Here is a 114,008-nt window from a genome sequence, read left to right as displayed (position 1 = left end):
CTCCATCGAAACCACCGATGAGCAGGGCATGACTGCTTGGGTTAAGCACGACAGCGCGCAAACCCTGCATATCGATTTACTGCAGGGGGAGGGCTAGTCATGGGTGATCAACCAAGTTTGTCGCAGGGCGGTATGAGCTCGGCAGGCAGCACCCATCCGGTTGGGGTGCAGACACCCAAGCTCGCCCCGCAGGATAAAAAGGTGCTCTGCTCAGCCGTCTGCTATTGCAGCAGCACGCCCAATACCAGCGTGGATGGCAAGAGCCTGAAGCAGAACTGCGTGTCGCAGCGTCTCGGTGAACTTAATGAGGTGCTACAGGGGCGTAGTCCCTACCGGCCTGAGGTCAGTTACGACATGACCAAGAACCCACCGCAGCCGACTCTCGATAGCCAGACCGGGACAGGTTCCCATGGCTGGATCCCCGGTTGGATCAGTAAATATTGGGAGCAAGATCCCGAGCATCCACCCTTTAAACCGGGGCGGGGCATGATCCGTCGGCCCGATGTAGTGATTGTCACCGATCCCAATAAGCCGCCGACTCAGGACAATATCAAGCAGGTGGTTGAGATGAAGTTCCCACCAGATCCGCCCAACCAAGATCAAGCTGATGCCTATGCGATAATCGCGGGTGGCAAGAGCAAGATGGTGCAGATGAGTTCAACGGAGTGTGACTGCAGCAAGCAGGAGCAGGACTCTAAAGTTCCAGTGGAGCAATTGGGCTGGGCAGCGGCTATCGCCAGTGCGTTGATGTTCATTATTACTAAGGGGCGCTCCCCGCGTCCTTCAATGCCAGTTCCAGCTTATTAATCGGGAGTACGCTTTATGCCGCAACCATTTGACCTAGCTAAAGAGCTGGCCAACATGCCTGGAGTCCTCGAGATTCCTGGGCATCTGTTGATGAGGGGCGGGCCACAGGACTATGTGGGGGCCGCAGCGTGCATACGAGGCACGCTGTATTTTAAGGGGGCTCACACTGCTTTGGTTCGTGAAACTCTGTGTCAGTGCTTTGATGAGTTCAAGCGACTTGCTGAGCCCAACCTGACTTGGCTTTGGCGTGAAGAGCCGCCTCAAGGTAAGCCGTTGACTGCTTATTCCGAGGTCAAGAGCTTGCGCGAAATGATGGCTGAGATGGATGAAGATGATCACTTAAGTTTTTACTACACAAGCGGTGTTCAGCCCCAAGATGCCAGCTCTTGGTATTTTGAAATCTATGGAAAGCGAGGTTGGGAGGCCAAAATAGGTCGGGACACAAGCGTGTTAGAGTTTTCAGTCCCAATTCTTTACCAAGATGAAAACCCGCTTGAGTTGCTGCGCTTATTTGTGAGCTTTGCGCGGCGGCTAGGTGCAGAGCAGGGGTGTGCTGGTCATGCATTCAACCTATCCCCTACACAGCGCGATGATAACGAGCCCACAGAAGCATTTATGGTTTCTCGAATGCCGGGAGTTGATGCTGGTACCTCAGCGCTTTTGGCAAATACTCCGGACTTTCAATCAGCCAAAATCAAAACCGTCAGTTGGCTGACCATGCTTAATAACGAGCGCCTGCAGTTAGCCGGAGGCCTTGCAGCGTTAAAGGCGCAACTGTCGGCCAGCCATTTCGCTTTTTACGATGTGGGGGATGGGGTGGTGATTCAGGCCGGACCTTATCCACTGGGCGCAGGTGATGCAGAAGATCCCAAGCCGGCTGCTTATGTCCTGATTAACCATGCCCTCAAAAGCATCCGCTACGAAACCGTAGGCTGGATCCACGGCGGCACCCACGATGGCGAGCTGCGCTTGATTGGCTGGGCTGCTGATCAGTGGCTTAAGCGCTTGGATGTGGAGGATGCCGCGCTACCTGCGTGGAAGCAAAAACTGTTGAGCCGTGAGCCGATTTTGGATGCGAGCAACTCCTTGCCCGAGCGTTTATGACGTCTATGATCTGGGCCTGATTTGGGTTCGCTCAGGGAGGGGGCGAGGCTGTTAGGTCTTGGCCTCGAGTCGCCTAATGAGGCCTAAGCTGACTGATCAGTAGGTCAGCGTAGGTGCGCAAAGAGGCGTTTTGCCGGTTAAGCCTACGCCTTAAACACCTGCTCACGGTGGTAGCGCATATAGGTCTGATGTTCCGGCGCCAGATCGACTTGCATGGTCGCGTTGATGCCGAGTTGCTCGGGGTTGCGTAAGTGCGGCGACAGCATAATCAGGCCGTTTTGCTTAAAGCTGATCAGGCCCGAATCGAAGGCTTTGTCCAGATTGGCCAACAGTAATAAACCATTAAATGGATCAAGCCGCTCCTGGTTATTCGCCTTTGACCACGGCTTGATATGGGAGGCCACGAGCAGGGCTGGGTCGCTATAGCCGGTCACCGCGCAACCGCCCCAATGGCTGATCAGATCTTGACGAAACGCACCTTGGCCGAGGCGGGTTTTAATCAGGCTGAGTTGGTCGGTAACCGATGTTTTATGCTCCTGCAAAATCGTCTGCAGGTCTTGTTCGAAGCAGGCTTCGGGCTGCTCGGCCAGGTATGCGGCGAATTGCTTTAGGGCCGCTTCTTACATCCCTTTACCTTTGCTATTGCGCTCAATAAAGATCGGCAGCGCACGGATCTGTGCGGCCAGCTCGGCAAAGGTGGCCGAGTCGCGGTACTCGAACAGTGGGGGTGGCACTCAGTTGATAGTGCTAAGCCCAAGAGTTCAACGGTCCAGTGATTGAGCTGTTGTACTTTTCAATACTGGAGGCTGAGAGTCCCCTTGCGGCCATCCATGTGGCAAATGTCATTTATTGCCTATTTGTCTGATTGTGATCTTTTAGAGCTAAATAATTATCACGGATCAGATACTCAGGCGAGTAGGGTGCAGGCTTAATTCAGGCAGGTAATCTGCCGCCCCTAGACAAGCCGCCGCGCAAATGGCTAAGTCGCACGACGTGTGTCGCGCGCCTTTTGGCGGTTGGCATTTATTGGCGATAGACCGAGGGTTGAGATTGAGCGTGATAGAAGCAAAACCCATTAGGCGTAAGTCGCTGCATAGCGAGACGGTCGATCACCTGCGCGAGTTGATCGTCAGTGGCGTGTTGGCGCCGGGGCAGAAGATTCCGGAGAAGGCGCTGTGTGAGCGTTTTGATATCTCCCGCACGCCGCTGCGCGAAGCTCTCAAGGCGTTGGCCGCGGAGGGCATGATTGAGTTATTGCCGCAGCGTGGTGCGCGGGTGGTGACGATCAGCGATGAGGAGCTGCAGGAGCTGTTTCCGATCATCGCCAGCATCGAGGCGCTGGCTGGTGAGTTGGCTTGCGCCAAGATCAGCGACGCGCAGCTGGCGCAGATCCAGCAGTTGCATGAGGACATGCTGGTGGCGTACCAGGGCAAGCGCAGCCTGGAGTATTCGCGACTGAATCGGGCTATTCATTTTGCGATCTTTGAGGCGGCGGATAACAACTCCCTGCTGACTCTGTACCGCAACTTGGAGCTGCGGATCCGCAACATCCGCCACACCGTGCGCCAAGCGCCAGGCGATTGGAAGGAGGCGGTGAATGATCACGAGAAGATTCTTCAGGCGCTGCTCGAGCGCGACGCGAACAAGCTCGGCAAAATCATGCGCAAGCATGTGATGAACACCGCGCGGACCGTGCGCCACTCGATTGATGAGCTGCAAGAAGACGCTCAAATTGACTGAGTTTTCATTCAAGTCGAATCAAGAACTCCCAAGAAAATAAGCTAATAAACGCGCCAATATCGGGCATTTTCAGAAAATTTAGCGCTAAGTTTGTGCGTAAGAAATGAATTCATTATTTATTATTCTTTTTAGTTGACGCCGAGATTCTGTCCCGCCAGCATGGGTCGGCGATGCTAGTTGTGGCACGTCGGTTCCCACTTCCAAGTGGCCGTATCGCGATAAAAATAAAGGGGCAAACACATGAAGAAGATTTTCGCGACATCGTCGTTGATGCTAATGCTGGCGGCTGCGGGCGTTTCGGCGCAGGAAGGGACACTGGATAAGATCGCCGAACTGGGTGAGATCAGCATCGGTCACCGTGACGGTGCCGTACCGTTCTCCTACTACGATGACCAGCAGCGCCCAGTTGGCTATGCCATGGACCTCTGCGGCAAAGTGGTCGATGCGGTGAAAGCCAAGCTGGGCAAGGCGGATTTGAAAATCAGCCACCTGCCAGTGACCGGCGCCACCCGTATGCCGCTGCTGGCCAACGGCACCATCGACATGGAGTGCGGCACCACAACTAACAATGCTGAGCGGCAGAAGCAGGTGGCGTTTTCCTCCACTTATTTCGTGGCCGGTGTGCGCATCCTGTCCAAAGCCGATGCGCCGATCCAAACCATGGCCGACGCCAAGGGCAAAACCGTGGTGACCTTGGCCGGCACCACCAGCGTTAAGGTGGTCAGCGAGGCCAACGCCGCGCAGTCCTTGGGCCTGAACGTGCTGAACGTGAAGGACTTGGCCGAAGGCATGCTGACCCTGCAAACCGGTCGTGCCGTGGCGCTGATTTTTGACGACGTGTCGATTGCGGGCGCTGCCGCTACTTCGAAGTCCCCGGCTGACTTTGTAATGTCGGCCGAGCCTATGTCGATCGAACCCTACGGCATCATGCTGCGTCGTGACGATGCGGCGTTTAAGCAGCTGGTTGATGAGGTGCTGGCCGGTCTGTATGCCAGCGGGGAAATCAACGCCATCTACGACAAATGGTTCGTGAAGCCGATCCCACCACGGGGCATCAACATGAACCTGCCGATGTCGGCGCAGTTGCAGAAAGTCATCGCCGCGCCGACCGACTCGGCCAATCCTGACACCTACCGCTAAGCATCACCGGGGCTGATCCCGCCAGCCTGGCGCAGCCCCCTTGATCGATGTTTGCGCAACCCGCCAAGGCCGACTTGGCGGGCCGAACATGCCGGGGACGGGACGATGAATTACAACTGGAATTGGTGGATCTTTTTCGAGCCGTCGCTGGATGGCACTCACACGTATTTAATGACCCTGATTTGGGGCGCCGGCTGGACCGTGGCTACGGCCCTCGGCGCCTTTAGCATCGCCCTGATCCTGGGCACGCTGGTCGGTGTGTCACGTACCGCGCCGCTGGCTTGGTTACGCCGCCTGGGCAGCTGCTTCGTCGAGCTGTTCCGGAATATCCCGCTGCTGGTGCAGATGTTCTTGTGGTACTTCGTGCTGCCTGAGGTGCTGCCCACAGAGGTCGGCAACTGGCTCAAACAAATCTCCAACGGCCCCTTTATCACGGCCGTGATCTGCCTGGGCTTCTACCATGCCGCGCGGATGGCCGAAGTGGTGCGGGCGGGGCTGGAAAGTTTGTCCCGTGGCCAGCGCATGGCCGGCCAGGCCTTGGGTCTGACGCAAGTACAGACCTATCGCTATGTGTTGCTGCCGATGGCTTATCGCATCGTGATTCCGGCCATCACCTCGGAGTTTCTCAGCTGCACCAAAAACACGTCGGTGGCGTTGGCGATTGGCTTGATGGAGCTGACGGGGAGTGCGCGTGCCATGCAAGAAAACAGCTTCCAAACCTTCGAAGCGTTTATGGCCGCAACCACCCTGTATCTGTTGCTGAACCTGATCATCATCTTTGCCATGCGCGTCGTAGAGCGTAAGGCGGCGGTGCCAGGCTACGGCCAACGCAAGGAGAGCTGATTATGTTTGGCAGTTTCGACCTGGGAGTTGTGGTCGACTCGCTCCCCTATCTGTTTCTCGATGGCATGCGTTTCACCCTGACGTTGACCTTGCTCGCCACCTTGGGCGGCATCCTGTTCGGGGCTTTGCTGGCGGTGATGCGGTTGTCGCGTTACCGCGCGCTGTCGCTGTTTGCCGGTGGCTACGTCAACCTGCTGCGCTCGTTGCCGTTGGTGTTGGTGATTTTCTGGTTCTACTTCCTGATGCCCTACGTCATGCAGTGGCTTACCGGTGCCTCACGGCCGGTACGGATGGACCCGTTCTGGTCATCCATGATCACCTTCACTTTGTTCGAGGCCTGCTACTTCTGCGAGATCATCCGCGCCGGGATTCAGGGGCTGCCGCAAGGTCAGAGCCAAGCCTCGCTGGCACTGGGTATGACGCGGCGGCAAAGCCTGTTCAACGTGGTCTTGCCGCAAGCACTGCGCAACATGCTGCCGCTGATGCTGACGCAAACCATCGTGCTGTTTCAGGACACCTCACTGGTGTACATCCTGTCGATCACGGACTTCCTCGGCGCCGCAGCGAAAATCGCCCAGCGAGATGGCCGCCTGCTGGAAATGTATGTGTTCGCCGCGCTGGTGTACTTCGTGATTTCTCTGCTTGCTTCTTACGCCGTACGCCGCTTGCAAGCGCGCGTGGCGATTATTCGTTAAGGGTGCTTTAGCGATGATAACGATCAGCGATGTTAGTAAATCCTATGGTGCCTTTCAGGTGCTGACGCACTGCTCCACGACCGTGAGCAAAGGTGAGGTGGTGGTGGTATGCGGGCCGTCCGGTTCGGGCAAGTCCACCTTGATCAAAACCGTCAATGCGCTGGAGCCTATCGACAGCGGCGAGATCAGCGTCGACGGCATCAGCGTCACCAGTAAAGACACGCACTTGCCGTCCCTGCGTTCGCGGGTCGGCATGGTCTTCCAGCACTTCGAGCTGTTTGCGCATTTGTCGATCATCGACAACCTGTGTCTGGCCCAGATCAAAGTGCTCAAGCGTAGCCAGGCGCAGGCCCGTAGCAAGGCTCTGCAGCTGTTGGAACGGGTTGGTCTGAGTGCTCAGGCCGAGAAGTTTCCCGGCCAGCTTTCCGGCGGCCAGCAGCAACGGGTGGCGATTGCCCGGGCCTTGGCGATGGACCCGGTGGTGATGCTGTTTGATGAGCCCACCTCGGCCCTGGACCCGGAAATGGTGAATGAGGTGCTGGATGTGATGGTCGAGCTGGCCCGCGAAGGCATGACCATGATGGTGGTGACCCACGAGATGGGCTTTGCGCGCAAAGTGGCGAATCGGGTGATCTTTATGGATCGAGGCGAGATCGTCGAAGACGCCGATAAACATGAGTTCTTTGCCAGCCCGCGCAGTGAGCGGGCCCAGCAGTTCTTGTCAAAAATCCTCGCCCACTGAGCCTAGAGTTTGTTTATGGAAACCCCCAACGAGTTGCAATTGCTCACCCAGGCGGCTGCCCGTGGCGAGGCCCTGCGCGATGGTCGCGTGATCCTTTACGCTGGCGCCAACCTACCCAGCCCGCAGGCGCAGGCGGCCTATGCGCCTGAGCTTAGTGCTTACCCGGCGATGGGCCCGAGCTTCGCCAAGGAGCAACCCGATACCGATCTGGTGTCAGGTTTGGAAGTGGCGGTGCGTAGGCGTATTTGCCGGCTGTTTAAGGCCGCTTGGGCCGAGCCGCGCCTGCCCAGTTGCACCATCGCCAACCTGGCGGTGTTCCATGCCTTCAGTCGGCCCGGTGATTTGCTTTTGGCGCCGGCAGCGGCCCATGGCGGGCACCTCAGTCAGCGCCGTGGCGGCACCCCTGAATTGGCCGGCTTGCGTGTGGTCGATCTGCCTTATGACAGCCAGGTCTGTCGCTTGGATACGCAGGCGGCGGCGCAGCAGGTGCGTGCGCTGCGGCCTAATTTGATCATGCTCGGGCGCTCGGTGATCATCACCCCGGATGATCTCGAAGCGGTGGTCGAAGCGGCGCAGGAGGTGGGCGCGAAGACCATTTATGACGCCTCCCACGTCAGTGGTTTGATTGCCGGCGGCTGCTTCCCTAATCCGCTGGAAATGGGGGTGGATATCCTCACCAGCTCCACTTACAAAACCCTGCCGGGGCGCCCCCATAGTCTGATCGCCGGGCGTGATCCGGCGGATGGCGAGCGCTTGGCGGGCTTTATCGACCGTGCCCTGTTGGCCAACTACGATGCCGGCAAGCTGCCGGCGTTTCTGGTCACCTTGCAGCAGGCCGAAGCCGATGGCGGCGCCTACGCGCGACGGGTGTGTGCGGCCACCGAGCTGTTCGCCCAGTTGCTGCGCGAGCAGGATGTGGCGGTGATTGCCCCCGAGGCCGGTGGCATTTTCACCCACCAGGTGCTGGTGCCGATGAGCCCGAGTGTGGCACCGGCGCAGGCCATGCATGCGTTGCAGCGCCAGGGCATTTTGCTCGGCACCTGCGCGGACCCGCGCACACCAGGCGGCTATGCCTTGCGCGTGGGCACCCAGTACATCGTCGCGCAAGGGCAAGACAGTGAAGTGGCGGCCATCGCCTGTCGCTTAGCCGGCTCACTACGCCGAGCCCCCGACGGGCGCATGCTGGTCGGTTAAGTCGCTGTCGTAGCCCTGTGGGGCAGGGCCACAGCAGGGCGACGGGGCTTATTTGGTCGCTTTGAGCACGACAAATTTCGGCGTCGCCGCCACTTGCTCCACGCCGCGGAACAGGCGCTTGAGTTTGGCGTGATAGCCCAGGTGGCGGTTGCCGACTATCCACAGTTCGCCGCCGGTCACCAGCGCCGCCCGGGCCTGCTGGAACATGCGCCAGGCGAGGAAGTCGCCGACGGTCTGCTGTTGATGAAACGGCGGGTTGCACAGCACCAAGTCCAGCGAATCCGCGGCTTGCTCGGCCAGACCATCGCCGGCGCGCAGTGTCACCGGTCGCTCACCCAACGCCGCTTGCCAGTTGGCCTGCGCCGACTGCACGGCCATATACGACTCATCGACCAAGCTCAGCTGCGCCTCCGGGCTGTGCAGTGCATAGGCGATGCCCAGCACGCCGTTGCCACAGCCCAAATCGGCTACGCGCAGGGCGTTGAGGTGCTTGGGCAGATGCGGCAGGAAGGCGCGGGTGCCGATGTCCAAGCCCTCACGGCAGAACAGATTGGCGTGGTTGAGCAGCTCAAGCTGGGGTTGCTCAAGGCGATAGCGCGTCGGGTAGGGGGAAGTGGGCGCGGCTTTGCTTTGCGGCGTGGCGCTAAGCAAGCGGGCTTTTTTCACCGCCAATGAGGCTTGTACCGGGCCGATATAGCGCTCCAGCAAATCCCCAGCGGCACGCGGCAGATGTTTGAGCATGGCGCCAGCCAGCACCTGGGCATTCGGCGCGAGCTGGCCGTGCAGGCGGATCAGCTGCTCTTCGAGCAGGGCCAGGGTCTTGGGCACGCGAATCAGCACATAGTCAAAGGGCCCCAATGCCTGTTGGCTGGCCGGCACAAAGCGCACTGCCTCAAGGTTGATGTGATGGCGTTGCAGGTTGATCTGCAACGCCAAATAACCCAGGTGGGAATCGCCGCTGCTGGTCACTTGCGCATGGCCGGCGAGGCTCGCGGCGAGGGCGCCAAAGCTGTCGTTGAGGATCAGCACGCGGCTGTCTGGCTGCAGGCCTTGCTCATGCAGTTGCTTGAGCAGGTATTCGTCGGCGGCATCAAAGGCCTGTAACGGCTCATTGGGCTGATCGGGTTGGCGCAGCAGATCCAGTTGGGCGAAGGGCGTGGTTAGAACAGGCATGCAGGGCTCGAATGCGGCCGTAAGCGGCGGCGATAAATGAAAGTGCGGCGGCTATTGTCGGCTGCTGCGCGGTAAATGTCTTGTCGCAGTGACTGGCCGGCGGCGCTTTAGCCTGGCGCAGCGGCTTAGCCCTAAACTTTAGCGGTGTTTGTGCGCGCGGCTTTGCGCCACACTCAAGCCTATCTAACGGCAGTGAGCGAGGCCCAGCAGAGCATGAGTGACGATAAATACACCGCGCAAACCCTCACCGCTATTCAGGTTTGGTCGACCAGCCTGTTTAGCCTGCGCTGCACCCGCGATGCGGGCTTTCGCTTTCGGGCCGGGCAGTTTGGCCGCTTGGGCGTGACCAAGGCTGATGGTTCGGTGGTCTGGCGTGCGTACTCGATGGCCAGCGCGCCCCATGACGAGCATCTGGAGTTTTTCTCCATCGTCGTGCCCGGCGGTGAATTTACCTCCGAGCTAAGCCGCCTGTCGGTGGGCGACACCTTGCTGATCGAGAAACAAGCGCTGGGCTTTCTCACCCTGGATCGTTTTGTCGATGGCCGTGACCTGTGGTTACTGGCCAGCGGTACTGGCCTGGCGCCGTTCCTGTCGATCCTGCAAGGCCTCGAGGTGTGGCAGCGCTTTAGCCGGGTGATTCTGGTGTACAGCGCCCGCAGCGCTGCCGAGCTGGCTTATCAGGAGCAAATCCACGGGCTTATGCAGCAGGAGCATCTGCTGGAGTATGCCGAGCAGTTTCGCTATGTGCCGGTGGTCACCCGCGAGCAGGTACCGGGTTGCCTGAATGGTCGGATCACCAGTCTGCTGACCAACGGTGAGTTGGAGCGCGCAGCGGCGGCTAAGCTCAGCCCCGAGCACTCGCGGGTGATGATTTGCGGCAACCCGCAGATGATCGACGACACCCGCGCACTGCTTAAGCAGCGTGACCTGCAACTGAGCCTGAGCCGCCGGCCGGGGCAGGTGGCGGTGGAAAATTATTGGTAAATGCCAAACCGCTTGTGAGCGGGAGGTGCGGGCAGTAAGGTTAAATCTGCTAACGAATTGGCTCTTTGCCCGTTGGCGATAGCCCTTTAGGATAGCTGCCCCTTAAGTGTATTTAGGACCCTATGGACACCGATTGTTGTCACCAGCCCCCTGCGTTACCTCGTAACGCCTCTGTTGCCTTCTGCATTCCCGCGCTCCAGCCGCTTAGGCCGAACCTACCTACGGGAGTGGCGCACTAATGGAATGGCTTGCTGATCCCACGGCCTGGTTAGGCCTGTTTACGTTGATCGTCCTAGAGATTGTGCTGGGCATCGACAACCTTGTGTTTATCGCCATCCTCGCTGACAAGTTGCCTCCGGCGCAGCGCGACCGTGCGCGCCTGATTGGCCTGAGCTTGGCGATGATCATGCGCCTGGGCCTGCTGGCGAGCATGGCCTGGTTGGTGACACTGACCGAGCCGTTGGTCGAACTCTTTGGTAAGAGCTTCTCGGGGCGTGACTTGATCATGCTGCTGGGCGGTGTGTTCCTGTTGTTCAAGGCCACCATGGAGCTGCACGAACGCCTCGAAGGGCATGTGCATAAAACCGCGGGCAACCGTGGTTATGCACGCTTCTGGCCAGTGGTGGCGCAGATCATCGTGCTGGATGCGGTGTTCTCCCTCGACGCGGTGATTACTGCGGTGGGCATGGTTGAGCACCTGAGCGTGATGATGGTTGCCGTGGTCTTCTCCATGGGCCTGATGATGCTCGCCAGCAAGCCGTTGACGGCCTTCGTCAACGCCCGGCCGACGGTGATCATGCTGTGCTTGGGCTTCTTGATGATGATCGGCTTTAGCCTCACCGCTGAGGGCTTGGGCTTCCATATCCCGAAAGGATATCTGTACGCGGCGATTGGTTTCTCGATCCTGATCGAGCTGTTCAACCAGACCGCCCGCTCGCGCCGTAAGCGTCAGCTGCAAGGTCAGCTGGGCATGCGTCAGCGCACCGCCCATGCAGTGCTGCGCTTGCTTGGCGGCAAGGTGCAGGAAGATGAAGTGGGCGAGGAAATCGCCGACATGCTTGCCGGTGGCAGCAGCGAAACCGCACTGTTTGACCGCCGCGAGCGGGTGATGATCAGTGGTGTGCTGAGCCTGGCCGAGCAGTCGATCCGCAAGGTCATGACCGACCGCATGGACGTCGACCGGCTTAATCTCGACGATTCGCTGGAGAGCATTCAGCAAACCTTGCTGGAGTCTGCCCACTCGCGCTTGCTGGTATGCCGTGGCGATGACGAGGACGAGCCGCTGGGCTATGTGCACAAGAAGGAGCTGTTCAAGCAGCTGCTCAGTGGCAGCCAGCCGGATATTGAAAGTCTGGTCCGCGCGCCGCTGAACCTGCCGGATAGTGCTTCGGTGTTAAGCGCCTTGGAGCAGATGCGCCAGGCCTCAACCCACGTGGCCTTTGTGGTCAACGAGTTCGGTGGCTTTGAAGGCTTGCTGACCCTCACCGATATTCTTGAGGCGATTGCCGGCGAGCTGCCCGATGCCAGTGAAGTTACCGGGCCGGATATCGAGCAAGTGGCCGAGGGTTATCAGGTCAGCGGGGCGCTGAACCTCGCCGTGGTGCGCGAGCGCTTAGGCTTTAAAGCCCAGGCGACGGACGACTACCAGACCCTGGCGGGCCTGACCATCAGCCTGCTCGACCGCTTGCCGGTCACCGGCGATCAGGTCGAGTACGCCGACTGGCGCCTGACCGTGGTGGAGGTCAAAGAGCGGCGGGTGAGTAAGCTGCTGCTCAGTCCCTTGTCGTTGTAACGCGCACAAAAAAGGCACCTCAGGGTGCCTTTTTTTATGGGGCTAGCTTGGCTGGTGAGCCTCAGCTTTTGCTTTGCTGATTCTTCAGCAAGTCGCGAATTTCACCCAGCAACTCTTGCTCAACGGTCGGCCCGGCTGGCTCTTCAGCCACCACTTCTTCGCGTTTGAGGCGGTTGATCGCTTTCACGCCCATAAAGATGGCGAAGGCGACGATCAGGAAGTCGAGGATGGTCTGGATAAACTTGCCGTAGCTCAACACCACCGCGGGGATGTCCCCTTCAGCGGCTTTGAGGGTGATGGCTAGGTCGGAGAAATCCACCCCGCCAATCAATAGGCCAATGGGGGGCATGATAATGTCGCCAACGAAGGACGAGACGATCTTGCCAAACGCGGCACCAATGATGATGCCGACAGCCATGTCGACGACATTGCCTTTGACCGCAAAGGCTTTAAATTCACTCAATATGCTCATGCTGCTTTCCCTGATGGTTGAGGTGAGTCGCGTGCAGTGTAATGCGCTCAAGCGCCACCATCAAAGCTCGCTGCATCGACTCCGGCACACAGCGGCATAGTCGGCTAGGCTCTACGCAGGCCAAGAGGACTCTGCCATGCCCCTGGAACACCACCCACTGCACCGTGAGTTTCCTGAATACCGCACCGCGCTGCTCAATCTGTTGAGCCATGACGGCCATTTTGCCCGCCTGGCCGCTGAGTATGAGCAGCTGGATAAGCGCATTTTCGAGGCCGAAGACGGGCGCGAAAATCTCGATGACATGCACCTGTTAGGTCTCAAGATGCAGCGGGTGAGCCTCAAGGATGAGCTCGCCGACTTGCTGCGCAAGGCGTCCTAGGGCTTGAGAGCAGGAAGTTTGATCTCAGTCAAAAGGGCAGCGGCTTGGGGGGAATAGTCTGGCCATAACGACTATTTCTGGAGTGCCGCGCATGTACGTTGAACATCACCCGCTGAGCAAAGACTTCCCTGAGCTGCGTGACGAGCTGCGCAATTTACGCGCAAGCGACGCGCACTTCGCGCGTTTGGCTGAGCACTACGAGCACTTGGATAAACGCATCTGCGCGGTTGAGGCGGACCTCGAACTGCTGAGCGATGAGCAGCTCAGCAGCCTCAAGCAAGAGCGCGTAGCCCTCAAGGATGAGTTGCTGCGCATGCTCAAGCGCGCGGCCGGGCAATGCTGCGGCTGCGGTAAGGGCTGTAAAGATAAAGGTGCGGCAGCCTGATTGGGCTGTAAATATATCCAGTTCTTTCGTATGATCCGGGCTCTTGTTTTGCGAGGAGTCCGCCATGGCCAAGGCCAAGCGCATGTATGGTTGTACCGAATGTGGTGCGACCTTTCCCAAATGGGCTGGCCAGTGCGCTGAGTGCGGCACCTGGAACACCCTGGTGGAAACCCTGATCGAAGGCCACAGCGCCGCGCCTAGCGGCCGTGCCGGCTGGGCCGGGGAGCAGGCGCAGCTAAAAACGCTGGCCGAAGTCAGCGTCGAGGAAATGCCGCGTTTCTCCACCGCCAGCGGTGAGTTGGATCGGGTCCTCGGCGGCGGCTTGGTCGACGGCTCGGTGGTGCTGATCGGTGGTGACCCCGGCATCGGCAAGTCGACCATTCTCCTGCAAACCCTGTGCAATATCGCCACGCGTTTTCCGGCCTTGTACGTCACTGGTGAGGAGTCGCAACAGCAGGTGGCCATGCGCGCGCGCCGTCTGGGCTTGCCGGAAGACAAGCTGAAGGTGATGACCGAAACCTGCATCGAAACCATCATTGCCACCGCCCGGGTCGAGAAGCCCAAGGTGATGGTCATCGACTCGATCCAAACCATCTTCACTGAGCAGTTGCAGTCAGCTCCGGGCGGCGTGGCCCAGGTGCGCGAGAGTGCGGCGCTGCTGGTGCGTTTTGCCAAGCAGAGCGGCACAGCGATCTTCCTCGTCGGCCACGTCACCAAAGAGGGCGCTTTGGCCGGGCCGCGGGTGCTGGAGCATATGGTCGACACCGTGCTGTATTTCGAGGGCGAGTCCGATGGCCGTCTGCGCTTGCTGCGGGCGGTGAAGAACCGCTTTGGCGCAGTCAACGAGCTGGGCGTGTTCGGCATGACCGACAAGGGCCTCAAGGAAGTCACCAACCCTTCGGCGATCTTCCTGACCCGCGCTCAGGAAGAAGTGCCCGGCAGTGTGGTCATGGCCACCTGGGAAGGCACCCGGCCGATGCTGGTGGAGGTGCAGGCACTGGTGGACACCAGCCATATGGCCAACCCGCGCCGCGTGACCTTGGGCCTGGATCAAAACCGGCTGGCCATGCTGCTGGCGGTGTTGCACCGCCACGGCGGCATCCCTACCTATGATCAGGACGTGTTTCTCAACGTCGTCGGTGGGGTCAAGGTGCTGGAGACCGCCTCGGACTTGGCCCTGCTCGCTGCGGTGATCTCCAGCCTGCGTAATCGCCCGCTGCCCCACGATGTGCTGGTGTTTGGTGAGGTCGGCCTGAGTGGGGAGATTCGTCCGGTGCCCAGCGGCCAGGAGCGCTTGAAGGAGGCGGCCAAGCACGGTTTTAAGCGCGCCATCGTGCCCAAGGGCAATGCGCCCAAGGATGCCCCGGCGGGCCTGCAAGTGATTGCCGTGACGCGCTTGGAGCAGGCGCTAGATGCGCTGTTTGAATAAGCGCCAATAGCTCGTCTAGGCACTGAGCGCAGCAACAAAAAAGCAGGCCGCAGCCTGCTTTTTTCAGTTTGGCGCGGGGCTATGTAGGGTCGCCGAGGGCGGCCAGTTCGCGCTCCAGCACGCTGTCATCACCGAGGTTCAGCTCGACCAGGCGGCGCAGGTGGCTGATCGAATCCAGATCAATATGGCGGCAGACAAAGCCCAGCAGGTCGCCTTGGGTGCGGGTCAGCACCACTTCCATCTCCACCTTGGTGTCGTCATCCAATTGCACCGTGGCGAAAAAGACTTGGTCCGGATCGCCGTTCCAGGCGCTGGGGCGCTTGACCAATAAGCCTTTGAGGGACACATCATGCAACTCGGCCGGCCATTGGCGCTGGCCTTGACGAATCTCGGTGGGTGCGTCAAAGGCGATGCGATGAAAGCGCCGCCGCTCGTTGTCGGGTGGGCTCATGAAACAAACTCCTGCGGGATTTAAATCACTATAGCCAAAGCTTACCGCGCAGCGGGCAATTGCCGTGGTTACTGGCCTGTGGTTGTGACTTGGCTCTGCTTTTGCTGGGCCTGAGCTGAACTTAGTGCTGGGCGCGCCGGTCGCTGAGAACAGTCCTATCTCCCTAGCTAGACACTTAGCGGTAAACTGCCGGACTTAGTATTTACCTTCTATCTTAGGTAGGGGGGAACACGCTCGGTGGGTAGGGGCGCCTGGTAAATATCCGCCGTTTAGCTAATGGCCGATTAGACTAAGGCGGTTTAGTCTCGCCAATGCTGCGTGTTGGTAACCTCGGTAACCCTGCTATTTGGGGGCCTTACAATAACAATCGCAAATGCCGCACAGCCTTTGGCTGCGGCAGGAGACCTGCAATGAATCGACTGCTTGGCCATCTGGCCTGGTTTGCTGTCGCGGTGCTCGGGGCTTTCGCCCTGGGTACTGTGGCATTAAGCCGAGGCGAAGCCATCAACGCCCTGTGGATAGTGGTAGCGGCCTTGGCCATCTATCTGGTGGCCTATCGTTACTACAGCCTGTTTATCGCCACCAAGGTGATGCAGCTGGACCCCAGCCGCGCCACTCCGGCCCTGCTGAACAACGACGGCCTGGACTTTGTGCCGACCAACAAGCATGTGTTGTTTGGTCACCACTTTGCTGCCATCGCAGGCGCTGGACCGTTGGTCGGCCCGGTATTGGCCGCGCAGATGGGCTATCTGCCTGGCACCCTGTGGCTGATTGCCGGGGTGGTGCTGGCCGGTGCGGTGCAGGACTTCATGGTGCTGTATATCTCGACCCGGCGTAACGCCCGCTCCCTGGGCGATATGGTGCGCGAAGAGATGGGCCGCATTCCTGGCACCATAGCCCTGTTTGGCTGCTTCCTGATCATGATCATCATCCTCGCGGTGCTGTCGCTGATCGTGGTCAAGGCCCTGGCCGAGAGCCCGTGGGGCATGTTCACGGTGATGGCGACCATCCCGATTGCCATGTTTATGGGCCTGTATATGCGCTTTATCCGTCCGGGGCGCATTGGTGAGATTTCCATTATCGGCGTGGCCTTGCTGCTCGGCTCGATCTGGCTCGGTGGCCTGGTTGCGGCTGATCCGGTGTGGGGACCGATGTTCACCTTCAGCGGCGTGCAGATCACCTGGATGCTGGTCGGCTATGGCTTTGTCGCGGCAGTGCTGCCGGTATGGCTGATCCTCGCGCCACGTGACTACCTGTCGACCTTCCTGAAAATCGGCACCATTCTGGCTCTGGCCATCGGCATTCTGATTCTGGCCCCTGAGCTGAAGATGCCGGCCCTGACCCAGTTCACCGACGGCACTGGCCCGGTGTGGAAGGGCGCACTGTTCCCCTTCCTGTTTATCACCATCGCCTGTGGTGCGGTGTCTGGCTTCCACGCGCTGATCAGCTCGGGCACCACGCCTAAGTTGCTGGCCAATGAGTCCCACGCCCGCTATATCGGTTACGGCGGCATGCTGATGGAGTCGATGGTCGCGATCATGGCCATGGTCGCCGCCTCGGTGATTGAGCCAGGCGTGTACTTCGCCATGAACAGCCCGCCCGCGGTAGTGGGCGCGGATGTCGCCAGTGTGGCGGCAGCGGTGAGCAACTGGGGCTTTGTCATCACCCCGGAAGCGCTGGATGCGGTAGCCAAGGACATCGGCGAACACTCGATCCTCAACCGCGCCGGTGGTGCTCCGACCTTGGCCGTGGGGATCGCGCAAATCCTGCACCAAGTGCTGCCGGGTGAGAACACCATGGCCTTCTGGTATCACTTCGCCATTTTGTTTGAGGCGCTGTTTATCCTCACCGCCGTAGACGCCGGCACCCGTGCCGGGCGCTTTATGCTGCAGGACCTGCTGGGCAACTTCGTCCCGGCCATGCGCCGCACTGAGTCGTGGACCGCCAACCTGCTTGGCACCGCCGGCTGCGTGGCGCTGTGGGGTTACCTGCTGTACCAGGGCGTGGTCGATCCGCTCGGCGGCATCAACACCCTGTGGCCGCTGTTCGGTATCTCCAACCAGATGCTGGCCGGTATCGCCTTGATTCTGTGCACCGTGATTCTGATCAAACTCAAACGTCAGCAGTACATCTGGGTCACCTTGCTGCCAGCCATTTGGCTGCTGATCTGCACCACGGTGGCGAGCCTGATCAAGATCTTCGACCCGAACCCGGCGCTGGGTTTCCTCGCCCTGGCGCATAAGTACGAAGCGGCGCAGGACGCCGGGCAGATCCTGGCTCCGGCTAAAGATCTGGGGCAGATGCAGCACGTGATCATGAACGCATACACCAACGCAGGCTTGAGCGTGCTGTTCCTGGTGGTGGTGTTCAGCATCCTGTTCTATGCGCTGAAGATCGGCTACCAAGCCTGGCGTAACCCGCAGCGCAGCGATAAAGAAACGCCGTACCAAGCCATCAGCATTAACTGATGCCGTGCTGGGCCTGTGCGCAGGCCCAGCCTTAAGCCAAGGAGAGTGACGGTGTTTAACGATCTCAGTCGCATGGGTAAGTACTTAGGCCAGGCCGCGCGGATGTTGGTGGGCATGCCGGACTACGACACCTATGTGGCGCATATGCAAAAGGAACATCCGGAGCAGCCAGTGATGAGCTACGAGGCGTTCTTTCGTGAACGTCAGGATGCTCGTTATGGCGGCGGCAAAGGCCGCCCCGTGCGCTGTTGCTAAGGCAGCTTACTCACACGCCACGCTTGTCGTGGCGTGGTTGTTTTAAGGCCCGGGCAAAATTAGTGCAGGCCAAGTTTTAGGGGTAAACCATGCAAGCAGTGATTCCCGTTACCGTGCTCAGCGGCTTTCTTGGCGCCGGTAAAACCACCTTATTGCAGCATATGCTGCAAGCCGAACACGGCCTTAAGTTGGCGGTGATCGAGAACGAGTTCAGCGCCACGCCGATCGACGGCCAGCTCTTGGGCGACAAACCGGTGGAGCTGATGACCCTGGCCAACGGCTGCGTCTGTTGCTCGATTCATGTGGAGCTAGAAAAGGCTCTGTTCGTCCTCTTGGATAAGCTCGACAGCGGTGAGCTGGCCTTCGACCGTTTGGTGATCGAATGCACCGGGCTGGCCGACCCTGCGCCGGTGGCGCAAACCTTCTTTGCCGATGAGGAGCTGGCCCAGCGCTATGTGCTCGACGGCATCATTACCTTGGTTGATGCGGTCAACGCCGAGCGCCATTTGCAGGAGCCTATCGCCCAGGCCCAAGTCGGTTTTGCCGACCGGATTCTGCTGAGCAAAACCGATCTGGCCACGCCTGAACAAGTCGATGCTCTGGCTCAGCGCTTGGCGCGAATTAATCGCCGTGCGCCACAGCGGCTGGTGCGCAATGGGCAGATCGAGCTGGCTGAGTTGCTGGATATCCGCGGCTTTAACTTAAATGCCGAGATGCAGCTGCAACCTGTGCCTGTGGCCAGCAACGGCCTGCGCCTGAGCCCGGCACTGGCGCCTGCCACCGAGCGCATCCGCACCCTGGTGCTGGACAGTCAGCAGCCACTCAACCTCGACCGCCTCAGTGCCTTTATGGAGCAGTTGCTGGCGCAACACAGCCAATCCCTGTTGCGCTACAAGGGCGTGCTGGCGGTTGCAGGCGATGAACGCCGGTTGGTGTTCCAGGGTGTGCTCGGCCTGTATGCCTTTGACTGGGACGCGCCTTGGGGCGCTGACGAACCACGCCAGAGCGTGCTGGTGTTTATCGGCGACCAGTTACCGGAAGACGAGATCCGCGCGGGCTTTGCCCAGTTATCCAGCTAAGGGCTTTAGTTTCAGGCGGCTAGGTTTGCTGCGTGCCAGTCCTGCGCTAGGGGCAGGGCTAGCCTCGAAAAGCCGCGCACGCTGGCGTTTGCGCAGAATAAAAAAACCCGGCCTAAGCCGGGTTTTTTACCTACCAGTGCGGCTTAGTTGCCGTATACCGGGAAGCGTGCGCACAGCGCTTTAACCTGCTCGCGTACACGGCCTTCAACGGCTTCGTCACCGATGTTGGCCAGCACTTCGCAAATCCAGCCCGCCAGTTGACGGCACTCGTCTTCTTTGAAACCGCGAGTGGTCACCGCTGGGGTGCCGATGCGCAGGCCCGAGGTCACGAACGGCGAACGTGGGTCGTTCGGTACGCTGTTTTTGTTGACGGTAATGAAGGCGCGGCCCAGGGCAGCATCCGCATCTTTACCGGTGATGTCTTGCTTGATCAGCGACAGCAGGAACAGGTGGTTCTCAGTACCGCCGGACACCACGTCGTAGCCGTTTTCGATAAACACGCTGGCCATGGTCTGGGCGTTTTTGATGACCTGGGCTTGGTAAGCCTTGAACTCCGGCTGCAGGGCTTCTTTGAAGCACACTGCTTTCGCCGCGATCACGTGCTCCAGCGGGCCACCTTGGCCGCCTGGGAACACTGCGGAGTTGAATTTCTTCTCCAGTGCTTCGTTGGCGCGGGCCAGGATCAGGCCGCCGCGCGGGCCGCGCAGGGTTTTGTGGGTGGTGGTGGTGACCACGTCGGCAAATGGCACTGGGTTCGGGTACAGGCCAGCGGCGACCAGACCGGCGACGTGCGCCATGTCGACGAACAGGTAAGCGCCGACTTTGTCCGCGATGGCGCGGAAGCGTGGGAAGTCGAGGATTTGCGAGTAGGCGCTGAAGCCGGCGATGATCATCTTCGGCTTGTGCTCAACAGCCAGGCGCTCAACTTCGTCGTAGTCGATCAGGCCGTTGTCGTTGATGCCGTACTGCACGGCGTTGTAGATCTTGCCGGAGAAGCTCACGCTGGCGCCGTGGGTCAGGTGACCGCCGTGGGCCAGGCTCATGCCCAGTACGGTGTCGCCGGCTTCCAGCAGGGCCATGTACACGGCGCTGTTGGCTTGGCTGCCGGAGTGCGGCTGGACGTTGGCGTAGTCGGCGCCGAACAGCTGCTTGGCGCGGTCGATAGCCAGTTGCTCAACGATGTCGACGTACTCGCAACCGCCGTAGTAGCGCTTGCCTGGATAGCCTTCGGCGTACTTGTTGGTCAGCACCGAGCCTTGGGCTTCCATCACCGCTGGGCTGGTGTAGTTTTCCGAGGCGATCAGCTCGATGTGATGTTCCTGGCGTTGGGCTTCTTGCTCCATCGCGGCAAACAATTCGGCGTCATAACGGGCAAGAGTTAAATCACGGCTGAACATGGCATTCCCCTGAAAAATCAGCTGGGCAGTAGAAGAAGGGCGCAAATTCTACCTTATCCAGCTGCTTTCGGGCTATGAACCTTGGTCATCTGTTGTCGCAGTCTGGCTCATGTGGTGCCACGCGGTCAGTGCAGCAAGGACAGCGCCGCGCCGCCAAACAGGTTGCTGAACTGCGCGGCAGACATCGGCCGGCCCAGCAGGAAGCCCTGCACTTCGTCGCAGTTATGGCCGCGCAGGAAGTTGAGCTGGGCCAAGGTTTCCACGCCTTCGGCGATCACCGTCAGGTTGAGGCTGTGGGCCATGGCGATAATCGCCCGGGCGATCTGGCCGTCTTGCTCGCCGTGGGGCAGGCCATCGACAAAACTGCGGTCGATCTTGAGCACGTCGAGGGGGAACTGCTTGAGGTAGTTAAGCGACGAATAACCGGTGCCGAAGTCATCAATGGCGATAAATACGCCAAGGTTCTTCAGGGCCTTGAGGGTGTGCATGGCGCTGTCGACGTCTTCCATCAGGATGCTTTCGGTCAGCTCCAGCTCCAGGCTGGCCGGGTTGATTGTGCTTTGCTCCAGGGCGCGGGCGATGCGCTGATCCAAATCGCCGTCAGTGAACTGCCGCGCCGACAGGTTGACCGACAGCTTGGGCACATGCACGCCTTGCGCATGCCAGCTCGCCAGCTGCTGACAGGCCTCGTGCAGCAGCCAGTCGCCGACCTGTACCACCAGGCCCAACTCCTCCAGCACCGGGATAAAGTCGCCCGGCGGCACGGAGCCGCGCAGTGGATGCTGCCAGCGCAGCAGGGCTTCGGCGCCGGTCAGGCGTTTGCCATCGCTGGAGAATTGCGGTTGGTAATGCAGATGAAACTGGCCTTGTTCCAAGGCGTGGCGCAGGTCGCTTTCCAGCTCCAGGCGCTGCAGGGCGCTGGCGTTCATCTCCGCCTGGTAGAACTGGAAGTTGTTTTTGCCGCGCTCTTTGGCGTGGTACATGGCCGTGTCGGCGTTCTTCATGAGCTGGCTGAGTTCTTTGCCATCCTGCGGGCTTAAGGCAATGCCGATACTGGCGGTGACGAAGAACTCACGACCCTCCAAAACAAAGGGCTGAGCAAGGCTGGCGAGGATTTTCTCGCCGACATGGATCGCCCGGTGCACCGCCGCCTCGCGCTGCGGCTGCGCCCGCAGGAGCAGGGTAAATTCGTCGCCGCCCATGCGTGCCACGGTGTCGTTGGTATCGACGCAAGCGCTCAAGCGCTGGGCCACGTCCTTGAGCATATGGTCGCCAGCGGCATGGCCTAAGGAGTCGTTGATCGGCTTAAAACGGTCGAGGTCGAGGAACATCAACACCAGCCACTCGTTATCGCGGCCGCTGTTGATCAAGGCGTTATACAGGCGATCCTGGAACAGGGTGCGGTTGGGCAGTTGGGTCAGGCCGTCGTAATAGGCCAGGCGGTGGATGCGCTGCTCGCTGGCTTTGCGCTCACTGATGTCGCTGAAGAAGCCGACATAGCTGACCAAGTCGCCTTCATCGTCTTTGACTGCGGTGATGCCGACCCAAGCCGGAAAGGTCTCGCCCTCGCGACGTTTGAGCCAGACCTCGCCCTCCCAGCTGCCAATCAGGCTGAGCTGGCGCAGCACGTAACCCAGATGCCCGGCCTGCTGGGTTGCGGCGGTGAGCACGCTGGGCAATTGATCGAGAATTTGCTCGGCGCTGTAGCCGGTGACGCGACTAAAGGCGTTGTTGATCTGCACGATATAGCCGGCCGGGTCGGTGACCAGAATCGCCGCCGTGGAGTGTTCAAATACCGTGGCGGCCATGCGCAGGTCTTTCTCCGCCCGGCGTTGCAGGCTGATATCGCGGGCGATGCCGAGCAGGCCCTCGAAGTGCCCGTTGTCGTCCCACATTGGTACCAGGCGCAGCTCCAGAGGAATCTTGCGTCCGGATTCATGCAGGCAGTCGAACACGAACAGCTGCAGGGGGAAGTCGCTGCGCAGCTCAGCCAGGCGCAGCGGGTCGCCCAGGGCATCGCTGACCCGCTCCAGCAAGGCGTAGAAGCTGCGCACCTGCTGCGGGTTGGTGGCCTGTTCGATCAGGCCGTGATCGAGCACCCACTGCTCGTCGTAGCCCAGTACATCGTTTACCGACGGGCTGACGTAGTTCAGGCGCAGCAGGTTATCGGTGGTGATGATCACGTCGCTGATGCTTTCGGCCAGCAAGCGGTAGCGCTGCTCGCTGTTGCGCAGCGACTCGCTGTGGTTAATCTGCTCGGTGATGTCCTTGGCGACGCCAATCATCCGCGACACCCGTCCTTGCTCGTTACGGGCTAGGGCTTGCTCGCGCACATCAAACCAACGCCAGCCGCCGTCGCGATGGCGCCAGCGCAATTCAAACTGCATCAGCACGCCATCACCGAGGGCTTGCTGGGCATTGCGCGTGCGCTGATACAGCTCGCTGTCGTCCGGGTGCAGCAGGCGCTCCCAGAATTGCTCGCCGAGCTGATGCAGCTCCTCGCGGTTGTAGCCCAGCTGGGTGCCCAGGTGGTTGTTGCTAAACAGCAGACGCTTCTCACAGAGGTCGCGCACATAGATGGTGTCCGGCGCGGCATTAACCACGTCGAGCCAGAAGCGCTCGCGCTCAATCAGCGAGGTTTCAATGCGCTTGCGGTTGGTGATGTCGCTGATGCTGAGGGTTACCGCTTGCAGCTCTTCGCTGTGGCTGGGCAGGCGCAGTAACAGCCACAGGTGGCGCTCCAGGCCCTGCTGGGTGGTGGCGCGCACCTCCATTTCAATCAGACCGCCACGGTTGATCAGGGCATACAGCAGGTGCATGGGGAAGCCTTCGGGCTGCAGCGGGCTCTGGTTGCAGAGCAACTGCCAGACCTGAGCGTTAGTGCTGGCACCAAGCAGTTGCAGGGCCACTTCGTTGCTTTCGGTGAGGCGGATTTTTTTGCACAGGGTCCGATGCCGTTGCTCATCCTCGGCCAGCCACTGCCGCAAGTATTCGCCACTGCTGATTTGCTGCTGTTGCAGGTAGCCGTGCAGTTCGGTCAGGTCGAGCACGCACAGCGCGGTGCCGGTGCCGTCGAAAATATCCTGATAGCGCCGCCGGGTTTCTTGCAGCACCCGCGAGGCTTGCTGCTCTTCGGTGACGTCACGCAGAACCCAGACAAAGCCAGTGCGCTGGTTGTCTTCGCTGAGGTCGCTGCGGCTGATGTCATACAGGCGGTTGCTGCCGTTTTGCAGGATCTCTACGAGGTCCAGGCCTAGATCACTGTGCAGGGCGTTGTCATGCAGCAGCAATGGGTTGAGACGCGGCAGGAGCTTGAGCAGATGCCATTCATGGGCATCCTCATTGTTCAGACCAAACATCGCTTCGGCCTGCGGGTTGAGGTACTGCAACTGACCCTGGCAGTCGGTGACGATGACTCGCTCCTCAATGGCGCCCAACACGCTGCCGGCTTGTTGCAGCGAGCGCCGCGAGGCTCTGTGGAGGTCGCGCAGCTTGCGTTGTTCGCGCAGCAGGCGGTACAGGGCAAACAAGGTCAACAGGGCGCAGGCCATAAACAACAAGAGCTTGCTGGCTTGTTGCGGCAACTGCTGCGAGCGCAGGCGGCCTTCATTGAATTGTGCGCGTAACTGCCAATCACTGTTGGCCAACGGGAGCAGGAGAATACTTTGCGCCATGTCTTCGGCGGTGACGGGCGGTGCTGGGTGGCTATCGAGGGCGTCGTTACGCACGTTGCTGGCTAGAATCAGCTGGCTCGGCAGGTCCTCCAAGAGCCAGCGATACTGCGGGTTTTGTTGCTCGCTCAGCCAGCGATTCAGAGCCCGATTGTTCAGCCGCAGCCCCCAGTAGCCGGTGCCATGGCTGTGCGGCAGCAGCAGGTAAATCAGGCTCTGAGGGTTGCCACTGTAGGCGTAGTAATAGTCGTTGCCATGGCTGCGCAGCACCAGCTTGTGCAGGTAGCTGCGGTCGTCGGCGGAGGCATCGCTGTCGCTTAGGACGCGGCCATTTTGATCGAGCCACACCAGGCTGCTCAGCGTCGGGAAAACCCCTTCAAGGTTGCTCAGTAATTCTTGCAGGCCACTCTGGGTCGACGGCGCCTGGGGGTGGTGATGCAGCAGGGACTGCGCGACATTGGCCTTGAGCTGCATATTCAGGCTCAGGTGATTGGCCAATTCATTGGTGTGGGCCAGGTTGAGCTGGCGCTGGTTATCCAGCAGTTGCTCGGACTCTTGACGCAGTTGCCACAGCAGCAGGGCCAGCATGCCCAGCACCAATACCACCAGCACAATGCGGGCAGGACTGCGCAGGCCCTCCGCCGGCACGGGGGCGCTGGGGCGTGCAATAGAGGGGGGCCTGAAGATGGGCAATGGCCTAAGTCCTGACAGGGCGTTAATAGGCGGGTGCAGTCATGTCAGGGAAGGTGACAAGTGCGGGGCGTAAGCATGCCATAAATTGCAATAAAGTGATGGCTTCTGCGCGCTCCAGGCGCACTGGTGCGTGCTCCGTGGCTATGCCACAGGGCCGGCGTAGCGCGCTGCTAGGTCGGCGCCCGGGGAAAATTAGCGCAGCCGCTCAGATCGCCAGACCCGCTGTGCGCAGCAAGCGGGCCAATGGCCGTGGATCGACCCACTGTTGTACATCAATACCCTGGGGGATGAACTGCCAGCGCAGGAGAAAGGCGCTGAGGTCTTGCAGGGCGCTGATCGATTGTTCGGCCAGATTGGTTTGCAGGCGCAGGTGCGCATCGGCGCCGTAAGCATTGGCGACCCAGTATTCACTGGTGTTGAGTTCGCGGGCGAGAAAGGCGCGGGTTTCCTGCGGGTGAGAACGTGCCCACTGTTCGGCGCGCAGCACGGTTTCGAGGATCAGCACGGTGGCCTCGAAGTGCTCATCGAGCATCTGCGCATCGACCGTCAAGGTGCGCGGCGTGCCGATATTGGCGCGCACCAGCGGATCGGGATGGCTGCCCACGTCGATCAGTACCCGCAGGCCAAACTCGTCGGCCAGTTGCAGGCCGTGGGCGCCTTTGACAAAGATCGCGTCGATATCGCCACGCAGCAGGCCGATCAGCTCGTTATTACGCTGGCGCACGCCGCTGTCGCCCAGGCTGATCTGGGCGCCATAGACGTGACGCACGGGCTCATCGCTGTAAGTGCCGCCGTAGGGGTAGTCGACCAGCTCCAAGTCCTTGACCGCCAACCCTACCAATTGCAGGGCATTTTCCAGGCCACGGATGGCTTGGGCGCGGGCGAAGTCGATCTGCACATTGGCCCATTTGGGCACGCCAAACCGGCTGTTTTTCAGGTCGCTAAGGGTCTTGATCGGGCTGTCGTTGGTGGTCACCAGCAACTGCACTTCATCCGTCCAGGACAGGCCGATAACCCGGGTCTGGCGGCCGCTGGCGTGGGCCCAGATGGCCGGGATATTGCCGCCATGGCGCACCGAGTAGGGCAGGTGGTGATCGAAGTGGGCTTCACGGATTTCCCGTTCCGACGACTCGCGCAGGGCCTGGATGCGCGTGCCGTAGGGGCGAAAGGCCGCAGCCAGGCGGCCGCTTTCAACGGCGATGCCGAGGCCGGTCGGCACGGGGCTGTGGGTGTACCAAAGGGTGTCGAGAGCTGGACGCATGGGGTTGTTCACTTTTGCGGCTGGGACGTTTAGTCGGCACGTTGGCTGGGCAGTTGCTCCCTGAGGCTGGCCAGCGGGCGCGGGTCAATCCAGGCGCGTACGTCGAAGCTGTGCTCGATAAACTGCCAACGCTGCAGGAAGTCGGTGAAGTCTTGCAGGGCGGTGATGGACTGCTCGCTCAGCTCGGTGCGCAGGCGCAGGTGGGCATCACTGCCATAGGCTTGGGTCACCCAGTACTCGCTGCTGTTGGTCTCGCGGGCCAGGTAGCGCACGGTGTCGTCGGGGTGGCTGTGTGCCCACTGCTCAGCGCGCAGCACCGCGTCGAGGATGGCCACGGCGCTGTCGTAGTGTTGCTCGATGAGGTTGAGGTCGACGCTCAGGGTGCGCGGGGTGCCGTTGTTGCTGCGGATCAGCGGTTCGGGATGGGCGCCGGTATCAATCACGCTGTAGAGGCCGAACTGCTGGGCCAGTTGTACGGCATACGCACCCTTGAGAAAGATCGCGTCCACTTCGCCGCGCAGCAAACCCACCAGCTCAGGGTTATAGCCATGGCTGCGGTGGCCGCCAAAACTGTACAGCGCGGTATTGGGCTGGCTGTTGGTCTCGCTAAAGGAGCCCGCCTGCGGGTAGTTGATCAGTTGCACATCGCGCACCTGCAAACCTTCCAGGCTCAGCGCATTTTCCAGGCCACGGATGGCTTGGGCGCGGCTGAAGTCAATCTGCACGTGGGTCCATTGTGGCAGGCCGAAGCGCCGTCCCTTGAGGTCTTTGACGGTGCGGATGCCGCTGTCGCGCGTGGTCAGAATCAGCTGCGCCTCATCGGCCCACGACAGGCCGATCACCCGAGTCTCGCGGCCCTTGGCGCGGGCCCAGATGGCGGGGATGTTGCCGCCGTGGCGCACCGAATTTTGCAGGCTGTGATCAAAGTGCGATTCGCGCACGGCCTGGCTGCTGGAGTCGCGCAGCGATTTGATCTGCGTGCCTTGCGGGTGCAGTGCCTCATCCAGCCAGCCTTTTTGCACGGCGATGCCCAGGCCCGTAGGCACCGGACAGCGGGTATACCAGAGGGTATCGAGGGGTTGACTCATGGCGGTGTCCTTCGCGTGGTGATGCTCTGAAAAGCCAGCTGTGGCCGGGTCGCTCACAGCTGGCGGTGCGTTAAAAGCTAGAGGCAGAAGAGCAAGGGTTGTGCCGAAAACCGCTGGCGCCAGCTATCACGGGCCATGGCTTGGCAGCTGGCTCGGCACTGCTGGCTGAGCAGCAGTGCTCCAGCAGTGCGCTGCTGCATAACCAGCATGTTGCTGTGCGTCTGCCCCTGCCCGGCCCAGCGGCAGCGGGGCGACGGTGCTGGCATAGCTTCTGCACAGGGCCTGAGTCATTTATTCGGCCAGGAGAGCTTTATGTCGACTCAGATCAACCCTCCACTGTTAGCGCAGCTGGAACAGGCTAAACGTGACTTTGCCAAGGCCTTCACTGTGCTCAAGGACAGCGGCACCCTCAGTGCCAGCCAGACCTTGCAGGCCTATATAAGGGTGCCGGCGAGTGAGTGGGTGATTGCCCTGCATGCGCCCAGCCCTTGGGCGCAAGAACCCAGCATCGGGGCGGTGGTGGCCAGCTACAGCGGCGAGGTGGTGCTGGATCAAAGCCAGCCCGGTAGTGCCGTGCTCAGTGGCAGTCAGGCCGGAGGCAACGGCAGGCGCTATGCGGCGATATTCCAGGCGCGCAGCGACATTGATCTGGTCATCCACGTGCACACGCCCAGCTTGGGCGCTTGGGCTGGCGCCCATCGCAGCTTGCCCATTCGCTATGCCGCCTCGCAGCGCCTGACCCTGACCCGTGAGTTGCCGGTGTATATCGACCGTCGCCAGCCTGAGCCGGCTTTTATTCTGCAAAGCCTTACTCGCGATCCGCACCTGCCGGCCATTCTGGAAGCCAACGGCGGCTCGACCTTTTGGGGGCGCGACCTGCTGCAATTGGCCAAGCTGATTTTGCTGATCGAGGAGGGCGCGCACTTCCAGCGTTTGGCCGAAGGCTTGGGCGGCAGTTTGGAGTTTGGCCCCGGGGTATTGGAGCAACAGTGGAAGATGACCGGGCTGTGGGCGCAAGGCCAACAGCTGTTGGCCGCGCAAGAATAGCCAAGGGGTGGCGGGCGATTGCTGCTGGGCCAGCAGTCTGGCAGCAGAGCCTTGCTGCTGCTCCAGCAGAGCACTCAAGCATCGTCCCTAAGCTTTTAAAAAAACCTTTTTAAACAAGGGATTGGCGGGTTGTTTTGGCTCCGGCTGAGCTGGCATGGCGCTTGCGATAGGGCTGCTAATGCCGGACGGTCAGTACAGCTTGGTGGAAGTACCGCGCTTCAAGCGAGCGCGCTGCTGGTCGGGCCCGGTTAAGCCTCTTTTTGTGGAGTACCGAGCCCATGCTTCTCCAGGATTATCCGCGCAGTCATTGGCTCAGGCAGATCGCCTGGGCTTTGTTTAGTGTGCCCTTAGCGGCGCTTGCGCAAACCAGCGACAGTCAAGACGACGCCACCCTGACCACGGTAACGGTCGAGGGCCGGCGTTTGGGTGAGGAGGTGCTGCCGACGCGTCCGGTGTTATCGGTGTATGGCACTGAAGCCAAGGTTCTCGACACGCCTCGTTCGATCTCGACGGTCAGTCGCAAGCAGTTGCAGGACGACCCGATCAAAACCTTCGATGATTTCGTTAAGTATGCGCCGGGGCTAACCCGCAGCACCGGGCAAAATGTGCAGGGCGCGCCGACCATGCGCGCCCAGTCGGCGGAGATTTTCCAGAACGGCCAGCGCATCTATTCACGCCAGACTGACCATCCGCTCAACCTCAATGCCGTTGAGGCCGCCGATATCGTCAGCGGTCCTTCGTCCGTGGTGTTTGGCAGCGGCAACAACACCGGCGGCTACGTTAACTACACCACGAAAAAGCCCTATTTCGATAAGGCCCGCACGCAGATCAGCGCCACGGCGGGCAGCTTGCTGCCGGGTGGTGAGTCCTACACCGACCTCAGTTGGCAGCTCGATCATGGGGGCCCGATCAGCGATGAATTGGCTTATCGCTTCAGCTACCAACAACAGCGTGGCAGTACCTATTACGACAACGTCGATAACAACTACAACGCCTTCTACGGCGCCTTGGCTTGGGAACCGCGGGATAACCTGCACATCGATTGGAACATCGCCTACGACGACTATTACGACTACAACGAAACCAAAGGTTGGAACCGCACCACCCAAGCGCAAATTGACCACTTCGGCAGTTACTACGGCGGCCGCGCCACGCCCTTGATGCTCAGTGCCGGCGCCGGCATCTGGTCGCCGGTGTATCAGTCCGGCGCGCCGGACTCCGCAGTGATCGGCTGGCAGCAGCGCCAGGCCAATGCGCGTAACCAGTACCAAGCCGTGGGGCCGGTCAACAGCACGCCACTGCCTTCGGCCAATCCGGCCACGCCGGGCAGTGTGTTGGGCTGGGTGTATGACCCTACGCTGCCCGGTAATGAGCTGACCAAACTGGATGCCAGCCAAGGCCTGGCCAACCCACGGGACAAGTTCGAGGCCAAGGTCTTCAACACCCAGTTGCAGATCGCGGTGGATATCTCACCGGACCTGACCCTGAGCAACAGCAGCTATTTTCAGCGTTCAACCAATATCAAAGACACTCTGCAATCCTATTGGGTCGATACCAAAGACACCCTGTTTGAGGATCGTTTGGAGCTGCGCTGGCGCACCGGCTTTAAGCTGTTTGGCCTGAGCGTTGAAGACGACAGCAACAGCGGCGTGTCGCTGCGCTATGAAGAAAACCGGGTCAAGGCCAGCCTGTTCAACTTTATGGTTTCGCCCTATGACCTGACCCAACCTGCGGCGACCCAAACACCGGCTCAATTGTATGGCGGCGCCTGGCCGGTGACCGGTGGTGGCGTGCGCTCTTCGCCTTACTTTGGCTACCTGAGCAACCTGCCGATTTATCCGGTGGCCGGCGGCCTGTACAGCTCGCCAGGTGGCGCTAACTATCCGGCGCTGGGCGCGGTGGCGGACAGTCAGTGGATGGCCTACGGCTTATTCACCCAGCACAACTTGAAGTTCAACGAGCAGTGGGGGCTTAACCTGGGTTTTCGCCAGACCTTGGTCGATGCCAAGATCGACAACCCGGTCAATCCGACGCCGCAGGTCGACTACAAAGACAAAGCCAGTTATTGGCTACCGAGCCTGCAAGCTAGCCTGTACTTCAAACCCACCCAGCAGAGCACCCTGTACGCCACCTACGATCGCACGGTGTCGATCAACCAAGGCGGCTTTGGCAACGGCCTGACCTATGCTGCCGGCGAGTTAGGTAATCAGTTCAGCGATAAAAACTTCCAGAGTGTCAGTGAGCTGTTTGAGCTGGGGGCCAAGTTTGAGTTTATCCCTGAGCGGCTCTTCGGCACCGTGAGCCGCTTTGTGCAGTACCGCGATGCACCGCCGAATCGCTTTGGCGAAGTGGCGCAAATGAAGATCGAAGGCACCGAGCTGTCGCTGCGTTATCAGGGCGAGGGTCACCTGAGTGCGGGGGCTAACTACACCTGGTTGAAGCCCTACTACACCAAGATTGTGCCGCGCTCGTTCTCCCCGGCCGGCTGGGTGGCGGATAACCAAACCGTGTTTGGCGACAGCAATGCCCTGAACCAATTGCCCGCCGACCGCTACCGGGTCTCGGGGGTGCCTGAGCACTCGCTTAACGGCTTTGTCGATTACCGCTTTGACTCAGGCTTTGGCGCGCAATTGTCGGCGTGGTGGAGCAGCCATTGGGATGTGCGCATCAATAACAACATCACCGTGCCCAGCGAGCACAACGTCAACCTGGCGCTGTATTACAGCGAGCCGCGTTGGGACGTGCGCCTGCAGCTGCTGAACATCACCAACCAAGAGAACTTCGCTCCGGTGATCGGCGAGGACGCTGAGTTTATCCAACCGCTGGCGCCCTTCACCGCACAAATCCAAACGGCCCTGCGTTTCTAACAGATGCTGTCTCGTGAGGCGTTCTCGTAGGGTGGGTTAGTCGCATCGCGGCGTAACCCACCAGCGCGTTTATTGTCAGGTGGCGCTGTCCCGGATTACGCCACTGCGTGGCTAATCCAGGCTACGGTTCTGATCCAAGCTGCGGTTCTGGGTTTGCTTGGTGGCGGGTGGTGATCTCTTGGTCCCGTAGGGTGGGTTAGCCGCGCAGCGGTCTAACCCACCAGCGCGATTATTGTCCGGTGGCGCTGCCCCGTATTACGCCACTGCGTGGCTAATTCAGGCTACGGCTCTGACCCAGGCTACGGTTCTGAGCTTGCTCGAGGCGGGTGGGGATCTCGTAGTCCCGTAGGGTGGGTTAGCCGCGCAGCGGCGTAACCCACCACCGCGTTTATTGTCAGGTGGCGCTGCCCCGGATTACGCCACTGCGTGGCTAATCCAGGCTACGGTTCTGATCCCAGGCCACTGCTCTAATCCAAGCTACGGGAAGCAGCAGGTCTGGGCGCGGCTTATTGGCGGTCGATGGCTTGCCAGTCGAACAGGCTCAAGATTTCTTCGCGCAGGCTTATCAGCCGTGGGTCTTGGCGTTGCCGGGGGCGCTCAAGGTCGACGTTGATGACCCGCTTGATCCGCCCCGGGTTGGCTTGCAGCACCACAATGCGATCGGCCAGGTACAGCGCTTCATCAATATCGTGGGTCACCATCAACACACTGGGCCGGTCGCGTTGCCAGATGCGCAGCAGCTCTTCCTGCAAGCGGTAGCGGGTCAGTGCGTCGAGGGCGCCGAAGGGCTCATCCAGCAGCAGCAACTTGGGTTCCGCCACCAGCGCCCGGGCAATCGCCGCGCGCTGCGCCATACCGCCGGAAATCTGCGCCGGACGGGCCTTACGAAACTCATATAAGCCCACCAGCTTGAGATAGCTGTCGACGCGCGCCTGTTGCTCTTGGCGACTAAGCCCGCTGTGGTGCAGCGCCAGGGCGATATTCTCGGTCAGGTTGAGCCAGGGAAACAGGCGGTGATCTTGGAAAACAATTCCGCGATCACGCCCGGGGCCGCTGATGCTCTGCCCGTCGAGCGTCAGCGCGCCGCTGTCGGCCTGCTCCAAACCCAGCACCAGGCGTAGCAAGGTCGACTTGCCGCAGCCACTGGCGCCGAGTAAGCAGACGAATTCGCCGGGCGCGGCACTCAGGGAAAAGTCGTCAAGAACCGTCAGCGGATTACCGTCGATGCGAAAGCTTTTGCTGACCTGTTGCAGGTTAAGGTGCGCGGCGCCCATAAGCGTCTCCAGTGATAACAAGGTTTAGGCCTGGCCGAGCCAGATTTGGCAGCGCCGCTCTAGGGCGCGCAGGGCGAGATCGCCGAGCAGCCCGAAGGCGCCGATCAGCACGGTGCCGAGGACAATGGGATACACCTGGCCCAGCTCGCGCTGGCCCCAGATAAACGCACCGAGCCCCAGCGCGGCATTGCCCACTAGGATCTCGGCGCCCACCGTGGCGCCCCAGGCCACGGCTAAGGCAATGCGCAGCCCCGCCAACCAGGCGGGGAGCACGCTGGGCAGCAGCAACACACGCCAGCGCAGCAGCGTCGGCAACTGATAACTGCGCGCCACCTCAATAAGCCGTGGGGCGATGCTGTGCACGGCCTGTTGCGTGCTGACCAGCATGACGAAACTGACCGCTAGGCTGACGAAGGTGATTTTTCCCCCCTCGCCATAGCCGGCCCAAAGGCCCAGCAGGCCGATCCAGCCAAACAATGGGAGCTGGCGCAGGCCATGACACAGCGGCCCGAGCAGATACTCCGCCCAGCGGTAACTACCCAGCAGCACGCCCAGTACGCTGCCGATTAAGCTGCCGATTAATAGCCCCGCAGCCAAACGCTTGAGACTGGCCACGCTGGCCTGCGTCAGCGCGCTGCATAGCTCGCCACACAGGGTGCTGGCAGGCGTCGGCCACAACGCCAGCAGGCTGATGGCCAGCAGCACACTGAGCAAAGCCGCGCTGAGCAGTAACGCGGTACGCCGCCCCGTTCGGGCCAGGGGGAAGGGCTGCACGCGGTTCATCGCGCGTACGCCAGCGTGCGCTGCAACTGCAGCAACACGCGATCACAGGCATAGGCGAGCAGGCCGGTGCACAGCGTGGCGGCCAAGACGGTGTCCATTTGGAAGTACATCCGGCCACTGTTGATCAGAAAACCCAAGCCACTGCTGGCAGCGAATAACTCGCTGAACAACGCGATGATCCACGCGCTGGATAGCCCCAGGCGCAGGCCGGTCAGCAGCTGATCGCGAATTCCTGGCAACAGCACTTTGCGATAGCGTAACCAGGGCGTCAGCGTCAGGCTGGCGGCGGCTTCCAGCAGGGCTGGGGGGAAGTTTTGCAAAGCCTGGCGCACGTTGACGGCCACCGGGAAGAAACAGGCCAAGGCGATTAACACCAGCTTGAACGCTTCATCGATGCCCAGGGCACTGATTAATAACGGCGCCCACGCCACGCTAGGGACTTGGGCCAAAGCGTTAATAAGCAGGCCCAGGGTGCTCTCCAGTCGTCGCCAGCGCGCTAGCAACACGCCGAGTGCGATGCCCAGCGCGCTGCCCAAAGCAAAGCCTGCGGCGACCCGCGCGCAGGTGATTTGCACGGCCTGCCAGAGCTCGCCGCTAGTCAGCATCAGCCACAGGGTTTCGGCCACTTGACGCGGCGGCACCAGCAAAGCGCTGACGCTGTCGTCCTGGCGACTCACGGCATACCACAGCAGCAGACCCAGGCCGGGCAGCAGTAAGCCGGCGCCGCTTCTGCCGGCAGTGGTGCGCCAGGTGCTGGTCATGGCGCCAGGGCCTTACCGTCGGTGTCGTATTCCGGCCAAAAACCTTCCAGGCCCAGCTCCTTGATCGCCGCGTCGACGAATGAGCGATCGACCCAGCTGTCGATTTCCACCGGGCGACGAATCAGGTGATTCTCCAGCATGTAGGCCGCTACTTTGCGGTAGTGCTCCAGCAGGAACGGATCGGGCAGCGGCGAGAAACGGTAGCGTAAGTCACTGCCTTGGTACTCCTGCCACTGCTGCGCCACGCTGTAGCCTTGCGGCACCCAGGTCTGGAACACCTGCTCGGCATTTTTTTCATCGCTGGCCCAGGCGCTCACGCGCACCACGGCTTTTAGGAAGCGCTTCACAGCAGTGGGGTAGCGCTGGGCAAAGTTTTCATCGACCAGAAAATCAGCGGTAAACAGCCAGTCGGCGGGGGCTTCACGGGTCGACCAGATGATCCGTCCAGTACCTGGCTCACCTAATGTGGCGCCATAGACGCCGGGCGCATAGAGCGCGTCGACCTGGCCGCTGGTGAAGGCGCTGCGGGCGTCAGCAAAGCTTAAATTGACGATTTTAAGGTCGGCTTGGGTTAGCCCTTGGCTGCGCAGTAAACGGTCGAAGCCATATTCCCAAGGCTGGCCCTTCATCAACGACACGCGTTTGCCGCGCAGGTCGCTGACCTTCTGGATCGTGGAGTTGGGCGGGACGATCAGGTAGGCGTTGTTGCCGCGAAAACCGCCGCCGATCAAGCGGGTTTTGATCCCCGCCGCGCGGCCAAAGATCGCCGGAAACTCGCCCGCGTAGCCGATATCCACGGCTTTGCTGGCGAGCAATTCATTGCTCGATACGCCGCCGCCCAGGGGATGTATCCACTCGATCTTCACCCCGTCGTTGGCAAACTCATCCTCAACCGCGTGGCGTGCAGCGGTCAGGCCGGAGTTGGCTGCCGATAACTTGGGCGTCAGCACGGAGCCGGCACCGGTGGAGATGCGAATCACCGAAGGCAACTCTTCGCCCACCACTTGAGCGCTATTGAACAGCACCGAGAGCAGCAAGAGGCTGGCTAACAGAGGACTGCTGAAACCATTCATAGCTGCACCTCCTGTTGTGCATTGGCAGGTGTAGCAGCGGCCTCGCTGACCGGCACCAGCGGCGAGCGCTCATGGCGGAAGTGCGGCAGGATGTGCTCGCCCAGACGGTAGGCTTCTTCCAGGTGCGGGTAGCCGGCGAGGAAGAACAGCTCAATCCCCAGCGCGTTGTACTCGCGAATGCGCGCCACCACGTTGGCGTAGCTGCCAACCAAGGCGCACCCCGGCGGTATGCCGATAAAGCCAAAGCCAGCCCAGACATTGGGGTAGACAAAGAATTGCTCATATGACTTGGCGTCGGCCTGGCGGGCAAAGTCTTTTTCGTAACTGAGGTGGCGCGCGGAGACCAGTCCGTTAAAGCGTTTGCTGGCCTCGGCGGCGCCGGCCAGGCCGGCATCAAAAAAGCGCTTGGCCTCGGCATGCGCTTCTTCTTCAGTGGGCCGGCTGATCACGTCAATCGACATGCCAAAACGAATCGTCGAACGACCATAACGCTGGGCTCGCGCCTTTACGTCGGCGATTAACGCGCGGATTTCATCCGGGTGCTCGGCGCGCATCAAGTAATAGTCGGCATGCTTGGCGGCCAACTCGCGAGCGGCCTCCGATGAACCGGCGGTGCAGATCAGTGGCAACTGCGCTTTGCGCTGCTGCGGGCTGAGGCCGCCGCCTTCGGCGCTGTAATACGCGCCTTGGTAATGAAACTGCGGTGAATGCCAGTAGCCTTTGACCACGTCTAAAAACTCGCTGGCGCGCAGGTAGCGATCATCGTGCGCGGTGGTATCGCCAACTTGCCGCTGGATCTGTTCCGAGCCGCCATTGATGATGTTCCACACCAGCCGGTTAGCCGTGGCACGCTGGTAGGTCGAGGCCATTTGCGCGGCGGCAAAGGGGCTGAAGTGGAACGGTTGGAACGCCGTGACAAATTGCAGATTACGGGTCTCGCGGGCCAGCAGCGCGCAGGTCAGCCAGGGCTCCTCGGCGTTAGGCGCGTTGACCATCAGCGCGCCGGCAAATTGGTTGATTTCCGCAGCGCGCGCCACCTGCGCCAGGTAGTCCATATAAGAGAAGCTGTCGCCGCTGCGAAAGTTAGCCAAGGCCCCGGTGCCTTCGGCCTCGTTGTGCCAATCACCGCGATTGCGGCTGTCGCCTCGCGGGTAATAGTTTTCGCCATTGAGTGGCAGGCGGGTGAAAAATTCGATGCTCATTAGCGCTGGCCCTCAGGTCCCTGGGATATCACGACGCATGTCCTGGCTTGCACGCACTGCAAGCGTTGCGCTGGCCTATCGCAGGTTTCGTGCCAGCCGCGCAGAGGCCGTCAGAGCACGGTTTGCGGCTATTTACAGGGGCGCAGTGCTGGCGGATCAGCAGTGCTGTGCGTATGCATTGCTGCTGGAGCAGCAGTGCATGACAAGGAAGGTGGTATTGTTAGGAATGGAATAAACAAATAATAAATAATAATTTATTAATATAAGAGTCCTGCGTGCACACTGCCGCGGTAGTGTTCCACATGGATGTTGTCAGCATGTCCCAGCTCACCCACATACAGCCCAGCGAGCTATCGGCCAAGTCGGCCCGGGCGAGCGTGATGGTGTTTAACGACCCGCGCTCCAAAGACCTGTTGCAGCGTATTGAGCGGCTCGCTCCCAGCGAGGCCAATGTGCTGGTCATTGGGGAAACCGGCACCGGTAAGGAGCTGGTCGCACGGCATATTCACAGCTTAAGCCGGCGCAGTGACGCGCCTTTTGTGGCGGTCAACTGCGGCTCCTTCCCCGAGAGTTTGGTTGAGAGTGAGTTGTTTGGGCACGACAAGGGCGCCTTTACCGGCGCCTCCACCAGTAAAGCTGGCTGGTTTGAGGCGGCCAACGGCGGCACCTTGTTCCTCGATGAAATCGGCGACTTGCCGCTGCCCATGCAGGTCAAAATGCTTCGCGTGTTGCAAGAGCGCGAAGTGGTGCGCTTGGGCTCGCGCACGCCGCTGCCGATCAACGTGCGGGTGGTCGCGGCGACCAACGTCAATCTGGCGGATGCGGTGGTCGCCGGGCATTTTCGTGAGGATCTGTTTTACCGTTTACATGTCGCCAGCATCCGCCTGCCGGGGCTGCGCGAACGGCCGGGGGATATTCTGCCGCTGGCCAATTTTTTTATTCAGCAGCATTGCCAGCGCCTGGGCTACGCGCCCGCGCAGCTCAGTGCGGAGGTTGAGGGGCGGCTGCTCAGCCACCCCTGGCCGGGCAATATCCGCGAGCTGGAAAACGCCATTCACCATGCCCTGCTGGTGTGCCGCAACCAGACCGTGCAGGTGGCTGATTTGCAACTGGTGGAGCTGCGCGCCAGCCATGCGGCGGCCCCGGCTATCCCAGCCGCAGCTGCCGAGGTCAGTCTGGAGGCGGCCTTGTACGCCTTGTATGAGCAAGGCCTGCCGAACCTCTACGAGCATGTCGAGGAGACGCTGTTTCGCACCGCCTATCACTTTTGCCACGGCAACCAATTGCAGACCGGACGGCTGTTGGCCATCAGCCGCAATATCGTGCGCGCGCGGCTGGAGAAAATCGGCGAGCTGGGCAGTACCTGCGACTAACTCCCGCGTAAGGCCTACGCGGGCAAACGACGTAATGACGTGGCAGAACACTTGCGTCTCGAACGCCTGAGCACGCGGCGTAGCCTGCGTTTACGCGACGCTGCGGCACTTAGCTGACACGATCTGCGCCTTGTGCCATAGCCTCTAGGGGCGGCAATGACTAAAATAGCCGCTTAGTGCTAGGGCAATCCCCTCGGTAGTCCCATAAAGCTTGGCCAAGTGTGAGGCCGTGGCAGCGCCCATAGCCCGGTCTAGGGCGCGGTTTAGCCAGGCTTTATTTCTTTTTTCAGGAGTTGCAGACATTGGCTCAATACGTTTACACCATGCATCGGCTCGGCAAAGTCGTGCCGCCGAAGCGGGAAATCCTTAAGAACATCTCCCTGTCGTTCTTCCCTGGCGCGAAGATCGGCGTACTGGGTCTCAACGGCGCGGGTAAATCGACCCTGCTGCGCATCATGGCCGGTGTCGATGCCGAGTTCGATGGTGAAGCGCGGGCCATGCCTGGCATCAATGTTGGCTACCTGCCGCAAGAGCCGCAACTGGACCCCAGCAAAACCGTACGCGAAGTGGTGGAAGAAGCCGTCGGCCAGATCAAAGAGGCGCAAGCCCGTCTGGATCAGGTCTATGCCGCCTACGCCGAGCCGGATGCCGACTTCGACGCGCTGGCCGCTGAACAGGCCAAGCTTGAAGCCATTCTGCAAGCCAGCGATGGTCACAACCTGGAGCGCCAACTGGAAGTCGCTGCCGACGCCCTGCGTCTGCCGCAGTGGGACGCCAAGGTTGAGCACCTGTCCGGTGGTGAGAAGCGCCGTGTGGCCCTGTGCCGCCTGCTGCTGTCGGCCCCTGACATGCTCCTGCTCGACGAACCGACCAACCACCTGGATGCCGACTCGGTGGCCTGGCTGGAGCACTTCCTGCACGACTTTCCGGGCACTGTGGTGGCGATTACCCACGACCGTTACTTCCTGGATAACGTGGCCGGCTGGATTCTCGAACTCGACCGTGGCGCGGGCATCCCTTACGAGGGTAACTACTCCGGCTGGCTGGAGGCGAAATCCGAGCGTTTGGCGCAAGAGTCCAAGCAGCAGTCGGCCCATGAAAAGGCCATGAAAGAAGAGCTGGAGTGGGTGCGCAAAGGCGCCAAGGCGCGTCAGTCCAAGTCCAAAGCCCGTCTGCAACGCTTTGAAGAAATGCAGTCGCAGGAATTCCAAAAGCGCGCCGAGACCAACGAGATCTACATCCCGGCTGGCCCGCGGCTGGGCGACAAGGTCATCGACTTCGTCAACGTCAGCAAAGGTTATGGCGACCGTGTGTTGATCGATAACCTCTCGTTCAGCATCCCCAAAGGCGCCATTGTTGGCGTGATCGGTGGTAACGGCGCCGGTAAGTCGACCCTGTTCCGCATGCTGATGGGCAAAGAGCAGCCGGACTCCGGCAGCATCGAAATCGGCGACACCGTGCAACTGGCTTGCGTGGATCAGAGCCGCGACGATCTGGTCGGCAGCAAAACCGTGTGGGAAGCCGTGTCCGATGGTCTGGACATGATCCGCATCGGTAACTATGAAGTGCCGTCCCGTGGTTACGTGGGCCGTTTTAACTTTAAAGGTGGCGACCAGCAGAAGTTCGTTAAGGACCTCTCCGGTGGTGAGCGTGGCCGCCTGCACCTGGCCCTGACCTTGAAAGAAGGCGCCAACGTGCTGCTGCTCGACGAACCGTCCAACGACCTCGACGTGGAAACCCTGCGTTCCCTCGAAGAAGCGCTGCTGGATTTCCCTGGCGCCGCCATTGTGATCTCTCACGATCGCTGGTTCCTGGACCGTGTAGCCACGCACATCCTGGCCTATGAAGACGACTCGCATATCGAGTTCTTCGAGGGTAACTACACCGAGTACGAAGCCGATCGTAAGAAGCGCCTGGGCGATGCCGCCGCGCAACCGCACCGTGTGCGTTACAAGAAGCTGGCGCAGTAACGGACTGACCCAGTTACCTGCGTGCTACAGCAAAACGGGGCCTTCGGGCCCCGTTTTGTTTTATTGGTTTTAGCGGCTGCGCTTGAGGTCGTCCACCGTGCGGCTCAGTCGCTCAAGCTCGCGTTCGAGCGAATCGATTTGTCGCTCTTGCTGCTGCACCGTGCGCTGTAGCTCTTGTGTGTCCCTGGACTGGCCTTCACCTTGGGTGGGCTGGCGTTGCAGCTTTTCTATTTGCCGCGCTTGCTCCTCCACACTGCGCTGTAACTCTTGGGTTTCTCTGGGCGAGTGTTGATCTTGCTTGGGTTGGCGCTGCAACTGCTCGATGGCCTGCGCTTGGGCGTCGATCTTGCGCTGTTGGTCTTCTAGCTGACGCTTAATGCGCTCTAGGTCTTCGGTGCTGAAGTTCGAGTTGTGGATCAGTTCTTTATTGACGGTGTCCGAGACCAGCAGCTTTCCGGAACTGGTGAAGGTGCCCAATTTCATTTCGGCATGAGCGGATAGGGTGACGCTGCAAACAACAAACAGAGTCAAGGAGCGGGTGCGCATAGGGATCATCCTGATCGTTAGGGGGGGCAGCTATCCCCGTTGCATACAAAAATGCTGGCAGCGGTTACGGTTGATCGAACAGCCTTCTCAGCCAGTTATTGGCAGCGTGTTGTGGCTTCAGTTTTCGGCGCGTTGTGTGGCCGCAACAGTCTGTCGGTGATTGGCTGCTGCCGAGCAAAGCGCTGAACGTCTGCGTGCCACGTCGTAAGCACCTCGCTTAACCCTGCATGGCGCAGCCCCTGCTCGGCATCGCTGCGTAGTTGTTCAAGCCATGGGCTGTGGCCGGAGAAGTGTGGCCACAATTCGTGGTCAGCTTGCAGCGGGTGAGGGCGGCACTTGTGTAGCCAGTCAGGAATAAGCCCCTGGTGATGGCTCAGTTTGTATAAGGCGGGCGTATCCAACTGCGCACGGCGCATGATCACACCATGGTGATGGGCGATAGCCAGCACCTGCATAAGATGGATAAGGCAAGGCCAGTGCTCGAAATGGCCCCCTTCGCTAAGGTGGTAAAAACGGCTGCACCGCTCAAGCCCGTCATCCATCTGCTCCATCACCAGCGCGTAGTAGCCTTCTGAGTCTGGGCCAATTTCGCGAGTGTCTGGCGTGATCAGATGCAGCCTGAACTCTAAATCAACACCGGGTGTGCGCTTTTTCTGAAACCATTGGTGGAGCTTGGCGGGTGATTTGTAGCTGAATACATGCTGATGAGCAGATTCGCTTTGCCCGGTAAGCCAACCGTCTTGCAGCGCGAAGTATTCATTTATCCAGTTGAGGTGCTGCTGGCGTAACGCCAACTTGAGCTGGTCAGCGTTGGACCATTGATAGGCCGTTAGCTGTAAAGCCTCCGGCAGCAGCGCGTTGATTTCAGTGCGGGATATCCCATGGGCCTCAAAGGTTGCCAGTACGCGAGCTGCCTGCTGCCGAGCTGAGTTGCGCCGCTCACTGAACCAGCTAAACAGACGTTGTAGCAAATTGATCCAATCTGTCATGGCAACCTCTGTTCGGGTCAGTGAGCGGTGATCTTATGCAGAAGCCTTCCGGCTGCGTTTAGCTTTGGGCGCAGCGGCGCGTTGGGCTTTGATGCGCTCCAGCAAAACGCTGGCCGGCTCATCGTTCGGGTCTTGCGGCACCAACTCGCCCCGGAATGCTTTGGCCAAAATGCTCTGGGTTAACTGGTCGATACGGCTTTGGGCGGCAGTGACTTTGGTTTCTAGCTGATCGGCAAAGGCGAAGAGTTGTTCGACGCGCCGGACGATTTCGGTTTGTTGCTCTAAGGGGGGCAATTTCAAGGACAGTGATTTAATTTCCTCGCTGTTGATATTGTTTACGCCGCTAGTCGATCTAGCCATCAATTCAATAATTTGCCTAGTAATTGGGGACTTCAGCCAGTAATTGATGTATTGAGGCACTGCTTGATCGGTTTTTAGACGAATACGAATTAGATATCCAGCAAAAAGTAGTCCTTCCTCTTTATGAGTGACTAATGCTGGTTTTCCAACAAGATCAACGCTTCCGTTGGAACGAATTAGGATGATGTCGTCTTTGCGCAAAGAAAGTTTAAGCTTTTCCTGCTCGGTAAAGTTGGATGATTTAAGGTCGTCTAGTGTTATTCCATTTTCGCCAATGTTTGGAATTCGTAGTACCCCGGTATCTCCGATGTTGTAATCACACTTTTTTGCTGTGCCGTATCTCAAATCATTTATCACTGACGCGAATGGAAGCTCTTGCCAATCAATAGGGTCTTCTAGTGTTGATTTGGATATCGTCAACCGCCCAGAAACAGCAGCAGCTAGAACAGATTGGCGGAAGCGTTTGAGCAGCGCGGGGATGCCGTCGATGCGGGCTTTTAGGGTGTCGATCTGTGCCAGTAGTTCATCGAGTTTTTGGGCGATGCGGGTTTGTTCCGCTGCTGGTGGAACGAGAATTAAATAATTCTCTACGAACGACTTAGGAACCCGGCGAAGCCCTACGGCCCCGGTCATGTTTTCTGCGCCGCTGCTCAGAAAGTCGCGAGTTTTGACTAAGGCCAGTAAGTACTTAGCTGAAATTTCATCGCTAGCAGGACGCAGTACATAAAACTCACTGCTTCCAGCACCGATATTGTTGGGCAGGCCCTCGACAAACGCCGCCTTGCCATTTTCAAAACAGGGGGTGACTTTGGCAAAAATCACATCCCCATCTTTGAAGTTTGTATAAGCCTTCTTAATTTCGCCCCATGGACGCTGCTCAAAGCGAAGTTTGTCTAGAAAGTTGGTTGGCGCATGAGACATAGGCACAAACCCTGCGATGAGATCATCGTCGAATGCCTGCTTGGGGTTGATGTCAGCCAAGTCAATAATGCGTGCCTGCGACCATCCAGCTGGCAACTCACTCATTCCCCAACCTCCTGAGCCACCACCAATCCCATTACCTCAGCCAGCATCTGCTTCTGCTGCTCGGCTTCATCCCCGGCCCCCAGCGCCTGCATCAGTTGATCCAGCTCGCGCAGGGCTTCGGTCAGTTCGGCCATGGCTTCGCCCGCCAGCACTTCCGGCGCGGGCAGGTCGGCGGCGTCGATGCTGTTTTCATCTTTTAGCCAGCTGATATCCAGCGAGTCACCGCGCTCGCGGATTTGTTCGCGGGTAAAGACGCGGAAACGGCTGGTTTCGCCGACACCTTCCACGTTTTCGGCACGGGGGCTGTTGCCGTTGGCGTCGTCACCGTAAGCCTCTTCAAATGGCTTAAGGTGCTGAGCGCCAAACGGAGTGCGCTTGCCGAAGCTGGGCATATTGCTGCGCAGGTCGTAGACCCATACGCGCTGGGTGCAACCTTGTTCCTGACGCGGGTTATCCGGCGTGCCTTTCTGGAAGAACAGCACATTGGTCTTGACGCCCTGGGCGTAGAAGATACCAGTGGGCAAACGCAGGATGGTGTGCAGGTTGCACTTGTCCATCAGGTCGCGGCGCACCTCAGTGCCGACTCCGGCCTCAAACAGCACGTTGTCTGGCAACACCACGGCTGCGCGGCCGCCGGGCTTGAGGCCGCGATAGATATGCTGGAGGAAGGCCAGTTGCTTGTTGCTGGTTTTATAGGTGAGGTCGTCCCGAGTCGGGCCGCCGCCGCCTTTGGCGGTACCGAACGGCGGGTTGGAAAGAATCACATCCACCTTGGGCAGGTTGGCGCCCACACTGCCGAGGGCGTTGCCTAAGTGCACGACGCCTTCTTCATCCCCTTCCATGCCATGCAGCAAGGTGTTCATCAATGCCAGGCGGCGTGTGCCGGGCACCAGTTCGACACCGATGAAAGCGCGGTTGCGCTGGAAGGCCTTGGCGGCAGCACTCAGGTCGTAATGGTCGTCGGTCTGGCTTTTGATGTAAGCGTCGGCAGCAATCAAAAAGCCTGCGGTGCCTGCTGCGGGGTCCTGAATGGTTTCACCGGACTGCGGCTTGATGCAGCGGATGATGCTGTCGATCAGCGGGCGCGGGGTGAAGTACTGGCCCGCACCGGATTTGGTTTCGCTGGCGTTCTTCTCCAGCAGGCCTTCATAGAGGTCGCCTAAGCCGTCTTGCCGTGCGCTAAACCAGTCAATGCCGTCGAGGCTTTTGATCAATTGCTCCAGATGGCGCGGCTCTTTCAGGCGGGTTTGGGCGTCGGCATAGATGGCGGCAATCAGCGGGTCGCTGTTTTGGCCAAGGTCCAGCAGCATTTGCCGGTAATGGTTGAGCAGGTTCAGGCCGGACTTATCCACCAGATCAGGCCAGCGCGCTCCTTCAGGCAGTTTATGTTCGAATTGAGTCCCGCTTTGTGCCTGCTCGAATTCCATTTTGATAAACAGCAGCAAGACCAGCTCGGTGACGTAGTCGCTGTAGTTGATGCCGTCGTCGCGCAGTACATCGCAGAGGTTCCAGAGTTTCTGGACGATGTCGGATTGGGTCATGGTCGTTCTCAAGATTGTTCAAAGTGTGGGCTGAGTTATGGTGGTACTCAACTCAACCGGTAGCGGAATAAATGATACTCAGACAGCTGATATCGTCGTCAGTAGGTGGCGCCGTCAGGCTGCCATCGTTTAAGAAGCATTGTTGCTGCTGGTCATTCAGCCCAGCCCAGAATCCGTCAGTGGCTAACAGCCAATGTTGCTTTGCGCTAAGCGGCCAGTGATTTATTTCAGGGCTGTTTGCACGCCTTGGGCTAAAGCAGCGGGTCAGTCTGTGGCGTGATGGCATCTGTGCCAGTTCAGCGTGGCTTAAATTGCCTTGCCAGTTGGCTAGGCAGTGTGGGGCGTTCAGCCAGCGAATTGTGTTGTCTGATTCGCGCAGCCCAAGGCAGCAGTCACCTTCATGGATACTAAACATGGCATCAGCGTGCTGGCATAACACCAGGTAGCTGCAGGCTGCATTGGGATAAATATCGCGCAGTTGCTGATGGGTGATCGCGATGACCTGAACGAGGGCCTCGGCCAGTTGTTCTGGGAGGAGTTCGCTCACGGGTAAGTGCTCGAAACCTTGAGCCAGTTCTGCCAGTAGCCTAATGGCTAACTCACCGCTGTCTTGACGGCTGCTACTGCCATCGGCGATCAGGTAAAGGCTGGCGTCTGACCGTTCGATATGGGCACTTGCATCGCGATTGTTGGTTGTGAGTGTGCCGGTTTGGGTTTGCCAGTTTAAGGTTACGCGCATTCAGGCATTTACCTGAGCGAGATGGTGCAAGCGTTGCCAGATAATCTGCTCGCGTTCGCTTTCACCCCGAGCGGCATCCTGTACCAAGTAGCCAACGTCATTATTGTTCAGGAGTTCAGCGAGCTTTTCTGCCAGGTAGGCGCGTAACTCGGGGGCTGCGTTATCGACTTCTTGCAGCAGTTCTTCCCGGCCGTTCACAAGATTAAGTATGTCTTCAAGGTCTTGGCTACCTAGCGGGTTCTGTGCTCCGCGCCCTGCGTAGGCCTCCAGTTTGCTGCCGAGAAAGTAGGGGGGCGTGAAAAGGCGGATACGCCGACCACTAGGTAAGTCGTACCATTGCGCGCTGCTCAGGCCGTCTTTGAACCAGCGGTTATTGCAGCCCAGAAGATCGGCAACTTCGGCATCTTCAGGCATAAAGTCGACTTTCAGTTCGCCGAGCCGCATGCGGCAGATAACTTCATCCTGCGGCGATTGCCGGAAGCCTTTTTGCTGCAGTTGCTCGACTAAGCTTTGCCATTGGGCGTAGCCGGTCAGGTGGACAACTAAGTCGACATCGTCGGTGTAGCGAACTTCTTCGCGGCTGAACTCATCCGTCAGCAGCAAGGCTGTGGTACAGCCGCCCACGAAGGCGACCTCTTGGCAAAGCTCTTGTCCAAGGGCTTCGGCGACCACTTCGAGCATTTGAATATTGTGTGAGCGGCTCATGCTTGTAGCACCTTTTCACGCAGCATTTGGTTGGCGAGATTGGCCTCTCTGGCGTTGCCCAACCGAATGGCATCAATCAGGGCCAGATATTCATACAGCAGCGGGTCTTTCTTTACTGCGCCCGGCACAGTTTTGAATAACGGGGTAACGGATTGCCCTTTGCGATTGCCGTAAGCATCAGGCCAGACATGGATAAGGTCGCCGCCACTCATCAGGGAGCCTTGCAGTACCGGGGCGGAAAAACTAGTTGGTATGCCACGAACAATTTCTGCTGGCTTGACGGGAAATACGTAGCGCGATCCATATTCGATAAAACCCAGTAAGGCCTTGCTGTTGACCCTTGGTAACTGAGTGCTTGGCTCGAGGCGCAATAGTCCAATCTGCTGGCAGCGCTTTAATGCCGAGGCAACCTCGCTTTTGCTGATCCCCAGTGAGGCTTCCAGAGCGCGTACGGAGTAACTGTCATGATGAATCGGAGGGTCCTGTTCTACATGATCCTCCCAGCCTTGCCATTCGTCTGGTTTTGGGAGGCTGATGTGTTTGGCCCGCTCTGCTGTATCGCCATCAAGCCTTTGCTGCTGGCGCTCACGCTGCTCAAGGCAGATCAATTTGATCAGTAATAGAAGGTCTTGACTCTTCATGGTTGCCTCAGCTATTCGGTGTCCCTTGTCCTAGGACTGAGGACAGTGTAGGCGTTAAGCCATGCCGTTTGTCAAACCGCTTAGCTGACATTTTGCCAAAGGCTGTCATTCAGGGCTGCCAATACCTGATCGAGATTACCGCCCAAGTTGCGGTTCAGGCCTTTCAGCCCACCATCATCGCGGAAGGCGTCGTTGAATTGCTCTGCGTCGATGATGACCTCATGCACCAGTTGTTTAGCCAGACGATCCAGCCATTTGCGTTGCACGGGTGTCCATGGCAGCAGGGCGTAGATTTTTTGCATGGCTTGGGCCACGCGCTGGTCGAACGGTAGCAAGGCTTCGCCAATGGCGGCCTGGCGGATATAGCCGATGATGCTGGCGGCGATTTCCTGATTGGTCTGATTACGCCAGGCGCTTTTCAGGCTGGCTTCACTGAAGCCGTGCTGATCCAGTAGCAGGCGGACCTCACGCAGTTGCTCACGGGTGAGGTCTTTAGGGCGGTTTACGACGACGCCTAAGGCTGCGGACTGGTTGAGTTGGTTGTGAATAAAGTCGTTGAAGCTTTCCAGATAGTCAGCGGGCTTTTGGTTATTGCCGTAATCCTGCCTGCGCTCTTTTAGTTCATCCGTGTGGTTGGAGATCACCGGGTAGTTCTCTGAGCCGAGCAGGGCGCTGACAGTGTCCAACTGGCTGAGCAGTTGGCTGTGCTTACGGACAAAGTTGGCGGCTTGCTGTGGGCCAAGTTCATGCAGGTGTTTATGCAGTTTGGCCGGCTCAACGCCCCAAAGCTCCTGCAGCTCGTTGAGCTTCTGTTTTAGGCTCGGCTTGCTTTCGGCTTTGTGCTGCGCTTTGCGCAGAATACGCATGACGCGCTGGCTCAGTTGGTCAAGTACATCATGGGCGTGGCTGCTGTTTTCCTGGTTGCCTGGCGCGTTATGGCTGGCATCGTTGGTGAGTTCGTCGAGCAGTTGTTCCAGTGAAATATTGGGGTCTTTCACCAAGGGCTTCATGGTGTCGACTGCTTCCAGACTTGCATACAGGTCAACCGGATCGTAGATGCGAAATACGGTCTTGCCGATGTCATCGCAGCGCCGGGTGGCGCGGCCTTTCATCTGCTCGTAGAGAATGCGTGAGCGCACGCGGCGCATGAAGACCAAATTGCAGATTCGCGGTACGTCGATGCCGGTGGTGAGCAGGTCGACGGTGATGGCGATATTGGGGGTTGGCTCGTTCTTGTAGCGACGAATTAGTTGTTCAACCTTGTCGCTCTGGCCGGTAATCACGCTTACGGCTGCTTCGTTGTATTGCTCGCCATAGGCTGCCTTGAAGGCATCATCAAGCAGGTTTTTTACCCGTTCTGCGTGATTTTGGTTTACGCAGAAGATCATGGTTTTTTCTTCGCCGAATGGGTCAAGCTCTTTGGCTAGTTCGTCACAGATGACTTTATCGAAGGCCGGTGTGATGACGCGGCGGTTGAAGGATTCAATATTGAAGGTCAGTTCATCTTCCAGCTCAGTGACATCAACCTCGCCAGTTTGGGTATTGATAACACTGACCGACTCGCCTTTTTCAAAGCGAATACCGTTTTGGCTCAGCAGGGTTTCGTAGCGGATCGGCGGTTCGTGGTCCACCAGCCAGTCATCGGCCACGGCCTCGCGGTAGCTGTAGGTGAAAACGGGTTTACCGAATATTTCGCTGGTGTGTTTGGCGGGTGTGGCGGTGAGGCCGATGCGGCAGGCATCGAAGTGATCAAGCACGCGGCGGTATTGCGAGAGGTACTGGCTATGATCGCGTACTGCCAGTTCGCCTTCGGTCATCTCTTGATCCAAGGTGTAACCACGGTGCGCTTCGTCGACGATGATGCAGTCAAACTCGCCTATCGCAGGCGGGTTATCCGAGCGGAAGATGCGGCTGACCATCGCTTGCACGGTGGCAACCTGAACGCGGGTTTCCGCTTCGGCTGCCATGTCGCCCAGTTCTTTTATGTCGTAGATCTGGGCCAGTGTCTGGTTTTGCTCAAGTGTGGTGTCGTTGAATGAGTCGATGGCTTGTTGGCCAAGTGCACTTCGATCGACCAGAAACAGGATGCGCTTGAAGCGTTCGGTCTTCAGAAAGCGATACATCAAACCAATGATGGTGCGGGTTTTACCAGTGCCGGTGGCCATGGCCAGCAGGCAGTCACGCTGATTGTTGGCGAGGGCATGCTCCACTGCACGGATGGCGTTCTCTTGGTAGTCGCGCAGTTTTAGGTAGGTGAAGCCTTCAGTTTTGAGTTTGGTTTCGGCGTCGGCCTGACTGCGCTTGAGCAGGTCGAGCAAATCATCTGGTTTGTGGAAGTCCTGTAATGCTCTGCGGGTATTGGCCGGGCTGCGCAGGTCGCGGAACCAGGTTCCGGAAAGCTCGGCGAGTTGTTTTACATAGGGGCGGCCATTGCAGGCGAAGGCAAACGGCACTTGGAATTGCCCGCCTTGGCCATCGTTCCACGGCTGAGTCTGCCCGGTTAGCCGCCAGGGTTGTTGCAGCTCGGAGGTGATTTTGAACTCGCGGGAATAGCGCTCAGCCTGCGGAATGCGATCAGCAATGTTGATGCGCTTACGTTTGGCTTCAACGATGGCGATGGGTGTCAGACCAACAAATAGCACATAGTCAGCGCATGCTTTGGGGTTGCTTGTGGGCCACTCGGCGATGGCTTTGTTTTTACCTTTCTCTGGGCGTGCGCCTTTGTTGTAGGTAAGGTCGAGGGAGTCAGCCTCCCAGCCAGCTTCGATCAACTGCTGATCAATCAGGATTCGGGTCAGGTCTTCTGAAAGGTCAAAATTGTTGGTTGCTTGTTGGGCACGCTTGGCAATCTGCTGGCTGGCTTGTGGTTGGCTGGCCAGTTGCTGTTGCAGTGCCTTGATACTCTGTTCGTGCTCGCTACGCAGTTTATTCAGGGCGGCTTCGTGTTCGGCTGCCAACTGTTTGTGGGTACGTGATTCGGCATACATTTGCTCAGCGAGTACTGCATATTCTTCAGCCTCCCGCTTGAGGAGGTCAGCCAGCTGTTGGTTGCTTTCCAGTTGCTGGCTGGATTCGTTCAGTTGGGCTTTGAGTTGTTCGATCTGACCTTGGAGTTCGCGCAGTGAGGCACTGGGGTCGGCTGGTGTGACAAATGGACCGGGGTTGAAACTATGAGTGTTCTTGCCAACAGTACGGTGAAACCAGATGGCAAGGGCTCTGGCGACTTTTAGCCCGTCCATAGCCTCTCGGTGCTGGGTGCGGAAGCCATGAGTGGCCTTGTTGCCTTCGACGCGCAGCGTGTGAAAAAGATTGCGGATGTTTGGATCGAGTTGAATCTCACGGCTCAGCTTGTAGAGGAGGTCGGCCTGGGTGGTCGCGCTATCGAATTCGATACCGGCCCGGCTGGCCAGGCTCTGAGCCAGCGCCTCACCTAATTGGCGCAGCTTTATAAGTGTGGTATTGGGATCAGCAGCAAATACTTGCTCGGCAGTCGTGGCCAGTTGCAGAAACAGCGGGTCATGTTCCTGAAGGAAAGCGAAGTTACTGCTGACGGCCATGGACTATCCCTTACGATCGGTATCTTCAACTGCAACAAACAAATACCTGTTGCCCTATCGGTGCGGAGATTACTTAAGGTGAGTGTCTTTTGGCCACCCACTGTGTTCGACAGTAGAGGCTAGAAAGCGACTGGGCATCGGCTAATGCATCAACTCACTTGACCTATGCAGGTAGGACATTACCGACTTAAGACGGTTTTTTTTGCGCAGGGCCAGCACCGGTAGTACGGTTTAGGCAGTTTTTGCCCCAGTCATGCGCTATGCACTGCGCGCGTCACCTCGGTGTACCGGCAGCCGCGTTTTTGCTTGTAGCGCATGCCTGATGCAGCCATGATTCATCCAGGCCCCCGTCCAAGGAATTGCAATGCCAGACTCCTTCGCAGCCCATTTGCGGTTGGCACCTGAAGCACTTACCCGTCCTTTTTCCCCGGAGCAGTTTAATTTCACCAGTACCGCCGATTTAGAGCCGTTTCGCGGTGTGTTAGGTCAGGAACGTGCCGTTGAGGCCTTACAGTTTGGCGTGGCCATGCCGCGTCCGGGCTATAACGTGTTTGTGATGGGCGAGTCCGGCACCGGGCGTTTCTCATTCGTGAAACGCTACCTCAATGCCGAGGCTAAACGTCTGGAGACCCCAGCGGATTGGGTTTATGTCAACCACTTCGATGAGCCGCGTGAACCCCGTGCGCTGGAGCTGCCAGCGGGCACCGCGGCGGAGTTTCTGACCGACATCAACGGCCTGATCGATAACCTGCTGGCGACCTTCCCGGCGGTGTTTGAGCATCCGTCGTTCCAGCAAAAGAAAAACGCCATCGACCGCGCTTTTAACAAGCGCTATGACCAAGCGCTGGATGTGATTGAGCGCCTGTCGCTGGAGAAGGGCGTGGCCCTGTACCGCGACAGCAGCAATATTGCCTTCACCCCGATGCTCGACGGCAAGGCGCTGGATGAGGCCGAGTTTGCCCAGTTGCCGGAAGCCGAGCGCGAGCGTTTCCACAGTGATATCGCCGGCCTCGAAGAGCGGCTTAACGAGGAACTGGCCAGCCTGCCGCAGTGGAAGCGCGAGTCGAGCAACCAACTGCGTCAACTCAATGAAGAAACCATCACCATTGCCCTGCAACCCCTGTTGGCGCCGCTGTCGCAAAAATACGCGGAAAATGCCGGAGTTTGCGCTTATTTGCAGGCGGTGCAGGTCAATCTGCTGAAGACCGTAGTCGATCAACTGGTCGAGATTGAAAAGGCCGACGCGCAAACACGCAAGCTGCTCGAAGAACAGTACTGCCCCAGCTTGGTGGTGGGTCATCACCCTCAGGGCGGAGCACCGGTGGTGTTTGAACCGCACCCCACCTACGACAACCTGTTTGGCCGTATTGAATACAACACTGACCAAGGCGCGCTCTACACCAGCTATCGGCAGTTGCGTCCGGGCGCCTTGCACCGCGCTAACGGCGGCTTCCTGATTCTTGAAGCGGAGAAAATGCTCGGCGAGCCCTTTGTCTGGGACGCCCTTAAGCGCGCGCTGCAGTCGCGCAAATTGAAGATGGAGTCGCCGCTGGGCGATCTGGGCCGTATCGCCACCGTGACCCTGACCCCGGAGGTGATCCCGCTCAATCTCAAGGTCATCATCATTGGTTCGCGGCAGCTGTATTACACCCTGCAAGACCTCGATCCGGACTTCCAAGAGATGTTCCGCGTGCTGGTCGACTTCGACGAAGACATTCCCCTGGCTGACGACAGCCTTGAACAGTTCGCCCAGTTGATGAAAACCCGCACCTCGGAAGAGGGCATGGCGCCGATGACCGCCGCCGCAGTGGCGCGGGTAGCGACCTACAGCGCGCGTCTGGCGGAGCACCAAGGGCGGTTATCGGCACGCATTGGCGACCTGTTCCAGCTGGTCAGTGAGGCTGATTTTATTCGCAGTCTGGCCGGTGACAGCGTCACCGATGCCGGCCATATCGAACGGGCCCTGAAGGCCAAAGCCACTCGCACTGGACGTGTTTCGGCGCGGATTATCGATGACATGCTGGCCGGTATCATCCTGATCGACACCACAGGTGCCGCGGTGGGTAAGTGCAACGGCCTGACCGTGCTGGAAGTCGGCGACTCGGCCTTTGGCGTGCCCGCGCGCATCTCCGCCACCGTCTATCCAGGCGGCAGCGGCATCGTTGATATCGAGCGCGAGGTGAATCTGGGGCAGCCGATCCACTCCAAGGGCGTGATGATCCTCACCGGTTATTTGGGGAGTCGCTATGCCCAGGAATTCCCTCTGGAGATTTCCGCGAGCATCGCCCTGGAGCAGTCCTACGGTTATGTCGATGGCGACAGCGCCTCGCTGGGCGAGGTCTGCACGCTGATTTCGGCTTTGTCACGTACGCCGCTTAAGCAGTGCTTCGCCATCACCGGCTCGATCAACCAGTTCGGTGAAGTACAGGCCGTGGGTGGGGTGAATGAGAAGATCGAAGGCTTCTTCCGTCTGTGTGAGGCCCGTGGCCTGACCGGCGAGCAGGGCGCGATCATTCCCCACTCCAACGTCACCACCCTGATGCTCGATGAGCGTGTGCTGCAAGCTGTGCGTGCCGGGCAGTTCCATATCTATGCGGTGCGTCAGGTGGATGAGGCGCTGAGTTTGTTGGTCGGTGCCGATGCAGGCACGCCCAATGAGCAAGGCCAATTCCCCGCCGGCAGTGTCAATGCGCGGGTGGTGGAGCGTTTGCGTGATATCGCAGCGATCGGCATGGAGGATGAAGACAAAGACGAGGAGAAGAAGGAAGAGCCCGCCGCGCCGGTCAAAGAGAAGAAACCACGGGTGAAAAAGCCCGCTGCTGAGTAACTCGGCAACCCTCTTGATCGCTCAACATGCTGTTGGGCGATCAGGGGTGGTGAGTTTAAGCGTTTGGCAGTGAGCAGCTTTTTGCGCAGTTCATCCACACAGTTATCCACAGGCTGTGAGGGGGCAGGCTAGAGGTTTTTACCGCCTGCCGTGAGTGGGCCTTGGGCCCGGCTGGCAAGAGGAGCGACGTTATGCCGCGCAGTCTTGTGCTGATCCGCCATTGCCTTGTTCTCGATACTCGGATCGAGTTTTATCAGAGCCCTTACCGCGGCCACGCCAATCAGTGGCTGCTGCTGTGCGCCGCCGGCATAAGCGCTGAACAACCGTCGCTGGTTAAGGTGCAAGGCCCGTTTTTCGGGGCCTGCAGCGTAGATCAGATGCTCGGCGAGATAGTGCAGAACCTGCTGGAGATGGGCTACGAGTACAGTGCCGAGCCGCCTATCTGGCGCCTGCATATGCAGGCTCAGCTACGCGCGTTGCGTGGCCCACCGCTTGCTTAAGTGACGAACTGAGGTGCTCAGGCCAAGAGCTGAACCGTGGGTCAAATAGCTGAGCGCTCAATTGCTTGAAACGGTCGATTTAGACTGCTTAGTTAATTGCCCTTAATAAGGTTATCCACATTCGCGAAAAAAGTGTTTGGTAACTATTTAGCATGCTGGCCCGGGTTTTTAACCCTCGGAGTGCTGGGTATACTCGCGCAGTTTTTACCTCTAAGTGAGCTCTATGGAACGGTTTATCGAAAACGCCATGTATGCCTCCCGCTGGCTTTTGGCGCCTATCTATTTTGGCCTGTCGCTGGGGTTGTTGGCGCTGGCGCTGAAGTTCTTTCAAGAGGTCTTCCATCTGCTGCCGCATGTCTTCAGCATGGCCGAGGCGGATCTGATTCTGGTGATCCTGTCGCTGATCGATATGGCCTTGGTGGGCGGTTTGTTAGTGATGGTGATGATCTCCGGCTATGAGAACTTTGTTTCGCAGCTGGATATTGGCGACGACAAAGAAAAACTCAGCTGGCTGGGCAAGATGGACTCCGGCTCGCTGAAAATGAAAGTAGCGGCCTCGATTGTGGCGATTTCCTCGATCCACTTGCTCAAGGTGTTTATGGATGCCAAGAACATCCCCGACAGCAAGTTGATGTGGTACGTGCTGATCCACATGACCTTCGTCGCTTCGGCTTTTGCCATGGGCTACTTGGATAAGCTGACCAAGCACTAAGGCGTTGCCGCGATTGGGTGTGACGGAATGCTTATGCTAGTCTGGCCGACCTTTTTAAGCCCCTAGCGGAGCATTGTTATGTCCGATCTCATTCTCTCGACTGACGAAAGTCGCGTCAGCTACGGCATTGGCCGCCAACTGGGCGGTCAACTGCGCGATAACCCGCCACCAGGCGTTAGCCTGGACGCCATCCTGGCCGGGGTTAAAGACGCTTTCAGCGGTCAAGAGAGCCGCGTTAGCGAAGAAGACCTCAACGCTAGCTTCAAAGTGATTCGCGAGATCATGCAGGCCGAGGCTCAAGCCAAAGCTGAAGCCGCTGCTGCCGTTGGCCGTGACTTCCTGCTGGAAAACGCCAAGCGTGATGGCATCACCGTACTGGCATCCGGTCTGCAGTACGAAGTGCTCAACGCTGGTGACGGCGCTAAGCCAACCCGCGAAAACACGGTGCGTACCCACTACCACGGTACCCTGGTCGACGGCACTGTATTCGACAGCTCCTACGATCGTGGTCAGCCAGCTGAATTCCCTGTTGGCGGCGTGATCGCGGGCTGGACCGAAGCTCTGCAACTGATGGGTACTGGCAGCAAATGGCGTCTGTACGTGCCGAGCGAGCTGGCTTACGGCGCCCAAGGCGTTGGCAGCATCCCGCCGCACAGCGTGCTGGTGTTCGACGTAGAGCTGCTGGAAATCCTGTAATTCCAGTTAGCCTGGCGCGTTTAGCCTGCGGCTAGGTGCGCAAGATCAAGCAAAACGGCAGGCCGTATGTTTATGGCCTGCCGTTTTGCTATCTGGCTGCTGGTCAAACTGGGCGCAAGGCCCGGGCGTAGCAGAACAAGAACAGATTGCGCACCAACTCTTTGAGCACCAGTGGCTCGCTGGAGTTGAGTTCGTGCAAATCCAGATCACCTTGGTCACGTAGCTCATCTAAAGCATCCTGCTCCAGCCGCGCGCAGACCTCACCGGTGCTGCGGTTAAGAATGCGTAGGTAGGGATGGGGGCGATCCAGCCAAGCGTCAATCAAATAAGTCATGACTCATCTCCTGTGTAAAGGTTTAGATGATAATAATTCTTATTTGTATTATAGCAAGACTTAATTGGACCTTTGGTCGCGCCGCCGGATTGTCTGGCTTGGAAGCCGCGCCAAGGTGCCGCGCAAGGTCCGTTCGCGCGGCCTAACGGCAATACTTAAAAGGTGAGGGGTGTATTGCGCTTGCGCCGTAGCTGGGCAGCACCGCGGTTAGCGGCATCTGCACCGATACATAGAGAGAGAATGACAGCGCTCGGGGCGGCTAAGCCCGCCCCAGGCAGAACCCGTTAGTGGGTGCGGGCGACGGCAAAGCGGCTGAGGTCGATCAGCGCATCGCGGTATTCGCTGGGCGGCAGCGCGTCCAGGCAAGCGATGGCGCGTTCGGCGTAGTCGCGGGCCAGTTGTGCGGTGTAGGCCAAGGCGCCGGAAGCTTCCACGGCAGTGCGGATGCTTTCCAAATCCTCGATGCCACCTTTCTGAATCGCTTGGCGCACCAGGCTGGCTTGCTCGGCGGTGCCTTCACGCATGGTGTAAATCAGCGGCAGGGTGGGCTTGCCTTCGGCCAGATCGTCACCGACGTTCTTGCCCAGGGTGTCGGCGTCGCCTTGGTAGTCCAGCAGATCATCGACCAGTTGGAAGGCAATCCCTAAATGGTCGCCAAAGGTGCGCAGCGCTTCGCTTTGCTCGTGGCTGACGCCGGCCAGCGCGGCGGCGCTGTGGGTCGAGGCCTCGAAGAGCATGGCGGTTTTGCCGCGGATGACTTCCATATAGGTCTCTTCGGTGGTGCTGGCGTCGCGGACTTTCGACAGTTGCAGCACTTCGCCTTCGGCAATCACCCGCGTGGCCTGGGAAATGATCCGCATCACCGGCATGGAGCCCAGGGTGACCATCATTTCGAAGGAGCGCGCATAAAGGAAGTCGCCGACCAATACGCTGGGCGCATTGCCCCAGCGCGCATTGGCGGTGGAGCGGCCGCGGCGCATATCGGACTTATCCACCACGTCGTCGTGCAGCAGAGTCGAGGTGTGCAGAAATTCGATGGTCGCAGCCAGCAGTTGCAGGTCATCTTGTTGATAACCGACTGCGCGGCCAGCCAGTAGAACTAGAAGAGGGCGTAGACGTTTGCCACCGGCGGAAATAATGTAATCGCCGATTTTCTCGACCAGTGGTACACGCGACACCAGTTGGTTACGAATAATGCCGTCTACGGCGGTAAAATCATCCGCCGCCACGCGGTAGAAGGACTGGGGTTGCATCGCAGGTACCTGAAGTTTTCAATGCGCGGCATGCTAGGTGCCGGGTAGGGGGCTGTCAAGGCGAGTGGCTTTGGGTCTTGCACCCTATTAGCGGCTTGCGTACAATCGCGCACCCTGAACTTCCCCCTGGGTATTTCCCTGCCTTACGCAATTGCATGGGAGCCAAGTGGCCCCAAGCAGCCATGCCAGCTGATTCTTATTCCTATAAAACGCTGGGTGAGCAGGATTAACGGAGATTTACCATGTACGCAGTAATTGTTACTGGTGGCAAGCAATACAAAGTCACCGAAGGCGAATTCCTCAAGGTCGAAAAACTCGAGCTGGCCACTGGCGAAGCTGTGACTTTTGACCGTGTTCTGCTGGTCGGCAACGGCGACGACGTAAAAATCGGCGCTCCTGTTGTTGAAGGTGCCAAGGTTGTAGCTGAAGTTGTAGCTCAAGGCCGTCACGACAAAGTAACTATCATCAAGTTCCGTCGTCGTAAGCACCACATGAAGCGCCAGGGCCACCGTCAGTGGTACACCGAGATCAAAATCACCGGTATCTCCGCCTAATTTCATTAGGTCCGATCCCTTTATAGGAGTATTGAACTCATGGCACACAAAAAAGCTGGCGGTAGTACCCGCAACGGTCGCGACTCAGAAGCCAAACGCCTTGGCGTGAAGATGTATGGCGGCCAGGCTATCAAAGCAGGCAACATCATCGTGCGTCAGCGCGGCACCCAATTCCACGCTGGTTACGGCGTTGGCATGGGTAAAGATCACACTCTGTTCGCGAAAATCGAAGGCGTGATCAAGTTTGAAGTAAAAGGCGAGTTCAACCGCCGTTACGTGAGCGTCGTTTCCGCTTAAGCGCGCGACTGCTTGGAAAGCCCCGTCCTGCGACGGGGCTTTTTTGTTTCTGTATGCTTGGGGTTCTTGCCAAACGGTCTTGAGCGTTTGGCGCTTTGCTTGCAGGGCTGTTTTGCAAGAGCCTGGTGTTTGTGGTTTTGATAACCCGCTGATCCGCGGGAGGCATAGCGATGAAATTCGTCGATGAAGTATCGATTTTTGTAAAAGCCGGTGACGGTGGTAACGGCATGATGAGCTTCCGCCGCGAGAAGTTTATCGAGAAGGGTGGTCCTAACGGTGGTGATGGTGGCGACGGCGGCTCGGTGTTTATCGAGGCGGTGGAGAACTTCAACACCTTGGTCGACTACCGCTATACCCGTCGCTTCAATGCGCAAAACGGTGAGAAAGGTGGCAGCACCGACTGTACCGGGCGCAAAGGCGATGACCTGATCCTGCCGGTGCCGGTTGGCACCACCGTGATCGACTCCGCGACTCAAGAGGTGATGGGCGACCTGACCAAGCCGGGTCAACGCCTTATGGTGGCGCAAGGTGGTTGGCACGGGCTGGGTAACACCCGCTTTAAATCCAGTACCAACCGCGCGCCGCGCCAGACCACGCCGGGTAAGCCGGGCGAGGCGCGTGACCTCAAGCTGGAGTTGAAGGTGCTGGCTGACGTCGGTCTGCTGGGCTTGCCGAACGCTGGTAAGAGCACCTTTATCCGTTCAGTGTCGGCGGCTAAGCCTAAGGTGGCGGATTATCCGTTCACCACCTTGGTGCCGAACCTGGGGGTGGTCAGTGTCGATCGCTACAAAAACTTCGTTATTGCCGATATTCCAGGTTTGATCGAGGGTGCGTCGGAAGGCGCGGGCTTGGGTATTCGCTTCCTTAAGCACTTGTCGCGTACCCGTCTGCTGCTGCACTTGGTTGACATGGCGCCGTTGGATCTGACCGATCCGGCCGAGGCAGCGGCCACTATTGTGGCGGAGCTGACTAAGTTCAGCCCGGCGCTGGCCGAGCGTGAGCGCTGGTTGGTGTTGAACAAGGCCGATCAGATTCTCGAAGAAGAGCAAGAGGCGCGCGTCGCTGAGATCGTGGAGCGTCTGCAGTGGACTGGTCCGGTCTATGTGATTTCGGCGCTGGCTCGTGAAGGCACTGAGCAGCTGTGCTACGACATTCTGGACTTCCTTGAGGCGCGCGCCGAGCGTATTAAGGAGAACCCAGAGTTCGCCGCAGAGTTGGCAGAGCTGGATTCGCGCATCGAGGATGAAGCGCGGGCACAACTGCAGGCCTTGGACGACAAGCGTGCGCTGCGTCGCTCCGGTGTGCGTGCAGTGGGGGATGCCGAAGAGGATGATAGCTTCTGGGACGAAGAAGATGCCGAGGACGGCCCGGAAATTATCTACGTCCGGGATTAAGCAACTATGTAAACGCCGCTTAATTGCGGCGTTTTTGTAATCACGGTTCGCTGCTAGGGTTGAGATCATGCGTGACAAGGTAACCGGCGCCCAGCGCTGGGTAGTGAAGATTGGTAGTGCGTTGCTCACCGCCGATGGGCGTGGCCTTGATCGGGCTGCCATGGCGGTCTGGGTCAAGCAGATGGTGGCGCTGCGCGAGCAGGGCGTTGAGCTGGTGCTGGTGTCCTCCGGGGCAGTGGCGGCGGGCATGAGTCGCCTCGGCTGGGCCTCGCGACCCAGTGCCATGCATGAGCTGCAGGCCGCTGCAGCGATTGGCCAGATGGCGCTGGTGCAGGCTTGGGAATCCAGCTTTGCTGAGTATGAGCGGCGCACCGCGCAAATCCTGCTGACCCATGACGATCTCTCCGACCGCAAGCGTTACCTGAACGCGCGCAGCACCCTGCGGACCTTGGTTGATCTGGATGTGGTGCCGGTCATCAACGAAAACGACACGGTGGTTACCGACGAGATCCGCTTTGGTGATAACGATACCTTGGCGGCGCTGGTGGCTAACCTGGTCGAGGCTGATCTGCTGGTGATCCTCACTGACCGCGACGGCATGTATAACGCCGATCCACGGCATAACCCCGATGCTGAGCTGATCTATGAAGCCCGTGCCGATGATCCTGCGTTGGATGCTGTCGCCGGTGGTGTGGGCGGCGCTTTGGGGCGCGGTGGCATGCAGACCAAGCTGCGCGCAGCGCGTTTGGCGGCGCGTTCGGGGGCGCATACGGTGATTGTCGGTGGCGCCATTGAGCAGGTGTTGGCGCGTCTGAAAGCGGGTGAGCGTCTGGGGACGCTGCTGGCGCCGGAGCGCAGTATGTTGGCTGCGCGTAAACAGTGGCTGGCTGGGCATCTGCAAACCCGTGGCACATTAGTGCTGGATGAGGGGGCAGCCAAGGCGTTGGTCAGCGGTACGAAAAGTTTGTTGCCGGTGGGGGTCAAGTCTCTGCAGGGTGGCTTCCGTCGTGGGGAGATGGTGGTGTGCGTGGCGCCGGATGGTCGGGAGATTGCCCGGGGCTTGGCTAACTACAGTGCCCTTGAGGCGCAAAAGATCATTGGCCAGCCTTCCGATGCGATTGAACGATTGTTGGGCTATGTTGGTGAGCCTGAGTTGGTTCATCGCGACAATATGATTTTGGTCTAGGGGCGGTTTATGCGTTTGTTAACAGGCTTGCTCGGTGCTTTAGCGTTGCTGCCGGCGGCGCTCATGGCCGAAGAAATTGGTGAGGTTTCCACGGTATTTAAGATGATCGGGCCGAACGACAAGATTGTTGTCGAGGCCTTCGATGATCCTAAGGTGCAAGGCGTAACCTGCTATTTGTCGCGGGCCAAGACCGGTGGTGTAAAAGGTGGTCTGGGTTTGGCTGAAGATCGCGCCGAAGCGTCGCTGGCTTGTCGTCAGGTCGGACCGATCAGTTTTGCCGGAAAACTCAAAGAAGGTGAAGAGGTGTTTCGCGAGCGCACTTCGCTGGTGTTCAAAACCATGCAAGTGGTGCGTTTCTTTGATCAGAAGCGCAACACCTTGGTCTACTTGGTTTACAGCGACCGCGTGATCGAGGGCAGTCCGCAGAATGCGGTGACTGCCATTCCGATTCTGCCCTGGCCTAAGGCGCAGTAGGCGGCGATGCTTCAACAAAAAATCCCGAAGCGATTCGGGATTTTTTTTGCTCGCGCTTTTTATTGGTCGGGCAGGTTATGGCAAGGCTCGGGGCTAAATCGCAGGCAATAAAAAACCGCCCTAGAGGCGGCTTTTTATTGAGCAGCAGTCAGTCGCGAACGGCTTAGGCCGCAGCAACTTCGCCCAGGGCCTTGATGTGGCCATTCAGGCGGCTCTTATGACGAGCTGCTTTGTTCTTGTGGATGATACCTTTGTCGGCCATGCGGTCGATCACTGGTACAGCCAGGGTGTAAGCGGTTTTTGCCAGATCAAGATCTTTGGCTTCGATAGCCTTAACAACGTTCTTGATGTAGGTACGAACCATGGAGCGCTGGCTGGCGTTATGGCTACGACGCTTCTCAGCCTGTTTGGCGCGTTTTTTGGCAGAAGGTGTATTGGCCACCGTCAAGCTCCTCGAAAAAAACTGGGGGGTTACAAACAAATAAGGCCGCGAATCATGCCGATATGAGGGAGAGCTGTCAAGCGTGTTGACTGATCCCTGTAAGAAGCCTACGAGCTGGTCTGACCAGTGGCGGGCCGCTACACTCGTTGCCTTTGCTCAACACCGGATGGTCCGGGGTGGGCTTGCTTGCGGAAGTCGAATTATTACATGAATTTGCTTAAGTCGTTGGCCGCCGTTAGTTCCATGACCATGCTTTCGCGGGTGTTGGGTTTTGTGCGCGACACCATCATCGCCCGCATCTTCGGCGCTGGCGTGGCCTCGGACGCTTTTGTGGTGGCCTTTAAACTGCCTAATTTATTACGCAGAATTTTTGCCGAGGGCGCTTTTTCCCAGGCATTTGTCCCGATTTTGGCCGAATACAAGACCCAGCAGGGCGATGAAGCGGCGCGCACTTTTGTCGCTTATGTCAGTGGCTTGCTGACTCTGGTGCTGGCCGTGATCACCTTGCTTGGGATCATTGCGGCGCCTTGGATCGTCTGGGTTTCGGCGCCGGGTTTTGCCGATGAAGCCGAGCGTTTTGCCCTCACCACCGATCTGCTGCGCATTACCTTTCCTTATATTTTGTTGATTTCCCTGTCGTCCCTGGTCGGGGCGGTGCTCAATACGTGGAACCGCTTTTCGGTGCCGGCTTTTGTGCCGACCTTGCTGAACATCAGCATGATCGTGTTTGCCCTGTTCCTGACTCCTTACTTTGATCCGCCGATCATGGCCTTGGGCTGGGCGGTGTTGGCCGGCGGCCTGTTGCAGTTGCTCTATCAACTGCCGCACCTGAAAAAGATCGGCATGCTCGTGCTGCCACGCTTGAACCTGCGTGACAGCGGCGTCTGGCGCGTACTGAAGCAGATGGGGCCGGCAATCTTTGGCGTGTCGGTAAGCCAGATCTCGCTGATCATCAATACCGTGTTCGCTTCGTTCTTAGTCGCCGGTTCCGTGTCGTGGATGTACTACGCCGACCGTTTGATGGAGTTGCCCGCCGGTGTGCTCGGTGTGGCGTTGGGCACCATCTTGTTGCCGGCGCTATCCAAAACCTATTCCGCCGCGAACCGTGAGGAGTACAGCAAGCTGCTCGATTGGGGCCTACGGCTGTGCTTTTTGCTGGTGCTGCCCAGTGCAGTGGCCCTGGCCATCCTGGCTGAGCCGCTGACTGTGGCGCTGTTTCAGTACGGCAAGTTCAGCGCCCATGACGCGCTGATGACTCAGCAGGCGCTGATCGCCTATTCGGTGGGGCTGCTGGGGATTATCTTGGTGAAGATCCTGGCACCGGGCTTCTATGCCCAACAAAACATCAAAACCCCGGTGCGTATCGCACTGATTACCTTGGTGGTAACTCAGGCCCTGAATCTGCTGTTTGTCTTCGTGATTCCCCTGGCTCATGCCGGTTTGGCCTTGGCCATCGGTCTGGCCGCCTGTTTGAATGCGGGGCTGCTGTATTGGCGCTTGCGCAAGGCCGACATGTTTAAGCCGCAAGCAGGCTGGCTGAAATTTATGCTCAAACTGGCGTTGGCGCTGGTGGCGATGGCCGCGGCGCTGCTGCTGGTTATGCACTATTTGCCGGCCTGGAGCGACGGCACCATGTTCTGGCGCCTGCTGCGTTTGGGCGCTCTGGTGGTGGTCGGTGCCCTGAGTTATTTCGCTGTGCTGCTGCTACTGGGCATGCGCCTGCGTGATTTTGCCCGACGCGCCGTGCTTTGATTGACTGTGCGGTGCGCTTGGCGCCTGTTGTCGGCGCCACTGTGTGCGTATAATCGGCCACTTTATGAGCAAGAAGCGCGTTATGCAGCTGGTTCGAGGTCTTCACAACCTGCGGCCCCTGAATCGGGGCTGCGTCGCCACTATCGGCAATTTCGACGGCGTCCATCGTGGCCATCAGGCTATTTTGGCGCGTTTGCGTGAGCGCTCGGCCGAGTTAGGCGTCCCCAGCTGCGTGGTGATTTTTGAGCCGCAGCCGCGTGAGTTTTTTACCCCGGACGGCGCGCCGCCGCGCTTGAGTCGCCTGCGCGACAAGGTCGCCTTGCTCACTGCCCAGGGTGTAGACCGGGTGTTGTGCCTGGCCTTTAACCGCCGTTTGCGTGAACTCAGCGCCGCTGAGTTTGTTCAGCAAGTGCTGGTCGACGGCCTCGCCGTGCAGCACTTGGAAGTCGGTGATGACTTCCGTTTTGGTTGTGATCGCGCCGGCGATTTCGCCTTTTTGGCCGAGGCCGGCGCCCGCGAAGGTTTTACCGTTGAAGCCGCGCATACCGTTGAGCTGGATGGCCTGCGGGTCAGCAGCACTGGGGTGCGCAGCGCCTTGGCTAACGGCGATTTCGTTCTGGCTGAGCATTTGCTCGGTCGCCCGTTTGTGATCACCGGGCGTGTGTTGCACGGGCAGAAACTTGGCCGTCAGCTCAATGCCCCCACCGCCAACGTGCAGCTCAAACGCAAACGCGTGCCGCTCAAAGGTGTGTATCTGGTCAGTGCGCAGGTCGATGGCAAGGTTTACCCCGGCGTCGCCAATATCGGCGTAAGACCGAGCGTGGCCGGCGATGGCAGTGCGCACCTAGAAGTACATTTGTTGGATTTTGCCGGTGATTTGTATGGCCGGCGTTTGCCGGTGACGTTCCACCGCAAGCTGCGTGATGAGCAGCGTTTTGCCTCCCTTGAGGCGCTTAAAGCGGCCATTGCCGCCGATATTGCCGCCGCCCGTGCCCACTGGCAGGGCCAACCGCTTAAGTGAAGAGCCTGAGATGACCGACTACAAAGCCACGCTAAATCTGCCCGACACCCAGTTTCCGATGAAGGCCGGTCTGCCCCAGCGCGAGCCGCAGATTCTGCAGCGCTGGAACGATATTGGCCTGTATCAGAAGCTGCGCGCGCAAGGCGAGGGCCGGCCTAAGTTCGTCCTGCACGACGGCCCGCCCTATGCCAACGGCAGCATCCATATCGGTCACGCGCTGAACAAGATTCTCAAGGACATCATCACCCGCTCGAAAACGCTGGCCGGCTTTGACGCGCCTTACGTACCGGGTTGGGACTGCCACGGCCTGCCGATTGAGCACAAGGTGGAAACCACCTTTGGCAAAAATCAGCCAGCGGATCTCACCCGCGAGCGTTGCCGCGCTTATGCCTCGGAACAAGTGGAAGAGCAGAAAGCCGGCTTTATCCGCTTAGGCGTATTGGGCGAGTGGGACAATCCGTACCTGACCATGAACTTCACCAACGAAGCCGGGGAAATCCGCGCGTTGGCGGAAATCGTCAAGCACGGTTTTGTGTTCAAGGGCCTGAAGCCGGTTAACTTCTGCTTCGATTGCGGTTCGGCCCTGGCTGAGGCTGAGGTGGAGTATCAGGACAAAAAGTCCGATGCCATCGACGTCGCCTTCCCGGTGGAAGATGCCGACAAGCTGGCTGCCGCCTTCGGTCTGGCCAGCCTGAGCAAACCCACCAGCATCGTGATCTGGACCACCACGCCGTGGACCATCCCGGCTAACCAGGCGTTGAACGTCCATCCAGAGTTCACTTACGCCCTGGTCGATGTCGGCGACAAGCTGCTGCTGCTGGCTGAAGAACTGGTGGAAAGCTGCCTGGCCCGTTACGACCTGCAAGGTGAAGTGATCGCCACTGCGCAAGGCTCGGCGCTGGAGCTGATCCGCTTCCGTCATCCGTTCTACGAGCGTTTCTCGCCGGTGTACCTGGCTGAATACGTTGAGCTCGGCGCCGGTACTGGCGTGGTGCACTCGGCTCCAGCGTATGGTGAGGACGACTTCCGCACCTGCAAGCAATATGGCATGAGCAACGACGACATCCTCAACCCGGTGCAGAGCAACGGCGTGTATGTCGACACCCTGCCGTTCTTCGGTGGCCAGTTTATCTGGAAGGCCAACCTGAACGTGGTTGAAAAACTGCAAGAAGTCGGTGCGCTGCTGAAGCACGCGGTCATCTCGCACAGCTACATGCACTGCTGGCGTCACAAAACACCACTGATCTACCGCGCCACCGCACAGTGGTTCGTGGGGATGGACAAGCAGCCTAACGAGGGCGCGACTCTGCGTGAGCGCTCCTTGGCTGCCATCGAGCAAACTCAGTTTGTTCCGGCTTGGGGCCAGGCGCGCCTGCACAGCATGATCGCCGGGCGCCCGGACTGGTGCATCTCGCGTCAGCGTAACTGGGGCGTGCCGATCCCGTTCTTCACCCATAAAGAAACCGGCGAGCTGCATCCGCGCACCGTCGAGCTGATGGAAGAAGTGGCCAAGCGCGTGGAGCAGGCGGGTATCGAAGCCTGGTTCAAACTGGACGCTGCCGAACTGCTTGGTGCCGAAGCCGCTCAGTACGACAAAGGCCGCGACACCCTGGACGTGTGGTTCGACTCCGGCACCACTCACTGGCACGTGCTGCGTGGTTCCCATCCGCTCGGCCACACTGACGGCCCGCGCGCGGATCTGTATCTGGAAGGCAGCGACCAACACCGCGGCTGGTTCCACTCGTCCCTGCTGACTGGCTGCGCCATCGACGGCCACGCGCCGTACAAAGAGCTGCTGACCCACGGCTTTACTGTGGATGAGCAAGGCCGTAAGCAGTCGAAATCCTTGGGCAACGTGGTTGCACCGCAGAAAGTCATCGACAGCCTGGGCGCCGACATTCTGCGTCTGTGGGTCGCTTCCACCGATTATTCCGGTGAGATGGCGGTGTCCGATCAGATCCTGCAGCGCAGCGCCGATGCCTATCGCCGCATCCGTAACACCGCGCGCTTCCTGCTCTCTAACCTGAGCGGCTTTGACCCGGCGCAGCACCTGTTGCCGGCGGCCGATATGCTGGCGCTGGATCGCTGGGCAGTGGACCGTGCGCTGTTGCTGCAACGTGAGCTGGAAGAAGCTTACGGCACTTATCGCTTCTGGAACGTGTACCAGAAGGTGCACAACTTCTGCGTGCAGGAGCTGGGCGGCTTCTACCTCGACATCATCAAAGACCGTCAGTACACCACCCAGGCTGATAGCGTGGCGCGCCGTTCGTGCCAGAGCGCGTTGTTCCATATTGCTGAAGCGCTGGTGCGGTGGATCGCGCCGGTGCTGTCCTTCACTGCGGACGAGCTGTGGCAGTACCTGCCGGGCGAGCGCAACGAGTCAGTGATGCTCAACACCTGGTATCAGGGCCTGACCGAGCTGCCGGCGGATGCCGAGCTGGGCCGCGAGTTCTGGGAGCAGGTCATGGCGGTTAAAGCCGCGGTCAACAAAGAGCTGGAAAACCAGCGCGCGGCCAAAGCCATCGGCGGTAACCTGCAAGCCGAAGTGACCCTGTACGGCGAAGACAGCCTGATCAACAACCTGCAAAAACTCGGCAACGAGCTGCGCTTTGTCTTGATCACCTCTACCGCCAGCCTGGCGCCACTGAGCAGCGCTCCTGCCGCGGCGGTGGGCACTGACGTCCCTGGCCTGAAGCTGCAAGTGCTGAAGTCTGGTCACGCCAAGTGCGCGCGTTGCTGGCATCACCGCGAGGACGTCGGTGTGAACCCGGCGCATCCGGAAATCTGTGGCCGCTGTGTGGATAACATCGAAGGCGCCGGCGAGGTTCGTCACTATGCCTAATACCAGTCGTTTCGGCCGTTTGGCATGGCTGTGGTTGACGCTGTTGGTGTTTGTACTGGATCAGGCGACGAAGTTTTACTTCGATAACAACCTGACCATGTATCAGCAAATTGAGGTGATTCCGGGCTACTTCAGCTGGACCTTGGCTTACAACACCGGCGCGGCGTTCAGCTTTTTGTCCGATGCAGGCGGCTGGCAACGTTGGTTCTTTACCGGTATCGCCGTGGTGGTCAGTGCGGTACTGGTGGTTTGGCTGAAGCGCTTAAAGGCCCATGAAACCTGGCTGGCGGTAGCGCTGGCACTGGTGCTGGGCGGCGCCTTGGGCAATCTGGTGGATCGGGTGATCTTCGGTCACGTGGTGGACTTTATTCTGGTTCACCGTCATACCACTTGGTATTTCCCCGCGTTTAACCTGGCCGATAGCGCCATTACTTGCGGCGCCATCCTGCTGGCCCTGGATATGTTTAAAAGCGGCAAGTCCGCAGAGAAGTCCCATGAGTGAATTAGTAATTGGCCCGCAGACCCAAGTGACTCTGCACTTCGCCCTTAAACTGCAAAACGGCGATGTGGTCGATAGCACCTTTGATAAAGATCCGGCGACCTTCAAGGTCGGTGATGGCAACCTGCTGCCGGGTTTTGAGCAGGCTATCTTCGGTCTTAAGGCGGGCGATAAGCGCAGCGTTGAGATCGGCCCCGAACAAGGCTTCGGCCAGGGTAACCCGCAAAACGTGCAGGTCATGCCGCGCAGTCAATTCGACGGCATGGAGCTGTCCGAAGGCCTGCTGGTGATCTTTAACGATGCTGCCAACACCGAGCTGCCCGGTGTGGTGAAGGCCTTTGATGACAACGTCGTCACCATCGACTTCAACCATCCGTTGGCGGGCAAGCAACTGAGTTTTGATGTTGAAATTATCGCGGTGCAGGCGCTCTAACGCCCAATTGCCGCCTGTAAGGGCGGCAGACCAACGGCGGTATTGCGCCGCCGGTAACCGCCAGTCCGCCGTTACACTTAGCCCATCTGCGCTTTTGTGCTTGCCGAGATAGCCGCCATGCAAATCAAACTCGCCAACCCCCGTGGCTTTTGCGCCGGCGTCGACCGCGCGATCGAGATCGTTAACCGCGCCTTGGAAGTGTTCGGCCCGCCGATCTATGTGCGTCATGAAGTGGTGCACAACAAGTTTGTGGTCGAAGACCTGCGCAATCGTGGCGCGATCTTCGTCGAGGAGCTGGATCAGGTTCCCGATGATTTCATCGTCATCTTCAGCGCCCACGGCGTATCCCAGGCGGTGCGCCAAGAGGCCGAACGCCGTGGCCTGAAGATCTTCGATGCGACTTGTCCACTGGTGACCAAGGTGCACTTGGAAGTGGTGCGCTATAGCCGCGAAGGCCGCGAATGTGTGCTGATCGGCCACGAAGGCCACCCGGAAGTCGAAGGCACCATGGGCCAGTACGACACCCGTAATGGTGGCGCGATCTACTTGGTGGAAGACGAAGACGACGTGGCGCACTTGCAGGTGCGTAACCCCGAGGCGCTGGCCTTTGTCACCCAGACCACTCTGTCGATGGACGACACCAGTAAGGTTATCGACGCCCTGCGGCAGCGTTTCCCGGCCATTGGCGGGCCACGCAAAGATGACATCTGCTATGCCACGCAAAACCGCCAGGATGCGGTGAAGCAACTGGCCGATGAGTGTGATGTGTTGCTGGTGGTCGGCAGCCCCAACAGCTCCAACTCCAACCGCCTGCGTGAGCTGGCCGAGCGCATGGGCACCCCGGCGCACCTGATTGATGGTGCTGAGGACTTGCAACAAGCCTGGTTCAACGGCGCCAACAAAGTCGGCATCACCGCCGGCGCCTCGGCACCGGAAGTACTGGTGCAGGGCGTGATTCAGCAGCTCAGCGAGTGGGGCGCCAGCAACGCCGAAGAGCTGCAAGGCCGTCCGGAGAATGTGACCTTCTCCATGCCTAAAGAACTGCGGGTTAAGCAGCTCTAAGGCCGCAGCCGCACATAAACCGGCGCCCAATAAAAAGCCCCAGTGTTTGCGCACTGGGGCTTTTTTATGCCACGCGTTACAGGCCGCGGCAGCTACTGTTCCATACGTCGGCGGTTAAGAAGCCGGGAGCAGTTGCACCATTGGTAGCCCCGCGGACTCCGACGGAGTTTAGGGTTAGGGTCCCACGCCCAGCCAGGCGGCTGTTGGCTAATGGTGTGGCAGTTAAGGTGTATTCGGTAGGGGTTACTTGCGTCAGGGCAATAGCGAACTGTGGATTACCGTCGACAGGGCTGCGGTTGTAGCCCCAATCACCTAACCGAGTGTTGGCATCGTCTGTCGTTTCTGTAGCTCCCCGATAGCGGTTGTTTTGTGCACGGAAGCTTTCCATACGGCCGGCAGCGCCTGCTAATACGCCCTTGGCGTCCTCGCAGGCGCTACGGGCTAAGTAGCCGTTGTAGTTGGGCAGGGCGATCGCAGCGAGCACGGCGATGATGGTGATTGCAATCATCAGCTCGATCAGGGTGAAGCCTTGTTCAGAGGTGCTATTCATAGTGATCCTTAATTCATCTCGGCTTCATCAATCCAATACATTTTGCCCTGAGCAGGCATATCAACTTCTTCGATAGTGTCGGGGCTGAGGATCACCGAGCAGGTGTTGCCGATACAGATTTGCTCAGGTTGTGGCGGAATACCGGAGGTTTTTAAGTTTTCCGTGCGGGCATCCACTGAGGGCGTGCCCTGATACCACTTGGTATAGGGGGCTGCATCGAAGAGGTCTACGGCATACCCGCGTGAAGTGCCGAACACCGCTTTGCAGCTATTACTCGCCGTGGCGCTTCCGGGGGTGTAGGTGTTAAAGAAGATCACACTGTCTTGGCCGGTGGTCAGCGAGCGGGTCAGGATCTTCTCGCCGTTGTTGACCATCTTGATATACCAGCCGCCTTTACCCACCTGTGCGTCTGGGTTGAGCTTGGCCTTCACCGCGTCACTGCTGGTCTGATCGGTAATGTCGCTGAACAGTCTTGTGGTGGTGTCAAACATATCCGCCGTGGTGATGGTGCCTTCGCCGCCAGAACCCAAGAAATTGGTGCGGAACGAGTAGAAGATATCTTCAGTACCAACCTCCAACGGATGGCCGCGGTGGCCGGAGCCAATATTCACCGACAAGGTCAGGCGACCGTCGTGATTAAGCAAGGCAGCATCGGGCTCGTTGTAGAAACGCCGTAGATTCTTCAGCTTACCGGCGGCATCCAAGGTGGCGTACTCGGTATCGGTTGGCACAGCCCTGGCGAAGATACCGTCGCCCGAGGTGCCGCCAGCGGTTACTAGTGCGCCGGACTTGCTGTTGTTAATAAAGAAGCGCCAGACCTGGCCACCCATATCTCCGATAAAGAATTGATCAGCCAGCTGTTCTTTATCGACCTCAAGTTGGCCATTGGTCCCGACATTGAGGTCAATGACCCGCACGTTGCCGGGCATGCTGTATTTCATTTTTGCCAGGTTTAGGGTGTGACCAGCATTGTTACCGGCGGACCAGATCAGTGCGCCGGTTTTGGCATTGACGATATAGACGGCGTTACCCATCTCGTCTTCACGGCGAGCCTTGACGTCGTCTTGTTTGGGATCGTAGCCACCGGAGAAGATCAGCACATCGGTGGGGGTAGTGTCGTTGCCAATCTTGATGCGGGTTTTAACCGGAGCAGACCAAGTTTGGCCGAGACGTTCGAAACCTGCCGTCTCGCCGCCTTTGATATACCACATGAGTTTCGGGCTGGCCCGGTTGGTGACGTCGAGGGCATACACATTGCGCCCACCACGGCCCATGGTGACATAGGCGTAAACAAACTCTCCGGTTTGGGCAGTGGTATCGCCGGGGTTGTTAAGGATCTTGCCGTCGCCACTGGCGTCGTTAGTCCACAGCACCACGGGGTTGTCTAAGCCATAGCGGCGCGGTGCAATGCTGGAGGTTTTGTTGTTCTCTTTGAGCAGCTTGATATTGCCCAGCAGCTCTTGCGGCATAAAGGCAAATTGTTCAACGCCAGTCGAGGTATTGAAGGCGTGTAAGAAGCCTTCGTTGGTGCCGATAAAGGCTGTTTGGTCCGCCTCTGTACAGACGTTATTGGTCACGGTGTGACAGCTATAGGTGGCCAAGCGTGGCGAAGAGTGAATTGGATCACCTAAGGCCTTACGTTGGTTGCTAGTGGCCGGATCGAGGCCGCGAATGTAGTCAATCAGTTCGCCGCGTTCAGTGGCGGTGCTGGCACCGAGTAAATCGGTGGTGATAGCGGTGTTAGCACTGGCCAGTTGCTGTAGAACCGTATTGCTGGTGGGGGCGTTGCCCACATAAGTCAGGACTTTGCGCGAACCTGCCGCCGGCAGGGCTGACGCCGCACCACCTGCAGCAGTGTTATTACCATCCGCTGTGTTGGACCAGAAACTCCTCGCCCCGTCAGCAAATTGCCCAGTCAACGGGTCTACGGCTGGTAGGTTGTTGGCATCGGCGATATGAGGGCTGTACACGCCATCGGCGTTGTACTGGGCGAAGCGATAGCGCTTCAGATTACCCGGCCAGCGGTTGTACTCCTGTGGACGGAACAGCGAGAAATACAGCTCGTCTTTGTTGTCCGAACGCTCGAAGGAGTTAACCGGGGCGCTGGCGCTGACGAAGCTGGTGTCGGTAGCCAATACTTCTTGAATGATGCGGTTAAAGGCGTCGCTCAATTCGCTGGCGCTTTCTGCGGTGCTGAATGAGCCGCCGCCGTTTGTTGCTACCTCACGAAGGAATTTCTTGATGCTGGGGCTGGACGTGCCACTAGCATCCAAGGCAAAGCCTACGGTGTGGGTGGTAATAAAGTTGTCGCCAGCGATGGACGATTGATCATTGGTCAAAATCCACTTCGCCAAGGTCCTGGCACATTTCTCGTCATTGATCGCGCCCTCCCTGCTACAGCTACCGGCGAGGGACTCGATGTCGGAAATCACTGAGTCTTGGTAGCCGCTGGCCTGGCCGTCGGTCAGTAGCACTATGTGGTTGGCCTGGCAGGCGCTATTGATCGGCGATGGGCGGTTAGCCACGCTGTTGCGTAAGTATCTCACCGCATCCCAGTACGTCGGCACTATAGGTGTACCGTCGCCAGCCACCATGGATTGCACCAGGGAGTTGACCTGATTACGCACCGTGCGGATCAGGCCACCGTTGCGAATTTTCAGGCGCAAACGGACGGACTGGGCAGGGTTACTCTCAAACGAGCGGGCGAGCAGAGTACTGGTCGCGGTTGGACGGATAAACATATTCAGAGCCCCGCCAGCCTGCCAAGCAGAGTTGGCGAAGATGCTATTAAGGTCGCTGTTTAAGCTGCTGATATCACAGGTGACAGGTTGGTTTGCATCCCAGCCCGTGTTGTTGTCGATGGTGCAGGTGGCGTTGGTGGTACGGTTAGTACGGCCACTAAAGTTATTGTTGGTGGCGCTGAAAGTACTGGCTGCTGGCGAACTTTGAAAACTGATCTGATGTGTGAGTGAGGGGGTGGCTACGGTTGCTGCAGGCGTTAGGATGACCTGCGCGCTGAGAATCTCTGCATTACGACCGATAGGCAGATTTTCAAAACGAGCGCCAAGTTGATTGGTGGTTAGTGGCAAGGTGGTCGCGCCGAGGTTTACCGACCCAGCAGCCGACTGATAACCATCATTAGCGCTCGCGGTAATGCGGGTATCAATGATGGAGTTGAAGCAACCATTTTCTCCCCCGGTATAGCTAATGGTCAGGGTCGGTTGCAGGCCTCCGGAGCCATCAAAGCTATGAGCACTACGGGTGCCGCTGCCCGCAGTCGGTGACAGGTAAAACGCCATGGCATTGTTGCCGCACCAGCCAGTGCTCGATACCACCTCTTGCACCAGTGCAGTAACGTCAGGCCCCTCAATCGGTTCCGGGGTGGCTTGATTAGGCCACTCAGCCGGGGTCCAGGTAGTTAATGCTGTGGTTTTACTGCGGCTATTCAAGTTGCTGCCATTAACGAAAGCCGTAGCATCATCCGCGCGTTCAGCGCGCACCTCAAATGTGACTGGGTTGGCGTTAGCGGCTGCTGGCACAAAGTTAAGGGTGGCGCCTGTGACTGTCGCCCCCTGTGGGATGCCCACATTCTGGAAGCGTAAAGCGCCCATGCGTTGCTCAGGTACGAGCCCGTCTGCGGTGTAATTAATCACCAACTTGGGTTGGTTACCGGTCGAGCAGTCTTGAACACAGAATTTGTAATCTTGAGTGCTGGTGTTGTTGATGCTGGTGTTGCCTAAGCGTACGAATACCCCTTGGATAGGGTTGGTGGTTGGTGTTGCGGCTTTAAGCGTTTGTATCGCGTTGGTGACGTTAATGGCGACACGGTTACCCGATATCCAGCCGTTGACTTGGACGTTAGCGGCTGATTGATAGGTTCGGCTACCTAAGGGGTTGTTGTCGTTCAGAGCGGCAGGGTTTTTATCGTTCTGCATCTGCACGTTAATGTAGGGATTGCGATTGCTGTTGTTAGGTGAGTTATTCGGTGTGATCTCGATAAAGGCGCTGGTGATGGTCGCGCCGGCTGGGATGTTCAGCCCTTGGAAGTGAAACAAGCCTACGTTGCCTAGACTGCGGCGCAGGTTAAGTTCAGTTTGCACTGTGTTGTCGGTGCAAACTGCACCGTTGGGGCGAGATGGCGGCGAAAAGCGGCAGGCATATTCGGTACTAGTGGTAGGGCGGGTAGTGGTGACTGTTTTAAGGTAAAAGCTGCCGGTGGTGGTCAGCTGCGATTCAGCCTGCCCAGGTATGGGGTGAGTGGCATCAATTACCCCCATGACTAAGGCCGGGTCATTAATCACTGCACTGCCCAAGGGATAAATGGCCTGCACAGCATCGTCGGCACTTTGTAGAATTTCTGGCGTGCTGGCGACTAGGTCAACGTCGTCGGCAAGTTGTTTGTCGATGTATTCGACCGGATACACATAGCGGCTGTTGCCATATGCGCTACGCGAGTTAAGCACCATGACACCCACGTTAATGTCGTTGGTGTTGGCCATGATGTCAGCGAACGAGTTTTTCAATACCTGTAAGCGCGAAGTCTGACTGCCTGTGGCGGTATTGTTGCTGTCGAGTCGCCAGTTCATTGAGCCCGAGTTATCCAGAATAAATAGGACGTTAGGGCGAATGCCTTCATCAATAGTTGGGCCACCGAAGAAGATTTCAGTGTCGTCGGCGTAACTCAAGCTGGCGCTTAGGAGCAATGTGCTGGCCGCAGTTGCGCATAGGCCAGTGCGCAGTTTTTTTATCATTGAGCGCTGCATTTCAGGTCTCCAAAGAGTCATTTTTTACTGGCCGGTGCGGGTTAAATAACCCATGCGGTGGCGGCTACGAGCCGCGTTGTCAGCGTCGGTGCTGGTACGGCTTTCGCTGCTCACATGGTGGCAGACGAAGACAAATCCAGCGCCAACGGCGAGTGAGCCACCTAGGCAGTTGCCGACAACTGTGGTGCTGACTTGGTATTGCGCTTCAGCGCCTGCGCTCTGCCAGCCACTGGGCGTTGCAGACTCTGTTTCAAAGTTGTTCAACCAGACCGCCAAGCCACTCTCCGCTGCCTGGAAGGCCGTGTTGGCCTCTTGTGCGTTGCTGGCCATGCGTTGTTGCAGGGTTGAGGTGGTCGCCGCGGTGATCGCAATAATGGTTAGCAGCAACAACAGGATCAGGCTGACCAGTAGGGCCACGCCGCGTTGGTGATTAGCTGGCTTCACAGGCGATTCCTCAGCTCAATTACGGAGGTAAACAAGCGTGGCTGCTCGAACTCACCGCGTGAGTCGGTGACGGCTAAGGTCACTTGAATTTGCCTGACTAGGCCCATGTCAGCAGTGGTAGCAGTTTTGATGCAGTTATTGGCGCCGCAGGACTGGATATATTGGATCGACTGGATATTGGTATTCGCCGCCACCTGCTGGCTGGCGCCGGTGTTTGGATCTCGCATACACAGGTTGGCCTGGCAATTACTGAAGATGATCTGGTAAGGCTCCAGTTTGTTATTCGCGCAATCGCGATATTTAAACGCACCGCTGGGGTTCGGCCGGGCATAGCTAAACACCAGCGAGCTCGCTGTACCGTTGATCGCGTTTGCCGGGAATTTGATGTCGACGGTTGCGTTTGGGGATTGGTACGAGACATTGGTTTCAGTTTCGCTGCTGGTGCTTACGCAACCTTGGTAGCCAGCGCGCCGTGCCTCTTGGGCAATCAGCTCCATGACCACGCGGCCGGTTTCCTGGACTCGGGCCAGTTCATTGCTGGTGCGGTCTGAGTTTGAGGTGTTGATAAACAGTTGCATCACTCCGAGCAGCAGAATAGTGCTGAGCAAGAGGGTGACCATCAGCTCGATCAGTGACAGGCCGGATTGCTGATTAAGTGATCTCATGGGTTTATCCGCTGGCTATAAAACGCACGGCCGTCCCTTGCCACTCCACATACGCTGGTGTTTTCACTGGCTGTAAGTGCGAGGCCGGGCTCTTGCCAAAAGATCGCTAGGCAATAATTACTCGCGGTCACTTGCTGGATAACGGCTGTTGCGCCCGGCAAGTTAGCTTGGAGATTCCCCGACCACCTGAATAAGTCGAGGCGGGCTGTATCCGCCGCGTTGCACCCTGCGCTGTTATCCGCGCAGCCTGGGTCGGTAGCCGTAGCTGGATTGCCTGCATAGGCGCTGAGTTGAGTGCGGTTGAGGCGCATGCGCTCTGCCAGATCATAAGCGGCGACGGTAGCGGCACTACGCAGTGCTGCACCTTGGCTGGACTGGAGGCTGGCCATCATCAAGGTCGCCATGCCGAGCAAGCCAATGGCTAAGACAAACAAGGCAATCAGCACTTCAATCAAGCTGAAACCACGATTGCTGCGCGAGGTTCTACTTAGCATCCCTGGTTACCTCGCAGGCTAGTAACCTGGCCGATGATATTGATGCAAATATTTCGCCCGGTGGCCGGCTTAGCGGCATCACGGTCATCGAAAATACGGAATTGGGGGTTGTTCTGTTGGGTGCGGCCGTTGCCCTGATAGACCAATTCACTAAGTGTGCTGGTGATCTGTACGCCATTGCGAGTGGCAGGAATCACGCGTAGGAGCACGGTATCGTTCAAGACGATGATGCCGTCATGCCAATTACCATTTGCGGTGCAGGTCTGTTGATCGGTACTGGGGCATACCCGGATATTTTTGCGCTTACTGGCCGCCTCGCTTCTGGCCATTTGCAAAGCCCCAAGCAAAGCGTTGCTAGTCGTCACAATGCGGTTATCCAGAATCATGCTTTGAAATGCCGGGATGCCAACCGCACCTAGCACCGCCATGATGGCGATCGCAATCATCAATTCAACGAGCGTGAAGCCCTTAGTACGACGCATAAACACTTCCCGGTATGAGCTCGCCATAGAGTAAAAGGGGGGCGAGTTAAAGCCAGCATACCGAGACAAACGTGCAAAAACCGCGACGAGCTGCTGGCTATGTGCACGTCACAGCAGAAATCTTCACTTTGCTTTGTATCCGCCCTAGGCTGTTGATGGTGATTTGCCTGACAGGCTGGCCTTGGTAGCAGAGGGTGAATGTGCCGTTTAAGCCGTTGGGGGTTCCGTTAGTTTTGAACTGAACATAAGGGCGCTGGCGGAAGTTACTCCATTGCCAGCTATAGCCGCTGGCGATCTCAAGTTGGCGTAGCAACTTGTCATCGCTATCGAGCTGACCGTTTAGGTTGCGGTCTTTAAAGATCAGCAACGTCCCGGTCCAGATCCTTGTCTTACGACAGCTTTGTAGGCCCGGACAGATAGACACCTGGCTGTGCTCCAACACGGCGGCGCTGCGTCCGTATTGGAGTGCGCCGAGCAGTTGGTTGAGGGCTTGCACCTGTTGCTGTGTTTGCATAATTGAGATGATGGCCGGCACGGCCTGGCTTAGCACTATGCTCAATACAGCTAGGCAAATAACCAGTTCGATAAGGCCGATCCCGACTTGATAGGTTCTCATCCTGAGATTCCTGCGCGTCCATGGGAACGTATGTTGTAGCTGGTTTTTATGTGTTTTTGACGGTGGGGTGGTGTTAGGTGCACGTGTTGGTAATTGGTGGTGGCGCGATTGGTTTGATGAGCGCACTCAATTTGGCAGCTGCTGGCTGCCAAGTAACCCTGGTTGAGTCAGGCCGCTGTGGCCAAGAGTCTTCTTGGGCTGGTGGCGGGATTGTTTCGCCGCTGTACCCGTGGCGCTACAACGCGGCGGTGACGGCGTTGGCTCATTGGTCGCAGGATTTTTACCCGCGATTAGCTGAAGAGTTATTGGCCCGCACGGGGCTCGACCCGCAAGTGCATGTCACCGGTCTGTATTGGTTGGATCTGGACGACGAAGCCGAGGCCCTCGCCTGGGCGCAGCGTGAGGGGCGTTCCTTGCAGGCGCTGCCGGCCAGCAGTGTGCAGGCGCGAGTCAGTGCCTTGGCCGATGGTTATCAACGGGCGCTGTATATGCCGGGTGTGGCCAATGTGCGCAATCCGCGTTTGGTTAAAGCCTTGCGCGCGGCTCTTGAGCGCATGGGCAATGTGCGGATTATTGAAAACAGCCCTGTCGAGGGGTTTATCCATGAGTCTGGACGCGTCGTCGGTGTGCGCTGCCAGGATGCTGAGCTGCGCGCTGAACGGGTGGTGCTCTGTGCGGGTGCGTGGAGCGGTGAGCTGCTCGCGGGATTAGGCTTGCACCTGCCGGTGGAGCCGGTGAAGGGGCAGATGATTCTGTACAAATGCGCCGAGGACTTTCTGCCGGCCATGGTCTTGGCCAAGGGGCGCTATGCGATTCCCCGGCGCGACGGGCATATCTTGGTGGGCAGCACCTTGGAGCATTGCGGCTTCGATAAAACCCCCACCGCTGATGCGCTGGCCAGTCTTGCCGCATCTGCTACGGCGCTGTTGCCGCAGTTGGCCGAGGCCGAGCGCGTCGGCCATTGGGCGGGGCTGCGGCCGGGCTCGCCGGAAGGTATTCCTTATATAGGTGAAGTGCCGGGGCATGCCGGGCTGTGGCTGAACTGCGGGCATTACCGCAATGGTTTGGTGCTGGCGCCGGCGTCTTGTCAGTTGCTCGCGGACTTGCTGCTGCAGCGTGCGCCGGTGCTGGACCCGGCGCCTTACGCGGTGGCCGGGCGACTCGGCTAAGGCAGCTTGCTGCGCTAGCAGGGCTTGGATGTTGGCGTCATCTGTTGGAAAGTATCGGCGGGGTGGCCCGCGCCGATACTTTCCACTAGTCGCTAGTCGCTAGTCGCTAGTCGATGCCGAGCTTCTTTAGCCGATAGCGCATGGAGCGGAAGCTCAAGCCTAAGCGTTGGGCCGCCGCCGTGCGGTTCCAGCGGGTTTCTTCCAGGGCCTGGACGATCAGCTTGCGCTCGATGCCTTCCAGATAGTCTTCCAGGTTATTGACCAGCGCCAGGCTCGCCTCGCTGTTGTCGCTGGGGCTGCCGCTCTCGGCCAGGCGCAGGTCACAGGCATTGATGCATTCGTCCTCACACAGGGTGTAGGCGCGCTCCAGCATGTTTTCCAACTCACGCACGTTCCCCGGGAAGCGGTAGTTCTTGAGCTTTTCCAGGGCGTCGTCGGTCAGCTTGGCGGCAGGCAAGCCGCTGTTCTGCGCCAAGCGTTTGAGCATGATGGTGGTGAGCAAGCCGATGTCTTCGCGGCGTTCGCGCAGCGGCGGCACACGCAGCTCAATGACGTTGAGGCGGTAGTACAGGTCCTGGCGGAAGCGCCCGGCGGCGACTTCCTCGGCCAGGTCTTTGTGGGTGGCGCAGAGGATGCGCACATCGACGATTTGTTCTTGCTGAGCGCCTACCGTGCGCACGGCTTTTTCCTGAATCGCACGGAGCAACTTCACCTGCATATGCAGTGGCAGGTCGGCCACCTCATCAAGGAACAAGGTGCCGCCGTTGGCACTTTGGAACAGCCCTTGTTTGTCTTCGATGGCGCCGCTGAAGCTGCCTTTTTTATGACCGAAGAATTCGCTTTCCATCAACTCAGTGGGAATCGCCCCGCAGTTGACCGCAATAAAGCCTTGCTCGCCGCGCGAGCCTTGTTCGTGGATCAGGCGCGCCACCAGCTCTTTACCGCTGCCGGATTCGCCACTGATATAAACCGGTGCCTGACTGCGGGCCAGCTTGAGGATTTGCTTGCGCATCTGCTGCATGGGCGGCGAGTCGCCGAGCAAGCGGCTGTCCACTGGCAGCTCAGGCGTATCTTTGCTGCGCAGGCGCAGGGCGGCGCTGACCAGCTCACGCAGGCGGCTTAAGTCCACCGGTTTGGTGACAAAATCAAAGGCGCCAGCCTTTAGTGCATTGATCGCCGTATCCAGGCTGCCGTAAGCGGTGATCATCGCCACCGGCAGTTGCGGGTGACGCAACTGAATATGCTGCACCAACTCCAAACCGGTGCCGTCAGGCAGGCGCATGTCGGTCAGGCACAGATCAAACGGCTCCTTGGCCAACCACTCACGCGCTTCCTTAACATTGCGTGCACTGCGGGTGTCGAGCTTCATGCGGCCGAGGGTGATTTCCAGCAGCTCGCGGATATCCGGCTCGTCGTCAACGATCAGCGCTCTTTGGCGGTTCATGGTCAGCTCAGTTTACGCGGGTGGGCAAAGGTGATTCGCAGGCAGCTACCGCCGCCTTCGCGCAGTTTATATTCGAGGTGGGCTTGGTTACTGGCGCACAGTTCACGGGATATATACAAACCCAAGCCCGTGCCCTTGCTTTCGGTGGTGTAGAAGGGCTCGAACAAGTGCGAGAGCTGCTCGGGAGCAATCCCCGGGCCATCGTCGAGCACCTCCAGCACCGGCAGGTCGCTGCTGACATCACGATAGAGGTTGAGCCACACCTGGCCTTTGCCATGGTCTTTGGCGCTGTAACGCAGGCCGTTCTCGACCAGGTTGCTGATCACCTGGGTCAGTTGGTTGGGGTCCATTCGCGTGTGCAGACTGCCGCTGCCGGTTTGCAGATGCAGTTGCTGATCCGCCGGGGCGCTGTCGCGAAACTCACTGACAAAACGGTGCAGCCAGTATTTTAAATCCAGCAGCTGTGGCTCGGCCTGGCGGCGGCGCGACAGTTGCAGCACGTTCTCGATGACCAGATCCATGCGCCGCGAGTGATCTTGAATAATCTGCGCCAAGCGCAGGTCGGCGCCTTGCAAATCTTCGGACTCTTGCAGCAGTTGCGCGGCGTGGCTGATGGCGCCCAGGGGGTTGCGGATTTCATGGGCAATGCCAGCGGTTAAGCGGCCTAAGGAAGCGAGCTTGAGCTGCTGCGCCTGTTGGGCGATTTCCGAGCTGTCGTCGAGGAATACCAAGGTGTGATGCTGGGCGCCGCGCTGCAATAAGGTAAAGCTGGGTTGCAGCTCGCGGCCATTGGGCGCGACTTGCAGGTTGCCGGGGCGCAGGCTGGGGTTGTGCTGCCACTGCTGCAAGCGCTTGATCAACTCGGGGCAGTGCGGGTCGAGGATCTTGCCGCTGAGTTCGGCGTGACCGAGTAGCAGGTTGGCGCCTTGGTTGGCCAGCAGCACCCGGCGTTGTTCATCCAGCACCAGGATACCGGTGCGCATACGCTGCAAGATCAGGGTGTTTAGTGCTTCAAGGTTGGCCACATCAGTGGCGCGCTGCTCGGCCAAACTTTCACTGGCGTGCAGGCGGCGGGTCAGGCCTTGGACGAAGAGGGCGGCGGCAAAGCACAGCGCGCCCAAGGTGCCGACCTGAACATATTGCCCGGCTGCAGCCGGGTGGCCGAGGCTGAGGTAGAAGGTCAGGTAAATCATGCCGATCGAGGCAACAGCGGCGATCAGCAAGCCGATGCGTCCATGCAGCAGGATATTGGCGATGGCCACTGCCACGATCAGCAAGGTACCGATGCCGCTGGGCGCGCCGCCGGCGCTATAAAACAGGCCGCACAGCAACAGCACATCGACCAGCGCTAGGCTAAATACCTGAGCCAGCTGTTTCGGCTGGCGTGCGCTAATGATGATGACGATATTGAGGATCAGGTACAGCCAGCAGCCGCTGCGAAACAGCTGGGCGTGGGCCAGCTCCAACAGTTGGGAGTCAAACTCGCTGGACACCAGCAGCGCCAAGGCGGCGCCGATGACCAAGCGATATAGGTGATAAAGGCGTAGTACGCGCCAACTATGCTTCTCGCTAAGCGAGAGGTTAGCGGGCATTACGCGTTGGGCCTTGCTCAAGATGGGCCTGGCTGCAGTACCACTTATCGTCCAGCTGCAAGGCCTGCTGGCGTGGCAAGTGCACGGCGCAGTGGGCGCAGCGCACCATCGGGGTGGGCTCAAGGGACGGCTTGGCAGCGCTTTGGCGTGCCAGCGAAGCCTGTTTAAAACGGCGCCACAGCCAAAAGGCCGCAGCGATCAAGGCGATCCAGAACAACAAGCGTAACAGGCCCATGGCGTGCTCTTTCTAACAATAAGGCCGCAGTTTAGCTAACCCATCTGACGGCGCCCAGCTCTGGGTCAATAGACGGTGCAATGTCAGCGCAAGCGGCGCGTTTTAATCGGTTTGAGTTGAGGTTTTCGCCTTCGCTAGAGCCGGCGCTGGCCTCGCCAATCGGCGCTTAAGCCGCAGCCGGCAAACAGCGGGCATTAAAAAAGGAGGCCGGAGCCTCCTTTTTAAGCGCTAGGGGGTTGGCCTAGGGCGTGTTAGTCGAACAGGCCGAAGGTCAGGTAGCTGAAGAACGAACGGCTCTTTTCTTCTTCAACCACGCCGGCTTTGAGATCGTCAGGGATTTGCTCTTCAGCTTCTTCGTACTGCTTGATCACGTCTTGGCTGGCGCGGGTTTCGCCCGGTGGCAGCGGTGTTTCGGTTTCGATCAGGCCCAAGGTCAGCTTAGCCAGCCAGGAGCGCTCGTTTTCGTCGGCGGTCTGCGGCACGAACTTACCGTCCACCAGGCTTGGGTGGTCCGGATAGTTGAGCTTGAGGGTTTCCAAGCTGGTGGCGGCCAGATCATCCAGGGTCAGGTGCTGGTAGGCCTCGGTCATGACGGCCAGGCCATCACCCACCGATGGGGTTTCCTGGAAGTTTTCCACCACATAACGGCCACGGTTTGCTGCGGCCACGTAGGCACGGCGGGTCAGGTAGTAGTCCGCGACGTGAATTTCATAGGCGGCCAGCAGGTTGCGCAGGTAGATCATGCGCTGCTTGGCATCCGGGGCATAGCGGCTGCTGGGGTAGCGGCTGGTGAGCTGGGCGAACTCGTTGTACGAGTCGCGGGCCGCACCCGGGTCACGCTTGGTCATGTCCAGCGGCACGAAGCGCGCGACTAGGCCGCGGTCCTGGTCGAACGAGGCCAAACCTTTGAGGTAGTAGGCGTAGTCGACGTTGGCGTGCTGCGGGTGCAGACGGATAAAACGATCAGCGGCGGAGCGCGCGGCTTCCGGCTCAGCGTTTTTGTAGTTGGCGTAGATCAGCTCAAGCTGAGCTTGCTCGGCATAACGGCCGAACGGATAACGCGACTCCAGCGCCTTCAACTTGGCGACTGCGCTGGTGTAGCTATTATTGTCCAGATCGGCTTGCGCCTGCTGGTAGAGCTCGGCTTCGCTCAGGTTTTCGTCAACCACCTCCTTGGAGGAACAGGCGGCGGTTAGGGCGAGGATTGCGATCAGCAGCAGGTGTTTCACTTGCATGGCGGCTTGCGTCCCTGTGACGGCGGCTGTCTTGAGCAAAGCCGTCCTGTTATGATTAGCGCCCCCCTGGTATGTCTGGGGCAAAGACGCCGTATTTAACCACAAGCCTGTGGCCGAAACCAAAGGCTACGCCTTCCTCTCGTATTGAGCATGTCCTCTATTAATAAGCAGCTTATTCAACTGAACGCCGAGGTGCCCTCTGATATGGGCGGTCAACGCCTCGATCAAGTCGCCGCACTCCTGTTTGCCGAGCACTCGCGTTCGCGTCTGTCTGCCTGGATCAAAGAGGGCTTGCTGACCGTCGACGGCGCCGTGGCCCGGCCACGGGATATCGTCCATGGCGGCTCGCTGCTGGCTCTGCAAGCCGAGCAAGAAGCCCAAGGCGAGTGGATCGCCCAAGACATCGAGCTGAATATCGTCTACGAAGACGAGCAGATTCTGGTCATCGACAAGCCGGCTGGCTTAGTCGTGCACCCGGCTGCCGGCCATGCCGATGGCACTTTATTGAATGCCCTGCTGCACCATGTGCCGGACATTATTAATGTGCCGCGCGCGGGCATCGTGCACCGTCTGGATAAAGACACCACCGGTTTGATGGTGGTGGCCAAGACCATCGAAGCGCAAACCCGCTTGGTCGACCAGCTGCAAAAGCGCACGGTCAGCCGCATCTATGAGTGCATCGTGATCGGTGTGATTCCGTCTGGCGGCAAGATCAACGCGCCGATTGGCCGCAGCTCCTCGCAGCGTCAACGCATGGCGGTGAGCGATGGTGGCAAGCCGGCGATCACCCACTATCGGGTGCTGGAGCGCTTCCGCTCGCACACCCATAGCCGGGTCAAGCTGGAAACCGGCCGCACCCACCAAATCCGCGTGCACATGAGCCATATCGGTTACCCGCTGGTGGGTGACCCGGTCTACGCCGGGCGTTTTCGTATTCCGCCGGCAGCCAACCCGAGTATGGTGCAGACGCTTAAAGACTTCCCGCGCCAGGCTCTGCATGCGCGCTTCTTGGAGCTGGATCACCCCACCACAGGTGAGCGCATGAAATGGCAGTCGCCGCTGCCTGATGATTTTGTGTGGTTGCTGACGCTGCTGCGTCAGGACCGCGAAGCATTTATTGGATAAGCCCCTATGCACGATTGGTTGACGCCCCAGTGGCCCGCTGCGGCTCGAGTTAAAAGTTGCGTCACCAGTCGTACCGGTGGGGTGAGTGTGGCGCCTTACGCCAGTTTCAATCTGGGTGATCATGTGGGCGATGACCCGCGCTCGGTGGCGAAAAACCGCGAGCGTTTGGTCAGCCTGCTGGGTTGCCAGCCGGCGTGGCTGCAACAGGTGCATGGCACGGCGGTGGCCGAGGCTGATCCGACGCAAGTGGTGAGCGCCGATGCCAGCTGTACCAGCCAGCGTGGCGTGGCCTGCGCCGTGCTGACGGCCGACTGTTTACCGGTGTTGTTCTGTGATCGTGCTGGCACCCGCGTCGGCGCTGCCCATGCCGGCTGGCGTGGACTGGCTGGCGGGGTGCTGGAAGCCACCGTGGCGCAGTTGGATCTGCCGGCGGAAAACGTCTTGGCCTGGCTCGGTCCGGCCATCGGCAATCAAGCCTTTGAAGTCGGTCCTGAAGTGCGTGAGGCTTTTATCAGCCAGCATGCGGCGGCTCGCGAAGCCTTTGTGCCGAGCAACAACGCTGGCAAGTTTATCGCCGACATTTACCAACTCGCCCGTATCCGTCTGGCTGCTCAGGGCATTATCGCCGTGTATGGCGGCGGTCTGTGCACCTACAATGACCCGCGTTTTTACTCCTACCGGCGTGCCGCGCAAACCGGGCGTTTTGCCAGTTTGATCTGGCTGGTTGATTGAGCTGGGTTTTGCCCAGCCTCGCGGCCACATTTATTTAGCCCCCAGGGCTTGCGTTGATTTGTCTGACGAAGCGCTCAAGGGCGCTGTTTGTCTGCCTTTGCTGCCATTGAACTGATCCAAGTCAATGGTCGCCACCTTGAAACCCGATTTATCGTCCTCATCTACTCTGCATCAGCAGGCTTTTGCTTTGGGCGCGATTCACTGTGCCGGCCTGCCATCATTAAGAGGGTTGTTTGCACATGCGTATTGACCGTTTAACCAGTAAATTGCAGCTCGCGCTATCCGATGCGCAGTCCTTGGCGGTAGGGCTTGATCATTCGGCCATTGAACCTATTCACCTGATGCAAGCCTTGCTTGAGCAGCAGGGCGGCTCGATTAAGCCGCTGCTGATGCAGGTTGGCTTCGACATTAACGGCCTGCGCCAGGCACTGGCTAAAGAGCTGGATCAGCTCGGCAAAATTCAAAATCCATCGGGCGATGTGAACCTGTCGCAAGATTTGGCGCGCCTGCTCAATCAGGCTGATCGCCTGTCCCAGCAAAAAGGTGATCAGTTCATCTCCAGCGAGCTGGTATTGCTGGCCGCCATGGATGACAGCACTAAGCTGGGCAAGCTCCTGCTCAGCCAGGGCGTGACCCGTAAGGCGCTGGAAAACGCAGTGAATAACCTGCGCGGCGGCGATGCGGTGAACGACCCTAACGTCGAAGAAAACCGTCAGGCGCTGGACAAGTACACGGTTGACCTGACCAAGCGCGCCGAAGAGGGCAAGCTCGATCCGGTGATCGGGCGCGATGATGAAATCCGCCGCACCATCCAGGTTTTGCAGCGCCGGACCAAAAACAACCCGGTGTTGATCGGCGAACCTGGCGTGGGTAAGACCGCCATCGCCGAAGGCCTGGCCCAGCGCATCGTCAACGGCGAAGTGCCGGATGGCCTGAAAGATAAACGCCTGCTGTCGCTGGACATGGGCGCGTTGATTGCCGGCGCCAAGTTCCGTGGCGAGTTCGAGGAGCGCCTGAAGGCCGTGCTCAATGAGCTGTCCAAGCAGGAAGGACGGATCATCCTGTTTATCGACGAGCTGCACACCATGGTCGGCGCCGGTAAAGGCGAAGGCTCGATGGACGCCGGCAACATGCTCAAGCCGTCGCTGGCCCGTGGCGAGCTGCACTGTGTGGGCGCCACCACGCTGGACGAATACCGCCAGTACATCGAGAAGGACGCAGCTTTAGAGCGGCGCTTCCAGAAAGTGCTGGTCGATGAGCCAAGCGAAGAGGACACCATCGCCATTCTGCGCGGCCTCAAAGAGCGCTACGAAGTGCACCACAAGGTGGCCATCACCGATGGCGCGATTATCGCGGCGGCCAAGCTGTCGCATCGCTATATCACCGACCGCCAGTTGCCGGATAAGGCCATCGACCTGATCGACGAGGCCGCCAGCCGTATCCGCATGGAGATCGACTCCAAGCCGGAGGTGCTCGATCGTCTGGAGCGCCGTCTGATCCAGTTAAAGGTGGAAGCCCAGGCGCTGAAGAAAGAGGACGACGAAGCGACGCTCAAGCGTCTGGAGAAACTCAACGAGGATATCCAGCGCCTGGAGCGCGAATACGCCGATCTCGAAGAAATCTGGAAATCGGAAAAAGCCGAGGTGCAGGGCTCTGCGCAAATCCAGCAGCAGATCGAGCAGGCTAAAACCGAGCTGGAAAACGCCCGGCGTAAAGGCGATCTGAGCCGCATGGCCGAGTTGCAGTACGGCATCATTCCGGATCTGGAGCGCAGCCTGCAGATGGTCGATCAGCACGGCAAGCCGGAAAACCAGCTGCTGCGTAATAAGGTGACCGAAGAGGAAATTGCTGAAGTCGTCTCCAAGTGGACCGGCATCCCGGTTAACAAAATGCTCGAAGGCGAGCGCGACAAGCTGCTGAAGATGGAAGGCTTGCTGCATCAGCGGGTGATCGGCCAGAACGAAGCGGTGGTGGCCGTGGCCAACGCCGTGCGGCGCTCCCGTGCCGGGCTGGCAGACCCGAACCGGCCAAGCGGCTCGTTCCTCTTCCTAGGTCCAACCGGCGTGGGTAAAACCGAGCTGTGCAAGGCTTTGGCCGAGTTCCTCTTTGATACCGAAGAGGCGCTGGTGCGTATCGATATGTCCGAGTTTATGGAGAAACACTCGGTGGCTCGCCTGATCGGTGCGCCGCCCGGCTATGTCGGTTACGAGGAGGGTGGTTACCTGACCGAAGCGGTGCGGCGCAAACCTTACTCGGTGATCCTGCTGGACGAAGTGGAGAAGGCTCACCCGGACGTGTTCAACGTGCTGCTGCAAGTGCTTGAGGATGGTCGCCTGACCGACAGCCACGGGCGCACCGTCGACTTCAAGAACACCGTGGTGGTGATGACCTCCAACTTAGGCTCCGGGCAGATTCAAGAGCTGGCCGGGGATCGTGAGGCGCAGCGCGCGGCGGTAATGGATGCGGTGGCCAGCCACTTCCGGCCGGAGTTCATCAACCGCATCGACGAGGTGGTGATCTTCGAGCCTCTGGGTCGTGAGCAGATCGCCGGTATTGCGCAGATTCAACTGGGCCGCCTGCGTGGCCGCTTGGCTGAACGTGAGCTGAGTCTGGAGCTGAGCGAGGAGGCCATCGATAAGTTGATCGCTGTCGGCTATGACCCGGTCTATGGCGCGCGTCCCCTAAAACGGGCGATTCAGCGGTGGATCGAGAACCCGCTGGCGCAGTTGATCCTCGCCGGCAAGTTCGAGCCGGGCGCCACGGTTACCGGCAAGGTCGAGGGCGACGAGATCGTCTTCGTCTGATTCAGCAATCGCCGCTTGTAGTAAACACCCCGAGTCGTTAGCGCGGCTCGGGGTGTTTTTTATTGGTGAGGCGATTTTGCTCTACAAACGACGCTAAGCTGCTGATTTGTATAAAAATTAAGCAGAATCCCTGTCTCCTTGAGCAAAAAATAGCCATTGCGCAAAAAAAACGCCTTTGTTCTGCAAATCATTGGAATAAAAGCAATTTAGGGGGTTGACACCCGTGCGTGAAAACGTAAAATGGCGCGCCTCAGCACAGCGAACTGGTTTAACAGCTAGAACGTGAAGTTGAGACGGAAGTTAAGTAGTTCCGCGATAGCTCAGTCGGTAGAGCAAATGACTGTTAATCATTGGGTCCCTGGTTCGAGTCCAGGTCGCGGAGCCAAACTTCTCATCGGGGTATAGCGCAGTCCGGTAGCGCGCCTGCTTTGGGAGCAGGATGTCGGGAGTTCGAATCCCCCTACCCCGACCATTTTTGGGTCGTTAGCTCAGTTGGTAGAGCAGTTGGCTTTTAACCAATTGGTCGTAGGTTCGAATCCTACACGACCCACCATGATTCACGGCTAGCCTTACAATCAACGCTAGTGAAAGCGCCAAAAGCCTTTCGATTCGTGCCTCATACGCAGAGCCCGCCTAAATGGCGGGCTTTGTCGTTTCTGGCGTTTGCGTTTTGCTTAAGCAGGCGCCGCCTCTACTGATCGACCTGTTGAATGTCTTTAAGGCGTTGGCTCTGTTGCGCGGCCCGATGGTCGCGGGCCAGGTAGCTGTACAGGGTGGGCAGCACCAGCAAGGTGAACAGGGTGCCCACGAGCATGCCGCAGACAATCACCAAGCCAAGTCCCTGGCGGCTGTGGGCGCCGGCGCCGCTGGCGAAGAGCAAGGGCACCAGGCCGACGACCATGGCGGCGGTGGTCATCAGAATCGGCCGCAGGCGAATTTGCGCAGCCTTGATGATCGCCTGATGGCGGTCGAGCTGTTCCTGCAGCTGAATCTCGTTGGCAAAGGCCACCATCAAAATGCCGTGTTTACTGATCAGCCCGATCAAGGTGACCAGGCCAATCTGCGTGTAGATATTCACGGTGGCCAGGCCCAGCGCTAAGGGAATCAGGGCGCCGCACAGCGACAGAGGCACGGTGATCAGGATGATCAGTGGATCGACCAGGCTTTCATACTGCGCCGCCAGCACCAGATAAATAATGATCACTGCCAGAGCGAAGGCAATCACCAGACTGTTGCCTTCGTGAACGTATTGGCGGGCGTCGGCTTGCCAGTCGTGGCTTAAACCGGCGGCCAGCTTGGCGCTGGCTTGCTCTAAAAAGGCTACGCACTGGCCCAGGCTGACGCCGGGCGCGGGGATGGCCTGCAAGGTGGCGGCGTTTTGCTGGTTGAACTGCGTCAGTTTATTGGGCTCGGTGCTGCGCTCCAGGCGTACCAAGGCGGATAGCGGCACCAGTTGGCCGTCGCGGCTGCGCACATATTGCTGCGCCAGGGCTTGGGCATCGAAGCGGTCGGCCGCGTTAGCCTGAGGGATCACGTCGTAGGAGCGACCATGCAGGGCGAAGCGATTGACGTAGTTTTCCCCCACCAGCACCGCCAGCGACTCGGCTATGTCAGCCATGCTCACGCCGATGGCGTTGGCCTTGTCACGGTCGATCAGTAGGCGCTGCACGCTGTTGTTGTAGTCCAAGTCGCTGTCGACCACGGCAAACAGGCCGCTGTCGCGGGCCTGTTGTTTAAGCTGCTGCATGCTCTCGTACAGGCTGCGGTAATCCTGAGGGGTGCGCAGCACCAGTTGCACCGGCATGCCGCCGGTGGAGCCGGGCAGGGCGGGCAGTTGGAAGACAAAAATAGCGCTGCCCTCGACTTCATCTACCAGGCCTTGCAGGTCGGCCTGGATCGCGGCGGCATCGCGTTCACGCTGATCCCACAGCGACAGGTTGATGCCGCCAAAGCTGGTGGCCGGGCCGTCGGTGCCATTGATAATCCAGCGGCTGGTGGTTTCCGGCAGGCGTTGGTAGACCTCATCGAGCTTGCGTGAAAAGGCCTCGCTGTAATTCAGGTTGGCGTATTGCGGTGCTTTGATTGAGGTCAGCAGATTGGCCTGATCTTCCACCGGGGCCAGTTCATGCTGGGCGTTTTGGTACAGCCACGGCAGGCTGAACAGCACGAGCAGCGCCACCAGCAGGCTGATTAAACGATGGCCTAGGCTCAGTTGCAGCAGGCGGCTGTAATGCCGGGCGCTGCTATCGAACAGGTGATTGGCCAGGCGTGCTACGCGACTGTGGTCATCGGGGCGCAGAATCAGCGAGGCCATGACCGGTGACAGGGTCAGGGCGACCACGCCGGAGATCACCACCGCGCCGGCCAGGCTCAGGGCAAATTCGCGAAACAGCGCAGCGGTCAGCCCGCCCATAAAGGCGATGGGCGCGTACACGGCGGTCAGGGTTAAGGTCATGCTGATCACGGGCGCCGCCACTTCACGGGCGCCGAGCAGGGCGGCGCTGACTGCGGACTTACCTTCGCTCATATGCCGGTGGGTGTTTTCCACCACCACGATGGCGTCGTCCACCACCAGACCGATGGCGAGCACCATGGCCAGCAGGGTGAGCAAATTGATGCTGAAGCCAAACGCCAGCATCAGACCGGCGGCGCCCAGTAATGACAGCGGGATGGCGACGATGGGGATGAGCACCGTGCGCAGCGAGCCCAGGCACAGATAGATCACCAGCACCACAATCAGCATGGCTTCGACCAAGGTGCTCATGACCTCGTCGATGGAGGCCTGGATAAACCGGGCCGTCTCAAATGCCAGCTCCACTTTGACCCCGGGCGGCAGAGTCTGGCGGATGTGCTTAAGCTGCTGCTTGATCGCCGCGACAATCTCCAGCGGATTGCCCAGGGGCGCCGCAAACAAGCCCAGATGCACCGCGGGTTCGCCATCCATCAAGGCGCTGGTGTCACTGGCGGCAGCGGCCAGCTCGACCGTGCCGATATCGCGGATGCGCACCAGCCCCTGGGCGTTACTGAGAATCACCAAGTCGCGAAACTGCTCGACGCTGCCCAGGTCGCTGTTGACCTCAATGCTGGCCTGCCAGTACTGACCCTTCACCTGGCCGGGGGCGGCTTGATAGTTTTGCGCGCGGATCGCGGCGGCCACATCCTGAGCGGTCAGGCTGCGGGCGGCCAGGCGCGCCGGGTCCAGCCACAGGCGCATGGCCAGGCGCTGGCCGCCAAAGGTTTCCACCTTGGCCACGCCTTCGATGGCGGAAAACATCGGCTCCACTTCGCGCGCCAGATAATCGCTCAGGGCGGCGGCGGATAACGTTTGGCTGGCGAAGCCGACATAGGCCACGGCGGTGGAGTCGCCGTTGGAACGCTCTATCACCGGGTCATAGGCCTCGTCTGGCAGGCGATAGCGCACCTGATTGACCTTGGCCATGACCTCGGTCAGTGCCTGGCTGGAGTCTTGGCCGAGGCGCAGGCGCACATCAATTCGGCTGGTGCCCTGCACCGAGCTGGAGCTGAGGTAATCGATGCCCTCCACCGAGGCCACGGACTGTGCGATGGGCTGGGTGACGAAGCCCTGCATCAGCGCAGCCGGCGCGCCGGGATATTGGGTGGTGATGCTGATGGTGGCGTTTTCCAGCAGCGGGTATTGGCGGATGGGCAGCAATTGAATGGCCAGCAAACCGATCAGCAACAGCACCGCATTTACCACCAGGGCCAACACCGGGCGGCGAATAAAGCGGTCGGTGAAGCTCACGGCGCGCTACCGTCGGGGGCGAGGCTGTTGTGGCGCACCGCTTGCAGCGGGCTGCCGTCGCTGAGTTTGATCTGCCCGGAAAGCACGACCTTTTGCCCAGCTTTCAGGCCGCTAAGCACTTCGATGCGATTGCCCCAGCTGTCGCCGGTTTGCACCGCCACCCGTTTGGCGCGCCAGCCTGCGCCATTGGGTTCGGCGATGAACACCGTGTCGCCATAAGCGCTGGCGACGATTGCGGTTTGCTCCACGCTCAGGCTCGGGCCAGTGCTGGGGCGGCGCACCTGGACATCGGCAAACATGCCGGCGGCCAAGGGGGCGGCAGGCTGTTCAAGACGCGCCTGAATCTGGGCCATGCGCGCACTGTCGAGGATCGGTTCAATGGCGTTGATACGCGCCATAAAGACGTGGTCAGGCACCGCCGGCAGACGTAACTCCACACTCTGGTTGAGCTGTAGCTGGGCGCTGAGCTGTTCTTCTAAGGCGAAGTTAACGCGCAAGTGGCGGTTGTCGCTGAGGCTGACAATGGCGTCGCCGGGGTTGAGGTGTTGGCCCAGATTGACCCGGCGCACACCGAGCTGGCCGCTAAACGGCGCGCGGATATTTTTCTGGTCGATCAGGGCGTCTTGCTGGGCCAGCTCGGCGCGTAGGGCGTCGCGCTCACTGCGGGCCTGATCCTGTTGCTCGGGGGTGCTGGCGCGACTGGGTAGCAATTGATTGATGCGTTTCAGGCGCTGCTCGGCGTTGCGCAGTTGCGCGCGCAGACGCAGGCGTTGGGCTTGTTCGGGGGCATCGTTGAGACGCAGCAGCGGCTCGCCGGCCTTGACCTGTTGCCCGGAGTCGAAGTGCAGAGCACGCACCTGGCCTTCGACTTCGGCACTGATCTGCACCTGTTGCAGCGCTTCCAAGGTGCCGACGCTGCGGTGATAGCGCGGGATGGTTTGGCTGCGCACTTCACCCAGTGCCACCTTGATGCTGGCGGGTGGCGGCGCCTCTTCAGGGCGGGCGTCATGGCTCCACCAAACATAGGCGCCTGCTCCCGCCAATAGCGTTACGGCGGCCAGTAGTAGTGCTTTTTTCACGCTGGGCACGGCCCTAAGGCTTGCCACTGCTGACGGCGCTGGCAGGTTCGGCGTGGCTCAACGTTGCTGTCGCTGTAGCCGGGTTGGCTGGGGTGTACCACTGGACTAACAGCATGCCGATGAAAATCAGCACAACCCCGGCCACGCGGCCCAGGTTGGCTTCCTTGACGGGCAGGCCCATGAGGCCGAAATGATCCATCAGCAGTGAGGTCAGCATCTGCCCGCTGATCACGCAGATGATAAAGCTGGTGGCGCCCAGGCGCGGCGTGAGCATCAGGGCGCTGGTGATGTAAATGACGCCGGCTACGCCGCCAAACCAGGCCCACAGCGGCAGGCTGCTGGCCTGGCTCAGTTGCGCCGCCGGGGCGCGCATAGCCAATAGCACCGGCAATACGACCAGCAGGCTGACTAACAGGGAAGCGATGGTGGCCCACAGTGGATGGCCTAACGCGCGGCCCAGGCTGGCATTGCTGCCGGCTTGGAGGGGGACTAGTGCACCGGCGACCACGGCGGCGACGGCCAGGGCCACGCCAGAGAAGTTGAGGTAGGACGACATGGGATACCCCGGATTTATGTAGTTGTCGTGGGGCGAATTTTTATTTATTAATATTTTGAATGGAAATTCGTAATAATCATTTGAGGTATTCTCTAGATGAATAAATTAAGGCGTATCGACCTCAACCTACTGGTAACCCTGCACGTACTGTTGCTGGAAAAGCACATCTCCCGGGCTGCGTTGCGCTTGCACAAGAGCCAGCCAGCGGTCAGTCATGCCTTGGCCCATCTGCGCAAATTGTTTGATGACCCATTGCTGATCCGGCGTAACGGCAAATTGGAGCTAACCGCGCGGGCGGCCGAGCTGACTCAGCCGCTCAACGAGGCCCTTGGCCAGTTGGGCGCTTTGCTGGAGCCGCCGCAATTTGACCCTAGCCAGGCGCAGCGGGTGTTTCGTCTGGCCATGTCCGATTACGGCGCGCGGGTGCTGTTGCCTGAGCTGGTAAAAGCCTTACGTGCCACGGCGCCGGGCATTGACCTAGTGGTCACGCAAAGCAGCCGTGAGACGATGATGGCCGACGTAATCGACGGTGAGAGTGATATGGCAGTGGGGGTTTACCCCGAGCACTTACACGAGGATTTACGCGTGCGCACGCTGTTTGTTGAGCGCTTTGCCTGTCTGGCCGATGCCAGCACCTTGCAGGAGAGCGGCTCGTTGGATCAGGCCAGTTGGCTGGCGCGCCCCCATGTGTTGGTAGCCATGCGCTCTGGCATCGATGGTGAGATTGACCTGGCGTTAAAGCGCGAAAGTTTGAGTCGGCGTATTACCGTGACCTTGCCGCATTGGGGCGTGGCCAATGAGCTGATTGCCGGCACTGATTTGGTTCTCACCGTAGCCCGGCGCAGCCTTAGCGCGATTGGTCATGACCCGCGCGTGCGGGTGTTCGAGCCGCCCCTGGCGATTGCGCCCTTTGACTTCAAGTTGATCTGGCATCAGCGCCGCGAGGCGGACCCTGCCCACAGCTGGCTAAGGGGGGTGATCATGCAGGCCGTTAATAATGCGCACGTCTGCCAAAATGATCCACAAAGCTAATAATGTGCACGCTATCTATTCATCTTAGCGGCCACGGCTTGGCCTTTTGTCGCTAAAAATCGCGCCTGTTGTTCAGCTGGCTTTGATGGCCACAGGCCCTTACGCACTTCTGTGTTAGCCGGTATCCGGGCGTTTGAGTGTCCGGCTGCTGATCGCCTTCTGAATAACTGTCTGACAATTCTCCGTATGAATATTATTCATGCGAAAAAAGAATTGGATCTTTATCAGTGGCTGCTAAAGATTTATTCGCGCTGCAAATGATTTCGCCATGATCATGTCTTTTGGCTGCTTTTTTTCGAGATATTTCAGTTTTTTGTCGATTTTCGATTTTTGAAAAATCTCTTTAAGAAGCGCCGTATAGGGTCAGGGTGGAGGGTTCAGCGAGCGGTAAGACTATTAGCAACTCAGGAGGCGTATGAAAAAGGAAGCGGATTACGACACGATTGGCGGGTTGTTCGAAAATTTCACTGATACCGCTGCTCAGCGCGCGGTGGAGATCCGCACACTGATGCACATGGCCGGCGACGTCGAGGGCCTACACGTGCTGGATCTGGCCTGTGGCTATGGCTTTTTTGGCCGTGAGCTGCTGAAAAAAGGCGCGGCCAGCGTGGTAGGTGTGGACATCTCGGCGAAGATGATTGAGCTGGCTCAGGAGGAGTCACGCAAGCAGGGCGACAACATCGAATTTCATGTGCGCAACGTGTGTGAACTGGAGTCCTTGGGCCAGTTCGACATGGTCATGGCGGCCTGGCTGTTCAATTACGCGGAGTCGCTCAGTGACCTGCAAAAAATGTTCCAGGCTGTGGCGCGTAACCTCAAGCCGGGCGGGCGTCTGGTGGCCTATACGGTGGAGCCGGATTTTCAGCTTAGCCAGGGAAATTTCACCACCTATGGCGTGCATGTCCGCACTGAAGAACCTTGGCAGGGCGGTTTTCGTCACCAGGCCGAATTCGTCACCACGCCGCCGAGCCCCTTCACCTTCTTCCGCTGGAGCCGCCAGGACTACGAGCAGGCGATTGCCGCAGCGGGCCTGAGCCAGGTGCATTGGCAAAAGCCGTTGCTGCTGGAAAGCGACATCAAGCGCTACACCCCAGGATTCTGGGACACCTTCCAGAACAACTGCCTGCAGACAGGCTTGAACTGTCGCCATTGAGCCGCCTGCGTGACCGAACAGGGGATGTGCATATGGGGTTGTTAGAGCATTTTCATTGTCCGCAGGCCTTGCAAAAGGCGTCGCCTAGCCTGAGCGACCGCGCTTTATTAGGCCTGCCCGAGTCCTACACGGCCATGCGCGACTTAGCCATTAGCGCAGCGCAGTGGCGCGAGCTGACGCAGCTTGCGCCGGAGCATCTGGTGGCGCTGCTGCACAGCACCGAGGCCGACTTAGCGCTGCGTTATCAGGCCGGGCAATTGCTGGCTTGGCAGGGGGATCCGCGTTTATCGCCGTTGGCGCCGCAGATGATCGATATTCCCGCCGCGCAGGTGAGCATCGGCTTGGCCGCGCAAGAGGTCGATCGGGTCATGGCGGATCTGGCCGATCTGCAGCTGGATCGTGACTGGATCAACAAGGAGGTCCCGCGTCACCGCGTGCAGTTGCCGGCCTACCGCATCGGTCGCTATCCGGTGACTAATCTGGAGTACCGCCATTTCCTCGAAGATAGCGGCTATACAAGGCTGCCGGAAGACTGGTTTTTAGGCCGTTATCCACAGGAGCGGGCCAATCATCCGGTCAGCGGCATTCTGGCCGAGGATGCCGATCAGTACGCGGCCTGGCTGGCGCACAAAACCGGGCTGGCCTATCGCCTGCCCACGGAGGCGGAGTGGGAATATGCCGCCGCCGGTCCCGATAACCTGGAATACCCCTGGGGCCAGGCGTTTTCACCACTGCATGCCAACACCGCCGAGGCGGGGTTGTTTTGCACCACCCCGGTGGGCCTGTTCGCCCTTGGCGCCTCGCCATTCGGCTGCTTGGACATGGCCGGCAATGTCGAGGAATACGTGGCCGACGACTATCAGGCCTACCCAGGCGGTGCGCCTGTGACGGATGACCTGGTCAGCGCCACAGGCCGCCACCGCGTCGCGCGCGGCGGCAGCTACTCGCGTTTCCGTGATTTGGCCCGCTGCAGTCGGCGTCATGGAAAATTCCCTAGAACCATCTACGTCATGGGCTTTCGCTTAGCGCAAAGCCTGTAGCTATGACTTCACCGTGATGAATGAAGAGGTGTGCAATGGACGCGTGCCGGGTAAGTAGCACAGTTGAAATTCCCATTTTGGCCAACGGTCAGGTTGGAACCTTTGTCTCCTTCGACGGGCTGGTGCCGGGGGAAGAACACATCGCCATCGTGATGGGGGCGCAGGATCAGGAGGCGCCGTTGGTGCGCCTGCATTCGGAGTGTTTAACCGGCGATATTTTCGCCTCGCAGCGCTGCGACTGCGGCGCCCAGTTACATGAAGCTTTGGAGCGCATGGGCCGTGAAGGCGGTGTGCTGCTGTACCTGCGCCAGGAAGGGCGCGGTATTGGCCTGTACGCCAAGTTGGCGGCTTATCGCTTGCAAGACGCCGGCCTCGACACCTTTGAGGCCAATCGCCGGCTCAACTTTCCCGATGATGGCCGCGACTTTACCGCCGCCGCGCAAATGCTCGGCGCCTTGGGCGTGCAGCGCTGCCGCCTGATGACCAATAACCCGGACAAGGTCGAGGCCCTGCGTGAGCTGGGCATTGATGTGGTCGAGGTCATCCCCACCGGGGTGTATGTCACGGCCCATAACCAGGGCTACCTGCGGGCCAAGGCCAAGCAAAAGAATCACGCCATCAAATTGGATGTGTTGGCTGAACAATAAGGAGCGTTTGCAATGAAACACTTTGCCCCGATTAGCGGAATCGCCAGTTTTGCCCAGCGTTATATCGCCACCGCCGGTTACGACAACCAGGTGATCTTGTGGGATGTGCAAACAAAACAAGCCATACACCGGGTGCTGCATGATCACCTGGCCAACCAATGCGCCTTTAGCCCCGACGGCACCTTGCTGGTCAGTGCCAGCAGTGACTACAGCGCGCGGATTTGGGACGTGCCCAGTCTGCGTCTGAAAGTGGCCTTGGTCGGCCATGAGGATGACGTGGAAATGGCCGCCTTCAACCCCGCCGGCGACACCGTGGCCACCTGTTCGCGTGATCACACCATCCGCCTGTTTGATGTGGCCACGGGCGCTTGCCTTAACGTGCTGCGTGGCCATCAGAGTGATGTGATCTCCGTGAGCTGGGCGGCCGACGGCGCCACCCTGATTTCCAGCAGCGACGACGGCACGATTCGCCGTTGGCAGGTCGGCACTGGCGAGCAACTGGAAAGCATCGACCTCGATGGCGTGGAGACCGACACCATCGCCCTGGCCAGTGACGGCACGATCTTCGCGGGGGATGACGAAGGCCGCTTAACCCTCATCGACGGCGCGAATAAGTTCAGCCTACAAGCCCATGCGGCGGGAATTAAGCGGGTGGTCTGGGATGATCGCAAGCGCTGGTTGATCAGCCTCAGTTACGACCGTTCTGTGGTTTTGTGGCAGGTCGAGGGCGGTAAATTCCATAAGCTGGCGCAAAGTTCGCTGCCCAGTTTGATCTGGCCGCGCAGTTGCACCTTTGTCGGTGAGCAGCAGATTGCCTTTGTCACGTTCGGCTCCACTTACGGGCTGTGGAACCACGTCACTGGCGAGTGGGATTTAGACGGCATTGGAGAGGCCGTTAGCCTCAATGCGGTGGTGCGTCATGGCGGCCATACCTATGCCATCGGCGACGCCGGATTGTTGCTGATCAACGGTCAGCCCAGCACGCCAATTGGCAGCCTGTGTAACTTCTTGCTGCCCTTTGCTGACAGCATCCTCACGGGCGGGCAAATGGGCCAGGTGTACGATGCCGTCAGCGGCCAACTGCTGTACCAGCACCGCTCGCCACTCAATTGCGCCACCACCTATTACCGCGACGGCAAGTTGCACGCGGCGGTCGGTACCTATACCGGCGAGGCGCTGCTGTTTGCCCTCGATGAGCAGGGCCAGGTGCAATATCAAGGGGAAATCCAACTGCACGATAACGCCATCAAAGGCATTGCCGCCGATGAGCAGTACCTGTTCAGCGTGTGTGCCACGGCGGCGGTGGCCTTCCACCGCATTTCGGATTACGCCCTGGACCGCTATATCGAGCGGGCCCATGAGCGTATTTCTAATGGCTGCGCCAGTATTGACGGCGGTTTTGCGAGCATCGGTCGCGACTTAAAGCTGCGCCTGTGGCGTGATGGGCAAAGCGAGGCGTTCACCACGCCCCATCAGCATTCGGTGAAGTGCATCGCCACCTCGGCCGATCGCAAGCTGATCGCCACCGGTAGTTACGGCGGGACGGTGGCGCTGTTTGATCTGCACAGCCGCAGTTGGGTCAGCCAGCGCAAGCCCACCACCAGTGGGATCTCCAGCATCACCTATGCACCGGAGGCAGGCGCCTTTATCGCCAGTTCCTACGATGGTCGGCTGTATCCCATCGAGGCTTGAGCGAGTCCGAGCAATAAGCATTGGCCGGCGCGGGTTCGGTGCTTTGGCGACTGGGCGTAGCCCTTGTTGCAAGGGCATCCCGTGCTGGCGCTCACGCCCTGATAACTGACGCAAAGCCTGAACACAGCACGGGCCTAACCCCGTGCTGTGTTCAGGTGGGGCTTAGTGCAGTTTCAGGCGCGGCTTGGTGCTGCGGCCGATGCGGTCGCCGAGCATCAGCAGCAGGGTGCGCGGCAGGCCGTACAGGGCCATCTGGTGCATGCGGTACAGCGACACGTAGAACATCCGCGCCAACCAGCCTTCGAGCATGACGCTGCCGGTGAGATTGCCCATCAGGTTGCCCACGGCGGAGAAGGTCGACAGGGAGATCAGCGAGCCGTAATCGCGGTAGCGGTATTCCGGCAGTGCGCCTTGGCCCTGCATACGCAGCTTGAGCGACTTGGCCAGCAGCGACGCTTGTTGATGTGCCGCCTGTGCCCGTGGCGGGACGTTGCGCCCATCGGTGCCGGGTTGCGGGCAGGCGGCGCAGTCGCCCAAGGCAAAGATGTTGTCATCGCGGGTGGTTTGCAGGGTTGGACGCACTTGCAGTTGGTTGATGCGGTTCGTTTCCAGGCCGTCGAGGTCCTTGAGAAAGCCCGGTGCGCGAATACCGGCGGCCCACACCTTGAGGCTGGCGGGAATCACTTGGCCTTGGGCGGTGTGCAGCGCTTCAGCGGTGACCTCACTGACCGAGGCGCCCGTGAGGACGGTGACGCCGAGTTTCTCCAGGGTTTGATGCACGGGCAGGCTGATCCGCTCTGGCAGCGCCGGCAAGACCCGGGGACCGGCCTCGATCAGGGTGATGCGCATGTTCTCCGGGCTCACCCGGTTCTGCCCGTAGGCGGATAGTTCGTGGGCGGCGTTATGCAGCTCGGCAGCCAGCTCCACACCGGTAGCGCCGGCGCCGACAATGGCCACGTCAATCCGCTCATCCGCCGGCGTTTGGCTGGCGTGAGCGCGCATATAGCGGCGCAGCAGTTGGCGATGGAAGCGATCAGCCTGCTCGCGGGTATCGAGGAACAGGCAATGCTCGGCCGCGCCCTGGGTGCCGAAGTCATTGGTGGTGCTGCCGACAGCGATCACCAGGCTGTCGTAGCTCAGCTCACGGGCGGGCACTAACACTTCGCCATTTTCATCCAGGGTTTCATCGAGGCTGATGCATTTGCGGGCGCGGTCGAGGTTGCTCATGCGCCCGTATTGGAACTCGAAGTGATTCCACTTGGCCTGGGCCACGTAGTTGAGTTCGTCGCCGGAGGAGTTCAGCGATCCAGCGGCCACTTCATGCAGCAAGGGTTTCCAGATATGGGTGAGGGTGGCGTCGACCAAGATGATCTTGGCGTGGCCTTTTTTGCCCAAGGATTTACCCAGGCGGGTGGCCAGTTCTAAGCCGCCGGCGCCACCACCGACTATTACGATTTGATGAGTCATCACGCACGCTCGCAAGGTTTTTAATGAATAAGGTGGCGCATTGGGCGAGCGCTAAGCAGCTCAGAGCACCAGACGCGCGAGTAATCGGCTAATTAGGCCAAGGGCCACCACGATGCCCAGGGTGATAAACAACAACCGCCATACTTTGAAGGGCTGACGCGGCACCTGATGCTGGGGCGCGCTCAGGTATTGCTCGACACGTTGTTGATCATCAGGACTCAGGCGACTGGACATGTTGACCTCTCTTGGCACGGATAAAAGTAACCACGGGTTCAGCTGACTAGCGGCTCCACACACAGGCTGTCACCGAGGCGGATGACCCCGCTGTGCAGCACTTGGGCGGTGATCCCGCCATGCCCACGCATGGCCTGGAATAAGCCCGGGCCTAAGCGCCGCTCCAGTTTGGCGCAGGGCTGGCACCAACCTGTGGTTTGCAGTATGGCTTGGCCTAGGCGAAAGCGCCGGTCTTTCAAGCTAAACAGGTTTATCCCGCTGATCACCAAGTTGCGCCGCAGCTCGGCCGGGCCCAACAGGTTTTGCTCCGTACGCCCCATGAGAGCGTTGATTACCGCCAGATGTTCCCACTGGATTAGGGTTACCTGGCGCGACGAAGTGTTGCGTTTAACGCTGCGATAATCGCCTATCAAGCCGCCATCACGGCGTGCCTCTACCGCGTCTACGACCAGCATCGGCTGTTGCGGCGCCGGCCTCACGCCGAGCCAACGTACTACGCCTTGTTGCGGTACGTGGGCGAGCAGTTCAGGTGGCACTTTCATAGCCCGATGCCGATATCCAGCAGCACCGTGCGCCCCAGGTTTTGCCGTAAAAACTGTGGCGCTTGGGCCTGGGCAAATAACACCCGGGCAAAGTTGGGGCCGACCACCGACAGCGAACGCCAGCCTTGGTGGAGGAACTCGCTGGGCGCGGGGAAGTAGCTGTTGAAGTCGAGACTGACGTGCTTGAGGCTGACGTAGGCGAGTAAATCCAGCTGGCCTAAATCCAGACCGCGCTCAAGGTAGTTCTGCGCTTTTTTGTTGACCGTCGGGCTTAGCCGCTGCTGCAGCTCGCGCGCGCCAATGCGCTTAGGCGCAGGCGTGTGTTCGGCCAGCTGGCTGAGGCTAAAGGCTTGGCGGCGCCGCTCAAGCTCGGCGCGCCATTCGTCATTGAGGCGCCGGCCTTCATCCAGGACAAAAAACACCTCAAAGCGCGCCTCGCGAAACAACACATCCGGCGGTTCCTGCTCGCTGCTGGCAAATTCATCGAGTTGCCAGCTTTGATTCAGGGCACTGAGCAAGCGCTGGCAGACCCAGCGTTCACGCTGCCATTTGCGCGCATTGCTGAGTAGATCGTTGGCCTGTTCGGCTTGCTCGGTGAGCAGGCGCAGATAGTCGGAATCATCCATGGGCGAAGCTTATCCTGAGTGGCTTAAGTGAGGGAATCCTTATGCTGGTGTCCGCCGCATTAGTGGGCGATAGCTGAGCCGAGGCGTCTGTGCTGGGGCTAAACTAGTTGGAGGGGGAAAGCGCACGGCGCAGACTACTGTTTGACTAAAAATCTGCGCAAAGTGCTCAGAGGCGAAGGTCAGTCTGCCCGGCGGTGAGCCTTGAGTGTTTTGCCGTTATGCCTTGGGGGTGACGCCGGTGTGCGAATTTTTGCCGCGTGACAAATCTGGGTTTGATCCTATTCGTTAGCTGTGGGGAAGTTGTCGCAATGATTAGCGCCCATGTGTTGTCCACCAGCAGCCAAGTGTTCGGTTGGCTGCTGTATTTGCCGCTGCTGGCCTGGGCCATTTGGCGGGCGCCGTGGCTGGAGTTGATCAGCGACGTGCGCCGCCAACATCTGCTTGGTGGCACCGCGCTGGCGCTGTTTGTGCTGTGGTTGGTACGCCGCGATTTCGACACGGGCCTGTCGTTCCACTTTGTCGGCATGACCGCCGTGACCCTGCTGCTTGATTGGCCGCTGGCGGTACTGGCCGCGGCTTTGGTGCAGTTAGGCCTGGTCGGCTTAGGCAAGCAGGACTGGTCGGCCATGGGCGTGAATGGCGTGCTGTTGATACTGATCCCGGTAGCGGTGACCGAAGCCTGCGCGCGCTGGGTCGAGCACAAACAGCCGCGCAATCTGTTTGTGTATATCTTTTGTAGCGGCTTCTTTGCCTCGGCCTTGGCGACGTTGCTGTGTATCGCCGTGGGCCTGAGCATCCTGTTGGTCGATGGGCTATTCGAAATGCCCGTGTGGCTGGAGGACTTTATCGGCTACCTGTGGCTGGTGATCTTCCCCGAGGCCTTTATCAACGGCATGCTGGTCACCGCCTTGGTGGTGTTCTACCCCGATTGGCTGGAGACCTTTAATCGCTCGCGCTATCTGGCGGCGCCGTGGAAGGATGAGTCGCATTAGGCGGTGTATGGCCGGCACTGATGGCACGCTGTTCATGGCGTCAATGCCGCGCTGCCCTTGATCCATATCAAGCCTGCTCTTGGAAAAGCCCGCATGCTCAAGCTTTGTTTAGCGGAGATGAGCGAAATGGGTGTCTATCAGTGGGCGCGGGAGCAGGTTGAAGTGTGTTTAACCCAAGCGGCAGAGCAGCAGCTAGATCCACTGATGGCGCTGCGCGCCTTGCTTAGTGCGGTGGTGGAGCGCAATGCCAGTGCGCGTGGGGCCTTTGATTTGGCCGCAGAGCTGGAGTTTCTCGCGGCGAATCTGGACGAGCAACGCGACTACAGCTTTATGCGGCCTTAGGCCGGATTATCTCTGGGTGAGATCAGTGCCGGCTGGGATTCAGCTCGCCGCTAAACAGCTCATCTTCCAACGAGTTGCCGGGGATGCTGTGTTCCTCGGAGGCCCATGCGCCTAGGTCGATCAGCTTGCAGCGCTCGCTGCAAAAGGGCCGGCTCGGGCTTTGCGGGCCCCATTCCACCGGAGCGGCACAGGTCGGGCAGGGGACTAAAGTTGGGGTGCTCATGCTTGGCCTCCACGCAGGGTTAAGTAAAAGTCATGCAGGCGCTGGGCCTCGCTGCGCAGCCAGTTGAGGTCGCGGTCATTGACCAGCACATCATGGGCCTGGCTTAAACGCCGTTCGCGGCTGGCTTGGACTTTGAGGATCGCTTCGACCTGCTCTTGGCTGCTCTGGTCGCGGCTCATGGTGCGCTGGATTTGCAACTGTTCAGGCGCATCCACCACCAAGATGCGTTGGGCCAGTTTGTACTGGCCAGACTCAATCAACAGCGGCGATACCAAAATCGCGTAGGGCGATTGTGCCTGAGCGAGGGAGTGGGCGATTTCCTGAGCGATCAGCGGGTGCAGCAAGGCTTCGAGCCAGCGCCGCTGTTGCGGGTCGCTAAAGATTTTTTGCCGCAGGGCGGCGCGGTTGAGTTGGCCGTCGGCCTGTAGCACTTCACTGCCGAAGTGCGCGACGATTTGCGCCAAAGCCGGCTTACCCGGCTCCACCACCCAGCGCGCGGCGTGGTCGGCATCCACGGCGTGGATGCCGAGGTCAATAAAGTGCTGGGCAACAGCGCTTTTACCGCTGCCAATGCCGCCGGTTAGGCCAAGAATCCAGGGCTTAGTGCTCACGTTACGGCTCTTCAGTTATCCGCCAGCGGCGATTGTAGTGCAGGGCTTACACGACTGGCCAATGGCTCCGTCAGTGAAAGCCCACCACTTGCAGATAGCCTTGGGTGATTTGTTCACCCCAGATCAACGCGATCCAGCCGGCAAGCGCAAGGTACGGCCCGAAGGGAATTGGCGTGTTGCTGGCGGCATTGCGCGCGCGCAGCATCAGTAAACCGAGCACGGCACCGACTAGCGACGACAGCAGAATGGTTAGCGGCAACACTTGCCAGCCACCCCAGGCGCCGAGCATGGCCAGCAACTTGAAATCGCCATGGCCCATGCCTTCCTTGCCGGTTAACAGCTTGAACAGCCAGTACACCGTCCACAGGCTCAGGTAGCCGGCCACAGCGCCCCACAGTGCATCGCCCAACGAGGTGAACAAGCCGAAATAGTTGGCGATCAGGCCGAGCCACAGCAGCGGTAGTACCAATGAATCCGGCAGCAGATAGTGATCGGCATCGATCAAGCTCATGGCCAGCAGGCCCCAGGTCAGCACCAGCATGGCGCCGGCTTGCCAGGTGAAGCCAAAGTGCCAGGCGATAAACGCCGCCAGTACACCGCTGGTGAGTTCCACCAGCGGGTAGCGCCAACTGATCGGTGCTTTGCAGCTCGAGCACTTACCGCGCAAATAGGCAAAACTCAGTAGCGGAATGTTTTCCCAAGGCTTGATTTCGTGGGCGCAGTGCGGGCAACGCGAGTTGGGCAGCAGCAGGTTAAACACCTCGCCTTCGCTTTGCTCGGGCAGCTCCAGAGTTTCTCGGGCCTGCTGCCGCCATTCGCGCTGCATCATCAGCGGCAGGCGATAGACCAGCACATTAAGAAAACTGCCGATCAACAGGCCCACGATCAGACACAGAATAATAAAGGCCGGCGGGTAGCCGGCCAGAAGGTCGAATAAGGTCATTTAGCCTACTACGGAACCCAGCTGGAAGATTGGTAGGTACATGGCCACGATTAGACCACCCACCAGCACCCCAAGCACAGCCATAATCATCGGCTCCATCAGGGTGGTGAGGTTATCGACCGAGTTATCCACCGCCGCTTCGTAGTATTCCGCGGTTTTATCCAGCATCTCATCCAGCGAGCCGGACTCCTCACCGATAGCCGTCATCTGTACGGCCATGGTTGGGAAGACGCCCGTGGTGCGCATGGAGAAGTTCAGCTGGGTACCGGACGACACATCGTTGCGTACTTTCGCGATGGCCTCGCGGAATACCACGTTACCGGCGGCACCTTCTACCGATTGCAAAGCGTCTACCAGCGGCACACCCGCAGCAAAGGTGGTGGCCAAGGTGCGGGCAAAGCGGGCGACTACGGCGTTGTAGAGAATCGGGCCAATGATGGGTGCTTTTAGCAGTTTACGATCCAAGAAGTCGCGAAAGGCTTTGGAGCGTTTGTGGCTTTCTTTAAATAGAAATACTGCGCCGATGATGCTGCCCAGGTAGATAAACCACCAGTCCTGCAAGCTGCGGGACATATCCACGACTACTTGGGTAAAGGCCGGTAGTTCGGCGCCAAAACCGTTAAACACAGCCTCAAACTGTGGCACCACCTTAATCAGCAAAATCGCCGTAACAATAATGGCGACAATGATGACGGCGATGGGATAAGTCATCGCTTTTTTGATTTTGGCTTTAAGCGCTTCAGTCTTCTCTTTATAAGTGGCGACCCGATCCAGCAGGGTTTCCAGTGCGCCGGACTGCTCGCCAGAGTCGACCAAGTTGCAATACAGGTCATCAAAAAATAGCGGCTTGCTGCGCAGCGCCGAAGCAAAGCTATTGCCGGCGGCTACTTCCTGTTTCACATCGTTAATCAGGGTGCGCATATTAGGGTTTTCAAAACCCTCGCCGATAATGTCAAAGGCCTGCAGCAGAGGCACCCCAGCTTTCATCATGGTCGCCATTTGCCGGGTAAACAGGGCGATGTCCATGGGTTTGATTTTTTTGCCGGCGCTAAACAACGCTACGGCTTTTTTGCGGACTTTTAGTGGATTAATACCCTGCTTACGCAGTTGGGCTTTGACCAAGGCAGGAGATTGGCCCGACAGCTCGCCTTTGATTTTTGCGCCTTTACGATCAGTGCCTTCCCAGCTAAATACACTGGTTTTTATTGCTTTGGCCGCCATGGCTTAATCCTTGGTCACACGGTTAACTTCTTCAAGGCTGGTAATGCCCTGCATTGCCTTGAGCAAAGCGGAAGTGCGCAAATCATTAAAGCCGTCTTTACGCATTTGGATGGAGATATCAATGGAGTTGCCTTCCTCCATAATAATCCGCTGCAAGGCTGGCGTGTTTTTAACTACTTCATAAATTCCCACTCGGCCTTTGTAACCGTTATTGCAGTTTTCGCAGCCCACCGGGCCATACAGCTTGATGCTGTCAACCTTGTTTTCTGGGAAGCCTTCCTCCAATAACGCTTCGCGGGGGATTTTCACCTCTTTCTTGCAGTGGCTACACAGCTTGCGGGCCAAGCGCTGGGCAATAATCAGGTTGACCGAGGTGGCAATGTTAAAACTCGGCACGCCCATATTGCGCAGGCGTGTCAGGGTCTCCGCGGCGCTGTTGGTGTGTAGGGTCGACATAACCATATGCCCGGTTTGCGCAGCTTTCACCGCAATCGAAGCGGTGTCTAGGTCGCGGATCTCGCCGACCATGATGATGTCCGGGTCCTGACGCAAAAAGGCCTTTAGCGCGGCGGTGAAGTCCATGCCTTGTTTGGGGTTAACGTTAACTTGGTTAATCCCCTCCAAGTTGATTTCCACCGGGTCTTCGGCCGTGGAGATATTCACGTCCGGGGTGTTGAGGATATTCAGGCCGGTATACAGCGATACGGTTTTACCGGAGCCGGTGGGGCCGGTGACCAAGATCATCCCTTGTGGCTGCTTAAGGGCCGTGAGGTACAGCTCTTTTTGCGCCTCTTCATAACCCAGGGCATCAATGCCCATCTGCGCACTGGCTGAGTCGAGAATCCGCATAACGATCTTTTCGCCCCAGAGGGTGGGGCAAGTGCTCACGCGAAAGTCGATGGATTTGCTCTTGGAGATGCGCATCTTGATGCGCCCATCTTGCGGCTTACGTCGCTCGGAAATATCCAGGCCGGCCATCACCTTAAGTCGCGCGCTGATACGCGGGGCTAACTGGATAGGTGGGCGGGCGATTTCCTGCAAAATCCCATCGGTGCGAAAGCGCACGCGGTAGTTTTTCTCATAGGGCTCAAAGTGCAGGTCAGATGAGCCTTTTTTAATCGCATCCAGCAGCATTTTATTAACGAAGCGCACCACCGGCGCATCGTCGGAGGAGTTCTCGCTGCTGTCGGCTTTATTCTCATCGACGGCTTCAACATCCAGGCCGTCGAGGTCGACATCACCCAGATCGTCCATACCGCTATTAGCGGCATCAAAGAACTTTTCGATGGCATCGCTAAGCTTGTCGTCCTCCACCAGCAGCGGCTCGGTATTAAGCCGGGTGGAGAACTGCACGTCGGTGACGGCTTGGTGATTGGTCGGGTCCGACAGGCCAATAAACAGCTTATTGCCGCGCTTAAACAGTGGAATCAGCCGGTGTTGGCGGATCAGTTTTTCACTGACGATATCCCGTGGCTGCTGCTCTTTATCCAGCGCATTCAAGTCGCAAAAAGGCACGCCAAATTGCTCGGCGGCAATCTCCGCCACGGCGCGGGCGGTGGCCAGCTTGTTTTGTACTAAGTAGCTCACCAGCGGAATTTTATTGCGCAGCGCTTGGCTATGGGCTTGCGCCGCCACGCTTTCACTAAGGAGCTGAGCGTTGACCAGTTGCCGGGCCAGGCCGGTGAGTTGGGGGGCTTCACTCATGATTTATGCACTGCTTGCAGCCAATTGGAGTGGGCGACTTATAGCCTAAATCAAGGCATTGCCCAAGCACCAACGTCTCAACTGACAAAAAACGGCAGTTAGTGCGCGCTAGGGGCGCGGGTTGGGTACGATGGTTTTGGTTGCGGGCTTGCTGGTACAGACGTTTTAACTCTTGGCACGACCTGTGCTGGTACTGAGCGGGTCTCTGACCTCCCATAAACTAGGAGTCTGCCAATGAAGTCTCTCAAGAAACAAAAAGGTTTTACCCTGATCGAGCTGATGATCGTTATTGCGATCATCGGTATTTTGGCTGCTATCGCTATTCCGCAGTTCAACGAATATCGCGCTAAGGCAAATGACACTACTGCTACTGCAGATGCCAAAAACATTATTACTTCTGTCATTTCCTCACTTCGTTAACTTATAAGGGCGAGGCTATATATGAAAAAGATTACTTTGATTGTTGCTGGTCTACTCTCTGCCGGTGCAGTTCATGCTACTACCTTTGATGCGACTGGTCCTTATCGGATGACTGATTGTGAGTTGCTAAATGAGAACGTAACAATCACTCTTTCTGCCAATGTTCGCGCTGGTGTTGTATGCACTGTAGGCACTGGCGTGGCAGTAGGTACTTGCCACACTGGTGGGCGCACAGCTGCACGTGAAGTAGAAATTCTAGTCGCTTCGACGGATCCAAACGCAACTCCGGGGACTTTGGTTTCTCAGAACCCACCTGTGTTCGAAACTCGTAATGGCCCAGTAGTTGCTACGGCCTCTACTCGTCAAGGTACAGTTGTTCCGCTGTATCCTCAAGGTCAAGCTTGTACAGCAGCTATCGCTGAGACTCAAGCTACTGCACGCTTGACCCAGTAATGTAAAAGAAAAGGGAGGGTCACCTCCCTTTTCAAACTATGGTTATTAACAATAGGTTCAAACAGTGAGCTTTAAATTCGTTTTTAGTGGTGTCTTGCTTTCTGTCCGATCCCGTTTTTTTTATTTCTTTATTACTGCTTTTTTTATCCTAGTAATCACGTCATACGCATCTGCGCTTTTCAGTGGGCGACAGCCTGCTACGGTAGCTCTTGATGTTGGGATTTCGGTCATCAGGTATCTACTGCCTATAGCTGTAATTATCTTGTGTCAGGATCTAGTATATCGTGAGTTCGAACGGCGTTACTTTTTAAATTCACTTACCTATCCAGAGGCTAGATGGAGCTTTGTCGTGGGTAAATTGATTTGTATGGCATTGATTTTAACTTTGCTGCTGGTTTTCTTATCATTTACTCTTGCGTTTCTCGTATGGCTCGTATCTCAAGGCTATCAGCAGGCAACACCAGTAAACCTATTAAGTAACTATGCAATAGTCATTGCTTTTGTTGGCGTGGACGCTTTGGTTCTCCTTGTACTAGGCCTTCTTGTTTCCATCGTTTCTACTAGCCAAAGTTTTCTAATGGTTGGTGTTTTAGGGTTTATGTTGATAGCTAGATCTTATTCGTCCGTGATTGAACTTTTAGGAGTTAACGATTACGTCGTTTCAGATCCTGATAGTTATAGTTTTGGGTTGGGGGGGCTGAGATTTTTTTTACCTGATCTGGGCGCTTTGGATGTTCGTGAGATTGCCTTATATTCAAATTTAGAGTTGTTGCCATCGGGCTGGCCATTCCTGCTTTATTCAAGTCTTAGTTATGCAGGCTTGATTCTATTTCTGGCTATCTTAGCGCTATACAAAAAACGGTTTTCATGAAATGCGAATGCATGGTCTATTTCTCTTGTCAGTAGCGCTGCTATTGAGCATGTTTTTAGTATTTTCTAGGCAGTATTCGGTAAGCAGCGTCTATCAAAGTCCGATTAGCTATGTCGATCGGGTTGTTGTTCCAGCATCAATTCTTTCAGCGTTGTATGGTGGTGATCGTTTCTTAGCTGCAAATATTGAAAGTATGCGCTTATCAGCCACTGGAATTGAAAATGGGCACGTTGATTCAGATTATTTTATTCGGGCGCAAAAAGTAGTGGCGCAGCTGAATGCTTGTCATGAAGATAATTATTATTTAGCTAATGGGCTATTAACATGGGGTGGGGCTGTAGATGAGGGAAATGATGTGCTCAAGGCTGCGGTAAAGTGCAGAGTTTGGGACTATGTGCCTCCTTTCTTTTACGGTGTTAATCTAGCTTTTTTTCAAAAAAATATTGATGAGGCTGAGCGAGTTCTTGAGCTCGGTGCGCAAAGGTCGGCGGAAAATGCAGCGAGTTTTAGGAAGTTAGCTGTAATGCTACGTGTTGAAGAGTTTTCGGATGAAAGGCTGGCATTGGATTACTTGATACAGCAGCGTAATGATGCAAATGATCCAGTACTTAAAAAAATGCTTGATAAGCGAGTTGTTCGTTTAGAAGGCTTGGTTTTATTGCGTAAGGCGCAGCGTCGCTATGAGGCTGAGCGTGGGAAGTTGGTGGATTTGAATCATCTCGTGAATAAGGCCTATCTAAAAGAGCTCCCAGGAGACCCATTAGGTCTTGGATATGAGTTGTCCGAAGGTAGTGTCATTTTAAAGAAAATGAAGGTTGCCGAATTGGAGAAGCAGCCATGAGGGCAGCTCTAGAGTTCGAAAATGTTAGCCACACCTTTAAAAGTAAAGGCAAAACCGTACAGGCCCTGCGCGATGTCAATCTAAGCATGACCGAGGGCGAGGTATTTGGTTTTGTCGGGCCTAACGGGGCAGGAAAGTCCACCACCATTAAGGTGATGCTCGACATCATCAATGATTACCAGGGCAGCGTGCGTATTTATGGCGTCGATGCCCATCGCGCCGAGGCGCGCCAGCCTTTGGCGTTTGTGCCGGAGTCGCCGGCGCTGTATGAGCAGTTCACCCCGCTGGAAATCCTCCGTATGGGCCTGTCCATGTACGGCATCAAACGCAAAGACGCCGATGCCTGGTGCCTGCAGTGGTTGGAGCGCTTCTCGGTGGCGGGTAATGCCACGCGGCGTATTCGCGAGTTGTCTAAGGGTAACGTGCAGCGCGTGGCTTTGGCCCATGCCATGGCAGTGCAGCCGAAGTTGCTGGTGCTCGATGAGCCGCTGTCGGGGCTGGACCCGGTGGGGCGTAAGGATGTGGTGGAGATTCTCACCGAGTTTAAGCAGCAGGGCGGCGCGATCTTTTTTACCTCCCATGTGCTGCATGACGTCGAACGGATTGCTGACCGCTTTGGCTTTATCAACAAGGGCGAGCTGCTGACCGTGCGTTCGCCCCGCGAGTTGGCCGCTGAGCGGGTGGATCAGATGCTGGTGCGCTACAGCACCGCCCAAGCCTTGTTGCCGGACGCCAAGCAACTGCGCGAGGCGGAGTTTGAAAACGAAATCAGCCAGGCCGATTTGCCCGCCTTTATCAGCCAGCTCAATAACCTCGGCGGCCATGTGTTAAGCGTCAAGCCGGCGGTGTCGCTGGAAAGCGTGTTCTTCAAAATCCTCGAACAAACCGCCAGCTAATTCCCCCGCCCAGCCATCACCCCACCATGACGGATTACGCCGCTGTGCGGCTAATCCATCTTGCGGGTATTCAAGCCGTAGGCTGCAATCACCGCACAGGCGCTTGCACCGTTGCCGGGCTGCGCCTGGCTGGTGGGTGTGGCTTGGTTGTGACGGATTACGCCGCTGCGCGGCTAATCCATCCTACGAGTATCCATCTTGCGTGAACCCCATTCTGCGCAGCGGGTGGCGGTAATGGGTTATGCCAGCTAGCTTGGCTGGGCAGCTCATTTCCCATACATGTTGCGCTTGATAGTTGAGGCAAGGAATGCCGAATTATCGTCGTGCCCTTCAGGATGGAGGGACTTGGTTTTTTACCGTGAATCTTTGGCAGCGCCGGCATAACGATTTGCTGGTGCGTCATGTCGAGGTGTTGCGTGCGGCGGTAAAACGCGCACAAGGCTTGCGGCCTTGGCAGGTGGATGCTTGGGTGGTGTTGCCAGAGCATATGCACTGCGTGTGGACCCTACCGCCCGGCGACAGTGATTTCGCTCTGCGTTGGCGCTGGATCAAGTCGCATTTCTCGCAAAGTTTGCCGGCTACCGAGGCGCGTTCGCCGTCGCGAGTGTTACGCGGTGAACGGGGTATTTGGCAGCGACGTTATTGGGAGCATTGGATTCGTGATGACGAGGATTACCGCCGCCATGTTGATTACGTACACGTTAATCCGCTTAAGCATGGGCTGGTGAGCTGTGTGGCGGACTGGCCCTATTCGACCTTTCACCGCGATGTACGCCGAGGGTTATACCCAAAGGATTGGGCGGGCGATGCCAGTGTGAATGTGCTTGGGGATATATGAGGGGCGGGTTTCGCTTGGATGTTAACGGTAGGTAGAGATGGAACACTCCGTGGCCGGTGGATGGGAGTATCCAGACCCGTAGGGTGCATCGCCGCACAGGCGCTTGCACCGTTGTCGGTGTGTGCATGACTGGTGCGGTGCGGCTTGGGTGTGATGGATTACGCCGCTGCGCGGCTAATCCATCCTACGGGTATCCATCCTGCGTTGGCATTTACAGACTTAGGCGCATCGACAGGTCGACGGCTTTGACGTCTTTGGTCAGGGTGCCGATGGAGATGTAGTCCACGCCGGTTTGCGCGATGCTGCGCAAGGTGGTTTCGTTGACGCCGCCGGAGGCTTCCAGTTTGGCGCGGCCTTGGGTGATGGCCACGGCTTGGCGCATTTCATCCAGGCTCAGTTCGTCGAGCATGATGATGTCGGCCTGAGCGTCCAGCGCTTGCTGCAGCTCTTGCAGACTTTCGACTTCCACTTCCACCGGTTTGCCGGGAGCGATTTTGTGCGCGGCGGTGATGGCTTGGGCGATGCCGCCGCAGGCCGCGATATGGTTTTCTTTAATCAGGAAGGCGTCATACAAACCGATGCGGTGGTTATGGCAGCCGCCTTGGGTCACGGCGTATTTCTGCGCCAGGCGCAGGCCCGGCAGCGTTTTGCGGGTATCGAGCAGTTTGACGCCAGTGTCTTGCACCATGTCGGCATAGTGCTGGCAGCGGGTCGCTACGGCAGACAGGGTTTGCAGAAAATTCAGGGCGCTGCGCTCGCCACTTAGCAGGGCGCGGGCCGGACCTTCGAGATGGAACAGCGCCTGATTGGCGCTGCAGCGCTGACCGTCTTGCACTTGCCAATGCACGGCCACGCGCGGATCGATCTGGCGGAACACCGCATCGACCCACGCGGTGCCACAGACCACCGCGTTATCGCGGCTGATGATGGTGGCGTGGGCCAGGCGGTCGGCGGGGATCAGTTGCGCGGTGATATCGCCACTGCCGATGTCTTCTGCCAGGGCGCGGCGCACATTCGCCTCAATTTCGGCGGTGAGATCAGCTAGGCAGAGATTAGGCATGGTGTGCTCCGGTCGACAGAAGCCGCCGATTATAAGGGCTGCTTCGGCTTTGCCCAGTATTTGTCTGTTCTACTGGTCGGCGTGCGCGCCACTTTTGCCCGTCTGCGCCGAGCCTGCTAATGACCGTTGGGAGGCTCTGGCATCGCATCTGTGACTTAGGTCATGTCTGTGGCGATGGCCGGTTGGTAAGCGCGGCGGCCTACCTATAATGCCGTGCACGGACTTATTAACTTTTGACGTCAGCTATTTGGCCTCAGGGATGACGCTCGGTCGATCGCATGCAGTCAGGCGCGCTGAACACAGCCCCGGCTGCAGGAGACTTGCAATGAAAACTGAGGCGAAGGTGGTGCACATTGGCGCCCCATCCCCCGCAAGCACGCCCGCCGCCAGCCCGCTGCCGCTGGTGTTGGCACAGGTACGCGACAAAGCGGCACAACAACTGCGTGGGGCCTTGCAGGCGTTATTTGATAACGCCGATGACAGCCTGTTTGAGATGGCAGACCGGGCACTAAGTAACGCGGAACAGAATGCTTTTTTTGAGGCCATGCGCGATTTGCGCTTAAAGCGCAAAGGCATCGAGCGCGAGTTTCTGCACAAGATGTTGGAGGCCTTCGCCAGCCTTAATCAGTACCAGCTCAATCTTTCGCCGAGCTTGGACAAAGTCTCATTCGATAGCCTGGCGCTGGTGCAAAACGATGCACTGGAAGAGTCAGTCGCGGTGGAGTCGATGGTGGCCAAGGTGCTGGCCCGCGATGCGGCCGCGCTGAACCAATTCAGCGCGCGGCTGAATGTGATCGTCACGCAAAAGCTCGACAGCCAAAACAACCCGCTGGGGCCGAGCTGCTTATCCGGCCTGTTTCTCGACGCCTGTGCTGGGCTTGGGGTGGAGATCAAGGTCAAGCTGATCATCCTCAAGCTGTTTGAGAAGTATGTGCTCAGTGAGTTGGATCAACTCTATGCCGAGGCGAATCAGGCGCTGATCGCCGCCGGGGTATTGCCCGAGCTGAAATCCACGCCACCTGCGCGTCGCCCGGCCACACGGCCAGCTACCAGCACCGCGGGCAATCGTGGGGAAACCCCAGTGGCGGCGGATGGTGAGGCGGTGCAGGAGGTATTTGGTGCCCTGCAAAGCTTGCTGGCGCAGGTGCGCAGTAGCGCCCCGAGCGTGGCGCGGCCTGCCGATGCGTTGCCGATCAGCAGTGATGATTTACTGCGCTTACTCTCTCACTTGCAGCAGCGTGCGCCACAAGTGGTGAGTGGCGAGGCCGATGTGCGCGAGCAGTTGCATGGCCTGCTGCAACGGGCCAGTGCCAAGGCCGGTAAAACCCGGGTGGTTGGCGAGGTGGATGAAGACGTCATCAACCTGGTGTCGATGCTGTTTGAATTTATCCTCGATGACCGCAGCCTGCCGGACTCGCTCAAAGCCCTGATCGCCCGCTTGCAGATCCCCATGCTCAAGGTCGCGGTGCTGGATAAAACCTTCTTCGGCCGTGGCAGCCATCCGGCGCGGCGTCTGCTGAATGAAATCGCCTCGGCTGCTTTGGGCTGGAGCGAACAGGGTGATCAGCAGCGCGACAGCCTGTATCAGAAGATCGAGCAAGTGGTGCAACGCTTGCTCAATGATTTTGTCGATGATCCGCAGATTTTCAGCGAGTTGCTCGCCGACTTTATCGCCTATACCGGTGACGAGCGCCGTCGCAGTGAGCTGCTGGAGCAGCGCACCCGTGATGCCGAGGAGGGCAGTGCCAAGGCCGCGTTGGCCCGGCGGGAAGTGGAGCAGGCACTGAACCAGCGGCTGGTGGGCAAAACCCTGCCACAGGTGGTGGTGCGTTTGCTGCAAGAGGCCTGGAGCCAAGTGCTGTTGCTGACCTGCCTAAAACATGGCGCGCAGTCCAGTGAGTGGCAAGCGGTATTGCGGGTTATGGATGAGCTGATCTGGAGCTTAAACCCGGCACTGCAAACGGCTGATCGCAGCCGTGTATTGGCCTTGCTGCCGGGGCTGCTGCGCGGCCTGCGGGAAGGGCTGGATGGTGCGGCGGTAGATCCTTTTGTCAGCGTTGAGCTGCTAAGTCAGTTGCGTCCGTTGCATCGGCAAGTGCTACTGCGCCTACTACCACCCATCGCTACTCCTGATTCAAGCGCCTCTGCTGCACCTGAGTTGGCGAGCGCTGAAGTCAATACCGCGCCCGCTAGCGTGACTGCAGCTGGCGAGCCGGCGGAACGTTCTGACGTTGTCGCCGAGATGGACTATCCGCCCGTTGATCCGCCGCCCCAGATGGTTGAAGTGGTGGAGGAGATCGTGCTGTTGGCGCCGGGGGAAGTGGCGGCGCCGGAGACGCCGGTGATCCTGGCGGATGACGATGAGGCGTTGCAGCAGGTGGACAACCTGCATGTCGGCAGTTGGCTGGAGTTTCAGCAAGACGCCGAGCATAAGCTGC

General features: G+C 58.7%; 102 protein-coding genes and 3 tRNA genes (2 of these 105 cut by a window edge). 57 read left to right on the top strand and 48 right to left on the bottom strand.

The genetic code is table 11. The annotated features are described in order from the left end of the window. The 3 genes in view from NTD81_RS13920 to NTD81_RS13910 are tightly spaced (at most 15 nt apart) and all read left to right on the top strand, a layout consistent with a single transcriptional unit that may run on beyond the window. On the top strand, positions 1-97 hold the 3' portion of the coding sequence (locus NTD81_RS13920; protein WP_262183174.1) for a PAAR domain-containing protein. 419 nt of this gene lie to the left of the window's left edge; only the last 97 of its 516 coding nucleotides appear in the window; its start codon lies off the left edge, out of view; its stop codon occupies positions 95-97. A 2-nt stretch (positions 98-99) separates the two neighbouring features. Further along, on the top strand, positions 100-807 hold the full coding sequence (locus NTD81_RS13915; protein WP_262183173.1) for a VRR-NUC domain-containing protein: 708 nt from the start codon (positions 100-102) through the stop codon (positions 805-807). A 15-nt stretch (positions 808-822) separates the two neighbouring features. Further along, on the top strand, positions 823-1,911 hold the full coding sequence (locus NTD81_RS13910) for a DUF3396 domain-containing protein (protein ID WP_262183172.1): 1,089 nt from the start codon (positions 823-825) through the stop codon (positions 1,909-1,911). Between the two features lie 143 nt (positions 1,912-2,054). On the opposite strand, the gene NTD81_RS13905 is transcribed toward NTD81_RS13910, so the two are convergent. After that, the gene (locus NTD81_RS13905) at positions 2,055-2,453 is read right to left on the bottom strand and encodes an HNH endonuclease (RefSeq protein ID WP_262183170.1); all 399 of its coding nucleotides are present in this window, start codon (positions 2,451-2,453) and stop codon (positions 2,055-2,057) included. Positions 2,454-2,967: 514 nt separating this feature from the next. Between NTD81_RS13905 and NTD81_RS13900 the strand changes: the two genes are divergently transcribed. From NTD81_RS13900 to NTD81_RS13875, 6 genes are all read left to right on the top strand, one after another. Then, positions 2,968-3,651: a GntR family transcriptional regulator gene (locus tag NTD81_RS13900; protein ID WP_262183169.1), complete on the top strand. Its 684-nt coding sequence runs from the start codon at positions 2,968-2,970 to the stop codon at positions 3,649-3,651. Positions 3,652-3,891: 240 nt separating this feature from the next. Then, complete coding sequence (locus NTD81_RS13895; RefSeq protein WP_262183168.1) at positions 3,892-4,791, top strand: transporter substrate-binding domain-containing protein; 900 nt, start codon at positions 3,892-3,894, stop codon at positions 4,789-4,791. A 105-nt stretch (positions 4,792-4,896) separates the two neighbouring features. Next, positions 4,897-5,634: an amino acid ABC transporter permease gene (locus tag NTD81_RS13890; protein WP_262183166.1), complete on the top strand. Its 738-nt coding sequence runs from the start codon at positions 4,897-4,899 to the stop codon at positions 5,632-5,634. Positions 5,635-5,636: 2 nt separating this feature from the next. Continuing rightward, on the top strand, positions 5,637-6,329 hold the full coding sequence (locus NTD81_RS13885) for an amino acid ABC transporter permease (RefSeq protein WP_262183165.1): 693 nt from the start codon (positions 5,637-5,639) through the stop codon (positions 6,327-6,329). A gap of 13 nt (positions 6,330-6,342) precedes the next feature. Continuing rightward, on the top strand, positions 6,343-7,071 hold the full coding sequence (locus tag NTD81_RS13880; RefSeq protein ID WP_262183164.1) for an amino acid ABC transporter ATP-binding protein: 729 nt from the start codon (positions 6,343-6,345) through the stop codon (positions 7,069-7,071). A 15-nt stretch (positions 7,072-7,086) separates the two neighbouring features. Continuing rightward, the gene (locus tag NTD81_RS13875) at positions 7,087-8,265 is read left to right on the top strand and encodes a glycine hydroxymethyltransferase (RefSeq protein WP_262183163.1); all 1,179 of its coding nucleotides are present in this window, start codon (positions 7,087-7,089) and stop codon (positions 8,263-8,265) included. Positions 8,266-8,313: 48 nt separating this feature from the next. On the opposite strand, the gene NTD81_RS13870 is transcribed toward NTD81_RS13875, so the two are convergent. Further along, positions 8,314-9,438: a methyltransferase gene (locus tag NTD81_RS13870; protein ID WP_262183162.1), complete on the bottom strand. Its 1,125-nt coding sequence runs from the start codon at positions 9,436-9,438 to the stop codon at positions 8,314-8,316. Positions 9,439-9,651: 213 nt separating this feature from the next. On the opposite strand from NTD81_RS13870, the gene NTD81_RS13865 reads away from it, so the two are divergent. After that, a complete protein-coding gene (locus NTD81_RS13865; protein ID WP_262183160.1) occupies positions 9,652-10,422 on the top strand; it encodes a ferredoxin--NADP reductase in 771 nt (256 codons plus the stop codon). Between the two features lie 238 nt (positions 10,423-10,660). Further along, the gene (locus NTD81_RS13860) at positions 10,661-12,214 is read left to right on the top strand and encodes a TerC family protein (protein WP_262183158.1); all 1,554 of its coding nucleotides are present in this window, start codon (positions 10,661-10,663) and stop codon (positions 12,212-12,214) included. Positions 12,215-12,275: 61 nt separating this feature from the next. Here the strand turns inward: NTD81_RS13860 and mscL are convergent, their stop codons facing one another. Beyond that, positions 12,276-12,686 (bottom strand): large-conductance mechanosensitive channel protein MscL, encoded by a 411-nt coding sequence (mscL, locus tag NTD81_RS13855; RefSeq protein ID WP_262183157.1) that lies wholly within the window; start codon positions 12,684-12,686, stop codon positions 12,276-12,278. Between the two features lie 136 nt (positions 12,687-12,822). On the opposite strand from mscL, the gene NTD81_RS13850 reads away from it, so the two are divergent. The 3 genes from NTD81_RS13850 (at position 12,823) to radA (ending at position 14,879) form a co-directional block, all read left to right on the top strand. Continuing rightward, positions 12,823-13,065, top strand: a complete 243-nt coding sequence (locus NTD81_RS13850; protein ID WP_262183156.1) for a YdcH family protein — start codon at positions 12,823-12,825, stop codon at positions 13,063-13,065. Between the two features lie 91 nt (positions 13,066-13,156). Then, a complete protein-coding gene (locus NTD81_RS13845) occupies positions 13,157-13,450 on the top strand; it encodes a YdcH family protein (protein ID WP_262183154.1) in 294 nt (97 codons plus the stop codon). Between the two features lie 64 nt (positions 13,451-13,514). Beyond that, positions 13,515-14,879: a DNA repair protein RadA gene (radA, locus tag NTD81_RS13840; protein ID WP_262183153.1), complete on the top strand. Its 1,365-nt coding sequence runs from the start codon at positions 13,515-13,517 to the stop codon at positions 14,877-14,879. Between the two features lie 79 nt (positions 14,880-14,958). On the opposite strand, the gene NTD81_RS13835 is transcribed toward radA, so the two are convergent. Next, the gene (locus NTD81_RS13835; RefSeq protein ID WP_262183152.1) at positions 14,959-15,330 is read right to left on the bottom strand and encodes a PilZ domain-containing protein; all 372 of its coding nucleotides are present in this window, start codon (positions 15,328-15,330) and stop codon (positions 14,959-14,961) included. Between the two features lie 410 nt (positions 15,331-15,740). Here NTD81_RS13835 and NTD81_RS13830 point away from each other — a divergent pair, with 410 nt between their 5' ends. From NTD81_RS13830 to yjiA, 3 genes are all read left to right on the top strand, one after another. Next, positions 15,741-17,798 (top strand): carbon starvation CstA family protein, encoded by a 2,058-nt coding sequence (locus tag NTD81_RS13830; RefSeq protein ID WP_262183151.1) that lies wholly within the window; start codon positions 15,741-15,743, stop codon positions 17,796-17,798. 51 nt (positions 17,799-17,849) lie between these two features. Then, positions 17,850-18,053, top strand: a complete 204-nt coding sequence (locus tag NTD81_RS13825) for a YbdD/YjiX family protein (RefSeq protein WP_262183150.1) — start codon at positions 17,850-17,852, stop codon at positions 18,051-18,053. A gap of 89 nt (positions 18,054-18,142) precedes the next feature. Continuing rightward, positions 18,143-19,132: a GTPase gene (gene yjiA / locus NTD81_RS13820; protein WP_262183149.1), complete on the top strand. Its 990-nt coding sequence runs from the start codon at positions 18,143-18,145 to the stop codon at positions 19,130-19,132. A gap of 143 nt (positions 19,133-19,275) precedes the next feature. Here yjiA and glyA read toward each other — a convergent pair whose 3' ends face one another. The 4 genes from glyA to NTD81_RS13800 all read right to left on the bottom strand — a co-directional run bounded on the left by glyA (position 19,276) and on the right by NTD81_RS13800 (position 27,242). Then, positions 19,276-20,529: a serine hydroxymethyltransferase gene (gene glyA / locus NTD81_RS13815; RefSeq protein WP_262183148.1), complete on the bottom strand. Its 1,254-nt coding sequence runs from the start codon at positions 20,527-20,529 to the stop codon at positions 19,276-19,278. Positions 20,530-20,654: 125 nt separating this feature from the next. After that, positions 20,655-24,788 carry an EAL domain-containing protein gene (locus NTD81_RS13810; protein WP_262183541.1) on the bottom strand — a complete coding sequence of 1,378 codons (4,134 nt, stop codon included), beginning with the start codon at positions 24,786-24,788 and terminating at the stop codon, positions 20,655-20,657. Positions 24,789-25,098: 310 nt separating this feature from the next. Next, positions 25,099-26,154 (bottom strand): ABC transporter substrate-binding protein, encoded by a 1,056-nt coding sequence (locus tag NTD81_RS13805; protein WP_262183146.1) that lies wholly within the window; start codon positions 26,152-26,154, stop codon positions 25,099-25,101. A 29-nt stretch (positions 26,155-26,183) separates the two neighbouring features. Continuing rightward, positions 26,184-27,242 (bottom strand): ABC transporter substrate-binding protein, encoded by a 1,059-nt coding sequence (locus NTD81_RS13800; RefSeq protein ID WP_262183145.1) that lies wholly within the window; start codon positions 27,240-27,242, stop codon positions 26,184-26,186. 312 nt (positions 27,243-27,554) lie between these two features. Between NTD81_RS13800 and NTD81_RS13795 the strand changes: the two genes are divergently transcribed. Together NTD81_RS13795 and NTD81_RS13790 are read left to right on the top strand one after the other, a co-directional pair. Then, a complete protein-coding gene (locus NTD81_RS13795) occupies positions 27,555-28,289 on the top strand; it encodes a class II aldolase/adducin family protein (protein ID WP_262183144.1) in 735 nt (244 codons plus the stop codon). 278 nt (positions 28,290-28,567) lie between these two features. Next, on the top strand, positions 28,568-31,156 hold the full coding sequence (locus tag NTD81_RS13790; protein ID WP_262183143.1) for a TonB-dependent receptor: 2,589 nt from the start codon (positions 28,568-28,570) through the stop codon (positions 31,154-31,156). A gap of 506 nt (positions 31,157-31,662) precedes the next feature. On the opposite strand, the gene NTD81_RS13785 is transcribed toward NTD81_RS13790, so the two are convergent. Genes NTD81_RS13785 through NTD81_RS13765 form a run of 5 tightly spaced genes read right to left on the bottom strand, consistent with a single transcriptional unit; the run spans position 31,663 to position 36,249 of the window. Then, on the bottom strand, positions 31,663-32,430 hold the full coding sequence (locus tag NTD81_RS13785; protein ID WP_262183142.1) for an ABC transporter ATP-binding protein: 768 nt from the start codon (positions 32,428-32,430) through the stop codon (positions 31,663-31,665). Between the two features lie 24 nt (positions 32,431-32,454). Beyond that, a complete protein-coding gene (locus NTD81_RS13780) occupies positions 32,455-33,213 on the bottom strand; it encodes an ABC transporter permease (protein ID WP_262183141.1) in 759 nt (252 codons plus the stop codon). Next, positions 33,210-33,974: an ABC transporter permease gene (locus tag NTD81_RS13775; protein WP_262183140.1), complete on the bottom strand. Its 765-nt coding sequence runs from the start codon at positions 33,972-33,974 to the stop codon at positions 33,210-33,212. Before NTD81_RS13775 ends, NTD81_RS13780 begins: the two co-directional genes overlap by 4 nt. Beyond that, positions 33,971-35,047: an ABC transporter substrate-binding protein gene (locus NTD81_RS13770; protein ID WP_262183139.1), complete on the bottom strand. Its 1,077-nt coding sequence runs from the start codon at positions 35,045-35,047 to the stop codon at positions 33,971-33,973. The genes NTD81_RS13775 and NTD81_RS13770 overlap by 4 nt, the downstream gene beginning before the upstream one ends. After that, entirely contained in the window at positions 35,044-36,249 is a 1,206-nt protein-coding gene (locus tag NTD81_RS13765) for an LLM class flavin-dependent oxidoreductase (RefSeq protein ID WP_262183138.1), read from the bottom strand. The genes NTD81_RS13770 and NTD81_RS13765 overlap by 4 nt, the downstream gene beginning before the upstream one ends. 317 nt (positions 36,250-36,566) lie before the next feature. Here NTD81_RS13765 and NTD81_RS13760 point away from each other — a divergent pair, with 317 nt between their 5' ends. Together NTD81_RS13760 and ettA are read left to right on the top strand one after the other, a co-directional pair. Next, entirely contained in the window at positions 36,567-37,622 is a 1,056-nt protein-coding gene (locus tag NTD81_RS13760; protein WP_262183137.1) for a sigma-54 interaction domain-containing protein, read from the top strand. 302 nt (positions 37,623-37,924) lie between these two features. Next, entirely contained in the window at positions 37,925-39,592 is a 1,668-nt protein-coding gene (gene ettA / locus NTD81_RS13755; protein WP_262183135.1) for an energy-dependent translational throttle protein EttA, read from the top strand. Between the two features lie 69 nt (positions 39,593-39,661). Here the strand turns inward: ettA and NTD81_RS13750 are convergent, their stop codons facing one another. From NTD81_RS13750 to hsdR, 8 genes are all read right to left on the bottom strand, one after another. Continuing rightward, positions 39,662-40,138, bottom strand: coding sequence for a hypothetical protein (locus tag NTD81_RS13750; protein WP_262183134.1), 477 nt, complete (start codon positions 40,136-40,138; stop codon positions 39,662-39,664). Between the two features lie 95 nt (positions 40,139-40,233). Continuing rightward, positions 40,234-41,127: a hypothetical protein gene (locus NTD81_RS13745; protein ID WP_262183133.1), complete on the bottom strand. Its 894-nt coding sequence runs from the start codon at positions 41,125-41,127 to the stop codon at positions 40,234-40,236. A gap of 33 nt (positions 41,128-41,160) precedes the next feature. Continuing rightward, on the bottom strand, positions 41,161-42,513 hold the full coding sequence (locus tag NTD81_RS13740; protein ID WP_262183131.1) for a restriction endonuclease subunit S: 1,353 nt from the start codon (positions 42,511-42,513) through the stop codon (positions 41,161-41,163). Continuing rightward, positions 42,510-44,054, bottom strand: a complete 1,545-nt coding sequence (locus NTD81_RS13735) for a class I SAM-dependent DNA methyltransferase (protein WP_262183130.1) — start codon at positions 44,052-44,054, stop codon at positions 42,510-42,512. Before NTD81_RS13735 ends, NTD81_RS13740 begins: the two co-directional genes overlap by 4 nt. Before the next feature lie 52 nt (positions 44,055-44,106). Next, the gene (locus NTD81_RS13730) at positions 44,107-44,793 is read right to left on the bottom strand and encodes a protein phosphatase 2C domain-containing protein (RefSeq protein ID WP_262183129.1); all 687 of its coding nucleotides are present in this window, start codon (positions 44,791-44,793) and stop codon (positions 44,107-44,109) included. Continuing rightward, a complete protein-coding gene (locus tag NTD81_RS13725; protein ID WP_262183128.1) occupies positions 44,794-45,498 on the bottom strand; it encodes a hypothetical protein in 705 nt (234 codons plus the stop codon). It lies immediately after the preceding gene. Further along, the gene (locus NTD81_RS13720; protein ID WP_262183127.1) at positions 45,495-46,139 is read right to left on the bottom strand and encodes a MarR family transcriptional regulator; all 645 of its coding nucleotides are present in this window, start codon (positions 46,137-46,139) and stop codon (positions 45,495-45,497) included. The genes NTD81_RS13725 and NTD81_RS13720 overlap by 4 nt, the downstream gene beginning before the upstream one ends. Positions 46,140-46,219: 80 nt before the next feature. Next, positions 46,220-49,696, bottom strand: coding sequence for a type I restriction-modification system endonuclease (gene hsdR, locus NTD81_RS13715; RefSeq protein WP_262183126.1), 3,477 nt, complete (start codon positions 49,694-49,696; stop codon positions 46,220-46,222). 364 nt (positions 49,697-50,060) lie between these two features. On the opposite strand from hsdR, the gene NTD81_RS13710 reads away from it, so the two are divergent. From NTD81_RS13710 to NTD81_RS13695, 4 genes are all read left to right on the top strand, one after another. Beyond that, positions 50,061-52,523: a Lon protease family protein gene (locus NTD81_RS13710; protein ID WP_262183125.1), complete on the top strand. Its 2,463-nt coding sequence runs from the start codon at positions 50,061-50,063 to the stop codon at positions 52,521-52,523. Positions 52,524-52,714: 191 nt separating this feature from the next. Continuing rightward, on the top strand, positions 52,715-53,023 hold the full coding sequence (locus NTD81_RS13705; protein ID WP_262183124.1) for a hypothetical protein: 309 nt from the start codon (positions 52,715-52,717) through the stop codon (positions 53,021-53,023). A 223-nt stretch (positions 53,024-53,246) separates the two neighbouring features. Then, positions 53,247-53,735: a TIGR00645 family protein gene (locus tag NTD81_RS13700; protein WP_262183123.1), complete on the top strand. Its 489-nt coding sequence runs from the start codon at positions 53,247-53,249 to the stop codon at positions 53,733-53,735. Between the two features lie 78 nt (positions 53,736-53,813). Beyond that, positions 53,814-54,431, top strand: coding sequence for an FKBP-type peptidyl-prolyl cis-trans isomerase (locus tag NTD81_RS13695; RefSeq protein WP_262183122.1), 618 nt, complete (start codon positions 53,814-53,816; stop codon positions 54,429-54,431). 103 nt (positions 54,432-54,534) lie between these two features. Here NTD81_RS13695 and NTD81_RS13690 read toward each other — a convergent pair whose 3' ends face one another. Then, a complete protein-coding gene (locus NTD81_RS13690; RefSeq protein ID WP_262183121.1) occupies positions 54,535-54,765 on the bottom strand; it encodes a hypothetical protein in 231 nt (76 codons plus the stop codon). A 284-nt stretch (positions 54,766-55,049) separates the two neighbouring features. After that, on the bottom strand, positions 55,050-56,018 hold the full coding sequence (locus NTD81_RS13685) for a polyprenyl synthetase family protein (RefSeq protein WP_262183120.1): 969 nt from the start codon (positions 56,016-56,018) through the stop codon (positions 55,050-55,052). A 242-nt stretch (positions 56,019-56,260) separates the two neighbouring features. Between NTD81_RS13685 and rplU the strand changes: the two genes are divergently transcribed. The 5 genes from rplU to NTD81_RS13660 all read left to right on the top strand — a co-directional run bounded on the left by rplU (position 56,261) and on the right by NTD81_RS13660 (position 59,923). Further along, positions 56,261-56,572: a 50S ribosomal protein L21 gene (gene rplU, locus NTD81_RS13680; RefSeq protein WP_058067004.1), complete on the top strand. Its 312-nt coding sequence runs from the start codon at positions 56,261-56,263 to the stop codon at positions 56,570-56,572. Positions 56,573-56,611: 39 nt separating this feature from the next. Continuing rightward, the gene (rpmA, locus tag NTD81_RS13675; protein ID WP_262183119.1) at positions 56,612-56,869 is read left to right on the top strand and encodes a 50S ribosomal protein L27; all 258 of its coding nucleotides are present in this window, start codon (positions 56,612-56,614) and stop codon (positions 56,867-56,869) included. Positions 56,870-57,039: 170 nt separating this feature from the next. Next, positions 57,040-58,263 (top strand): Obg family GTPase CgtA, encoded by a 1,224-nt coding sequence (cgtA, locus tag NTD81_RS13670; RefSeq protein WP_262183118.1) that lies wholly within the window; start codon positions 57,040-57,042, stop codon positions 58,261-58,263. Positions 58,264-58,330: 67 nt separating this feature from the next. Further along, positions 58,331-59,449, top strand: coding sequence for a glutamate 5-kinase (proB, locus tag NTD81_RS13665; RefSeq protein ID WP_262183117.1), 1,119 nt, complete (start codon positions 58,331-58,333; stop codon positions 59,447-59,449). 9 nt (positions 59,450-59,458) lie between these two features. Next, complete coding sequence (locus NTD81_RS13660) at positions 59,459-59,923, top strand: CreA family protein (RefSeq protein WP_262183116.1); 465 nt, start codon at positions 59,459-59,461, stop codon at positions 59,921-59,923. Positions 59,924-60,086: 163 nt separating this feature from the next. Here NTD81_RS13660 and rpsT read toward each other — a convergent pair whose 3' ends face one another. Continuing rightward, entirely contained in the window at positions 60,087-60,365 is a 279-nt protein-coding gene (gene rpsT / locus NTD81_RS13655; protein ID WP_262183115.1) for a 30S ribosomal protein S20, read from the bottom strand. A gap of 207 nt (positions 60,366-60,572) precedes the next feature. Here rpsT and murJ point away from each other — a divergent pair, with 207 nt between their 5' ends. The 6 genes from murJ (at position 60,573) to ispH (ending at position 67,974) form a co-directional block, all read left to right on the top strand. Continuing rightward, entirely contained in the window at positions 60,573-62,117 is a 1,545-nt protein-coding gene (gene murJ, locus NTD81_RS13650; protein ID WP_262183113.1) for a murein biosynthesis integral membrane protein MurJ, read from the top strand. An 82-nt stretch (positions 62,118-62,199) separates the two neighbouring features. Further along, a complete protein-coding gene (ribF, locus tag NTD81_RS13645) occupies positions 62,200-63,138 on the top strand; it encodes a bifunctional riboflavin kinase/FAD synthetase (RefSeq protein ID WP_262183112.1) in 939 nt (312 codons plus the stop codon). A gap of 10 nt (positions 63,139-63,148) precedes the next feature. After that, complete coding sequence (gene ileS, locus NTD81_RS13640) at positions 63,149-65,980, top strand: isoleucine--tRNA ligase (RefSeq protein WP_262183111.1); 2,832 nt, start codon at positions 63,149-63,151, stop codon at positions 65,978-65,980. After that, positions 65,973-66,482 carry a signal peptidase II gene (gene lspA / locus NTD81_RS13635; RefSeq protein ID WP_262183110.1) on the top strand — a complete coding sequence of 170 codons (510 nt, stop codon included), beginning with the start codon at positions 65,973-65,975 and terminating at the stop codon, positions 66,480-66,482. Before ileS ends, lspA begins: the two co-directional genes overlap by 8 nt. Beyond that, a complete protein-coding gene (locus tag NTD81_RS13630) occupies positions 66,475-66,912 on the top strand; it encodes a peptidylprolyl isomerase (protein WP_262183109.1) in 438 nt (145 codons plus the stop codon). The genes lspA and NTD81_RS13630 overlap by 8 nt, the downstream gene beginning before the upstream one ends. Before the next feature lie 117 nt (positions 66,913-67,029). Next, on the top strand, positions 67,030-67,974 hold the full coding sequence (gene ispH, locus NTD81_RS13625; RefSeq protein WP_262183108.1) for a 4-hydroxy-3-methylbut-2-enyl diphosphate reductase: 945 nt from the start codon (positions 67,030-67,032) through the stop codon (positions 67,972-67,974). 76 nt (positions 67,975-68,050) lie between these two features. On the opposite strand, the gene NTD81_RS13620 is transcribed toward ispH, so the two are convergent. The 7 genes from NTD81_RS13620 to NTD81_RS13585 form a co-directional block, all read right to left on the bottom strand. Next, positions 68,051-68,524 carry a type IV pilin protein gene (locus tag NTD81_RS13620; protein ID WP_315974695.1) on the bottom strand — a complete coding sequence of 158 codons (474 nt, stop codon included), beginning with the start codon at positions 68,522-68,524 and terminating at the stop codon, positions 68,051-68,053. A gap of 8 nt (positions 68,525-68,532) precedes the next feature. Beyond that, entirely contained in the window at positions 68,533-73,275 is a 4,743-nt protein-coding gene (locus NTD81_RS13610) for a PilC/PilY family type IV pilus protein (protein WP_262183107.1), read from the bottom strand. Between the two features lie 36 nt (positions 73,276-73,311). Further along, a complete protein-coding gene (locus NTD81_RS13605) occupies positions 73,312-73,731 on the bottom strand; it encodes a pilus assembly PilX N-terminal domain-containing protein (protein ID WP_262183106.1) in 420 nt (139 codons plus the stop codon). After that, positions 73,728-74,396, bottom strand: coding sequence for a PilW family protein (locus NTD81_RS13600; RefSeq protein WP_262183105.1), 669 nt, complete (start codon positions 74,394-74,396; stop codon positions 73,728-73,730). Before NTD81_RS13600 ends, NTD81_RS13605 begins: the two co-directional genes overlap by 4 nt. Further along, the gene (gene pilV / locus NTD81_RS13595; RefSeq protein ID WP_262183104.1) at positions 74,393-74,890 is read right to left on the bottom strand and encodes a type IV pilus modification protein PilV; all 498 of its coding nucleotides are present in this window, start codon (positions 74,888-74,890) and stop codon (positions 74,393-74,395) included. Before pilV ends, NTD81_RS13600 begins: the two co-directional genes overlap by 4 nt. After that, positions 74,884-75,372, bottom strand: coding sequence for a GspH/FimT family pseudopilin (locus NTD81_RS13590; RefSeq protein ID WP_262183103.1), 489 nt, complete (start codon positions 75,370-75,372; stop codon positions 74,884-74,886). Before NTD81_RS13590 ends, pilV begins: the two co-directional genes overlap by 7 nt. A 97-nt stretch (positions 75,373-75,469) precedes the next feature. Then, a complete protein-coding gene (locus NTD81_RS13585; protein WP_262183102.1) occupies positions 75,470-75,988 on the bottom strand; it encodes a GspH/FimT family pseudopilin in 519 nt (172 codons plus the stop codon). 77 nt (positions 75,989-76,065) lie between these two features. On the opposite strand from NTD81_RS13585, the gene thiO reads away from it, so the two are divergent. Then, positions 76,066-77,157, top strand: a complete 1,092-nt coding sequence (thiO, locus tag NTD81_RS13580; protein WP_262183101.1) for a glycine oxidase ThiO — start codon at positions 76,066-76,068, stop codon at positions 77,155-77,157. A 106-nt stretch (positions 77,158-77,263) separates the two neighbouring features. Here the strand turns inward: thiO and NTD81_RS13575 are convergent, their stop codons facing one another. The 4 genes from NTD81_RS13575 to NTD81_RS13560 form a co-directional block, all read right to left on the bottom strand. Next, complete coding sequence (locus NTD81_RS13575; RefSeq protein ID WP_262183100.1) at positions 77,264-78,601, bottom strand: sigma-54-dependent transcriptional regulator; 1,338 nt, start codon at positions 78,599-78,601, stop codon at positions 77,264-77,266. 2 nt (positions 78,602-78,603) lie between these two features. Then, complete coding sequence (locus NTD81_RS13570; RefSeq protein WP_262183099.1) at positions 78,604-80,193, bottom strand: sensor histidine kinase; 1,590 nt, start codon at positions 80,191-80,193, stop codon at positions 78,604-78,606. Further along, a complete protein-coding gene (locus NTD81_RS13565) occupies positions 80,183-80,422 on the bottom strand; it encodes a PP0621 family protein (protein WP_262183540.1) in 240 nt (79 codons plus the stop codon). The genes NTD81_RS13570 and NTD81_RS13565 overlap by 11 nt, the downstream gene beginning before the upstream one ends. A gap of 257 nt (positions 80,423-80,679) precedes the next feature. Beyond that, positions 80,680-81,663 (bottom strand): outer membrane protein assembly factor BamD, encoded by a 984-nt coding sequence (locus tag NTD81_RS13560; protein ID WP_262183098.1) that lies wholly within the window; start codon positions 81,661-81,663, stop codon positions 80,680-80,682. Between the two features lie 150 nt (positions 81,664-81,813). Here NTD81_RS13560 and rluD point away from each other — a divergent pair, with 150 nt between their 5' ends. From rluD to NTD81_RS13530, 6 genes are all read left to right on the top strand, one after another. Further along, positions 81,814-82,788 carry a 23S rRNA pseudouridine(1911/1915/1917) synthase RluD gene (rluD, locus tag NTD81_RS13555; protein ID WP_262183097.1) on the top strand — a complete coding sequence of 325 codons (975 nt, stop codon included), beginning with the start codon at positions 81,814-81,816 and terminating at the stop codon, positions 82,786-82,788. 6 nt (positions 82,789-82,794) lie between these two features. Next, positions 82,795-83,520 carry a peptidoglycan editing factor PgeF gene (gene pgeF, locus NTD81_RS13550; protein WP_262183096.1) on the top strand — a complete coding sequence of 242 codons (726 nt, stop codon included), beginning with the start codon at positions 82,795-82,797 and terminating at the stop codon, positions 83,518-83,520. 239 nt (positions 83,521-83,759) lie between these two features. Next, positions 83,760-86,324: an ATP-dependent chaperone ClpB gene (gene clpB / locus NTD81_RS13545; protein WP_262183095.1), complete on the top strand. Its 2,565-nt coding sequence runs from the start codon at positions 83,760-83,762 to the stop codon at positions 86,322-86,324. Between the two features lie 309 nt (positions 86,325-86,633). Beyond that, positions 86,634-86,709, top strand: a tRNA-Asn gene (locus NTD81_RS13540). A gap of 10 nt (positions 86,710-86,719) precedes the next feature. Continuing rightward, positions 86,720-86,796, top strand: a tRNA-Pro gene (locus NTD81_RS13535). A 5-nt stretch (positions 86,797-86,801) separates the two neighbouring features. Then, positions 86,802-86,877 (top strand) — tRNA-Lys (locus NTD81_RS13530). A 138-nt stretch (positions 86,878-87,015) separates the two neighbouring features. Here NTD81_RS13530 and NTD81_RS13525 read toward each other — a convergent pair. From NTD81_RS13525 to NTD81_RS13515, 3 genes are read right to left on the bottom strand one after another with little or no spacing between them, the layout of a single operon-like run. After that, positions 87,016-90,087, bottom strand: a complete 3,072-nt coding sequence (locus NTD81_RS13525; protein WP_262183094.1) for a MexW/MexI family multidrug efflux RND transporter permease subunit — start codon at positions 90,085-90,087, stop codon at positions 87,016-87,018. Next, positions 90,084-91,166, bottom strand: a complete 1,083-nt coding sequence (locus tag NTD81_RS13520; RefSeq protein ID WP_262183093.1) for an efflux RND transporter periplasmic adaptor subunit — start codon at positions 91,164-91,166, stop codon at positions 90,084-90,086. The genes NTD81_RS13525 and NTD81_RS13520 overlap by 4 nt, the downstream gene beginning before the upstream one ends. 13 nt (positions 91,167-91,179) lie before the next feature. Continuing rightward, a complete protein-coding gene (locus NTD81_RS13515; protein WP_262183092.1) occupies positions 91,180-91,722 on the bottom strand; it encodes a DMT family transporter in 543 nt (180 codons plus the stop codon). A 96-nt stretch (positions 91,723-91,818) separates the two neighbouring features. Here NTD81_RS13515 and NTD81_RS13510 point away from each other — a divergent pair, with 96 nt between their 5' ends. From NTD81_RS13510 to NTD81_RS13490, 5 genes are all read left to right on the top strand, one after another. Beyond that, positions 91,819-92,754: a LysR family transcriptional regulator gene (locus NTD81_RS13510; protein ID WP_262183086.1), complete on the top strand. Its 936-nt coding sequence runs from the start codon at positions 91,819-91,821 to the stop codon at positions 92,752-92,754. A 415-nt stretch (positions 92,755-93,169) separates the two neighbouring features. After that, positions 93,170-93,907, top strand: a complete 738-nt coding sequence (locus NTD81_RS13505; protein ID WP_262183084.1) for a class I SAM-dependent methyltransferase — start codon at positions 93,170-93,172, stop codon at positions 93,905-93,907. A 32-nt stretch (positions 93,908-93,939) separates the two neighbouring features. Next, positions 93,940-94,947, top strand: a complete 1,008-nt coding sequence (locus NTD81_RS13500; RefSeq protein ID WP_262183083.1) for a formylglycine-generating enzyme family protein — start codon at positions 93,940-93,942, stop codon at positions 94,945-94,947. A 35-nt stretch (positions 94,948-94,982) separates the two neighbouring features. After that, on the top strand, positions 94,983-95,594 hold the full coding sequence (ribA, locus tag NTD81_RS13495) for a GTP cyclohydrolase II (RefSeq protein WP_262183082.1): 612 nt from the start codon (positions 94,983-94,985) through the stop codon (positions 95,592-95,594). A gap of 12 nt (positions 95,595-95,606) precedes the next feature. After that, positions 95,607-97,286 carry a WD40 repeat domain-containing protein gene (locus tag NTD81_RS13490; protein WP_262183081.1) on the top strand — a complete coding sequence of 560 codons (1,680 nt, stop codon included), beginning with the start codon at positions 95,607-95,609 and terminating at the stop codon, positions 97,284-97,286. A 162-nt stretch (positions 97,287-97,448) separates the two neighbouring features. Here the strand turns inward: NTD81_RS13490 and NTD81_RS13485 are convergent, their stop codons facing one another. From NTD81_RS13485 to NTD81_RS13470, 4 genes are read right to left on the bottom strand one after another with little or no spacing between them, the layout of a single operon-like run. Continuing rightward, positions 97,449-98,753: an NAD(P)/FAD-dependent oxidoreductase gene (locus tag NTD81_RS13485; protein ID WP_262183080.1), complete on the bottom strand. Its 1,305-nt coding sequence runs from the start codon at positions 98,751-98,753 to the stop codon at positions 97,449-97,451. Between the two features lie 60 nt (positions 98,754-98,813). Beyond that, positions 98,814-98,987 carry a DUF3094 domain-containing protein gene (locus NTD81_RS13480; protein ID WP_262183079.1) on the bottom strand — a complete coding sequence of 58 codons (174 nt, stop codon included), beginning with the start codon at positions 98,985-98,987 and terminating at the stop codon, positions 98,814-98,816. Between the two features lie 38 nt (positions 98,988-99,025). Beyond that, a complete protein-coding gene (locus NTD81_RS13475; RefSeq protein WP_262183078.1) occupies positions 99,026-99,529 on the bottom strand; it encodes an MOSC domain-containing protein in 504 nt (167 codons plus the stop codon). Continuing rightward, a complete protein-coding gene (locus NTD81_RS13470; protein ID WP_262183077.1) occupies positions 99,526-100,155 on the bottom strand; it encodes a DUF1780 domain-containing protein in 630 nt (209 codons plus the stop codon). Before NTD81_RS13470 ends, NTD81_RS13475 begins: the two co-directional genes overlap by 4 nt. 308 nt (positions 100,156-100,463) lie before the next feature. Here NTD81_RS13470 and NTD81_RS13465 point away from each other — a divergent pair, with 308 nt between their 5' ends. Both NTD81_RS13465 and NTD81_RS13460 read left to right on the top strand, forming a co-directional pair. Then, the gene (locus tag NTD81_RS13465) at positions 100,464-101,147 is read left to right on the top strand and encodes an energy-coupling factor ABC transporter permease (protein ID WP_262183076.1); all 684 of its coding nucleotides are present in this window, start codon (positions 100,464-100,466) and stop codon (positions 101,145-101,147) included. 126 nt (positions 101,148-101,273) lie between these two features. Continuing rightward, a complete protein-coding gene (locus NTD81_RS13460; RefSeq protein WP_262183539.1) occupies positions 101,274-101,489 on the top strand; it encodes a hypothetical protein in 216 nt (71 codons plus the stop codon). Positions 101,490-101,511: 22 nt separating this feature from the next. Here the strand turns inward: NTD81_RS13460 and yacG are convergent, their stop codons facing one another. From yacG to pilB, 5 genes are all read right to left on the bottom strand, one after another. Continuing rightward, positions 101,512-101,712, bottom strand: coding sequence for a DNA gyrase inhibitor YacG (gene yacG / locus NTD81_RS13455; RefSeq protein ID WP_262183075.1), 201 nt, complete (start codon positions 101,710-101,712; stop codon positions 101,512-101,514). Next, positions 101,709-102,323, bottom strand: a complete 615-nt coding sequence (gene coaE / locus NTD81_RS13450) for a dephospho-CoA kinase (RefSeq protein ID WP_262183074.1) — start codon at positions 102,321-102,323, stop codon at positions 101,709-101,711. Before coaE ends, yacG begins: the two co-directional genes overlap by 4 nt. Before the next feature lie 70 nt (positions 102,324-102,393). Beyond that, a complete protein-coding gene (locus tag NTD81_RS13445) occupies positions 102,394-103,266 on the bottom strand; it encodes a prepilin peptidase (protein ID WP_262183071.1) in 873 nt (290 codons plus the stop codon). Continuing rightward, positions 103,267-104,487, bottom strand: a complete 1,221-nt coding sequence (locus tag NTD81_RS13440) for a type II secretion system F family protein (protein WP_262183070.1) — start codon at positions 104,485-104,487, stop codon at positions 103,267-103,269. Between the two features lie 3 nt (positions 104,488-104,490). Continuing rightward, complete coding sequence (gene pilB, locus NTD81_RS13435; protein ID WP_262183069.1) at positions 104,491-106,191, bottom strand: type IV-A pilus assembly ATPase PilB; 1,701 nt, start codon at positions 106,189-106,191, stop codon at positions 104,491-104,493. A gap of 234 nt (positions 106,192-106,425) precedes the next feature. Here pilB and NTD81_RS21370 point away from each other — a divergent pair, with 234 nt between their 5' ends. From NTD81_RS21370 to NTD81_RS13405, 6 genes are all read left to right on the top strand, one after another. Beyond that, on the top strand, positions 106,426-106,611 hold the full coding sequence (locus tag NTD81_RS21370) for a prepilin-type N-terminal cleavage/methylation domain-containing protein (protein WP_315974691.1): 186 nt from the start codon (positions 106,426-106,428) through the stop codon (positions 106,609-106,611). A gap of 21 nt (positions 106,612-106,632) precedes the next feature. Beyond that, a complete protein-coding gene (locus tag NTD81_RS13425) occupies positions 106,633-107,064 on the top strand; it encodes a hypothetical protein (protein WP_262183068.1) in 432 nt (143 codons plus the stop codon). Between the two features lie 349 nt (positions 107,065-107,413). Further along, on the top strand, positions 107,414-107,935 hold the full coding sequence (locus NTD81_RS13420; RefSeq protein ID WP_262183067.1) for a hypothetical protein: 522 nt from the start codon (positions 107,414-107,416) through the stop codon (positions 107,933-107,935). Positions 107,936-107,942: 7 nt separating this feature from the next. Next, complete coding sequence (locus NTD81_RS13415; RefSeq protein WP_262183066.1) at positions 107,943-108,776, top strand: hypothetical protein; 834 nt, start codon at positions 107,943-107,945, stop codon at positions 108,774-108,776. Further along, complete coding sequence (locus NTD81_RS13410; protein WP_262183065.1) at positions 108,773-109,672, top strand: ABC transporter ATP-binding protein; 900 nt, start codon at positions 108,773-108,775, stop codon at positions 109,670-109,672. The genes NTD81_RS13415 and NTD81_RS13410 overlap by 4 nt, the downstream gene beginning before the upstream one ends. A 307-nt stretch (positions 109,673-109,979) precedes the next feature. Beyond that, positions 109,980-110,510 carry an REP-associated tyrosine transposase gene (locus tag NTD81_RS13405; protein ID WP_262183064.1) on the top strand — a complete coding sequence of 177 codons (531 nt, stop codon included), beginning with the start codon at positions 109,980-109,982 and terminating at the stop codon, positions 110,508-110,510. Between the two features lie 211 nt (positions 110,511-110,721). Here NTD81_RS13405 and nadC read toward each other — a convergent pair whose 3' ends face one another. After that, positions 110,722-111,570 (bottom strand): carboxylating nicotinate-nucleotide diphosphorylase, encoded by an 849-nt coding sequence (gene nadC, locus NTD81_RS13400; protein ID WP_262183063.1) that lies wholly within the window; start codon positions 111,568-111,570, stop codon positions 110,722-110,724. A gap of 325 nt (positions 111,571-111,895) precedes the next feature. Here nadC and NTD81_RS13395 point away from each other — a divergent pair, with 325 nt between their 5' ends. Next, positions 111,896-114,008, top strand: the 5' portion of a protein-coding gene (locus NTD81_RS13395; RefSeq protein WP_262183062.1) for a DUF1631 domain-containing protein. 203 nt of this gene lie beyond the right edge of the window; 2,113 of the gene's 2,316 nt are visible here — the first part of the coding sequence; its start codon is at positions 111,896-111,898; the stop codon falls past the right edge of the window.

The organism is Pseudomonas sp. 5P_3.1_Bac2, assembly GCF_025465995.1.
GTDB lineage: Bacteria > Pseudomonadota > Gammaproteobacteria > Pseudomonadales > Pseudomonadaceae > Aquipseudomonas.
The sequence above is the reverse complement of the archived record's forward strand: the minus strand, read 5'-3'. Positions and strand labels throughout refer to the sequence as shown.

What these genes read in the sequence shown, in the direction of transcription:
- NTD81_RS13915 (WP_262183173.1), top strand. Translation starts at nt 100, where the DNA reads ATGGGTGATCAACCAAGTTTGTCGCAGGGCGGTATGAGCTCGGCAGGC.
- NTD81_RS13910 (WP_262183172.1), top strand. Translation starts at nt 823, where the DNA reads ATGCCGCAACCATTTGACCTAGCTAAAGAGCTGGCCAACATGCCTGGA.
- NTD81_RS13895 (WP_262183168.1), top strand. Translation starts at nt 3,892, where the DNA reads ATGAAGAAGATTTTCGCGACATCGTCGTTGATGCTAATGCTGGCGGCT.
- NTD81_RS13890 (WP_262183166.1), top strand. Translation starts at nt 4,897, where the DNA reads ATGAATTACAACTGGAATTGGTGGATCTTTTTCGAGCCGTCGCTGGAT.
- NTD81_RS13885 (WP_262183165.1), top strand. Translation starts at nt 5,637, where the DNA reads ATGTTTGGCAGTTTCGACCTGGGAGTTGTGGTCGACTCGCTCCCCTAT.
- NTD81_RS13880 (WP_262183164.1), top strand. Translation starts at nt 6,343, where the DNA reads ATGATAACGATCAGCGATGTTAGTAAATCCTATGGTGCCTTTCAGGTG.
- NTD81_RS13875 (WP_262183163.1), top strand. Translation starts at nt 7,087, where the DNA reads ATGGAAACCCCCAACGAGTTGCAATTGCTCACCCAGGCGGCTGCCCGT.
- NTD81_RS13870 (WP_262183162.1), bottom strand. Translation starts at nt 9,438, where the DNA reads ATGCCTGTTCTAACCACGCCCTTCGCCCAACTGGATCTGCTGCGCCAA.
- NTD81_RS13865 (WP_262183160.1), top strand. Translation starts at nt 9,652, where the DNA reads ATGAGTGACGATAAATACACCGCGCAAACCCTCACCGCTATTCAGGTT.
- NTD81_RS13860 (WP_262183158.1), top strand. Translation starts at nt 10,661, where the DNA reads ATGGAATGGCTTGCTGATCCCACGGCCTGGTTAGGCCTGTTTACGTTG.
- mscL (WP_262183157.1), bottom strand. Translation starts at nt 12,686, where the DNA reads ATGAGCATATTGAGTGAATTTAAAGCCTTTGCGGTCAAAGGCAATGTC.
- NTD81_RS13850 (WP_262183156.1), top strand. Translation starts at nt 12,823, where the DNA reads ATGCCCCTGGAACACCACCCACTGCACCGTGAGTTTCCTGAATACCGC.
- NTD81_RS13845 (WP_262183154.1), top strand. Translation starts at nt 13,157, where the DNA reads ATGTACGTTGAACATCACCCGCTGAGCAAAGACTTCCCTGAGCTGCGT.
- radA (WP_262183153.1), top strand. Translation starts at nt 13,515, where the DNA reads ATGGCCAAGGCCAAGCGCATGTATGGTTGTACCGAATGTGGTGCGACC.
- NTD81_RS13835 (WP_262183152.1), bottom strand. Translation starts at nt 15,330, where the DNA reads ATGAGCCCACCCGACAACGAGCGGCGGCGCTTTCATCGCATCGCCTTT.
- NTD81_RS13830 (WP_262183151.1), top strand. Translation starts at nt 15,741, where the DNA reads ATGAATCGACTGCTTGGCCATCTGGCCTGGTTTGCTGTCGCGGTGCTC.
- yjiA (WP_262183149.1), top strand. Translation starts at nt 18,143, where the DNA reads ATGCAAGCAGTGATTCCCGTTACCGTGCTCAGCGGCTTTCTTGGCGCC.
- glyA (WP_262183148.1), bottom strand. Translation starts at nt 20,529, where the DNA reads ATGTTCAGCCGTGATTTAACTCTTGCCCGTTATGACGCCGAATTGTTT.
- NTD81_RS13810 (WP_262183541.1), bottom strand. Translation starts at nt 24,788, where the DNA reads ATGCTGGCCCTGCTGCTGTGGCAACTGCGTCAAGAGTCCGAGCAACTG.
- NTD81_RS13805 (WP_262183146.1), bottom strand. Translation starts at nt 26,154, where the DNA reads ATGCGTCCAGCTCTCGACACCCTTTGGTACACCCACAGCCCCGTGCCG.
- NTD81_RS13800 (WP_262183145.1), bottom strand. Translation starts at nt 27,242, where the DNA reads ATGAGTCAACCCCTCGATACCCTCTGGTATACCCGCTGTCCGGTGCCT.
- NTD81_RS13795 (WP_262183144.1), top strand. Translation starts at nt 27,555, where the DNA reads ATGTCGACTCAGATCAACCCTCCACTGTTAGCGCAGCTGGAACAGGCT.
- NTD81_RS13790 (WP_262183143.1), top strand. Translation starts at nt 28,568, where the DNA reads ATGCTTCTCCAGGATTATCCGCGCAGTCATTGGCTCAGGCAGATCGCC.
- NTD81_RS13785 (WP_262183142.1), bottom strand. Translation starts at nt 32,430, where the DNA reads ATGGGCGCCGCGCACCTTAACCTGCAACAGGTCAGCAAAAGCTTTCGC.
- NTD81_RS13780 (WP_262183141.1), bottom strand. Translation starts at nt 33,213, where the DNA reads ATGAACCGCGTGCAGCCCTTCCCCCTGGCCCGAACGGGGCGGCGTACC.
- NTD81_RS13775 (WP_262183140.1), bottom strand. Translation starts at nt 33,974, where the DNA reads ATGACCAGCACCTGGCGCACCACTGCCGGCAGAAGCGGCGCCGGCTTA.
- NTD81_RS13770 (WP_262183139.1), bottom strand. Translation starts at nt 35,047, where the DNA reads ATGAATGGTTTCAGCAGTCCTCTGTTAGCCAGCCTCTTGCTGCTCTCG.
- NTD81_RS13765 (WP_262183138.1), bottom strand. Translation starts at nt 36,249, where the DNA reads ATGAGCATCGAATTTTTCACCCGCCTGCCACTCAATGGCGAAAACTAT.
- NTD81_RS13760 (WP_262183137.1), top strand. Translation starts at nt 36,567, where the DNA reads ATGTCCCAGCTCACCCACATACAGCCCAGCGAGCTATCGGCCAAGTCG.
- NTD81_RS13750 (WP_262183134.1), bottom strand. Translation starts at nt 40,138, where the DNA reads ATGCGCACCCGCTCCTTGACTCTGTTTGTTGTTTGCAGCGTCACCCTA.
- NTD81_RS13745 (WP_262183133.1), bottom strand. Translation starts at nt 41,127, where the DNA reads ATGACAGATTGGATCAATTTGCTACAACGTCTGTTTAGCTGGTTCAGT.
- NTD81_RS13740 (WP_262183131.1), bottom strand. Translation starts at nt 42,513, where the DNA reads ATGAGTGAGTTGCCAGCTGGATGGTCGCAGGCACGCATTATTGACTTG.
- NTD81_RS13735 (WP_262183130.1), bottom strand. Translation starts at nt 44,054, where the DNA reads ATGACCCAATCCGACATCGTCCAGAAACTCTGGAACCTCTGCGATGTA.
- NTD81_RS13730 (WP_262183129.1), bottom strand. Translation starts at nt 44,793, where the DNA reads ATGCGCGTAACCTTAAACTGGCAAACCCAAACCGGCACACTCACAACC.
- NTD81_RS13725 (WP_262183128.1), bottom strand. Translation starts at nt 45,498, where the DNA reads ATGAGCCGCTCACACAATATTCAAATGCTCGAAGTGGTCGCCGAAGCC.
- NTD81_RS13720 (WP_262183127.1), bottom strand. Translation starts at nt 46,139, where the DNA reads ATGAAGAGTCAAGACCTTCTATTACTGATCAAATTGATCTGCCTTGAG.
- hsdR (WP_262183126.1), bottom strand. Translation starts at nt 49,696, where the DNA reads ATGGCCGTCAGCAGTAACTTCGCTTTCCTTCAGGAACATGACCCGCTG.
- NTD81_RS13710 (WP_262183125.1), top strand. Translation starts at nt 50,061, where the DNA reads ATGCCAGACTCCTTCGCAGCCCATTTGCGGTTGGCACCTGAAGCACTT.
- NTD81_RS13705 (WP_262183124.1), top strand. Translation starts at nt 52,715, where the DNA reads ATGCCGCGCAGTCTTGTGCTGATCCGCCATTGCCTTGTTCTCGATACT.
- NTD81_RS13700 (WP_262183123.1), top strand. Translation starts at nt 53,247, where the DNA reads ATGGAACGGTTTATCGAAAACGCCATGTATGCCTCCCGCTGGCTTTTG.
- NTD81_RS13695 (WP_262183122.1), top strand. Translation starts at nt 53,814, where the DNA reads ATGTCCGATCTCATTCTCTCGACTGACGAAAGTCGCGTCAGCTACGGC.
- NTD81_RS13690 (WP_262183121.1), bottom strand. Translation starts at nt 54,765, where the DNA reads ATGACTTATTTGATTGACGCTTGGCTGGATCGCCCCCATCCCTACCTA.
- NTD81_RS13685 (WP_262183120.1), bottom strand. Translation starts at nt 56,018, where the DNA reads ATGCAACCCCAGTCCTTCTACCGCGTGGCGGCGGATGATTTTACCGCC.
- rplU (WP_058067004.1), top strand. Translation starts at nt 56,261, where the DNA reads ATGTACGCAGTAATTGTTACTGGTGGCAAGCAATACAAAGTCACCGAA.
- rpmA (WP_262183119.1), top strand. Translation starts at nt 56,612, where the DNA reads ATGGCACACAAAAAAGCTGGCGGTAGTACCCGCAACGGTCGCGACTCA.
- cgtA (WP_262183118.1), top strand. Translation starts at nt 57,040, where the DNA reads ATGAAATTCGTCGATGAAGTATCGATTTTTGTAAAAGCCGGTGACGGT.
- proB (WP_262183117.1), top strand. Translation starts at nt 58,331, where the DNA reads ATGCGTGACAAGGTAACCGGCGCCCAGCGCTGGGTAGTGAAGATTGGT.
- NTD81_RS13660 (WP_262183116.1), top strand. Translation starts at nt 59,459, where the DNA reads ATGCGTTTGTTAACAGGCTTGCTCGGTGCTTTAGCGTTGCTGCCGGCG.
- murJ (WP_262183113.1), top strand. Translation starts at nt 60,573, where the DNA reads ATGAATTTGCTTAAGTCGTTGGCCGCCGTTAGTTCCATGACCATGCTT.
- ribF (WP_262183112.1), top strand. Translation starts at nt 62,200, where the DNA reads ATGCAGCTGGTTCGAGGTCTTCACAACCTGCGGCCCCTGAATCGGGGC.
- ileS (WP_262183111.1), top strand. Translation starts at nt 63,149, where the DNA reads ATGACCGACTACAAAGCCACGCTAAATCTGCCCGACACCCAGTTTCCG.
- lspA (WP_262183110.1), top strand. Translation starts at nt 65,973, where the DNA reads ATGCCTAATACCAGTCGTTTCGGCCGTTTGGCATGGCTGTGGTTGACG.
- NTD81_RS13630 (WP_262183109.1), top strand. Translation starts at nt 66,475, where the DNA reads ATGAGTGAATTAGTAATTGGCCCGCAGACCCAAGTGACTCTGCACTTC.
- ispH (WP_262183108.1), top strand. Translation starts at nt 67,030, where the DNA reads ATGCAAATCAAACTCGCCAACCCCCGTGGCTTTTGCGCCGGCGTCGAC.
- NTD81_RS13620 (WP_315974695.1), bottom strand. Translation starts at nt 68,524, where the DNA reads ATGAATAGCACCTCTGAACAAGGCTTCACCCTGATCGAGCTGATGATT.
- NTD81_RS13610 (WP_262183107.1), bottom strand. Translation starts at nt 73,275, where the DNA reads ATGATAAAAAAACTGCGCACTGGCCTATGCGCAACTGCGGCCAGCACA.
- NTD81_RS13600 (WP_262183105.1), bottom strand. Translation starts at nt 74,396, where the DNA reads ATGAGATCACTTAATCAGCAATCCGGCCTGTCACTGATCGAGCTGATG.
- pilV (WP_262183104.1), bottom strand. Translation starts at nt 74,890, where the DNA reads ATGCTAAGTAGAACCTCGCGCAGCAATCGTGGTTTCAGCTTGATTGAA.
- NTD81_RS13590 (WP_262183103.1), bottom strand. Translation starts at nt 75,372, where the DNA reads ATGCGTCGTACTAAGGGCTTCACGCTCGTTGAATTGATGATTGCGATC.
- NTD81_RS13585 (WP_262183102.1), bottom strand. Translation starts at nt 75,988, where the DNA reads ATGAGAACCTATCAAGTCGGGATCGGCCTTATCGAACTGGTTATTTGC.
- NTD81_RS13575 (WP_262183100.1), bottom strand. Translation starts at nt 78,601, where the DNA reads ATGAACCGCCAAAGAGCGCTGATCGTTGACGACGAGCCGGATATCCGC.
- NTD81_RS13570 (WP_262183099.1), bottom strand. Translation starts at nt 80,193, where the DNA reads ATGCCCGCTAACCTCTCGCTTAGCGAGAAGCATAGTTGGCGCGTACTA.
- NTD81_RS13560 (WP_262183098.1), bottom strand. Translation starts at nt 81,663, where the DNA reads ATGCAAGTGAAACACCTGCTGCTGATCGCAATCCTCGCCCTAACCGCC.
- rluD (WP_262183097.1), top strand. Translation starts at nt 81,814, where the DNA reads ATGTCCTCTATTAATAAGCAGCTTATTCAACTGAACGCCGAGGTGCCC.
- pgeF (WP_262183096.1), top strand. Translation starts at nt 82,795, where the DNA reads ATGCACGATTGGTTGACGCCCCAGTGGCCCGCTGCGGCTCGAGTTAAA.
- clpB (WP_262183095.1), top strand. Translation starts at nt 83,760, where the DNA reads ATGCGTATTGACCGTTTAACCAGTAAATTGCAGCTCGCGCTATCCGAT.
- NTD81_RS13515 (WP_262183092.1), bottom strand. Translation starts at nt 91,722, where the DNA reads ATGTCGTCCTACCTCAACTTCTCTGGCGTGGCCCTGGCCGTCGCCGCC.
- NTD81_RS13510 (WP_262183086.1), top strand. Translation starts at nt 91,819, where the DNA reads ATGAATAAATTAAGGCGTATCGACCTCAACCTACTGGTAACCCTGCAC.
- NTD81_RS13505 (WP_262183084.1), top strand. Translation starts at nt 93,170, where the DNA reads ATGAAAAAGGAAGCGGATTACGACACGATTGGCGGGTTGTTCGAAAAT.
- NTD81_RS13500 (WP_262183083.1), top strand. Translation starts at nt 93,940, where the DNA reads ATGGGGTTGTTAGAGCATTTTCATTGTCCGCAGGCCTTGCAAAAGGCG.
- ribA (WP_262183082.1), top strand. Translation starts at nt 94,983, where the DNA reads ATGGACGCGTGCCGGGTAAGTAGCACAGTTGAAATTCCCATTTTGGCC.
- NTD81_RS13490 (WP_262183081.1), top strand. Translation starts at nt 95,607, where the DNA reads ATGAAACACTTTGCCCCGATTAGCGGAATCGCCAGTTTTGCCCAGCGT.
- NTD81_RS13485 (WP_262183080.1), bottom strand. Translation starts at nt 98,753, where the DNA reads ATGACTCATCAAATCGTAATAGTCGGTGGTGGCGCCGGCGGCTTAGAA.
- NTD81_RS13480 (WP_262183079.1), bottom strand. Translation starts at nt 98,987, where the DNA reads ATGTCCAGTCGCCTGAGTCCTGATGATCAACAACGTGTCGAGCAATAC.
- NTD81_RS13475 (WP_262183078.1), bottom strand. Translation starts at nt 99,529, where the DNA reads ATGAAAGTGCCACCTGAACTGCTCGCCCACGTACCGCAACAAGGCGTA.
- NTD81_RS13470 (WP_262183077.1), bottom strand. Translation starts at nt 100,155, where the DNA reads ATGGATGATTCCGACTATCTGCGCCTGCTCACCGAGCAAGCCGAACAG.
- NTD81_RS13465 (WP_262183076.1), top strand. Translation starts at nt 100,464, where the DNA reads ATGATTAGCGCCCATGTGTTGTCCACCAGCAGCCAAGTGTTCGGTTGG.
- NTD81_RS13460 (WP_262183539.1), top strand. Translation starts at nt 101,274, where the DNA reads ATGGGTGTCTATCAGTGGGCGCGGGAGCAGGTTGAAGTGTGTTTAACC.
- yacG (WP_262183075.1), bottom strand. Translation starts at nt 101,712, where the DNA reads ATGAGCACCCCAACTTTAGTCCCCTGCCCGACCTGTGCCGCTCCGGTG.
- NTD81_RS13445 (WP_262183071.1), bottom strand. Translation starts at nt 103,266, where the DNA reads ATGACCTTATTCGACCTTCTGGCCGGCTACCCGCCGGCCTTTATTATT.
- NTD81_RS13440 (WP_262183070.1), bottom strand. Translation starts at nt 104,487, where the DNA reads ATGGCGGCCAAAGCAATAAAAACCAGTGTATTTAGCTGGGAAGGCACT.
- pilB (WP_262183069.1), bottom strand. Translation starts at nt 106,191, where the DNA reads ATGAGTGAAGCCCCCCAACTCACCGGCCTGGCCCGGCAACTGGTCAAC.
- NTD81_RS21370 (WP_315974691.1), top strand. Translation starts at nt 106,426, where the DNA reads ATGAAGTCTCTCAAGAAACAAAAAGGTTTTACCCTGATCGAGCTGATG.
- NTD81_RS13425 (WP_262183068.1), top strand. Translation starts at nt 106,633, where the DNA reads ATGAAAAAGATTACTTTGATTGTTGCTGGTCTACTCTCTGCCGGTGCA.
- NTD81_RS13415 (WP_262183066.1), top strand. Translation starts at nt 107,943, where the DNA reads ATGCATGGTCTATTTCTCTTGTCAGTAGCGCTGCTATTGAGCATGTTT.
- NTD81_RS13410 (WP_262183065.1), top strand. Translation starts at nt 108,773, where the DNA reads ATGAGGGCAGCTCTAGAGTTCGAAAATGTTAGCCACACCTTTAAAAGT.
- NTD81_RS13405 (WP_262183064.1), top strand. Translation starts at nt 109,980, where the DNA reads ATGCCGAATTATCGTCGTGCCCTTCAGGATGGAGGGACTTGGTTTTTT.
- nadC (WP_262183063.1), bottom strand. Translation starts at nt 111,570, where the DNA reads ATGCCTAATCTCTGCCTAGCTGATCTCACCGCCGAAATTGAGGCGAAT.